The organism is Variovorax sp. V15 (assembly GCF_041154425.1).
In the GTDB taxonomy this organism is placed as follows: Bacteria; Pseudomonadota; Gammaproteobacteria; order Burkholderiales; family Burkholderiaceae_C; genus Variovorax; species Variovorax guangxiensis.
The window spans coordinates 2,749,762-2,863,771 of the sequence record NZ_AP028659.1 but is presented as its reverse complement, the minus strand read 5'-3'; the positions used below and the strand labels follow the sequence as shown (position 1 = coordinate 2,863,771).

Annotated in this window: 102 protein-coding genes, 1 tRNA gene and 1 riboswitch (2 of these 104 running past the window's edge); of the genes, 70 read left to right on the top strand and 33 right to left on the bottom strand. The window is 67.9% G+C overall.

The window, feature by feature from the left end; genetic code table 11:
- From ACAM57_RS13420 to ACAM57_RS13395, 6 genes are all read right to left on the bottom strand, one after another.
- A protein-coding gene (locus tag ACAM57_RS13420; RefSeq protein ID WP_126023898.1) for a branched-chain amino acid ABC transporter permease crosses the window boundary here: on the bottom strand, positions 1-412 show its beginning. Its footprint begins 572 nt before the window's first position; 412 of the gene's 984 nt are visible here — the first part of the coding sequence; it begins with the start codon at positions 410-412; its stop codon lies beyond the left edge, outside the window.
- 154 nt (positions 413-566) lie between these two features.
- Positions 567-1,295, bottom strand: a complete 729-nt coding sequence (locus tag ACAM57_RS13415; protein ID WP_369661984.1) for an ABC transporter ATP-binding protein — start codon at positions 1,293-1,295, stop codon at positions 567-569.
- Positions 1,292-2,056: an ABC transporter ATP-binding protein gene (locus tag ACAM57_RS13410; protein ID WP_184637390.1), complete on the bottom strand. Its 765-nt coding sequence runs from the start codon at positions 2,054-2,056 to the stop codon at positions 1,292-1,294. The genes ACAM57_RS13415 and ACAM57_RS13410 overlap by 4 nt, the downstream gene beginning before the upstream one ends.
- Before the next feature lie 49 nt (positions 2,057-2,105).
- Positions 2,106-3,557 carry a PHB depolymerase family esterase gene (locus ACAM57_RS13405; RefSeq protein WP_369661983.1) on the bottom strand — a complete coding sequence of 484 codons (1,452 nt, stop codon included), beginning with the start codon at positions 3,555-3,557 and terminating at the stop codon, positions 2,106-2,108.
- A 194-nt stretch (positions 3,558-3,751) separates the two neighbouring features.
- Positions 3,752-4,942 carry a substrate-binding domain-containing protein gene (locus ACAM57_RS13400; RefSeq protein WP_126023894.1) on the bottom strand — a complete coding sequence of 397 codons (1,191 nt, stop codon included), beginning with the start codon at positions 4,940-4,942 and terminating at the stop codon, positions 3,752-3,754.
- A 132-nt stretch (positions 4,943-5,074) separates the two neighbouring features.
- Positions 5,075-5,362, bottom strand: a complete 288-nt coding sequence (locus ACAM57_RS13395; protein WP_369661982.1) for a hypothetical protein — start codon at positions 5,360-5,362, stop codon at positions 5,075-5,077.
- A 116-nt stretch (positions 5,363-5,478) separates the two neighbouring features.
- Between ACAM57_RS13395 and ACAM57_RS13390 the strand changes: the two genes are divergently transcribed.
- Both ACAM57_RS13390 and ACAM57_RS13385 read left to right on the top strand, forming a co-directional pair.
- The gene (locus tag ACAM57_RS13390) at positions 5,479-7,179 is read left to right on the top strand and encodes an Hsp70 family protein (protein ID WP_369661981.1); all 1,701 of its coding nucleotides are present in this window, start codon (positions 5,479-5,481) and stop codon (positions 7,177-7,179) included.
- Positions 7,176-9,179, top strand: a complete 2,004-nt coding sequence (locus ACAM57_RS13385) for a J domain-containing protein (protein WP_369661980.1) — start codon at positions 7,176-7,178, stop codon at positions 9,177-9,179. Before ACAM57_RS13390 ends, ACAM57_RS13385 begins: the two co-directional genes overlap by 4 nt.
- Here ACAM57_RS13385 and ACAM57_RS13380 read toward each other — a convergent pair.
- On the bottom strand, positions 9,176-10,705 hold the full coding sequence (locus ACAM57_RS13380; protein WP_369661979.1) for a sigma-54 interaction domain-containing protein: 1,530 nt from the start codon (positions 10,703-10,705) through the stop codon (positions 9,176-9,178). The genes ACAM57_RS13385 and ACAM57_RS13380 overlap by 4 nt on opposite strands.
- Positions 10,706-10,836: 131 nt before the next feature.
- Between ACAM57_RS13380 and ACAM57_RS13375 the strand changes: the two genes are divergently transcribed.
- From ACAM57_RS13375 to ACAM57_RS13360, 4 genes are read left to right on the top strand one after another with little or no spacing between them, the layout of a single operon-like run.
- Positions 10,837-11,535, top strand: coding sequence for a TetR/AcrR family transcriptional regulator (locus ACAM57_RS13375; protein WP_240650744.1), 699 nt, complete (start codon positions 10,837-10,839; stop codon positions 11,533-11,535).
- Positions 11,532-13,052, top strand: a complete 1,521-nt coding sequence (locus ACAM57_RS13370; protein ID WP_369661978.1) for an efflux transporter outer membrane subunit — start codon at positions 11,532-11,534, stop codon at positions 13,050-13,052. Before ACAM57_RS13375 ends, ACAM57_RS13370 begins: the two co-directional genes overlap by 4 nt.
- Positions 13,049-14,257: an efflux RND transporter periplasmic adaptor subunit gene (locus tag ACAM57_RS13365; RefSeq protein ID WP_369661977.1), complete on the top strand. Its 1,209-nt coding sequence runs from the start codon at positions 13,049-13,051 to the stop codon at positions 14,255-14,257. Before ACAM57_RS13370 ends, ACAM57_RS13365 begins: the two co-directional genes overlap by 4 nt.
- Positions 14,258-14,277: 20 nt before the next feature.
- Positions 14,278-17,394 (top strand): efflux RND transporter permease subunit, encoded by a 3,117-nt coding sequence (locus tag ACAM57_RS13360; RefSeq protein WP_184637374.1) that lies wholly within the window; start codon positions 14,278-14,280, stop codon positions 17,392-17,394.
- An 85-nt stretch (positions 17,395-17,479) separates the two neighbouring features.
- Here the strand turns inward: ACAM57_RS13360 and ACAM57_RS13355 are convergent, their stop codons facing one another.
- From ACAM57_RS13355 to ACAM57_RS13345, 3 genes are all read right to left on the bottom strand, one after another.
- The gene (locus ACAM57_RS13355) at positions 17,480-19,003 is read right to left on the bottom strand and encodes a tripartite tricarboxylate transporter permease (protein WP_126023886.1); all 1,524 of its coding nucleotides are present in this window, start codon (positions 19,001-19,003) and stop codon (positions 17,480-17,482) included.
- A 1-nt stretch (position 19,004) separates the two neighbouring features.
- A complete protein-coding gene (locus ACAM57_RS13350) occupies positions 19,005-19,541 on the bottom strand; it encodes a tripartite tricarboxylate transporter TctB family protein (protein WP_369661976.1) in 537 nt (178 codons plus the stop codon).
- A gap of 106 nt (positions 19,542-19,647) precedes the next feature.
- Complete coding sequence (locus tag ACAM57_RS13345; RefSeq protein ID WP_126023884.1) at positions 19,648-20,607, bottom strand: tripartite tricarboxylate transporter substrate binding protein; 960 nt, start codon at positions 20,605-20,607, stop codon at positions 19,648-19,650.
- 136 nt (positions 20,608-20,743) lie between these two features.
- On the opposite strand from ACAM57_RS13345, the gene ACAM57_RS13340 reads away from it, so the two are divergent.
- From ACAM57_RS13340 to ACAM57_RS13325, 4 genes are read left to right on the top strand one after another with little or no spacing between them, the layout of a single operon-like run.
- Positions 20,744-21,427 (top strand): response regulator transcription factor, encoded by a 684-nt coding sequence (locus ACAM57_RS13340; RefSeq protein WP_126023883.1) that lies wholly within the window; start codon positions 20,744-20,746, stop codon positions 21,425-21,427.
- A complete protein-coding gene (locus tag ACAM57_RS13335) occupies positions 21,424-22,866 on the top strand; it encodes a sensor histidine kinase (protein WP_369661975.1) in 1,443 nt (480 codons plus the stop codon). Before ACAM57_RS13340 ends, ACAM57_RS13335 begins: the two co-directional genes overlap by 4 nt.
- Before the next feature lie 19 nt (positions 22,867-22,885).
- On the top strand, positions 22,886-23,323 hold the full coding sequence (locus ACAM57_RS13330) for an RNA-binding S4 domain-containing protein (RefSeq protein ID WP_126023881.1): 438 nt from the start codon (positions 22,886-22,888) through the stop codon (positions 23,321-23,323).
- Positions 23,324-23,375: 52 nt separating this feature from the next.
- Positions 23,376-24,182: a PPK2 family polyphosphate kinase gene (locus tag ACAM57_RS13325; RefSeq protein WP_126023880.1), complete on the top strand. Its 807-nt coding sequence runs from the start codon at positions 23,376-23,378 to the stop codon at positions 24,180-24,182.
- Between the two features lie 53 nt (positions 24,183-24,235).
- On the opposite strand, the gene ACAM57_RS13320 is transcribed toward ACAM57_RS13325, so the two are convergent.
- The gene (locus ACAM57_RS13320) at positions 24,236-24,904 is read right to left on the bottom strand and encodes a hypothetical protein (RefSeq protein ID WP_126023879.1); all 669 of its coding nucleotides are present in this window, start codon (positions 24,902-24,904) and stop codon (positions 24,236-24,238) included.
- Positions 24,905-25,099: 195 nt separating this feature from the next.
- Between ACAM57_RS13320 and ACAM57_RS13315 the strand changes: the two genes are divergently transcribed.
- Positions 25,100-25,390, top strand: a complete 291-nt coding sequence (locus ACAM57_RS13315; protein WP_240650750.1) for a c-type cytochrome — start codon at positions 25,100-25,102, stop codon at positions 25,388-25,390.
- 102 nt (positions 25,391-25,492) lie between these two features.
- Positions 25,493-27,436 (top strand): sensor histidine kinase, encoded by a 1,944-nt coding sequence (locus ACAM57_RS13310; RefSeq protein WP_126023877.1) that lies wholly within the window; start codon positions 25,493-25,495, stop codon positions 27,434-27,436.
- Here ACAM57_RS13310 and ACAM57_RS13305 read toward each other — a convergent pair.
- Positions 27,424-29,148 (bottom strand): acyl-CoA dehydrogenase family protein, encoded by a 1,725-nt coding sequence (locus ACAM57_RS13305; protein ID WP_369661974.1) that lies wholly within the window; start codon positions 29,146-29,148, stop codon positions 27,424-27,426. The two genes, ACAM57_RS13310 and ACAM57_RS13305, sit on opposite strands and share 13 nt — an antisense overlap.
- Before the next feature lie 282 nt (positions 29,149-29,430).
- On the opposite strand from ACAM57_RS13305, the gene ACAM57_RS13300 reads away from it, so the two are divergent.
- The 12 genes from ACAM57_RS13300 to ACAM57_RS13245 all read left to right on the top strand — a co-directional run bounded on the left by ACAM57_RS13300 (position 29,431) and on the right by ACAM57_RS13245 (position 39,705).
- Positions 29,431-30,270 carry a helix-turn-helix domain-containing protein gene (locus ACAM57_RS13300; RefSeq protein WP_369661973.1) on the top strand — a complete coding sequence of 280 codons (840 nt, stop codon included), beginning with the start codon at positions 29,431-29,433 and terminating at the stop codon, positions 30,268-30,270.
- Between the two features lie 271 nt (positions 30,271-30,541).
- Positions 30,542-31,534, top strand: coding sequence for a class I SAM-dependent methyltransferase (locus tag ACAM57_RS13295; RefSeq protein WP_369661972.1), 993 nt, complete (start codon positions 30,542-30,544; stop codon positions 31,532-31,534).
- Positions 31,535-31,600: 66 nt separating this feature from the next.
- The gene (locus ACAM57_RS13290; protein WP_369661971.1) at positions 31,601-32,416 is read left to right on the top strand and encodes a hypothetical protein; all 816 of its coding nucleotides are present in this window, start codon (positions 31,601-31,603) and stop codon (positions 32,414-32,416) included.
- Positions 32,417-32,451: 35 nt separating this feature from the next.
- Positions 32,452-32,757: a DUF1330 domain-containing protein gene (locus ACAM57_RS13285; protein WP_369661970.1), complete on the top strand. Its 306-nt coding sequence runs from the start codon at positions 32,452-32,454 to the stop codon at positions 32,755-32,757.
- Between the two features lie 97 nt (positions 32,758-32,854).
- A complete protein-coding gene (locus ACAM57_RS13280) occupies positions 32,855-33,775 on the top strand; it encodes a DMT family transporter (RefSeq protein WP_126023871.1) in 921 nt (306 codons plus the stop codon).
- A 51-nt stretch (positions 33,776-33,826) separates the two neighbouring features.
- Positions 33,827-34,552, top strand: coding sequence for an alanyl-tRNA editing protein (locus ACAM57_RS13275; protein ID WP_369661969.1), 726 nt, complete (start codon positions 33,827-33,829; stop codon positions 34,550-34,552).
- Between the two features lie 30 nt (positions 34,553-34,582).
- Positions 34,583-35,200, top strand: a complete 618-nt coding sequence (locus ACAM57_RS13270; RefSeq protein ID WP_369661968.1) for a Rieske 2Fe-2S domain-containing protein — start codon at positions 34,583-34,585, stop codon at positions 35,198-35,200.
- Positions 35,201-35,277: 77 nt separating this feature from the next.
- On the top strand, positions 35,278-35,412 hold the full coding sequence (locus tag ACAM57_RS13265) for a hypothetical protein (RefSeq protein WP_369661967.1): 135 nt from the start codon (positions 35,278-35,280) through the stop codon (positions 35,410-35,412).
- Between the two features lie 66 nt (positions 35,413-35,478).
- A complete protein-coding gene (locus ACAM57_RS13260) occupies positions 35,479-36,585 on the top strand; it encodes a Leu/Phe/Val dehydrogenase (protein ID WP_369661966.1) in 1,107 nt (368 codons plus the stop codon).
- Entirely contained in the window at positions 36,582-37,724 is a 1,143-nt protein-coding gene (argE, locus tag ACAM57_RS13255) for an acetylornithine deacetylase (protein ID WP_369661965.1), read from the top strand. Before ACAM57_RS13260 ends, argE begins: the two co-directional genes overlap by 4 nt.
- On the top strand, positions 37,721-39,076 hold the full coding sequence (locus ACAM57_RS13250) for an MFS transporter (protein ID WP_369661964.1): 1,356 nt from the start codon (positions 37,721-37,723) through the stop codon (positions 39,074-39,076). The genes argE and ACAM57_RS13250 overlap by 4 nt, the downstream gene beginning before the upstream one ends.
- Positions 39,077-39,123: 47 nt before the next feature.
- Positions 39,124-39,705: a class I tRNA ligase family protein gene (locus ACAM57_RS13245; RefSeq protein WP_369661963.1), complete on the top strand. Its 582-nt coding sequence runs from the start codon at positions 39,124-39,126 to the stop codon at positions 39,703-39,705.
- A 70-nt stretch (positions 39,706-39,775) separates the two neighbouring features.
- Here ACAM57_RS13245 and ACAM57_RS13240 read toward each other — a convergent pair.
- The 6 genes from ACAM57_RS13240 to cysS form a co-directional block, all read right to left on the bottom strand.
- Positions 39,776-39,868, bottom strand: a tRNA-Ser gene (locus tag ACAM57_RS13240).
- A gap of 27 nt (positions 39,869-39,895) precedes the next feature.
- Positions 39,896-41,164, bottom strand: a complete 1,269-nt coding sequence (locus tag ACAM57_RS13235) for an aspartate kinase (protein ID WP_126023864.1) — start codon at positions 41,162-41,164, stop codon at positions 39,896-39,898.
- Between the two features lie 55 nt (positions 41,165-41,219).
- Positions 41,220-42,197, bottom strand: a complete 978-nt coding sequence (gene tilS, locus ACAM57_RS13230; RefSeq protein ID WP_369661962.1) for a tRNA lysidine(34) synthetase TilS — start codon at positions 42,195-42,197, stop codon at positions 41,220-41,222.
- Between the two features lie 15 nt (positions 42,198-42,212).
- Entirely contained in the window at positions 42,213-43,196 is a 984-nt protein-coding gene (locus tag ACAM57_RS13225) for an acetyl-CoA carboxylase carboxyltransferase subunit alpha (protein WP_126023862.1), read from the bottom strand.
- Between the two features lie 151 nt (positions 43,197-43,347).
- The gene (locus tag ACAM57_RS13220; protein WP_369661961.1) at positions 43,348-43,998 is read right to left on the bottom strand and encodes a DNA-3-methyladenine glycosylase; all 651 of its coding nucleotides are present in this window, start codon (positions 43,996-43,998) and stop codon (positions 43,348-43,350) included.
- Between the two features lie 17 nt (positions 43,999-44,015).
- Positions 44,016-45,392 carry a cysteine--tRNA ligase gene (cysS, locus tag ACAM57_RS13215; protein WP_369661960.1) on the bottom strand — a complete coding sequence of 459 codons (1,377 nt, stop codon included), beginning with the start codon at positions 45,390-45,392 and terminating at the stop codon, positions 44,016-44,018.
- Between the two features lie 215 nt (positions 45,393-45,607).
- On the opposite strand from cysS, the gene ACAM57_RS13210 reads away from it, so the two are divergent.
- The 6 genes from ACAM57_RS13210 (at position 45,608) to ACAM57_RS13185 (ending at position 49,748) form a co-directional block, all read left to right on the top strand.
- Positions 45,608-46,198 (top strand): tetratricopeptide repeat protein, encoded by a 591-nt coding sequence (locus tag ACAM57_RS13210; RefSeq protein WP_126023859.1) that lies wholly within the window; start codon positions 45,608-45,610, stop codon positions 46,196-46,198.
- A 76-nt stretch (positions 46,199-46,274) separates the two neighbouring features.
- Complete coding sequence (locus tag ACAM57_RS13205; protein WP_369661959.1) at positions 46,275-46,868, top strand: peptidylprolyl isomerase; 594 nt, start codon at positions 46,275-46,277, stop codon at positions 46,866-46,868.
- Positions 46,869-46,918: 50 nt separating this feature from the next.
- Positions 46,919-47,431: a peptidylprolyl isomerase gene (locus tag ACAM57_RS13200; RefSeq protein WP_184637337.1), complete on the top strand. Its 513-nt coding sequence runs from the start codon at positions 46,919-46,921 to the stop codon at positions 47,429-47,431.
- 40 nt (positions 47,432-47,471) lie between these two features.
- Complete coding sequence (locus ACAM57_RS13195; protein ID WP_126023856.1) at positions 47,472-48,248, top strand: UDP-2,3-diacylglucosamine diphosphatase; 777 nt, start codon at positions 47,472-47,474, stop codon at positions 48,246-48,248.
- 17 nt (positions 48,249-48,265) lie between these two features.
- Positions 48,266-49,057, top strand: coding sequence for a zinc-dependent peptidase (locus ACAM57_RS13190; RefSeq protein ID WP_369661958.1), 792 nt, complete (start codon positions 48,266-48,268; stop codon positions 49,055-49,057).
- A 94-nt stretch (positions 49,058-49,151) separates the two neighbouring features.
- Entirely contained in the window at positions 49,152-49,748 is a 597-nt protein-coding gene (locus ACAM57_RS13185; protein WP_369661957.1) for a hypothetical protein, read from the top strand.
- A gap of 89 nt (positions 49,749-49,837) precedes the next feature.
- On the opposite strand, the gene ACAM57_RS13180 is transcribed toward ACAM57_RS13185, so the two are convergent.
- Positions 49,838-52,693: a DUF349 domain-containing protein gene (locus ACAM57_RS13180; protein WP_369661956.1), complete on the bottom strand. Its 2,856-nt coding sequence runs from the start codon at positions 52,691-52,693 to the stop codon at positions 49,838-49,840.
- 223 nt (positions 52,694-52,916) lie between these two features.
- On the bottom strand, positions 52,917-56,741 hold the full coding sequence (locus ACAM57_RS13175) for a DUF748 domain-containing protein (RefSeq protein ID WP_369661955.1): 3,825 nt from the start codon (positions 56,739-56,741) through the stop codon (positions 52,917-52,919).
- A 669-nt stretch (positions 56,742-57,410) separates the two neighbouring features.
- Here ACAM57_RS13175 and ACAM57_RS13170 point away from each other — a divergent pair.
- The 3 genes from ACAM57_RS13170 to nrdR all read left to right on the top strand — a co-directional run bounded on the left by ACAM57_RS13170 (position 57,411) and on the right by nrdR (position 60,184).
- Entirely contained in the window at positions 57,411-58,247 is an 837-nt protein-coding gene (locus ACAM57_RS13170) for a lytic transglycosylase domain-containing protein (RefSeq protein ID WP_126023851.1), read from the top strand.
- 41 nt (positions 58,248-58,288) lie between these two features.
- Positions 58,289-58,412, top strand: a riboswitch (ZMP/ZTP riboswitch).
- A gap of 41 nt (positions 58,413-58,453) precedes the next feature.
- Complete coding sequence (gene glyA / locus ACAM57_RS13165) at positions 58,454-59,698, top strand: serine hydroxymethyltransferase (RefSeq protein ID WP_126023850.1); 1,245 nt, start codon at positions 58,454-58,456, stop codon at positions 59,696-59,698.
- Positions 59,699-59,740: 42 nt separating this feature from the next.
- Positions 59,741-60,184 carry a transcriptional regulator NrdR gene (gene nrdR, locus ACAM57_RS13160; RefSeq protein ID WP_007836918.1) on the top strand — a complete coding sequence of 148 codons (444 nt, stop codon included), beginning with the start codon at positions 59,741-59,743 and terminating at the stop codon, positions 60,182-60,184.
- Between the two features lie 30 nt (positions 60,185-60,214).
- Here the strand turns inward: nrdR and ACAM57_RS13155 are convergent, their stop codons facing one another.
- From ACAM57_RS13155 to ACAM57_RS13130, 6 genes are read right to left on the bottom strand one after another with little or no spacing between them, the layout of a single operon-like run.
- Positions 60,215-60,676: a type IV pilin protein gene (locus ACAM57_RS13155; protein WP_184637325.1), complete on the bottom strand. Its 462-nt coding sequence runs from the start codon at positions 60,674-60,676 to the stop codon at positions 60,215-60,217.
- A 10-nt stretch (positions 60,677-60,686) separates the two neighbouring features.
- A complete protein-coding gene (locus ACAM57_RS13150) occupies positions 60,687-63,833 on the bottom strand; it encodes a pilus assembly protein (RefSeq protein WP_369661954.1) in 3,147 nt (1,048 codons plus the stop codon).
- Between the two features lie 20 nt (positions 63,834-63,853).
- Positions 63,854-64,552: a PilX N-terminal domain-containing pilus assembly protein gene (locus ACAM57_RS13145; protein WP_369661953.1), complete on the bottom strand. Its 699-nt coding sequence runs from the start codon at positions 64,550-64,552 to the stop codon at positions 63,854-63,856.
- A gap of 2 nt (positions 64,553-64,554) precedes the next feature.
- On the bottom strand, positions 64,555-65,361 hold the full coding sequence (locus tag ACAM57_RS13140) for a PilW family protein (protein ID WP_369661952.1): 807 nt from the start codon (positions 65,359-65,361) through the stop codon (positions 64,555-64,557).
- A complete protein-coding gene (gene pilV, locus ACAM57_RS13135; protein WP_369661951.1) occupies positions 65,358-65,900 on the bottom strand; it encodes a type IV pilus modification protein PilV in 543 nt (180 codons plus the stop codon). Before pilV ends, ACAM57_RS13140 begins: the two co-directional genes overlap by 4 nt.
- Positions 65,897-66,400, bottom strand: coding sequence for a GspH/FimT family pseudopilin (locus ACAM57_RS13130; RefSeq protein ID WP_369661950.1), 504 nt, complete (start codon positions 66,398-66,400; stop codon positions 65,897-65,899). Before ACAM57_RS13130 ends, pilV begins: the two co-directional genes overlap by 4 nt.
- Before the next feature lie 58 nt (positions 66,401-66,458).
- On the opposite strand from ACAM57_RS13130, the gene ACAM57_RS13125 reads away from it, so the two are divergent.
- The 14 genes from ACAM57_RS13125 to ACAM57_RS13060 all read left to right on the top strand — a co-directional run bounded on the left by ACAM57_RS13125 (position 66,459) and on the right by ACAM57_RS13060 (position 82,752).
- Positions 66,459-66,611 (top strand): hypothetical protein, encoded by a 153-nt coding sequence (locus tag ACAM57_RS13125; protein WP_369661949.1) that lies wholly within the window; start codon positions 66,459-66,461, stop codon positions 66,609-66,611.
- Between the two features lie 20 nt (positions 66,612-66,631).
- Positions 66,632-67,729: a bifunctional diaminohydroxyphosphoribosylaminopyrimidine deaminase/5-amino-6-(5-phosphoribosylamino)uracil reductase RibD gene (gene ribD, locus ACAM57_RS13120; RefSeq protein ID WP_369661948.1), complete on the top strand. Its 1,098-nt coding sequence runs from the start codon at positions 66,632-66,634 to the stop codon at positions 67,727-67,729.
- A gap of 44 nt (positions 67,730-67,773) precedes the next feature.
- Positions 67,774-68,430, top strand: a complete 657-nt coding sequence (locus ACAM57_RS13115) for a riboflavin synthase (RefSeq protein ID WP_369661947.1) — start codon at positions 67,774-67,776, stop codon at positions 68,428-68,430.
- Complete coding sequence (ribBA, locus tag ACAM57_RS13110) at positions 68,427-69,584, top strand: bifunctional 3,4-dihydroxy-2-butanone-4-phosphate synthase/GTP cyclohydrolase II (protein WP_369661946.1); 1,158 nt, start codon at positions 68,427-68,429, stop codon at positions 69,582-69,584. Before ACAM57_RS13115 ends, ribBA begins: the two co-directional genes overlap by 4 nt.
- A gap of 4 nt (positions 69,585-69,588) precedes the next feature.
- Positions 69,589-70,056, top strand: a complete 468-nt coding sequence (ribH, locus tag ACAM57_RS13105; protein WP_126023840.1) for a 6,7-dimethyl-8-ribityllumazine synthase — start codon at positions 69,589-69,591, stop codon at positions 70,054-70,056.
- Positions 70,053-70,607: a transcription antitermination factor NusB gene (gene nusB, locus ACAM57_RS13100; protein ID WP_369661945.1), complete on the top strand. Its 555-nt coding sequence runs from the start codon at positions 70,053-70,055 to the stop codon at positions 70,605-70,607. The genes ribH and nusB overlap by 4 nt, the downstream gene beginning before the upstream one ends.
- 52 nt (positions 70,608-70,659) lie before the next feature.
- Positions 70,660-71,856 carry a pyridoxal phosphate-dependent aminotransferase gene (locus tag ACAM57_RS13095; protein ID WP_369661944.1) on the top strand — a complete coding sequence of 399 codons (1,197 nt, stop codon included), beginning with the start codon at positions 70,660-70,662 and terminating at the stop codon, positions 71,854-71,856.
- Positions 71,853-72,311 (top strand): YbgC/FadM family acyl-CoA thioesterase, encoded by a 459-nt coding sequence (locus ACAM57_RS13090; RefSeq protein ID WP_126023838.1) that lies wholly within the window; start codon positions 71,853-71,855, stop codon positions 72,309-72,311. The genes ACAM57_RS13095 and ACAM57_RS13090 overlap by 4 nt, the downstream gene beginning before the upstream one ends.
- Positions 72,308-73,030, top strand: a complete 723-nt coding sequence (tolQ, locus tag ACAM57_RS13085) for a protein TolQ (protein WP_126023837.1) — start codon at positions 72,308-72,310, stop codon at positions 73,028-73,030. Before ACAM57_RS13090 ends, tolQ begins: the two co-directional genes overlap by 4 nt.
- A 15-nt stretch (positions 73,031-73,045) precedes the next feature.
- A complete protein-coding gene (locus ACAM57_RS13080; RefSeq protein WP_369661943.1) occupies positions 73,046-73,483 on the top strand; it encodes an ExbD/TolR family protein in 438 nt (145 codons plus the stop codon).
- Positions 73,484-73,486: 3 nt separating this feature from the next.
- A complete protein-coding gene (locus ACAM57_RS13075) occupies positions 73,487-74,404 on the top strand; it encodes a cell envelope integrity protein TolA (RefSeq protein ID WP_126023835.1) in 918 nt (305 codons plus the stop codon).
- An 87-nt stretch (positions 74,405-74,491) separates the two neighbouring features.
- Positions 74,492-76,222 carry a penicillin-binding protein 2 gene (locus ACAM57_RS13070; RefSeq protein ID WP_184637305.1) on the top strand — a complete coding sequence of 577 codons (1,731 nt, stop codon included), beginning with the start codon at positions 74,492-74,494 and terminating at the stop codon, positions 76,220-76,222.
- A gap of 69 nt (positions 76,223-76,291) precedes the next feature.
- Positions 76,292-77,512: a SprT-like domain-containing protein gene (locus tag ACAM57_RS13065; protein WP_369661942.1), complete on the top strand. Its 1,221-nt coding sequence runs from the start codon at positions 76,292-76,294 to the stop codon at positions 77,510-77,512.
- Positions 77,509-82,752, top strand: a complete 5,244-nt coding sequence (locus tag ACAM57_RS13060; RefSeq protein ID WP_369661941.1) for an AAA domain-containing protein — start codon at positions 77,509-77,511, stop codon at positions 82,750-82,752. Before ACAM57_RS13065 ends, ACAM57_RS13060 begins: the two co-directional genes overlap by 4 nt.
- On the opposite strand, the gene ACAM57_RS13055 is transcribed toward ACAM57_RS13060, so the two are convergent.
- Entirely contained in the window at positions 82,736-83,137 is a 402-nt protein-coding gene (locus ACAM57_RS13055; protein WP_369661940.1) for a YgiW/YdeI family stress tolerance OB fold protein, read from the bottom strand. The genes ACAM57_RS13060 and ACAM57_RS13055 overlap by 17 nt on opposite strands.
- A gap of 103 nt (positions 83,138-83,240) precedes the next feature.
- The gene (gene dnaE, locus ACAM57_RS13050; protein WP_369661939.1) at positions 83,241-86,759 is read right to left on the bottom strand and encodes a DNA polymerase III subunit alpha; all 3,519 of its coding nucleotides are present in this window, start codon (positions 86,757-86,759) and stop codon (positions 83,241-83,243) included.
- Positions 86,760-86,871: 112 nt separating this feature from the next.
- Between dnaE and ACAM57_RS13045 the strand changes: the two genes are divergently transcribed.
- The 5 genes from ACAM57_RS13045 (at position 86,872) to ACAM57_RS13025 (ending at position 92,208) form a co-directional block, all read left to right on the top strand.
- The gene (locus tag ACAM57_RS13045) at positions 86,872-87,657 is read left to right on the top strand and encodes a sulfurtransferase (RefSeq protein WP_126023831.1); all 786 of its coding nucleotides are present in this window, start codon (positions 86,872-86,874) and stop codon (positions 87,655-87,657) included.
- Between the two features lie 36 nt (positions 87,658-87,693).
- A complete protein-coding gene (locus ACAM57_RS13040) occupies positions 87,694-88,410 on the top strand; it encodes a response regulator (RefSeq protein WP_369661938.1) in 717 nt (238 codons plus the stop codon).
- The gene (locus ACAM57_RS13035) at positions 88,361-89,950 is read left to right on the top strand and encodes a sensor histidine kinase (protein ID WP_369661937.1); all 1,590 of its coding nucleotides are present in this window, start codon (positions 88,361-88,363) and stop codon (positions 89,948-89,950) included. Before ACAM57_RS13040 ends, ACAM57_RS13035 begins: the two co-directional genes overlap by 50 nt.
- A gap of 154 nt (positions 89,951-90,104) precedes the next feature.
- Positions 90,105-90,635, top strand: coding sequence for a tripartite tricarboxylate transporter TctB family protein (locus ACAM57_RS13030; protein ID WP_184637286.1), 531 nt, complete (start codon positions 90,105-90,107; stop codon positions 90,633-90,635).
- Between the two features lie 4 nt (positions 90,636-90,639).
- Entirely contained in the window at positions 90,640-92,208 is a 1,569-nt protein-coding gene (locus ACAM57_RS13025; RefSeq protein WP_184637284.1) for a tripartite tricarboxylate transporter permease, read from the top strand.
- A gap of 89 nt (positions 92,209-92,297) precedes the next feature.
- Here ACAM57_RS13025 and ACAM57_RS13020 read toward each other — a convergent pair whose 3' ends face one another.
- The 4 genes from ACAM57_RS13020 to ACAM57_RS13005 form a co-directional block, all read right to left on the bottom strand.
- Positions 92,298-93,221: a pirin family protein gene (locus tag ACAM57_RS13020; RefSeq protein ID WP_369661936.1), complete on the bottom strand. Its 924-nt coding sequence runs from the start codon at positions 93,219-93,221 to the stop codon at positions 92,298-92,300.
- A 23-nt stretch (positions 93,222-93,244) separates the two neighbouring features.
- Positions 93,245-93,796, bottom strand: coding sequence for a flavodoxin family protein (locus tag ACAM57_RS13015; RefSeq protein ID WP_184637280.1), 552 nt, complete (start codon positions 93,794-93,796; stop codon positions 93,245-93,247).
- Between the two features lie 36 nt (positions 93,797-93,832).
- Positions 93,833-94,252 carry a DoxX family protein gene (locus ACAM57_RS13010; protein WP_184637278.1) on the bottom strand — a complete coding sequence of 140 codons (420 nt, stop codon included), beginning with the start codon at positions 94,250-94,252 and terminating at the stop codon, positions 93,833-93,835.
- An 87-nt stretch (positions 94,253-94,339) separates the two neighbouring features.
- Positions 94,340-95,041, bottom strand: coding sequence for a pirin family protein (locus ACAM57_RS13005; protein WP_126023823.1), 702 nt, complete (start codon positions 95,039-95,041; stop codon positions 94,340-94,342).
- 160 nt (positions 95,042-95,201) lie between these two features.
- Here ACAM57_RS13005 and ACAM57_RS13000 point away from each other — a divergent pair, with 160 nt between their 5' ends.
- The 8 genes from ACAM57_RS13000 to ACAM57_RS12965 all read left to right on the top strand — a co-directional run bounded on the left by ACAM57_RS13000 (position 95,202) and on the right by ACAM57_RS12965 (position 103,825).
- Positions 95,202-96,155, top strand: a complete 954-nt coding sequence (locus ACAM57_RS13000; RefSeq protein WP_126023822.1) for a LysR substrate-binding domain-containing protein — start codon at positions 95,202-95,204, stop codon at positions 96,153-96,155.
- A 140-nt stretch (positions 96,156-96,295) separates the two neighbouring features.
- A complete protein-coding gene (locus tag ACAM57_RS12995; protein WP_369661935.1) occupies positions 96,296-97,414 on the top strand; it encodes an NAD(P)/FAD-dependent oxidoreductase in 1,119 nt (372 codons plus the stop codon).
- A 17-nt stretch (positions 97,415-97,431) separates the two neighbouring features.
- Positions 97,432-98,403: a tRNA glutamyl-Q(34) synthetase GluQRS gene (gene gluQRS, locus ACAM57_RS12990; protein WP_369661934.1), complete on the top strand. Its 972-nt coding sequence runs from the start codon at positions 97,432-97,434 to the stop codon at positions 98,401-98,403.
- Positions 98,403-99,167 carry a tRNA (guanosine(46)-N7)-methyltransferase TrmB gene (trmB, locus tag ACAM57_RS12985; RefSeq protein ID WP_369661933.1) on the top strand — a complete coding sequence of 255 codons (765 nt, stop codon included), beginning with the start codon at positions 98,403-98,405 and terminating at the stop codon, positions 99,165-99,167. Before gluQRS ends, trmB begins: the two co-directional genes overlap by 1 nt.
- A 45-nt stretch (positions 99,168-99,212) precedes the next feature.
- Positions 99,213-99,674, top strand: a complete 462-nt coding sequence (locus ACAM57_RS12980) for a helix-turn-helix transcriptional regulator (protein ID WP_126022129.1) — start codon at positions 99,213-99,215, stop codon at positions 99,672-99,674.
- A 34-nt stretch (positions 99,675-99,708) separates the two neighbouring features.
- Complete coding sequence (locus ACAM57_RS12975) at positions 99,709-100,119, top strand: VOC family protein (protein WP_126022128.1); 411 nt, start codon at positions 99,709-99,711, stop codon at positions 100,117-100,119.
- A 17-nt stretch (positions 100,120-100,136) separates the two neighbouring features.
- Positions 100,137-102,566, top strand: a complete 2,430-nt coding sequence (locus ACAM57_RS12970) for an ATP-binding cassette domain-containing protein (protein ID WP_369661932.1) — start codon at positions 100,137-100,139, stop codon at positions 102,564-102,566.
- Between the two features lie 86 nt (positions 102,567-102,652).
- Positions 102,653-103,825 carry an ABC transporter substrate-binding protein gene (locus ACAM57_RS12965; protein WP_369661931.1) on the top strand — a complete coding sequence of 391 codons (1,173 nt, stop codon included), beginning with the start codon at positions 102,653-102,655 and terminating at the stop codon, positions 103,823-103,825.
- Positions 103,826-103,841: 16 nt separating this feature from the next.
- Here the strand turns inward: ACAM57_RS12965 and ACAM57_RS12960 are convergent, their stop codons facing one another.
- Complete coding sequence (locus ACAM57_RS12960) at positions 103,842-104,564, bottom strand: Crp/Fnr family transcriptional regulator (RefSeq protein WP_369661930.1); 723 nt, start codon at positions 104,562-104,564, stop codon at positions 103,842-103,844.
- 128 nt (positions 104,565-104,692) lie between these two features.
- Between ACAM57_RS12960 and ACAM57_RS12955 the strand changes: the two genes are divergently transcribed.
- The 10 genes from ACAM57_RS12955 to ACAM57_RS12910 form a co-directional block, all read left to right on the top strand.
- Positions 104,693-105,286, top strand: coding sequence for an HD domain-containing protein (locus ACAM57_RS12955; protein ID WP_369661929.1), 594 nt, complete (start codon positions 104,693-104,695; stop codon positions 105,284-105,286).
- A gap of 158 nt (positions 105,287-105,444) precedes the next feature.
- The gene (locus tag ACAM57_RS12950; protein WP_126022123.1) at positions 105,445-106,212 is read left to right on the top strand and encodes a class II aldolase/adducin family protein; all 768 of its coding nucleotides are present in this window, start codon (positions 105,445-105,447) and stop codon (positions 106,210-106,212) included.
- Between the two features lie 129 nt (positions 106,213-106,341).
- Entirely contained in the window at positions 106,342-107,220 is an 879-nt protein-coding gene (locus tag ACAM57_RS12945) for a bile acid:sodium symporter family protein (RefSeq protein ID WP_369661928.1), read from the top strand.
- 7 nt (positions 107,221-107,227) lie between these two features.
- Positions 107,228-108,154, top strand: coding sequence for a LysR substrate-binding domain-containing protein (locus tag ACAM57_RS12940; RefSeq protein ID WP_369661927.1), 927 nt, complete (start codon positions 107,228-107,230; stop codon positions 108,152-108,154).
- A 77-nt stretch (positions 108,155-108,231) separates the two neighbouring features.
- Positions 108,232-109,659, top strand: coding sequence for an FAD-dependent tricarballylate dehydrogenase TcuA (gene tcuA, locus ACAM57_RS12935; protein ID WP_369661926.1), 1,428 nt, complete (start codon positions 108,232-108,234; stop codon positions 109,657-109,659).
- A complete protein-coding gene (tcuB, locus tag ACAM57_RS12930) occupies positions 109,643-110,869 on the top strand; it encodes a tricarballylate utilization 4Fe-4S protein TcuB (protein ID WP_369661925.1) in 1,227 nt (408 codons plus the stop codon). Before tcuA ends, tcuB begins: the two co-directional genes overlap by 17 nt.
- Before the next feature lie 26 nt (positions 110,870-110,895).
- On the top strand, positions 110,896-111,687 hold the full coding sequence (locus tag ACAM57_RS12925; RefSeq protein ID WP_369661924.1) for a class II aldolase/adducin family protein: 792 nt from the start codon (positions 110,896-110,898) through the stop codon (positions 111,685-111,687).
- Positions 111,688-111,808: 121 nt separating this feature from the next.
- Positions 111,809-112,720: a Bug family tripartite tricarboxylate transporter substrate binding protein gene (locus tag ACAM57_RS12920; protein WP_369662431.1), complete on the top strand. Its 912-nt coding sequence runs from the start codon at positions 111,809-111,811 to the stop codon at positions 112,718-112,720.
- Between the two features lie 7 nt (positions 112,721-112,727).
- Positions 112,728-113,711, top strand: a complete 984-nt coding sequence (locus tag ACAM57_RS12915) for a D-2-hydroxyacid dehydrogenase (protein WP_369661923.1) — start codon at positions 112,728-112,730, stop codon at positions 113,709-113,711.
- 124 nt (positions 113,712-113,835) lie between these two features.
- Positions 113,836-114,010, top strand: partial view of a glycoside hydrolase family 3 N-terminal domain-containing protein gene (locus ACAM57_RS12910; protein WP_369661922.1) — the 5' end (the start) only. Its footprint extends 2,153 nt past the window's final position; the window shows 175 of its 2,328 coding nt (coding positions 1-175); the start codon lies at positions 113,836-113,838; its stop codon lies beyond the right edge, outside the window.

The following is a 114,010-nucleotide window of genomic DNA, read 5'->3' as shown; positions in this document are numbered from 1 at the left end:
TCGTGATGAGGATCTGCTTCAGGTGCTGGCCGTACACCGGCCGCACGATGAAGCGCTCGAAGGCCAGCCCTACCGCGCCGGCCACCGCCATCGCGACCAGCATCGCCGGAAACACCGCGACGAGGTTGCGCCACAACTCGCCCGAGCCGGTCCAGTCGCCCATGAGGCCGAGCACGCTGCTGGCCACGAAGGCGCCCAGCGCGATGAACACGCCATGGCCGAAGTTCAGCACGTCCATGAGGCCGAACACCAACGTGAGGCCCGAGGCGATGATGAAGATGATCATGCCCATCGCCAGCCCCGCCACGGTGAGCGTGAGCCAGGTCGAGAAGGAGCCGGTGAGCGGCAACGCGGCGAGCGCCAGCACCGGGGCCAGGAGCAGCGGGCGCCAGTCGAAGTCGAGGGCTTTCATTGCTGCGCCTCCTCTTGCCCCCTCTCCCGCTTGCGGGAGAGGGTTGGGGTGAGGGCCGACGGCGACGAGACGAGGTCATGGCCGTTGCACAGGCCGCCTGCCCTCACCCTAGCCCTCTCCCGCAAGCGGGAGAGGGAACAAGACACGGAAATCGTCATAGCGCGAGGCCCAAGAGAGATTGCTGAAGTTGCGCGTCGGCGGAGAACTCCGCCATGGAGCCGGCGTGCACCACCCGGCCGTTGTCCATCACCGCGACGGTGTCGCCCAGCCGCTGGGCGAAGTTGATGTTCTGCTCCACCAGCAGGATCGTCACGCCGCTGCGCTTGAGCTCGGCGAAGGCGTCGATCATGTTGTTGATCATCACGGGCGCGAGGCCCTTGCTGGGCTCGTCGATGATGAGAAGCTCGCGCGGCTCCACGATGGCGCGCGAGACGGCCAGCATCTGCTTCTGCCCGCCAGAGAGCTTGCCCGCCGGGTGGTTCCAGAACTTCTCGACCGCGGGAAAGAGCTTGAAGATCCACTTCAGCCGCGTGTCGTCGATCTGCTGGGCATTCTTGGCGCCGCGCGCGGCCAGCAGCATGTTCTCCTTCACCGTGAGGTCGGAGAAGATGCCCATGTTCTCGGGCACGTAGGCGATGCCCAGGCCGGCGATCTGCGGCGTGTGCTGCGTGGTGATTTCTTTCTCGCCGAAGCGCACCCTGCCCTGCGACGCATGCCACAGGCCCATGATGGTGCGCAGCGTGGTCGTCTTGCCCGCGCCGTTGCGGCCCAGCAGCATGGTGAGCTGGCCGCGCGGCACGGCGAGGTCGACGCCGTGGAGGATGTGATAGGCCCCGATGTGCGTGTGCACGCCCTCGAGGGTCAGCAGGTTGTTGGTGCTCATGCGGCCTCCTTCGCGACGCCCAGGTAGGCCTCCTGCACCACCGGCGAGGCGATCACCTCGGCGGGTTCGCCATCGGCCACCAGCGTGCCGTTGTGCAGCACGATGATGCGGTCCGCGAGCTCGCGCACCACGTCCATCTTGTGCTCGACCAGCAGGATGGTCTTGCTCTTGTCCTTCTTGAGCTTGCGGATCAGGTCGAGGATGACGGGCGCCTCGGCCGCGTTCATGCCCGCCGTGGGCTCGTCGAACATGAAGACCTTGGGCTCCAGCGCCATCAGCAGCGCCACCTCCAGCTTTCGCTGGTCGCCGTGCGGCAGGCTCGCCACCGTGGCGTGCTCGCGCGACTTGAGCGCGACGTCGGCCAGGATCTGGTCGGCGCGCTCGGTCAGCGCCTTGTGGTCGCTCCAGATGCTCCACAGGTTGAGACCGCGCCGGTGCGCGCCCTCGCGCGTGGCCTGCACCGCGAGGCGCACGTTCTCCAGCACCGTGAGGTTGGGAAACAGGTTGGTGAGCTGAAAGGCCCGCCCCAGCCCCGCGTGCGTGCGCGCGGAGGGGGACAGGCCCGACAACGAATGCCCGTCGAGCGACACGGTGCCCGCGCTCGCCTTGAGCTGGCCCGAGATCAGGTTGAAGTAGGTGGTCTTGCCCGCGCCGTTGGGGCCGACGATGGCCGTCAGCGTGCCCGGCGCGAAGGCGCAGCTCACGCTGTTGACGGCCACGTGCCCGCCGAAGCGGATGGTCAGATCTCGGGTCTCAAGCATCGTCGTTGGTCATTGCGAATCGGAAAACAGGAAGGACGACCGGCCAGCCTCAACAGGTGCCGATCACGTAGTAGTTGGGGCCCGTCTGCTTCAGCGTGGTCGTCACGTAGATGTTCCACAGGCCCATGGACTGGTTGGAGCCATAGGCATAAGTGAAGCCGTACAGGGCATAGGCGCGCCCGGCAATGGTGTGCGTGTAGTTGCTGGCGGTATAGCAGGTGCCGCCGCTGCCGCCGCCAGTGGTGGTGCCGGTCGCGGCCGACGACATGGCGCCCTCCACATTGCTCGCGTTCAGAGCGGCCACGGTCCAGCTGTAGGTGGTCGAGGCGGCCAGGCCGGTGTCGGTGTAGCTGGTGGCGGCCACCGGCGAGGCATTGACCTTGCTGCCGCCGCGGTACACGTTGTAGCCGCTGGCGCCGCTCACGGCGTTCCAGGCGATCACCATGCTGCTGGCGGTGGCGCCCGATGTGCCCACGCCGGTGGGAGCCGGCAGGCCGCTGCCGCCCGAGGAACCGGTGACGCGGTCGATCATCGCCTTCATCGCGGCCATCTGCGGGCCCGACTTCTTCGCGTAGTTGGCGTTGTCGTAGCCCCACCAGTCCCAGCAGCTGTTGGTGGCGGCGGTGCTGGTCTGCGGATAGATCAGCACGATGTTGTTGGTGTCGGCCCAGCGGTTGTAGCCGGTCTTGCGCACGTACTGGTCGCTCACGTCGTTGTAGTTCTGCTTGCAGCCGTGCAGCACCAGGTGCACTCGGCACGAGGCGGTGGTGCAGGCCTGCGGCACGTAGATCCAGCCGGTGGCCGCCATGCCGTGGCCGCTGATGAACTCCGACTGGTTGAACTCGGTGAAGGTGCCGCCCAGCGTGCCGTTGTTGCGCGGGTTCAGCGGGCCGTACAGTTGCGTGAGGATCTCGCCCGCGAGGTCGAAGCCGCAGTTGTTGATGTAGGGGGCTGCGGTGGTGCTGCAGGCGCTGCCGTAGTCGTCGGTGACCATCGCGTGGCCCGCGCCGATGTTGTTCTTGTAGACGACGTTGGCTGCGGGCACGAAGCTCTGGTAGTAGGTCTTGAGGTCGTCCATCACCGCCTGCTTGACGGTGTTGTCCGAGGTGCCCGAGAACATGTAGACCTTGGAATTGCTCATGTTCGACACCGGGTCGATCGCACCGCTGGAAGCCCAGCTGTTGGTGGTGCTCACCAGCGACGCCACCGGGATGCTGGTGCTGTGCGTCATGCAGCGCCCCGTGGCGTTGAGCACCGAACCCTCGGCGCAGTAGTACGGACCGCCCGCCACCACGCCCGCGCCACGCTTGAAGGTGGCCGAGTACGCCACGTGCAGTTGCACCGCCATGAAGCCGCCGGCCGACAGGCCCGACACGCTCACCTCCGCCGGGTTGGCGCCGAGCGCCGGAAGCGGCACCGCCGCCTGGGCGGCATGCGCCGCCACCGTCATCGCCGCGGCCGCGGCGAGTCCCTTCCAGTTCTTCCATTTCATCGCTGGCATCGCTGTCTCCTTCTGTTGTGGGTATCGAACGTTTGCTTTGCTGACTGACGAATCGAATCGGCCGTGGGAACTTCACGCCGCCGCGAAGAAAAAGGCGCAGGCTGGCGCTTCGCCCGGCGGCCATCCGAGGCGAAAACGGGGCGGCGCTCCTCGGGCGCCGCGCGGGTCAGGGGGAACGATCTACGCCGTGGCGCTCAGCGTTTATTTTTGATGGGGATGTCCATCTCTTCGGGCTTGATCTCGTGCACCAGCTCCGGCACGCCCCAGGCGAACGCCGGGTCGACCTTGATCTTGAAGTGGTACATCGACTGCATCGCCTGGTGGTCTTCCTTGCGGAAGGTCATCTTGCCCTTGGGCGTGTCGAAGCTCATGCCTTCCATGGTGCTGATGAGCTTGTTGGTGCTGGTGTCGCCGTTGGTCTTCTTCAGCGCCGTCACCACGGCCATCGCGGCGGAGAAGCCGCCGGCGGTGAAGAAGTCCGGCGGCGTCTTGAATTCCTTGTAGTGGGCCGACACCATCGCCTCGTTCACCGGGTTCTTCGGAATGCCGAAGTAGTAATAGGCCGCGCCTTCCATGCCCGGCAGCGCCTTGTAGGCAGCCATGGCCGGCAGGATGTTGCCGCCCGTGGCGATCTCGATGCCGTAGCGCTTGAGGTCGAGGTCGACGATCTTGAACGGGTTGCCCGCGCCGGCCCAGACGATCCAGATGATCTTGCGGCCCGGCTGGTCCTTGAGCTTGTCGATCAGGCGCTGCGCGCCGGCGGTGAAGTCGGTGGTGGCGGGCGGCAGGTATTCCTCGTGGACCAGCTTGGCCTTCTTGAGCGCCGAGCCGAAGGCCTTCACGCCGTCGCGGCCGAAGGCGTTGTCCTGCGCCAGCGTGGCCACGGTCACTCCGGGCTTGTCGACGGCCACGGCGTTGGAGATCGCGTCCTGGCTCGAATTGCGGCCGGTACGGAAGATGTACTTGTTCCACTTGTCGCCGGTGATCGAGTCGGCAACGGCGGGCTCGACCAGCAGGATCTTCTTGTATTCCTCGGCCACCGGCAGCATGGCCAGCGCCACGCCCGATGCCGTCGGGCCGATGGCCAGCGCTGCCTTGTCGTCCGAGTAGGCGGCCGCCAGCAGCGACTTGCCCAGGTCCGGCTTGCCCTGGTCGTCCTTCTCGATGACCACCAGCTTCTTGCCGTTGACCATCATCGTGCCGCCGGTGGCGTAGTTCAGGCCCATCATCAGGCCGGTTTGCGTCTGCTTGCCGTAGGCTTCCAGCGCGCCGGTCTTGCTGTAGATATGGGCGATGCGGATTTCATTGGACTGCGCCCAGGCGGGAGCGGCGGCCGAGGCGCAGGCGGCGAGCGCGGCCAGGGCGACGAGGTGGCGACGGTTCATTCTTTGTCTCCTGAAAAAGGTGACTGAATATTGCACAGTTCGTGCCACCCGCTAAGCCATTGATAACAAACGTTTCTCCATTCGAGAGAAGCGCCTTCCGGCTGAAATCAGAACACTCGCGATGTCTGAATTTCAGTCGGCTGTCTGGTTTTCAGTCAGGGTTTTCGCGGAGGCCTTGCGCTGGGCGATCCATTGCTCGAACTGGCGCTCGGCCTGCTGCCGGAACTCGTTGCGCGCATGGTTGCAGGCCGCATGCGCGAGCCGCCGGTGCTTCGAGGAGCGGACGCCGCCGAAGGTCGAGTCCACCAGATGCTCGATGGTGGCGGACTCGGGCCGGCCGAAGGGCTCGTTGAAATCCATCGGGAGGCCGCACCAATGGCAGTTGGGGCCGAAGGTGGCGCGCAATGCTCGAATGCTCATGAAATCGAATCTGGTGCTGCGAAATAGGAGTTGCGGTTGCGTTGTGCGGTCCGCTCGCCGAAGTATGCTTCGCGCGAAATTCAATGCCGTCAGCAAGGCACAAAACAGGAAGCAAAATGATCGTCGGAATCGACCTGGGCACGACCAACAGCCTGGTCAGCGTGTATCGCAATGGAGGCACGGAGCTCATCCCCAACGCACTGGGGCATCTGCTGACGCCCTCGGCCGTGGGCATCGCGGACGACGGCAGCTTTCTGGTCGGGCTGCCTGCTCGCGAGCGCCTGTCCACCCACCCCAAGCTCACGGCCACGGCATTCAAGCGCTGGATGGGCACCGACCATATCGTTGCGCTGGGCACCAAACGCATGCGGCCCGAAGAGCTCAGCGCGCTGGTGCTGGGCGCGCTCAAGGCCGACGCTGAAGCCTATCTCGGCGAGCCCGTCACCGAGGCCGTCATCACCGTGCCGGCGTACTTCAACGACGTGCAGCGCAAGGCCACGCAGGCAGCCGGCCGACTGGCCGGACTCTCGGTAGAACGCTTGCTCAACGAGCCCACGGCGGCCGGCCTGGCCTACGGACTGCAGGAGCGGGCCGACCACTCCACCTTTCTGATCTTCGATTTGGGCGGCGGCACCTTCGACGTGTCGGTGCTCGAGTATTTCGAAGGCGTCGTCGAGGTGCGCGCCAGCGCCGGTGACACCCGACTGGGCGGTGAGGATTTCGTGCAGGTACTGGTCGACTGGTTTGTCGAGCAGACGCCCACGCTGGCTGGTGCCGATAAGGAGGCCATTGCTTCGGACAACGCGCTGTGGCGCGCTGCCGAGCAGGCAAAGCGCGACCTCAGCGACCAAGACACGACGCGCATCGCGCTGCAACGCAACGACGTCACCCACACGTTGGACGTGACGCGCGCCGACTACGAGAAGCGCTGCGCCGAACTGCTGCAGCGTCTGCGCCGCCCGCTGGAACGCGCACTCATGGACGCCAAGCTCGACCAGGGAAGCCTGAACGAGGTGGTGCTCGTGGGGGGCGCGAGCCGCATGCCGGTGGTGCGCCAAACGGTGACGCGGCTGTTCGGCCGGCTGCCGCTGCGCACCATCAACCCCGACGAGACCATCGCGCGCGGCGCGGCCATCCAGGCAGCGCTGAAGTCGCGAGATGCGGCGCTGAACGAAGTAGTACTGACCGACGTCATGCCCTATTCGCTGGGCATCGTGGTGTCGGAGGAAATCGACGGGCGCCAGTACCACAACCGCTTTTCGCCCATCATTGAGCGCAACACGGCCGTACCCGTGTCCCGCATGCAGACTTACTCGACGATGCAGGACGGCCAGACGCTAATCGATCTGGACATCCGCCAGGGCGAGTCGCCAATCGGCACCGACAACCTCAAGCTGGGCAGCCTGGCTATTACGCTGCCGCCCCTGCCGCGCGGGCATGCCGGCTTGAACGTGCGCTTCACCTACGACATCAACGGGCTGCTGGAAGTCGAAGCGCATGTGCCGGCTACCGGGCAGACGCACAACAGCGTGATCCAGCGCTCGGCCGACGTCATGAGCGAGAAGCAGATTGCCGCCGCGCTCGACAAGCTGCGCGCGCTCAAGATCCATCCGCGCGACAAGCAGGAGAACATCTACCTCGTGTCGCGCGCCAAGCGCCTGTATGAAGACCGGCTCGGCCATGCACGTCAGGACGTGGCGCATGCGCTCGTGCGATTCGAAGCCGCGCTCGACTCGCAGGACGAGCACTTCATCCGTCAACACCGCACCGAGTTCAAGGCCTACCTCGACAGCATCGACAAGGGCTTCGTGCTGTGAACGGCTTCTGGTCGGATCTGGGCATCGAGCCCACGGGGGATCGCATTGCCATCAAGCGGGCCTATGCGGCACGGCTCAAGGTCACGCGACCCGACGATAACGCCGATGCCTACCAGGCGCTGCGCAATGCCTACGAGCAGGCGCTGGAGCATGCGCGTCGGGCCGTGCAACAGCCGGCCAGCACCGTGTCGTGGCCAGCGCCTGAAGCATCGGCTGCGCCCGAAGTCGTTGCCGAGCCCATGCCCGAGCCTGCCATCGCGCATGTAGAGTCCGGGCTCAAGCCTGAGCCCGAGCCGGAGCACGCACCCGAACTCAAGGCGCCGTCGGAGCCCGACCCAGAGCCCCAACTGGAGGCAGAGCCCGCGCCGCCCGCCTGGATCCCCGCCCACGAACTCGCCAGCCAGACCCTGCATTTCCTGCAGCAGAGCGGCCCCGACGCATTGGCCGCTAGCTGGCCTGCGCTGAAGCGTGAACTCGACAACTTGCCGCTGTGGGAGCGCAACGTCGCCAGCAGGCATTTCGCGCAGCTCGTGATCGACGCGCCGGCACTGCCGCGCCACTTCGCCCTTTCGCTGGCAGCCTGGTTCGCCTGGGAAAGCGACTTCCGCACCGACCAGATGCTGGGCACGCCACGCGCCATCGCGCTGCGCGAGCGCCTGCACGAACTGAACTACGGCTTCCAGGCCGATGACGCATTTCGCCGCCGCTACGCCGAGGTCGGCTTCCTGACCCCGATGCTCGAACTGCTGTCAAAGTGGAAGCTCTACCTGCTGTGCGCCCTGCTGCCAAGCCGGGTGTTTCGCATGTGGGGCGAGCTGTCGCCCAAGCATCGTTACGCGCTGGGCATTCCGCCACCGCCACTGCACACGCGCGCCGAAGAGGCGATCGAAATGGGCGGCTGGGCGCGGCTCGCACTTGTCGTGCTGATGCTGGTGTCGGTGATGCAGTTCAAAGGCTATGGCGACGGTTCCTGGGTAGGCAAGCTGGGCTACGTGGTGACGCTGGGCGGCATGCTGTTCGCAGTGCAGCACTTCGGCTACCGAATTTACCTTGCGGCCAAACGCTCGCTGCACCGAACGCTGCGCCCCGACTGGCTCGCGCCTGGCCTGCCCCGGCCCTGGCTGCTGGCTGTGCTGGGCTTTGGTTCGATGGTGTGCGGCACCGTGGCCTATGGATTCACCGAGGCAAATGCATGGCCGCAGGCCTTCACCGCCGGTTACGTGCAGTCGACCGTGATCTACCTGCTGGGCTTGCCCTTTCTCATCCTCGCGCCGTTGACGCCTTCGCTGCCCCTCAAGCCGGCCAGCGCCGCGTTTCCGGCAATCCTCTTGCTGTGCGTCGTGACCGGCATTCACCTCCCTGGCTTCGAAGCGTTGCCTTGGACCGGCGCGTTCACTGGGATGTGCTGGTTCATGGCCTCCTGCATCGCCTACACACTGTATGGCGACGCCATCGAAGCGCGCTTCGGTGCGTTTCGCGCGCGCGTGCAGCTTGAGCATGATCGGCTCAACAAGACCACGCACCTCGACATGGCCGTCGGGCTGCTGCATCTGCTCCGGGTGACGTTGGGCTGGCCGTATCGTCTGATGCTCATGGCCGCAGCCAACTCGACAACCTACGTGATCGCTGTCGTGGCGGTGTCGGTGGCCGCCCTGCCCGAGTCGCTGCGCGGCTGGCAGGTACCGTTTTCCGTCGGTGTCGCGGGTCTGTTCGCCATCATCGCGGCCCTGCTGTTCAACAATGCGGCTTCGGCGCTGATGCCCGGCGCCGGCTCGCGCTGGCGTGGCTGGCTCGGTCTGGTTCTGACTGCGCTGTGGCTCGTGTGGATCGCTGTCTACTGGAGCGTTGGCCCCTGGATCGACGCGCAGGCCGGCTGGTTGCCGCCGACCACCGACGGCAATGTCATATGGCGCCGACTCGGCGTGTCGGTCTGCGTGCCACTGCTGGTTATGACTTGGGGGCTGGGCATCTTCAAGCTGAAGAAGGTGGGCTCACCTTAGCGCGGCGGGGTCATGCGCTCGTACAGCGTGGCCCGCGAAATCCCCAGCAGCCGTGCGGTCGCCAGCTTGTTGCCGCCCGTCGACGCCAGCGCCGCCGCAATCGCCTTTTGCTCCAGTTCGGCCACCTGCTGCGCCAGTGGGCGCAGCAGCGCGGCTTCTTCATCTGCGTCGTGGCCGCTCTGCAGGGTGGCCGGCAGTTCGATCTGCTCGAGCCCAGCTTCGCGCAGGATGCGTTCGAGCTGCACCGCATCGATGCGCTGCGAATCGCTTCGCATCGTCACCTGCTCCAGCACGTTGCGCAGCTCGCGGATGTTGCCGCGCCAGTGCTGGCCGGCGAGCAGCGCGAGCGCGTCGGGCGTGAGCTCGGGCGGCGCTTCGCCGCTGCGCAGCGCCATGTCTTCTCCCAGCGCTTCGACGAGCGCGGGAATGTCGGCACGCCGCTCGCGCAGCGGGGGCACGCGCAGCGGGAGCACGTTGAGGCGGTAGTACAGGTCTTCGCGGAACTGGCCGCGCCGCACGAGCTCGGGCAGGTCGCGCGAGGTGGCGGCGATCACGCGGGCGTCGAAGGGCACGAGCTTGTTGGAGCCCAGCGGCTCGATCTCGCCCTCCTGCAGCGCGCGCAGCAGCTTGGCCTGCAGGCCCAGCGGCATGTCGCCGATTTCGTCGAGGAACAGGCTGCCGCCGTCGGCCAGCTTGAACTTGCCCTCGCGGCCCTTGCGGTCGGCGCCGGTGAAGGCGCCGGGGGCGAAGCCGAAGAATTCGGCTTCGAGCAGCGTGTCGGGCACCGCCGCGATGTTCACGCTGACGAACTGGCCCTTGGCCCGCGCGGACGAGGCATGAATGGCATGCGCCAGCAGCTCCTTGCCGGTGCCGGTCTCGCCCAGCAGCAGCACCGGGCTCGTCGACTGCGCCGCGCGCCGCGCATGGCGCTTCACCTCCACCGCCGCCGGGCTGCTGCCGATGAAGCTCGCGAAGGTGTACTTGGAGCGCCGCTGTCCGTCGCCCGAGTGCTGGTAGAGCGGGTTGTTGCGCTGGCTCGCGAGCTCGCGGCGGGCATCGTCGAGGTCGCGCTGCAGCAGCGCGAACTTGCTGATGAGCGGCTGCAGCGTGGTCTCGGGCTGGTCGAACAGCACGATGCCGATCGCGCCGATGACCTTGCCCATGCCGCCCTCCTCGCCTTCGCGCTCTTCGCGAAGCGGAATGCGGCTGACGACGAAAGTACCAGCCTTGTTGGTCAGCAGGTCGACCAGGATGGGCTCGCCGGTTTCGAGCACGCGGCGCATCTGGGTGTTCGGGATCACGTCCTCCACCATGTGGCCCATGAACTCGTCGATGGACGAGAAGCCCAGCGCGGGCAGGAAGCGCCGGTAGCCCTCGTTCACCCACACGATGCGCCCGGTGCTGTCGACCAGGAACATGCCCTGGCTGATGCTCGAAAACAAATGAAACATCGAGCGCGCGGCGAGCGCGAGAATGCCCTCGGCATCGAGAGGCAGCGAGGGTGTTGCGGTGGAGGCTGCTGGCATGGCGGGATCGTAGCGCGGGATCCGCACCTTAAGTCTTAAGGATTCGCTTCGGTGAGAACGTGCCGGCAAAGACCTTCAGGAAGCCTTAAGTTAATCAATCGTTTGATTTCGTGCGTGGTGTAATGCCGGTCATGAACGCGAGAGATCCGATCACCCAGGCACCTCGCCGCGCACCGCGCGCAGACGGTGCCGAGGCACGCCACCGGCTGCTCCACACTGCCCTGCGGCTGTTCGCGCAGAAGGGCTTCGCCAAGACTTCCACGCGCGAGATCGCCCGCGAGGCCGAGGTCAACATCTCGGCCATCAGCTACTACTTCGGCGACAAGGAGGGGCTCTATGCGGCCACCTTCAGCGAGCCGATGGGCGGCGACTCCAGCGACCTCGTCGCCGCCTGCAACGTCCCCGGCCAACCGCTCGAAGCCACGCTGCGCATGTGCATGGTGTCGATGATCGATCCGCTCAAGCAGGGCGAGATCGTGCGGCAGTGCATCCAGCTGCACATGCGCGAGATGCTGGAGCCCACGAGCCGCTGGGCCGAGGAGCTGGAGCGCGACATCAAGGGCCCGCACCGTGCCATCGCCGAGCTGCTGTGCCGCCACCTGAAGGTGGATCGGCCCGACGACGACATCCACCGCCTGACATTCGCGATCACCGGGCTGTCGATGCAGCTCTACGTGAGCCAGGATTTCATCGAGGCCATCCGCCCTTCGCTGCTGCGCACGCCGCGCGCCATCGACGCCTGGGCCGACCGCCTCACGGGCTATGCGCTGGCGCTGGTCGAGGCCGAGGCGGCGCGCCGCCGTGCCGAGAGAAAGCAGAAGAAACAATGAGAAAACTCCGATTCAAACTGACGGCCGCCGTGTGCCTCGGCATCGGCCTCTCCGGTTGCTCGCTCACGCGCCCGCCCGCGCAGGTCGAGGCGCCCGTGCCCACGCAATGGCACGCCCCCCTGCCCCATGGCGGCTCGCTGGCCTCGTTGGCGAACTGGTGGAGCCAGCTCGACGATCCGTTGCTGGTCGAACTCGTCGCCGCCGCCGAGGCCGCGAGCCCGAACGTCGCGAGCGCCGCCGCGCGCGTGGCCGAGGCGCGCTTCACGCGCGTGCAGGCCGGCGCGGCGCTGCTGCCCAGCCTGGACGGCACCGCGTCGGCAAGCCGCGGGCCGGTGGGGCTTTCGAGCGGCGGCTCGGGCACGAGCAGCGGTGGCGGTAGCAGCAGCAGCAGTCTTTCGTCCAGCACGCCGATCACCACGCTGCAGGCCGGCCTGCAATCGAAATGGGAGATCGACCTGTTCGGCCGCCTGCGCGCCGACCGCGACGCCGCCGAGGCAAAGCAGAGCAGCGCCAACGCCAAGTGGCACGACGCCCGCGTGGCGGTGGCGGCAGAGACGGCCAACGCCTATTTCGCCGAGCGCGCATGCCAGCAGCAGCTGCGCGTGTCCGAATCGGATGCACGCTCGCGCGCCGAGACCTCGCGGCTCACCGACTTGTCCGCCAAGGCCGGCTTCACCGCGCCCGCCGATGCGGCGCTCGCCCGCGCCAGCGCTTCCGACGCCTCGGGCCGGCTCACGCAGCAGCGCGCCCAGTGCGCGGTGCAGCGCAAGGCGCTGGTCTCGCTCAGCGGCATCGACGAAACGACGCTCGAGCAGAAGCTCGCGGCCGCGCCGGCACAGCGCCCGCTGCCCGCCGTGGGCAGCATCGCCAGCGTGCCGGCCGAGGCGATCTCGCAGCGCCCCGACGTGTACGCGGCCGAGCTGGGCGTGGCATCGGCCAGCGCCGACGTGGGCTCGGCCGAGGCCGAGCGCTATCCCAAGCTCACGGTGTCGGGCTCCATCGGCCGCTCGCAATACCGCGTGAGCGGCGTGCACCAGTCGCTCGAAACCTGGACCGTGGGCCCCGTCGCGCTGACGGTGCCGCTGCTCGACGGCGGCTCTCGCAAGGCCAACGCCGATGCAGCCAAGGCGCGCTATGCCGAGGCCGTGTCGCTCTACCGCGCCAATGTGCGGCAGGCGGTGCGCGAGGTCGAGGAGGCGCTGGTCAACCTCGACGCCACCAACGCCCGCACCACCGACGCGGACGCCGCGGTGAAGAACTACCAGGCCTCCTTCGATGCCACGCAGGCACGCTACAGCAGCGGCCTCGCGAGCCTGTTCGAGCTGGAGGATTCGCGCCGCACGCTGTTCTCGGCGCAGACCGCGCGCGTCTCGCTGCAGCGCGAGCGCACCGAGGCATGGGTGGCGCTGTACCGCTCGATGGGCGGCGGCTGGAATCGACAGACAGCCCAGGGCCCCTCTTCCGAATCGTCCTCAATGACCGCATCCCCGGCCGCCAAGGTCGCGACGTCGCCATGAAAACAATGAAGCGTTCCACTCTCGCCATTGCGCTGATCGCGCTGGTCGTCGCCATCGCGGCGATCTTCTTCATGATGGGCGGCAAGCCCTCGGACAAGGCCGGCGATCACGCCGCGGCTGCCAAGGGCAAGGACGGCGCCGCGTCGCCCAGGCCCGCGCTGACAGTCACCGTGGCAAGGCCCGAAGCCACCGAGCTGATGCTCACGCTCGCGGCCAACGGCAACGTGGCCGCGTGGCAGGAGGCCGTGGTCGGCTCCGAGTCCAACGGCCTGAAGCTGGCCGAAGTGCGCGTGAACGTGGGCGATACGGTGAAGAAGGGCCAGGTGCTCGCGGTGTTCTCGCCCGAGACGGTGCAGGCCGACATCGCGCAGGCTCGCGCCTCTCTGGCCGAGGCCCGCGCCACCGCGGCCGATGCCGCCGGCAACGCCGCGCGCGCGCGCACGCTGCAGGCCACGGGCGCGCTGAGCCAGCAGCAGATCAACCAGTACCAGACCACCGAGCAGACCGCCAGGGCGCGCGTGGAGGCGGCCGAGGCCGTGCTGGCCGCGCAGCAGGTACGCGGGCGCAACACGCAGGTGCTGGCGCCCGACGACGGCGTGATCTCGGCGCGCACGGCCACCGTGGGCAGCGTGGTCGCGGCAGGCACCGAGCTGTTCCGGCTGATCCGCCAGGGCCGCCTCGAATGGCGCGCCGAGGTGACCTCGGCCGAGCTCAGCCGTGTCTCGGTCGGCACCACCGCCTTCGTGGTCAGCGCCAGCGGCGCGCAGGTGCGCGGCAAGGTGCGCAGCATCGCGCCCACGGTCGATCCGCAGACGCGCGCGGCGCTGGTGTATGTCGACCTGCCCAACGTGCAGCAGAACACCGGCGTCAAGGCCGGCATGTTCGCGCGCGGCGACTTCGAGCTGGGCCGCAGCACGGCGCCGACGGTGCCGCAGGCCGCCGTGGTGCCGCGCGACGGCTTCAACAACGTGTTCATCCTGAAGCCCGACAACAAGGTGTCGCAGCTGAAGGTGCAGGTCGGCCGGCGCCTGAACGACCGCATCGAGATCACGAGCGCGCTGCCCGACGGCGCCCGGATCGTGGTGCAGGGCGCAGGCTTCCTCAACGACGGCGACCTGGTGCGCGTGGTCGATGCGCCCGCACCCTCTTCGTCCGCCGCCGCCCAGCCCCCCAAGCCGGCCGCATCCGCCGCCGCGGCGAAGTAAGCAATGCAAAGGACACGCCCATGAACGTTTCCGCCTGGTCCATACGCAACCCGATTCCGGCGGTGATGCTGTTCGTGCTGCTCACCTTCGGGGGACTGCTGTCGTTCAACGCGATGAAGGTGCAGAACTTTCCGGACATCGACCTGCCGACCGTGACGGTCTCGGCCTCGCTGCCCGGCGCCGCGCCTTCGCAGCTGGAGACCGACGTCGCGCGCAAGCTCGAGAACTCCATCGCCACGGTGCAGGGCCTGAAGCACATCACCACCAAGGTGCAGGACGGCGCCGCCACGCTGATCGTCGAGTTCCGTCTCGAGAAGCCGGTGCAGGAGGCCGTGGACGACGTGCGCTCCGCGGTGCAGCGCGTGCGCGCCGACCTGCCGGCCGACGTGCGCGACCCTGTGGTCACCAAGCTCGACTTCGCGGCGCAGCCGGTGCTGGCCTTCACCATCGCCTCTTCGGCCATGGACGCCGAGGCGCTGAGCTGGTACGTCGACAACGACGTCACCAAGAAGCTGCTCGCGCTGCCCGGCGTGGGCGCGGTGAACCGCGTGGGTGGCGTCACGCGCCAGGTGCACATCGATCTCGACCCGTCCAGGCTGCAGGCGCTGGGCGCCTCGGCAGCCGACATCTCTCGCCAGCTGCGCCAGGTGCAGACCGAGAGCGCGGGCGGCCGCTTCGACCTGGGCGGCAGCGAGCAGCCGGTGCGCACCATGGCCACGGTGAAGTCGGCCGACCAGCTCGCCGACATGCAGATCGTGCTGAGCGACGGCCGCCGCATCCGCCTGGACCAGGTGGCGCGCGTGAGCGACACCATCGCCGAGCCGCGCGCGGCCGCGTTGCTCAACGGCAAGCCGGTGGTCGGCTTCGAGGTGGCACGCAGCCGCGGCGCCAGCGAAGTCGAGGTGGGCCACGCGGTGATGAAGGCGCTGGACGACATGCGCGCCGCGCGCCCCGACATCGAGCTGACCGAGGCCTTCAACTTCGTCGATCCGGTGGAAGAGGAATACAACGGCTCGCTGCACCTGCTGTACGAGGGCGCCATCCTCGCGGTGGTGGTGGTGTGGCTCTTCCTGCGCGACTGGCGCGCCACCTTCGTCTCGGCCATCGCGCTGCCGATGTCGGTGATTCCGGCCTTCATCGGCATGCACCTGCTGGGCTTCTCGGTGAACGTGATCTCGCTGCTGGCGCTGTCGCTGGTGGTCGGCATATTGGTGGACGACGCCATCGTGGAGGTCGAGAACATCGTGCGCCACCTGCGCATGGGCAAGACGCCCTACCAGGCGGCGATGGAGGCGGCCGACGAGATCGGGCTGGCGGTGATCGCCACCACCTTCACGCTGATCGCGGTGTTCCTGCCCACCGCCTTCATGAGCGGCGTGGCCGGCAAGTTCTTCAAGCAGTTCGGCTGGACGGCATCGCTGGCGGTGTTCGCCTCGCTGGTGGTTGCGCGGGTGCTCACGCCGATGATGGCGGCCTACATGCTCAAGCCGGTGGTCGGTGCCGAGAAGGAGCCGGGCTGGCTGCGCTGGTACATGCGCGCGGTGGAGTGGAGCACGCACAACCGCTTCAAGACGATGGTGCTCGCCACCCTCTTCTTCTTCGGCTCGCTGGCGATGATCCCGCTGCTCAAGACGGGCTTCATTCCGCCCGACGACAACTCGCAGACGCAGATCTACCTGTCGCTGCCGCCTGGCTCCACGCTGGCGCAGACCACGGCCGCGGCGGAAGAAACGCGCAACCGCGTGATGAAGATCCGGCACGTGAAGAGCGTCTACACCACGGTGGCCGGTGGCAGCGCGGGCGGCGACCCCTTCGCGAACTTCGGCACGCCCGAGACGCGCAAGGCCACGCTCACCATCAAGCTCGACCCGCGCGGCGACCGGCCGCGCAAGCAGGTGATCGAGAACGAGATCCGAGCGGCGCTCGAAACCTTGCCCGGCGTGCGCAGCACGGTGGGCCTGGGCGGCTCGGGCGAGAAATACATCCTGGCGCTCACGGGCGAGGACCCGGTGGCGCTGTCGAGTGCGGCGAGCGCGGTCGAGAAGGACCTGCGCACCATCCCCGGCCTGGGCAACATCACCTCCACCGCGAGCCTGATCCGCCCCGAGATCGCCGTGCGGCCCGACTTCGCGCGCGCCGCCGACCTGGGCGTGACCAGCGCCGCCATCGCCGAGACGCTGCGCGTGGCGACGCTGGGCGACTACGACCAGTCGCTGGCCAAGCTCAACCTCGCGCAGCGGCAGGTGCCCATCGTGGTGAAGCTGGAAGACTCGGCCCGCAAGGACATCGACCTGCTCGGGCGCCTGTCGGTGCCGGGCACGCGTGGGCCGGTCATGCTGAACCAGGTGGCCTCGCTGAGCATGGAAGGTGGACCGGCCGTCATCGACCGCTACGACCGCTCGCGCAACGTGAACTTCGAGATCGAGCTCTCCGGCGTCGGCCTGGGCGACGCGAAGGACGCGGTGCAGAAGCTGCCCTCGATCCAGAAACTGCCGCCGGGCGTGCGCATCGCCGAGGTGGGCGACGCCGAAGTCATGACCGAGTTGTTCGCCAGCTTCGGCCTGGCCATGCTCACCGGCGTGCTGTGCATCTACATCGTGCTGGTGCTGCTGTTCAAGGACTTCCTGCACCCGGTGACCATCCTGTGCGCGCTGCCGCTCGCGCTGGGCGGTGCCTTCGTGGGCCTGCTGATCGGGCAGAAGGCGCTGTCGATGCCCTCGCTGATCGGCCTGATCATGCTGATGGGCATCGCAACGAAGAACTCCATTCTTCTGGTGGAATACGCCATCGTGGCGCGCCGCGACCACGGCATGAACCGCTGGGACGCCCTGCGCGACGCCTGCCACAAGCGCGCTCGCCCCATCATCATGACCACGCTGGCCATGGGCGCGGGCATGCTGCCCATCGCGGTCGGCTTCGGCGCGGCCGACTCCAGCTTCCGCTCGCCGATGGCGATGGCGGTGATCGGCGGCCTCATCACCTCCACCGTGCTGAGCCTGCTGGTGGTGCCGGCAGTCTTCACTTACATCGACGACATCGAGCACTGGATCAAGCGCACCGTGCGCAAGCTGCGCGGGCAGCCGGCGGACCCGCACATCGACGACGATCTGGTCGAAACGCCTGCGCCTGGGCGGTAAGCGGAACCTTCCGGCACAAACAAAAAAAGCTGCGGCAAATGCCGCAGCTTTTTTTTGGCCTGACCCCGGACGGGCCCGGGAAGGATCAGGCGTCCATCTGCGCCAGCTTCGCCAGCTTGCGTTCGCTCATGCGCTTTGCCAGGCGCGGGAGGATGAGCACGGCCACCACGATGACGATCAGCACGATCGACATCGGGCGCTGGAAGAACACCGCCGCGCTGCCCTCGCCGATCGACATGGCGTTGCGCAGCTGCGCTTCGGCCAGTGGGCCGAGGATCATGCCGACCACCACGGGAGCGGTCGGGAAGTCGAAGCGGCGCATCACCACGCCCAGGATGCCGATGGCGTACAGCAGGAACAGGTCGAAAGCGCTCTGGCGCATGCCGTAGGCACCCACCGTCGCGAAGATCAGGATGCCGGCGTAGAGCTGGGGCTTCGGAATCTTCAGCAGCTTGACCCACAGGCCCACCATCGGCAGGTTCAGCACCAGCAGCATCACGTTGCCGATGTAGAGCGACGCGATCAGCGCCCACACCAGCGCGGCCGAGGTGGTGAAGAGCTGCGGCCCCGGCTGGATGCCGTAGTTCTGGAACGCACCCAGCAGGATGGCGGTGGTGTTCGAGGTGGGAATGCCCAGCGTGAGCAGCGGGATCAGCGCGGCCGTCACCGTGGCGTTGTTGGCGGCCTCGGGGCCGGCCACGCCTTCGATGGCGCCGGAGGTGCCGAACTCGGCCTTGGCTTCCGCGTCCTTGGCGAGCTTCTTCTCGGTGGCGTAGCTCAGGAAGGTCGGGATCTCCGTGCCGCCGGCCGGAATGCAGCCGAAGGGCGTGCCGATGGCGGTGCCGCGCAGCCAGGCAGGAATGGAGCGCTTCCAGTCGCGCTTGGTCATGTGCACGCGGCTGAGCTTGTTCTGGCCCTCGACCACGCGGCCTTCGTACAGCACGGCGTACAGCACCTCGGCCACGGCGAACAGGCCCACGGCCACCAGCACGATCTCGATGCCGTCGAGCAGCTCGGGAATGCCGCCGGTGTAGCGGCCCTGGCCCGAGATCTGGTCGAGGCCGATGCAGCCTGCCGCGAGGCCGACGAACAGCGCCGTCATGCCGCGCAGCGTGCTCTTGCCGAGCACCGCGCTCACGGTGGTGAAGGCCAGCAGCATCAGCAGGAAGTATTCCGGCGGGCCGAGCTTGACGGCGAAGTCGGCCACGAAGGGCGCGAACAGCGTGACGACGACGGTGGCAATGGTGCCGGCCACGAAGGAGCCGATGGCCGCCGTGGCGAGCGCCGCGCCTGCTCGGCCGCTCTTGGCCATCTTGTTGCCCTCCATCGCCGTCACCATGCTGGCGGTCTCGCCGGGCGTGTTCAGCAGGATGGAAGTGGTCGAGCCGCCGTACATGGCGCCGTAGTAGATGCCCGAGAAGAAGATCATCGAGGCCGTGATGTCGACCTTGCCGGTGATCGGCAGCAGCATGGCCACCGCCACGGCCGGGCCGATGCCGGGCAGCACGCCGACGGCCGTACCCAAGGCGCAGCCGACCAGGCACCACAGGAGATTGACGGGGGTGATGGCGGCGGCGAAGCCGGCCATCAAGGCGTTGAAGATTTCCATGTCAGATCCACCCGGTGTTGGTGAGGCCAGGCAGGTTGATGGCCAGGAATTGCGTGAACATCCAGAACACCGGGGCGGAGATCACCGCGCCGGTGACGAAGTCGGTCGCCCAGGTCCGCGGCGAATTGACACCGGCCTGCCCGCTCGCGCGGCGCAGCCCCTGCACGGCCAGCAGGTAGCACAGCGTGCAGCTCAGGATGAAGCCCAGCGTGGTGATGAGCGCCGCATTGAGCAGCAGCCCCGCCGACACCCAGATGAAGCCGGGCCAGTAGGCGTGCTCGGCGCCCGAGGGTGCATCGAGCTCGCGGAAGCCGCCGGTGCGCGCCTCCCAGAGGATCCAGGCGCCGCACAGCGTGAGCACCACGGACACCAGCCAGGGCAGGAAATTGGGGCCGACGCCGCCGTAGCCGGCGTCGGAAGAAATGCCGATGGCGCCGAAGGCCAGCGCCACGCCGGTCAGCAGCACGCCGGCGCCGACCAGGGTTTGCGGCCACGTGGCCGCGGGTTGCGGCGGGGCCGAGGAGTCTGGAGTTGTCATTTTTTCTCCCGGGAATGTGGAGCTGGATTTGAAAACGGCACGCTGTCGTCTCTTGCGAGGACAGCGCGCCGTGGGGCGGGCCAGTAGCAGTGCAAGCGCCGCGGGGTCAGACCATGCCGGACTTCGTCATGATGGCCCGCAGGCTCGCGAAGTCGTCGTCGACGAACTTGGCGAAGGCATCGCCCGAGAGCACGGCCGGGGTCCAGTCGTTCTTCTTGAGCGATTCGGCCCACGAGGAGCTCTTCATGGCGGCCAGCACCATGTCGGTCAGTGCCTTGCGCTGCTCGGCCGAGATGCCGGGGGCACCGTAGACGCCGCGCCAGTTGCCGATTTCCACGTCGATGCCCTGCTCCTTCAGCGTAGGCACGTTCACGCCCGGCAGGCGCTGGGCCGAGGTGACGGCGATGGGCTTCATCTTGCCGGCGGCGATGTATTCGGCGAACTCGCTGTAGCCGCTGCCGCCGACGGTGACGTTGCCGCCCAGGATGGCGGCGGTGGCCTCGCCGCCCCCGCGGAAGGCGACGTAGTTGATCTTGGACGGGTCGGCGCCGACCTTCTGCGCGATCATGGCCGCGGCGATGTGCTCGGTGGAGCCGCGCGAACCGCCGCCCCACTTGACGCTGCCCGGATCCTTCTTGAGCTGCTCGACCACGTCCTTCATGGTCTTGAACGGCGAGTTGGCCGGCAGCACGAACACGTTGTATTCGGTGGTCAGGCGCGCGATGGGCGTGGCCTGCGACAGGTTGACCGGCGGCTTGCCGGTGATGATGCCGCCCAGCATGACCGAGCCCATGACCATCAGCGCGTTGGCGTCGCCCTTGGAGCCGTTGACGAACTGGGCCAGGCCCAGCGCGCCGGCGGCGCCGCCCTTGTTGTCGTAGGTGACGGTGTCGGCCACCTTGGCGTCGGTCAGCGCCTTGCCCAGGGCACGGCCGGTGGTGTCCCAGCCGCCGCCCGGGTTGGCCGGGATCATCATCTTGACGTTGGCGGCCGCGCGAGCCGACAGTGGCAGGGCTCCGACGGCGGCCATGGCGGCCAGTGACTTCAGAAAGGTGTCGCGACGCATGCTGGGGTCTCCTGATTGGAAGGAACTTGAAAGGAAGCTGACTTGTAGCTGAGCGCTATCATGCGCCGCCCCGCTGTCAGTTGGCTGTCCGCCAGACTGGGGAAAACACCAAAGTACGCCCTCCCGACGCCAACGTATGAAGCTGCTGCTGGTCGAAGACGACCCCACGATGCAAATCACCCTGCAGCGCACCCTGGGACGCCGCCGCATCGACGTGCGCGTGTGCGGCGACGGCGCCGAGGCCGTCACGCAGTGGCGCGCCATCGAGCCCGACGTGGTCGCCCTCGACCTGAGCCTGCCCAACCTCGACGGCCTGCAGGTGCTGGCCCAGGCCCGCGCCGAGGGCCTGCGCACGCCGGTGCTGCTGCTGACGGCGCGCGGCACGGTGGGCGACCGCATCGTCGGCCTGAACGCCGGCGCCGACGACTACCTGCCCAAGCCCTTCGACCTCGACGAGCTGGAAGCCCGCATCCGCGCGCTGCGCCGGCGCAGCCACGGCGTTGCCGGACAGGACGCGGGGCTGAACCCGCAGGAGATCGGTGGGCTGCGCTTCGAGCCCGACAACGGCGCCATCTACAACCGCGCCGAGCTGCTCGAGCTCACCCCGCGCGAACTGGCCCTGCTGAAGGCGCTGATGATGAAGCCCGGCCACGCCGTGACCAAGGAGCGCCTCTTCGAGCTGGTGTTTCCGGGCGAGACCGACGTGCAGTACGAGGCCATCGAGGTGGTGGTGTACCGGCTGCGCAAGAAGCTGGTGGGCACCGGCGCCGTGCTGATGACGATGCGCGGGCTCGGCTACCTACTGCGACCCGAGGCATGACCCGCATCTCCTCGCTTCGCGCGCGGCTGCTGCTCGGCATCCTCGCGCCGGTGGCGGTGTTCATCGTGATCAACAGCGTGAGCCTGTACCGCCAGAGCCTGGCGGCCGCCACCACGGCCTACGACCGCACGCTGCTGGCGTCGGCCAAGACCATCGGCGAGCAGCTCGACGTGGAGGGCTATGACGACATGGCGCGGCTGCGCGCCATCGTGCCCTATTCCGCGCTGGAGGCCTTCGAGGCCGACAACCGCAGCCGGCTCTTCTACCGGGTCTCGGCGCTCGACGGCGAGATGATCTCGGGCTTTGCCGAGCTGCCCTTCTGGCACGGCCGCATTCCGGACCGGGGCGCGTATTCGGCGCTGGTCGACTTCTACGACGCGCAATTCCGCAACCAGCCGGTGCGCGTGGCGGTGCTGCTGCAGCCGGTGGCCAGCGCCACCGGCCGCGGCATGGCCGTGGTGCAGGTGGCCGAGACGCTGGAGCTGCGCGAAACGCTGGTGCGCAAGCTTCTCATCGACACGCTGTGGCGCCAGCTGCTGCTGATGGGTGTGATCGCGCTGGTGACCGTGTTCGTGGTGCAGCGCGCCACGCGGCCGGTTCGCGAGCTGGGCGAAGCCATCGAGCGGCGCCAGGCCGACGACCTCTCGCCCATCGACGCGCCCGACGCCCCGCGCGAATTGCGCCCGCTGATCGATGCCACCACCCAGGTCATGGGCCGGCTGCAGCGGCTGCTGGACCACCAGAAGCGCTTCGTGCGCGACAGCGCCCACCAGCTGCGAACGCCGCTGGCGGTGCTCAAGGCGCAGGTGCAGTCCGCCCAGCGCGGCGATGTGGCGCCCGGGCAGGCGCTGGACGAGATCAGCGGCACCGTCGACCGCGCGACCATGCTGGCCAACCAGATGCTGTCGCTCGCCAAGGTGGAACAACTGCGCCAGCAGCCGGAATCGGTGACGCTGGACTTCGGCGAGGTGGCGCGCAACATCGCGCTCGACCTCTCGCCGCTGGTGGCCGACAAGGCGCTCGACTTCGAGCTCGCCATCGACGAGCCCGTGCCGGTGCGCGCCCACCAGTGGATGCTGCAGGAGCTCACGCGCAACCTGCTGCACAACGCGATCAAGCAGAGCCCGCCGGGCGCCGCGCTGTCGGTGGCGGTGCGCCCCGAAGGCGCCGACGCGGTGCTGGTGGTGCGAGACGGCGGCCCCGGCATCTCGCCCGAGCTGCGCCAGCGCCTCTTCGCGCCCTTCGCGGCGGGCAGCACCTCCAGCGGATCGGGGCTGGGGCTGGCGATCTGCCGCGAGATCGTGCTGGCGCTGGGCGGGCGCATCAGCCTGGACAACCGCACCGCCCCCGACGGCAGCGGACGGGTCGTCGGGCTGGACGCCGTCGTGCACCTTCCGCTCGCGTCGCCGCAGAAGGCGCTGTCGCGGCAAAATGCCTGACCTCCACTCCTCGACTTTCATGGACCGTCTGCGCATCGACAAATGGCTCTGGGCCGCCCGCTTCTTCAAGACGCGCTCGCTGGCCGCGGAGGAAATCGGCAAGAACCGCGTGCAGGTGAACGGAGACATCGCCAAGGCCTCGCGCGAAGTGAAGGCGGGCGACACCGTCGCCATGCGAATGGGCCCGCTGACACGGACGGTGACGGTGCGCGGCCTCAGCGGCCAGCGCGGGCCGGCGCCGGTGGCGCAGCAGCTCTATGAAGAAACAGCCGAGAGCCTGGCGGCGCAGGCCGCCTTTCGCGAGATGCGCCGCGCGGGCATCGAGCCGGCCCTGGCCATCGAACAGGGCCGCCCCACCAAGCGCGACCGGCGCGAACTCGACGGCGCGGTGCGCCAGCATGCCGAATGGGACAACCGCTGGAGCGCATCGCTGCCCGCGGACGACGAGGAGTCCTGACCGATCGCTTACGCTGTGGGCTTCGTTGTTCTTCACCACGGAGTCCCGCTACATGGCCAGCTTCAAGAAATACCGCGTAGGCGGCAAGTTCAAGCTCTCCCACATCGACCCCGACGACACGCCCTTCTGCGAGGGCGACGAGAACGCGCAGCGCACCGAGCTCGATGCCCTCGCCGTGGAACTCGACGAACTGCAGGACCTGCTGAACGCCGAGGGCAAGCGCAAGCTGCTGCTGGTGCTGCAGGGCATGGACACCAGCGGCAAGGACGGCACCGTGCGCTGGGTGTTCTCGCGCACCTCGCCGCTGGGCGTGCGCGTGACGGCCTTCAAGGCCCCCACCGTGGACGAACGCGCGCGCGACTACCTCTGGCGCTGCCACGCGGTGGTGCCGCGCACCGGCGAAATCATGGTGTGGAACCGCAGCCACTACGAGGACGTGCTGGTGCCCGTGGTAGAGGGATGGATCGACAAGGCCGAGGCGAAGCGCCGCTACGCGCAGATCAACGACTTCGAACGCCTGCTCACCGAAACCGGCACGGTGGTGGTCAAGTGCATGCTGCACATCGACAAGGACGAGCAGCGCGAGCGCCTGCAGGCGCGCATCGACACGCCCGGCAAGCAATGGAAGTTCAGCATGGACGACCTGGAGGTGCGCACCAAGTGGAGCGCCTACCAGCAGGCCTACCAGAACGCGCTGGTCGCCACCTCGACCGATCACGCGCCGTGGCACGTGGTGCCCGCCAACAGCAAGCGTCACCGCAACGTGATGATCGCGCAGCTGCTGGTGAAGACGATGCGGCAGATGAAGCTCAAGCCGCCGCCGCCGGATCCTGCCCTTAAGGGAATGATCGTCAAGTAGGAAGAAAAACGGGCCCGCATCGCGGGCCCGTCTCTTCATCAAGCCGCAGGATTTCAGGACCGGCGCATTGCCGCCTGCGCCAGCACGCGACACTTGCCGAACTCGCAGCGCACCGCCCAGGTTCCGCCGTTGTCGCAAGGCACGTTGTAGGTCTCGTAGCCGGGGCCCTTGGCCGTGAGCTCGGCGCGCGGCTGCAGGTTGCAGCGGCCGGCCTTGGCCAGCGTTTCGACGTTGTAGGTGTCGACGCCGGTGCGGCGCGGCTTGACGATCACGCCCGGGTCGAAGGTGTTGCCGTAGAAGGTGTCGCGCACGTTCGGGTCAAGGTTGCGGTAACCGCGCTTGGCCATGCAATGCACGATGGCGATCTGCTGGTGCTCGGCGATCAGCTCCGAGCTGGGACGGCCGTTCCAGTCGATGATGGCTGCGGTAATGCCGGTGTACGAAGCCGCGGCGACGATGCCCTGCCCGTGCACGGTGATCAGGCCCAGGCCCAGCGCGCCCCACATGGCGTCGCCGGTTTCGCTGCGTGCGGTGATGCGGTTGGCGGCGGTGCGGCACTCGGCCACGTCGTTGTCGTAGCGCACCTTGTCCACGCCTTCCATGGCCACCATCGGCACATAGGAGGTGCCCCTGCCCGTTCCGGGTTCGGTGGGGGTGGTCGGAGCGCTGGCGCAACCGGCCAGGGCCACGGCGGCAAACGCAATGCTCAGCAACAGCTTCATGCAATCCCTCGTCTTCTTAGCGATAGTTGCGCGGATTTAACCATACATATAGTTACTCTTGAATCGTCTTGTCGTGAATGCACGACGGCCGGCCCCATGGAAACGGCATGCGACGATGCTTGGCACAGGCACCTCCCGCAAATGACGATCCAGACTCCCGGCAAGCTCCTTCTCCCTTTCCTCACCGGCTGCGTGATGGCCATTCACTCCCTTTGTGCCGCGGCGCAGACGCCCGCCGACCTGGCCCGCAGGAACGCCTGCATGGCCTGCCACGGGCTGGTGCACAAGCAGGTCGGCCCGGGTTTCGCGCAGATCGCCGAGCGCTATCGAGGCGACGCCGAGGCGGCCGCCCGGCTGGCCGGAAAGATCCGCGACGGCAGCGTGGGCACCTGGGGCCGCGTGATCATGCCCAGGCAGCCCCAGGTCTCGCAGGCCGATGCGCAGCTGCTGTCGCAGTGGATCCTGTCGCAGCCCACACCGCGCTGAGGCCCATCAGGGGGTTCGGCCTCGCCCGATCGGTAACAAAGTGAGAAAATAGGTTACATAAACCTCCACGCCGGCTTCGGCCGCGGCACTTTCCAGCATCCCTTGAACTACCGCCCCGCACCCTTCTTCGCCAATGTGGTGCTCGTTCTCTCGATCGCACTGCTGGGCATCATCGGCGCCTACCTGGTCGGGGCAACCGGCGTGCGGCAGACCGACGCGCTGCTGCACATGACGCACGCCGACTGGCAGGTCGAGGACGCGTCGGGCTACACCGCGCCGCCCCTCAGGCAGGACGGCAGCGCCCTGCCGCACGACTGGAAGAAGGTCGAGCTGCCGCTGGCCCTGCCCATCGCGCTTTTGAGCCAGGCCGAAAACACTTCCACCAGCACCACCCGCACCACCTGGATCAGGCTCGGCACCCGCGGCCTGCCGGCCAGTTCCGGCCCGCTGGCGCTGTACGGCGCGCGCATCAAGACCGACGGCACCATCGCCGTCTATGCCGACGGCCACCTGGTCCACCGCGCGCAGCAGTCGGGCCCGCTGTGGAACAGCACCCGCACGCCGCTGTGGGTGCCGCTCGACGACCACGGCGCCGCCGGCAACGCCCCGCCCGCCGAGATCCTCCTGCGCCTGGAGCACACGCGCAGCGCCCAGGTGGCGCTGTCCTCGCTGTGGATCGGCCCGGTCGACGCGCTCAGGGGCCGCCACGGCATGCGCCAGTGGCTGCAGCAGGAACTGCCCGCGATGCTGGGCGCGGCCTTCATGGCGGTGGGCGTGTTCGCCCTCTTCGTCTGGTTCAGGCGCCGCGACGAGACCGGCTACCTGCTCTTCTTCAATCTCTCGGCCACTTCCTTCATGCGGGGGCTGCACTTCTACGTGAGCCTGCCGGTGCTCAACGACTGGTTCGCGTGGCTGACCGTCAACTCGCTCTTCTGGCTGGTGATGGTCGTGCACTTCTTCCTGCGCCAGCTGCATGGGCGGCAGCTCGTGTGGCTCACCCGCGGCGTGGTCGCGACGACGGCGGCCATCGGCATCGTCACGATCCCCGGCCTCGCCATCGTGCAGAACACGCCGCAGGTCACGCCGCTGATCTACGCGGTGGCCGCGATGATGGGCACCGCCGTGTGCCTCGTGGGTGGCGTCAGCGCATGGCGCCGCTCCAACGAGGGCCGGCTGGTGGCGGTCGGCATCGGCATCTGCGTGCTGCTCGGTGTGACCGACTGGCTGCTGCAGAACAACTTCATCAGCCCCGAAGGCTGGTATCTCGGCGCGTACACCAACGCCGTCACCTTCAGCGTGTTCGGCGTGCTGATGTACCGCCGCTACGTGCACGCCATCGGCGAAGTCGAAGAGCTCAACGCGAGCCTCGCGCACCGCCTGCAGGCGCGCGAGGCCGAGCTCGAACTCAGCCACCGCCGCCTGCGCGAAGTCGAGCGCCTGCAGACCATCAGCGACGAGCGCCAGCGGCTGATGCAGGACATGCACGACGGGCTGGGCTCCTCTCTGATCAGCGCCATCCGCTCGGTCGAGGGCGGCGGCATGAGCGACGACAGGGTCTCGCAGATCCTCAAGAGCTGCCTGGACGACCTGAAGCTCACGCTCGATTCGCTGGAGCCCATCGAGGCCGACCTGCTCCTGCTGCTGGCCACCCTGCGCTACCGGCTCGAACCGCGCCTCGAAGGCACCGGGGTCTCGCTGCGCTGGGAAGTGCAGGAGTTGCCCGCGCTGGAGTGGCTGGACCCGTCGAGCGCGCTGCACATCCTGCGCATCGTGCAGGAGAGCATCTCGAACATCCTTCGCCACACGCGCGCGACCGAGATTCGCGTCGGAACCTCGCTCGACGGCGCGGGCGTGCGCGTGACCATCGAGGACAACGGACAGGGCTTCGACGTAGACAAGGCCATGGCCTCGTCATCGGGCCGGGGCCTGCAGAACCAGCGCCGGCGCGCTCGCTCGATCCACGGCACCGTGAGCTGGGAAGCGCTCTCGACGGGAACGCGCTTCGTGCTGTGGCTGCCGCTGCGGCGGCAGGCTCAGGCGGCCTGACGGACGGCAGCGACTTCCGCGCGCGAGACGATCCCGCGCAGATCCGCTCCGGCGGCCAGAGTGCCCATCACTCCAGCGTGCCGACCACCAAGGCGCGATTCGATGAAGCGCTGCGCGATCGCGCCATCGCTGTGCTTGCACATCTCGCTCGCCTGCAGCGCGAGCGCCATGCGTGTCACGAGCGCGCGGGCGTTGCCTTCGTCGATCGCGCCGGTGCCGAGGTCGTCGCGCAGGCTCGCGATGAACTTCGCATGCGCCACGTTGCCCACCGACTGCGGCACCGAGACCTCGTCGAGGAAGACTTCGAGCGAGCCCTTCTCGCGCCCGAGCGCGCGCACCACGTCCATGCACATCATGTTCGTCGTGCCTTCCCAGATCGAGTTGAGCGGCGCTTCGCGATAGAGGCGCGCGATGGGGTTCTCCATGATGAAGCCGTTGCCGCCATGGACCTGCAGCGCCTCATAGACGAAGTACGTTGCGCGCTGGCAGTTCCAGTACTTCACCACCGGCGTCGCCACGCGCGCCAGAAGCCGCTCGCGCTCATTCGTCGCCATGCCGTCGGTGGCGCGCGCCACGCGCATCGCCGAGAGCATCGCGGCTTCGCTTTCGAGTGCGAGGTCCGCCAGCACATTGGTCTGCATGGGCAGGTCGGCCATGCGGCGGCCGAAGCCGTCGCGCGTCGATGCGTGGCCGATCGCCAGCGTCAGCGCCTGCCGCATCAGGCCGGCCGAGCCGACCGCGAAGTCCAGCCGCGTCAGGTGCGCGTGCGAGAGAATCTCGCGGATGCCGCGGCCCTCTTCGCCGACCAGCATCGCCCAGGTCCTGTTGAACTCGACCTCGCTCGATGCGTTGGAGCGGTTGCCGCACTTGTCCTTCAGGCGCTGCACCGCGACGCGGTTGGCGCTGCCGTCGGGTAAGAAGCGCGGCACGAAGAGGCAGCTCACGCCCGACTTCGTCTGGGCGAGCGTGTAGAAGCCGTCGGAGGTGGGCACCGAGAAGAACCACTTGTGGCCGGTGACGCTGTAGACCTGCACGCCGTTCTTCTCGGTTCCGACGAAGGTGGCGGTGGTCTGCGTCTGGCGCAGGTCGGAGCCGCCCTGCTTCTCGGTCATGGCGTAGCCGATCACCGCGCCCGTCTTCTGTGAAAGGGGCACGCGGCGCGGGTCGTACTTGCCGGAGAGCGTCTTCTCTCTCCACTGCGCGAACTCCGGCCTGCCTTCGAAGCCGGCGCACGCGGCGTACGCCATGCCGGTGGGGCAGCCGGTGCCGTTCTCGACCTGGTTCCACAGGTAGCTGAGCACGGCCCGCGCGAAGTGGCCCGAGCCTTCGCTGGTGGTCCACGCAAGGCCGGGCACGCCATGCGCGAAGGCCAGGCTCATGAGCTGGTGCCATGCGGGATGGAACTCGACCCAGTCGAGGCGGTTGCCGAAGCGGTCGTGCGTGCGCAACTGCGGGTTGTGCTCGTTGGCCAGTCGCGCGAGGTCCTGCACCTGCTCGTCGCCTGCGAGTGCACCGAGGGCCGTCGCATGCGGAATGCTCCACGGTGCGTGACGCTCGACGAGCTCCCGTAGCGCCACGTCGCCGGTGAATGCGTTGTGGCCGATGCATGGCTCGGCCTGGTTGAATACCTTGTGCGTTTCGACGCCCGTTTCGACGCCATTGGCGAGCGAAAACTGGAACGCCAGTTCGGTGCTCTCGAGAGGCATGTTCATGAAGGTCTCCAATGAGTGGCGGCAAGGTGGCTGCGCCGCGGAGCATGGTGAATCATTCCTCGCCGTTCGTGAACCTGATCTTTCCCGGGGCCCTTTCGTGAGCCGCCGAATGGCACAGCCTTTGCTTGACCGGGACATCGAGGCCGGAGGCTTCCCGCTTCCACCAAGATCGCGCTGTAATCACCGGAACAAGGCGGCCTTGCTCACCATTCAGGTGCCATCGATCGGTCGGACGACGCTGGATGGATGCGTGGCAATCGCCGATGCAAACGGAGGTTTTCGTTGGCCAAGCTGGACCCTCTGAACACGTCGCGCTACTGGCATGCGCCCGGCCTGCCGGGCATGGACATGCTGCACGCGGACTTCACCACGCACGAGTACGCGCCTCACGTGCACCACTCCTTCGTGATCGCCGTCACCGAAGTCGGCGGCGCGGAGTTCAAGAGCCGCGGCCGCACCGGCGCGGCACACCAGCAGGCGCTGCTGGTCTTCAACCCGGCCGAGCCGCACTCGGGGCGAATGGGCGGCAGCCCGCGATGGCGCTACCGCTCCTTCTACCTGGCCGACCCGGGCATCCGGCACCTGATGACGACGCTGGGCATGGACCAGGCCCGCTACTTCGACTCGAACGTCTATTGCGACAAGGAACTGATCGGCTGCTTCCTCGAACTGCATCGCGCCTTCGATGAGGACGGCGGCCAGTGCGATCCGCTGCGGCAGCAGGAGCTCTTCGTGCACACCTTCGGCACGCTCTTCCAGCGGCATGCGCAGCAGGGGCACCGCGTGCTGCCGGTGCCCGCCGACACCAGCGTGCTCGCGCCTGTGCTGGAGTTGCTGCGCGATGCCTTCGCCGAACGGCTGACGCTGGAAGCGATGGCCGAGGCCGCGGACCTCACGCCCTTCCAGCTGATCGGTGCGTTCAACCGCGCGATCGGCCTGACGCCGCACATGTACCTCACGCAGCTGCGGCTCAGGGCGGCGATCAGCCATCTCACCGCGGGCAGGCCGCTCATCGAGGCCGCCGTGGCGAGCGGCTTCTACGACCAGAGCGCCCTCACCCGGCATTTCAAGCGCACCTTCGGGATGACGCCGCTCCAGTACGTCCGCGCACGGATCAACTGACGCGCCGGCGCTCTTTCCGGGCGCTTCTTTCCGCATCTTTTTTTCTCGCCGGCTCGCGCGGAATGCACCGCGCGGGGCCGGCTTTGCCGCGTGCGCGCCGCAATAGAAACCTTCTTCTGAATTCGGTCGAATCTCTTTTTGCCGCAATCACCCGGCGCCGCAATTTTTACCAATACGGCCTTCTGCACGCTGTCTATCGTGCAACCAAATGGCCTCGGCTATGGCGAAGTAATCAGTTGGTTTTCAATGGCGTTTAACAAACAGGTGCCCCATGCAAAACGTTGATCGCGGTATTACTGGCTCTTCCCTCGCAGGCTCCGCAATCCTGCTCGAAATCGGTGCGGAGTACGGAGTCATCGAATTTCTCCAGAATTCGGAGGTCGTGGACGCCGCGGCGGCGTCGCGATCCTGCGGAATAAAGGAGTCGGTGATCTCCGCCTATCTCGACTCCCTGAGCAAGGCGGGAATCATCGAAGTGCTGAGCCCCACGGCTCCTGCCACCTACAAGGTCGGCAGCAACTTCGAGGAGCTGATCAACGAGGTCGGCTACCTCTCGTGGGCACTGCGCGCCTGCGCGCCCCTGATCAACAACGCGAAGGAGTTCTCGGAGCACAACGCGGAGGCGCAGGCCAAGTACCCGCGCAGCGGCGGGCTGGTGGCGCGCACCTCGAAGTGGATGGGCGAGAAGTCCTTCTATCCGCAGCCCGAGAACGCCATCGTCGCGATGGCACCAAGGAAAATCGTGGATCTTGGATCGGGCTCCGGCGGCTTCCTGATCCGCATGCTGCGCAAGATCCCGGGCTCCACCGGCGTGGGCATCGACCTGAGCGCATCGGCCACCGAGCAGGCCGTGAACGCGGCCTCCGAGGCCGGCATGAGCGATCGGCTCAAGTTCGTGACGGCCCCCATCCAGGTGCTGGTGGAAGACGCGTCGCTGATCAAGGACGCCGACATCATCCACGCGGGCTTCGTGATGCACGACCTTCTTCCGGCGGAAGAGGAAACGCTCGACGCATTGCTGCGCGCCTGCTGCACCCACGCGATCAAGGGCACGCTGATCATCGTCGACGCAATTCCGGTGGCCCAGTCGAATTGGGAAAAGCCGTTCGCCGCGGCATTCAACCACCTGCACAACCATTTCATGTCCAGAAGGCTCCTGAGCGAGGAGGAATGGACCGAAAAGCTTTTCCGCGCGGGATTCTCGAACGTGCGGATCGAGGTACTCGACCACCCTGGAGGGCGCATGTTGATGGCAAGCAAGTAAGCACACCACCGTTAATCGAATTCTCCCCTTGGCATTTTTTCAACCCACTGTGATTAGGAGCAAGAAATGAGCGTAACCATTTCCGATCTGGTTGATAGAGTCAAAAGTCACCGGTGCTATTCACACCCGATTTTCAAGAATTGGGCAAGGGTGGAACCGGAACCGCCCGTCGTCGGTGCCCTGTTCCACCAGATCCAGAGCTTCTGCGCCTCGACGCGTCCGGGCTGGAGCTTTCCCGACGCGCTGAAGAAGCACGGCCTGCACAAGCAGAGCGAGCTGCTCGAGGAGATCGTCGAGAGCGAATCGGGCCACGGCCCCGAACTCGCGACGATGGCCGGCTTCATCGTCAACCAGTCGGCCGAGGCGCCGGTGTTCTCCGACCTCTACAACCAGGAGAAGGTCGAGGCGAAGCTCAAGGCCTTCTCCGACCAGTTGCTCGGCTCCCTGCCCGGCTACGACATGGAGACCGGCCTGACCACGCAGGTGCGCAAGGCCATCGGCGTTTTCGATCACCGCAAGCTGACGGACATCGAGAACACCTACCGCAACCTGGGCACCACGCTGGCGCTCGAGATGATCTCCAACCAGCAGCTGATTCCGGGCGAGAAGTACTGCCTGGTCGACAGCGGCATCTACAACGCCGACCTGGAGAAGCCCGAGATGCACTACCTGCTGGAACACTGGGGCGAAGTCGGCGCCGAACAGCATCACGAGCAGAACGCGCGCACCGCGGTCGAGCTGGCGCTGAAGACGGAATACGCCCACCTCGTCATCGAAGGCGCGGACGACTTCCTCGACTCGCTGACCGGCCTGTGGGACGTGCTGGACGCGGCGCTGCTGCAATCCGGCGTCGCGACGCAGAAGAAGGTCGCCTACGTCTGACGGCGCGAGCGGCCGAGCCTCCACGGGAACGCCAGATGGTCGCCTATCTGATCGGCCGGATGTCCATCGTGAATCCGGACCAGTACAACCAATACAAGCAACTCACGCCCGGCATCGTCGAGAAGTTCGGCGGCAGGTTCCTGACGCGGGGAGGCGAGCGCATGCACCTGGAAGGCGCTCACGACGACAGGCGAGTGGTTCTCGTGGAGTTCAAGACCGCGGACGCGGCGAGGAAGTTCTACGAGTCGCCCGAATACACCCACGCAAGAGGGTTGCGAAAGGACGCCGCGATCGACATGCAGCTCATGGTGATCGAGGGGTTCGAGGAGCCGCCGGCCTAGCCGGGCAGATCTTCTGCACCACGTCCTCTTCCTGAAGATTCATTCACAACAAATCGCCCGATACGACCGATGGAGACTCGGTCGTGTCATACCGAACATGACGACAACCATTGCCCTGCCGGCTGCTTCGAAGAGCAGCTTCTTCTCATTCGTCGCGCTACTACTGGGCGCGGCGGCGTTGGCGCTGGGCGGCGTTTTCCTGCGCCACAGCGAGCTACCGCCGACCGCGAGCGCCGTCTACCGGGTTGCGCTGGCAATCCCGATCTTCTTCCTGCTCGACATGCTCGCGGCGAGGTCCGAGCCGGTACCCGCGGGGGCACAGCAAGCCGGCCAGCAACCCACGCCGCGCATTCCCTTCAAGCTCATCCTCGTTGGCTTCATCTTCTCGGGCAACCTCGCGCTGTATCACTGGTCGATGACGCTGACCACGCTGGCCAACTCCAACCTGCTCGCGAATCTCGCTCCCATCTTCGTGGTGCTCGGCTCCAACATCTTTCTCGGAAAGAGGTTCAAGCGGGGCTTCCTGTTCGGCATGCTGTTCGCGCTGACCGGCGCGTTCATCCTCATAGGCCACCGGCTCGACTTCGGCTCGAACTACATGGCCGGCAACCTGCTCGGCCTGCTGACCGCCGTGTTCTACGGCTCCTACCTGCTGGCGGTGAGCCTCGTGCGCTCCAACTACCGCACCATGACCGTCATGGCCTGGAGCAGCGTGGGCACGTTCATCATCCTTCTGCCCATCACGCTGCTGCGCGGCGAGTCGCTGGTGCCGCACACGATGCATGGCGTGCTGATGCTGGTGGCGCTGGCGGTGGTGTCGCACGTGGGCGGCCAGGGCCTCATCGCCTATGCGCTGGCCAAGCTGCCGGCGGCCATGTCGTCGATCACCCTGCTGATACAGCCCGTCATCGCGACCGTGTTCGGCGCGTACCTGTTCCACGAGTACCTCAGCGCCACCGAATTCGTCGGGGCCGTGGTCATCCTGGCCGGCATCGTGACGGCCAGGCGCTTCTCCTGAGCAAGAAGCAACCCGCAAGAAATCAAGCATCCCGCACAACCCGAGGAATACATGTCTCCGTATCTCTGCCACATCGAACCCGAGCGCTTCGAATTCGAGGCCGACGTCATCGCGCGCCGGCCGAATGCCGTGCTTCTCGACAAGTCCTACTTCTATCCGGGCGGCGGCGGGCAGCTGGCGGATCGCGGCACGCTGCATTGGAACGGCAGCCAGCTCAGGATCGACCGCATCGAGATGGAAGGCAGGAATGCCTGGCACTACTTCGACGAGGCGGACATCGGCAAGGTGCCGGGCGACAAGGTCATCGCCAGCGTCGACCAGGATTTCCGCTCGATGATGTGCCAGCTGCACACCGGCCTGCACATCCTGAACGCCCTGGTCTACCAGCGCTTCGAAGGCTCCCTGGTCACCGGCGTGCAGATGGCGGCCGACGGCACGGCCCGCATCGACTTCGACCTGCCCACGGTCGACAACAACGAGCTGCGCAAGCTCGAGCCCGAACTCAACAGCCTGATCTCCGACGGGCTGCAGGTGAACGCGGTGTATCTCGATTCGGCCGCGCTCGCGCGCGAGCCCGGCGTGCTGCGCAGCCGCTCGGTCGCGCCGCCGGCCCAGGACGACGGCACCACCCGCATCATCGAGATCGTGGGCCTCGACCGGCAGGCCTGCGGCGGCACCCATCTCTCGAAGACTTCGCAATCGGCTCCGCTGCGCATCATGAAGATCGAGAACAAGGGGCAGCACAACCGGAGGATCCGGATCGGACTGGTCAAGTAGACCGATCCAGCACACCGAGGAAGGCAAGACATGACGGTCGAAGCGGCTCTTCCACGTCCCTTGCCCGAGGGCTTCCTGCCTTCCGGCTGCAGCTACGCGCAGCAGGACTGGCCCGTGCTCGCGCGGCAGTGGTTTCCGCTCGTGCGCGCCGACGATCCGCTTGCGACGCCGAGGCAGGTCGTGCTGCTGAACCTGCGGCTCGCCGTCTACCGCATGCCCGACGGCATGCGCATCGGCCGCGACATGTGCCCGCACCGCGGGCTGCCGCTGAGCAGCGGGCGCATCGAGGGAGAAGAGCTGGTCTGCGCCTACCACGGCCTGCGCTTCGGCTCCGATGGGCAATGCCGGCTGGTGCCGGAGAAGCTCGCGCCCAAGACGGCGGATTGCTTCAGGATCACGGCGTTTCCGGCGGTCGAGCGGCATGGGCTTATCTGGACCTGCCTGATTCCCGAGGACGAGACCTGGATGCCTTCCGTTCCCTCTTCGGAGGGGACATCACCGCTGGATGGCGCGATATCGATCTTCAAACTTTCAATCGGACCTCTGAGCGATTCACAGAAGGAGCTCGCGCTTAACGAGCTGCACAGACTTCTCAAGGAGATGGCCTTCGGCGGAATTCCGGACGCCCTTCTCTCCTCTGGCGCCTGAATTTTCTCCGCCAGAAATTTTCGCCAATATCACGGCGACTCTCCCTGTCATGCTTGACCTCAAAGCGAGGCCAACACATGACGCAATCATTCCGCCAGGCAAGCACTGAAGTCCTGCCGCTATGCGGCTCGCAGCCCGATGTCCATCCGGTGGAGCTGCTTCTATACCTGCGCCGCCTGCTGCTGTACCTAGCTTCCTCTTGCAGGCATTGACAAGGCGGCCTTCCACAGTTCGAAGCAGCTCCGCACTCGTTCACCCGAACTCGAAAAAAGAACCAGATGACAGTCTTCTCCACCGAGTCTTTCGCGGACCACGAACAGGTCGTCTTCATATCCGATGACCGGGTCGGGCTCCGGGCCATCATCGCCGTCCACAGCACCACGCTCGGGCCCGCGCTGGGCGGCTGCCGGATGTATCCGTACGCCGACGAGGCTTCCGCCCTGCGCGATGTGCTCCGGCTCTCGCGCGGCATGACCTTCAAGGCCGCCGCCGCGGGGCTGGGCCTGGGCGGCGGCAAGTCGGTGATCCTCGGCGATCCGCGCAAGAGCAAGACGCCCGACCTGCTGCGGGCGATGGGCGTGGCGGTCAACCGCCTGGGCGGGCGCTACATCACGGCCGAAGATGTCGGCACCACGGTCGACGACTTCGCCTGGGTGCGACAGAGCACTCGGCATGTGGTCGGCCTGCCGGAGGCACTGGGCGGCACGGGCGACCCGTCGCCGACCACGGCGCTGGGGGTCTACCACGGCATCGTGGCCGGCGTCGCGCACCGGCTGGGCCGCGACCTGCGCGGGCTGACGGTGGCCGTGCAGGGCCTGGGCAACGTCGGCTGGAGCCTGTGCCGGCTGCTCGCCGAGGCAGGAGCGCACCTGGTGGTGTGCGACATCGATCCGGTACTCGCGGGCAAGGCCGCAGCAGAGTTCGGCGCGAAGATCGTCGAGCCCGACGCCATCTACGCCGTGCACGCCGAGGTGTTCGCTCCCTGCGCGATGGGCGCCGTCGTCAACGACAAGACACTGCCGCAGATGCGCTTTCGCGTGATCGCGGGCGGCGCGAACAACCAGCTCGCACGCGACGAGCACGGCCGGCAGTTGCGCGAGAGGGAGATCCTCTACGCACCGGATTTCGTCATCAACGCGGGCGGCCTGATCCGCGTGGCGTCGGAGCACGAAGGCTTCAACCGCGCGAAGGTCGATTCGCAGGTGGAAGGCATCGGTGCCACGCTGCGCCGCATCTTCGAGCTGGCCGACCGCGAGGGTACGCCGACCCAGTCGGCCGCGATGCGGCTCGTGCAGGAGCGGCTGGGCGGCAGCGGCAAGCCGGGCGGCACCGCCACAGGCACCGGCAACACCAACGAGCGGCCCCTTGCCGAGCGCGTCGCATGAACACCATCGACATCCTGCGCGCCCTGGTGGCATTCGACACGACCTCGCATCGTTCCAACCTCGAGCTGATCCACTGGATCGCCGACTACCTCGCGGGATACGGCGTGAAGGTGCAGCTCGTGCACAGCGAAGACAGGCGCAAGGCCAACCTGCTGGCCAGCATCGGCCCCGACACCGCCGGCGGCATGGTGCTCTCGGGGCACAGCGACGTGGTGCCCGTGACCGGCCAGAACTGGAGCGCCAGCCCCTTCACGCTGGTCGAGCGCAACGGCCGCCTGCACGGGCGCGGCGCGGCGGACATGAAGGGCTTCATCGCCGCGTGCCTGTCGGCCGTGCCCTCGTGGCGGCGACAGCCGCTGCGCCGGCCGATCCACCTGGCCTTTTCCTATGACGAGGAGATCGGCTGCCTGGGCGTTCCGCAGTTGGTGGAGCGACTGAAGGCGCAGGTGGAAGAACCCGCGCTGGCCATCGTCGGCGAGCCGACCGAGATGCGCGTCGGCGTGCGGCATCGCGGCTTCTTCGGGCACCGTGCGCTCTTCACCGGGCTGCCCGCGCATTCGAGCGACCCGTCGCTGGGCGCCAGCGCGATCGAGCCCGCCGCCTACCTCGTCACCCGGCTCGCCGGGCTTCGGCGCAACCTTGCGGGGCGCGGCGGCGAGGCCACCATCAACATCGGCCAGATCAACGGCGGCACCGCGATCAACATCGTGCCGGGCTGCTGCGAGGTGCTGTGGGAGTTCCGGCCGCAGGACGAGGCCACGGCCCGGCTCGTGCGCGACGCGGTCCGCGATGCGCTGGCCGACCTCCCTGCCGGCGTGACGGTGGAAGCCAGCCAGGTCGCCGGCGTGCCGGCGCTCTCGGCGCGCGACAACGACACGGCCGTCTCCGTGGCACGCGAACTCGGCGCGCTCTGGCCCGAGGCGGAACTGCCCTTCGGCACCGAGGCCGGCTTCTTCCAGCAGGTCGGCATCTCGACGGTGGTCTGCGGCCCCGGCTCCATCGCGCAGGCGCACCAGCCCGACGAATGGATCGCCGCAAGCCAGCTGCAGGCGGCCGACCGCTTCATGCAATCGGCCGGCGCATGGGCCCTTTCCAGGTCCGCCACCCGTTCAACGACTCCAACTCTCAAGACAGCATGAAAAACCTTGACGCTGCCGCGCTGGCGGACGCCACGAGCAACCTCGCTCCCCTTTCCTCTTCCCACGAAGTTCCCGTGCAGGCCGTACGAACACAGGATGCGACGCGCCGCACAATCCTCGCCGCCGTCATCGGCAACACGCTGGAGTGGTTCGACTTCGCGGTCTACGGCTTCTTCGCGCTCACGATCTCGCGCCTCTTCTTTCCCACAGGCGACGAGACCTCCTCGCTGCTGCTGACAGTAGCGACCTTCGGCGTGGGTTTCGTGATGCGGCCGGTCGGCGCGGTGGTCCTGGGCGCGATCGGCGACTCGCGCGGGCGCAAGGCGGCGCTGTCCACCACGATCATGCTGATGGCGCTGGGCACGGCCATGATCGGCTTTGCGCCGACGTATGCCGACGCGGGCCTCTGGGCGCCCGCCTGGATCGTGCTGGCGCGGCTGATACAGGGCTTCTCCGCCGGCGGCGAGGTCGGCGGCGCGACGGCCTTCCTGGTCGAGCACGCGCCCAAGGGCCGACGAGGCTACTTCGCGAGCTGGCAGCAGGCGAGCCAGGCCGGCGCGCTGCTGCTGGGTTCGGTCTTCGGCGCGACGCTGACCGATGTGCTCACGCCGGAGCAGCTCCAGGCGTGGGGGTGGCGAGTACCCTTCCTGTTCGGGTTGATCATCGGGCCGGTGGGCTGGTACATCCGCACCCGCACGCAGGAGCCCGAGAGCTTCCGGCAGGCCAGGGCGGCCGGCCAGCAGGCTTCGCCCCTCAGGCAGGCGCTGGGGTCCTATCGCAGGGAAATCATCGCCGGCTTCGGCGTGACCATCGTGTGGACGGTGTGCACGTATTTCTTCCTGGTCTACATGCCGACGTATGCGGTGCGCACGCTGAAGCTGCCGCAGAGCGTGTCGCTGTGGGCCAATGGCGCGGGGCTGATGGTGCTGGTGGTGCTGGCGCCCTTCTTCGGCGCGCTGTCGGATCGCATCGGGCGCAGGCCGCTGCTGATCGGCTTCGCCACCGCGATCCTCGTGCTGGCCTATCCGGCACTTTGGCTTCTCACGGCCGTGCCCAACCCGTCGACGCTGACCATCGTGCTGCTGGTCTTCGCGGTGCTGATCGCCGGCTTCACCGGCCCCGCGCCCGCTGCCATGGCCGAGCTCTATCCGCCGCAGGTGCGGTCCACGGGTCTTTCCATTGCCTACAACTTCGCTGTCACGATCTTCGGGGGCTTCGCGCCCTTCATTGCAACGGCGCTGATCGCGCGGACGGGGAATCCGCTCGCTCCCGCCTGGTACGTGGTGTTCGCGGCGGCGGCCAGCCTCGTCGCGCTGCTGGCGGCCGGCTCGGCCTTGCGCAACAGGGACTGACCGACAACAACGCAACCGACCGCTCTCCCGAAAAAAGAAAACACCGCATGCCAAACCTGAAAGACACCCTGAACCTGCTGAAGACACCGTTCCCGATGAAGAGCGACCTGCCGAAGCGCGAGCCAGCACTGGTCGAGCGCTGGGCGCAGCAGCGCATCTATGCGCGGATGCGTGAAGCGGCCATCGGGCGCCCGCCGTTCGTGCTGCACGACGGCCCGCCGTACGCGAACGGCGACATCCATATCGGGCACGCGGTGAACAAGGTGCTCAAGGACATGGTCTTCAAGAGCCGCTTCTTCGACGGCTTCGACTCGCAATGGATTCCGGGCTGGGATTGCCACGGCATGCCCATCGAGCACCGCATCGAGCAGATGAACGGCCGGGACCTGCCGACCGAGCAGGTGCAGAAGCTGTGCCGCGACTACGCCATGCAGCAGACGCTGAGCCAGAAGAAGGTCCTGAGGGTCGGCAGCAAGGTCGACGTGAGGGTCAGGCAGTCCTCGTTCCTGCGCTGCAGGAGGTGCTGGCGGCACGACGCCACCGTGGTGGACGAAGAAGGCGAGCAAGGAATGCTCTGCGAGCGGTGCCGGACAGTGCTCGCCGGACTTCCCGAACTGCACGGCGCCTGATGGCTCCGTCGCCGGATTGAGCCGGCAAAGAAAAAACCCCTGTAGCTGGAGAGCTACAGGGGTCGCATCTTGGCGGAACCGGAGGGATTCGAACCCTCGATGAGGCTCTACACCCCATACTCCCTTAGCAGGGGAGCACCTTCGGCCACTCGGTCACAGTTCCTGAAAGAAGCTGAGATTATGCCACTACTTAGGTGCCCGGCTGATCCAGATCGAAGGCTTTGTGCAGTGCGCGCACTGCCAATTCCATATATTTTTCGTCGATCACGACCGAAGTCTTGATTTCGCTCGTCGAGATCATCTGGATGTTGATACCTTCTTCGGCCAGCACGCGGAACATCTTGCTCGCCACGCCCACGTGGCTGCGCATGCCGATGCCCACGATGCTGACCTTGCAGATCTTGGTGTCGCCAACCACTTCGGTCGCGCCCAGCGAGGGCATCACCTTCGACTGCAGCAGGTCGATCGTCTTCGCGTACTCGTTGCGGTGAACGGTGAAGCTGAAGTCGGTCTTTCCGTCCTTGCTGAGGTTCTGGATGATCACGTCGACTTCGATGTTGGCGTCGGCCACCGCACCGAGGATGTGATACGCGATGCCCGGCTTGTCGGGCACGCCGAGCACCGAGATCTTGGCTTCGTCGCGGTTGAATGCGATGCCGGATACGACGGCTTGTTCCATGTTTTCGTCTTCCTCGAAAGTGATCAGCGTGCCGGACTTGGCCTCTTCATTGATGTCGATGTCCCACGGCGTGAAGCTCGAAAGCACACGCAGCGGCACCTTGTACTTGCCGGCGAACTCCACCGAGCGGATCTGCAGCACCTTGGAGCCCAGGCTCGCCATTTCGAGCATTTCCTCGAAGCTCACGGTCGTCAGGCGGCGCGCATCGGGCTCGACGCGCGGGTCGGTCGTGTAGACGCCGTCCACGTCGGTGTAGATCAGGCACTCGTTGGCCTTCATCGCCGCTGCAATGGCCACGGCCGAGGTGTCGCTGCCGCCGCGGCCCAGCGTGGTGATGTTGCCGTCGTCGTCCACGCCCTGGAAGCCCGTGATGACCACCACCCTGCCGGCATTGAGGTCGGACATGACGCGCTCGCTGTCGATGCTCTCGATGCGGGCCTTGGTGTAGGAGTTGTCGGTGCGCACCGAAACCTGCCAGCCCGCGTAGCTCACGGACTCGACGCCCTCGGCCTGCAGCGCGATGGCCAGCAGTGCCGACGAAGCCTGCTCGCCTGTGGAGGCCAGCATGTCGAGCTCGCGGTTGTGGGCCACGCCGGGTTTGCTGGGCGCCAGTTCCTTGGCCAGGCCGAGCAGGCGGTTGGTCTCGCCGCTCATGGCACTCGGAACCACGATCATCTGGTGGCCTGCGCGCGCCCACTTGGCGACACGCTTGGCGACATTCTTGATGCGCTCGGTCGAGCCCATCGACGTACCGCCGTATTTGTGAACGATCAATGCCATGGGTGAAATCAGAGAAAAGGAAAGGGCCGCTTGATGGGCGGCGCCCTGCAAGCGGTCAGAGCGAAGTCTTCGGCGAGGGCGCAACATTGTACCAATGCAGCAAGTCGCCCCTGCGTTCGACGAAACCGGCGCCCACCTTGAGGTGGATGCGATGGCCGCGCGTGGTGCAGGCACGGACCTGATCGAGCAGCTGTTCCAACTGCGCCGCGCTGGGCCCGCAGCCGTGCGAGCGCATCAGCCAGTGGCGCAGCACGTTGGCCTGGCGCGCGCGCGACAGTGCCTGCAGCGTGGCGATGCGCGGCGGGCTGCCCACGCTTTCCAGGTCGTGCGCCGCCAGTTCGTTCAGCAGTTGCTGAGCCTGCGCGGCGTGGCCCACGCTGCGCGCGAAGGTGGAGCGGAACTGCGGAAAGGCCTGCTCCAGCGCGGGCAACAGCACGGAGCGGATCCTGTTGCGCGTGTAGCGCGCGTCCTCGTTGGTCGGGTCCTCGATCCACGGCAGCTCGCGGCCGGCCAGCCATTCGCGAACCTCGGCGCCCGCCACCGCGAGCAGCGGACGGTAGATGTCGAGCCCGTTGCGCTGCGCATGCGCCGGCATGGCCGCCAGCCCCGGCAGCCCCGCACCGCGCGACAGCGCCAGCAGCAGGGTCTCGACCTGGTCGTCGGCGTGGTGCCCCAGCACGACGGACCTGATCGCTCCCCTGGCCTCGTCCGCACGCGCCATCTCGGCGAATGCCGCGTAGCGGGCCCGGCGGGCGGCGTCTTCAGGGCTTTCGCCCGCCGCATGCCGCGCATCGACGCGATGGACGACCAGCGGCACGCGCAGGCGCTCGCACATCGAACGGCAATGCTGCTCGAATCCGTCGGCCGCAGCCTGCAGCCCGTGATGCACATGGAAGGCGACCACCTGCCCCGGCCAGCGCGCTGCGCAGGCGGCCAGCAAGGCGGTCGAATCGGCGCCGCCGCTGAACCCCACCGCCAGCGGCCAATGCGCCGGCTCGAACGCGGCAATGGCGCGTTCGAAAGCGGAGTTCATGACGGCGCCTGTGAGTTACCTGCCGCTGCTGTCGGCCTTGGTGTCGTTGAAGCGGCCGTAGCTCTGCAGGCGCTCATAGCGGCGCTCCAGCAGTTCCTTCGGCTTGAGGTCGCTGACCTGGCGGAAGGCGTCGTTGAGAGCGCGCTTGAGGAAGGCAGCCATCTGGCGATGGTCGCGGTGCGCGCCGCCCACGGGCTCGTTCACGATCTTGTCGACCAGGCCCAGCGCCTTGAGGCGGTGCGCGGTAATGCCCAGCGCATCGGCGGCTTCCTGAGCCTTCTCGCCCGTCTTCCAGAGGATGGAAGCGCAGCCCTCGGGGCTGATCACGGAATAAATGGAGTACTGCAGCATCAGCAGCTGGTCACCGACCGAGATCGCCAGCGCGCCGCCGGAGCCGCCCTCGCCGATGATGGTGACGATGATCGGCACCTCGAGCTGCGCCATCTCGAAGATGTTGCGGCCGATGGCTTCCGACTGGCCGCGCTCCTCGGCGTCGATGCCGGGGTATGCGCCGGGGGTGTCCACGAAGGTGAAGACCGGCAGCTTGAACTTCTCGGCCGTCTTCATGAGGCGCAGCGCCTTGCGGTAGCCCTCGGGCTTGCTCATGCCGAAGTTGCGCGCGGTGCGCTCCTTGGTGTCGCGGCCCTTCTGGTGGCCGATGACCATGCAAGGCACGCCGTTGAAGCGGGCCAGGCCGCCCACGATCGACAGGTCGTCCGAGAAATGGCGGTCGCCGTGCAGTTCGACGAAGTCGGTGAAGATCTCGTTGACGTAGTCCAGCGTGTACGGGCGCTCCGGATGCCGTGCGATCTTGGTGATCTGCCAGGGCGTCAGGTCGCTGTAGATGTCCTTGGTGAGCTGCTGGCTCTTCTTGCCGAGCTGATCGATCTCTTCAGAAATGTCGACCGCGGATTCGGTCTGCACATAGCGCAATTCTTCGATCTTTGTTTCGAGCTCGGCAATCGGCTGCTCGAAGTCGAGGAAGGTTCGTTTCGCCAACGTCTTCTCCTGTTTATTTCAATTTGCTGCCCGCGAGCCCGTCGCATCCCATTCCAGGAACACCGCGGAACCGGCTTTGCCGGGCCGCAGGTGTTGCCCCCTCGAGGGGGTTGGCGAAGCGACACGAAGTGCGCGCAGCCTGGGGGTGTTGCTAATACGTTACTGGAGCGGGATCCAGCGATCGCCAAATATACCAAGTCGCCACGCTGCAATAAGGCGCCCAGGCCACGGCGACATCGCGGGCATCGCTGCGGCTGACCGGGTCGCCCGAGAAGTAGTTGACGCTGATGCCGTTGAGCAGCCCCAGGTCGTCCACGGGCAGCACGTTCGGGCGCATGAGGTGGAAGATGAGGAACATCTCGGCCGTCCAGCGGCCGATGCCGCGGATGGCCACGAGTTCCTCGATGATCTGCTCGTCGGCCATGTCCTTCCATGCATCGACGTGCACCAGGCCCGAGTCGAAATGCAGCGCCAGGTCGACGAGGTACTCGATCTTGCGTGCCGAGAGCCCCGCGCCGCGCATGTCGTCGACCTTGAGCTTGAGCACGTTGGCCGGCGTCAGCTTGCGCGGCAGCGCGGCGAACTTGTCCCAGACCGACTGCGCGGCCTTGACCGAGATCTGCTGGCCGACCACGCTGCGCGCGAGCGTGGTGAACGCATCGCCGCGCGACTCCAGGCAGGCGTCGCCGAACTTCGGGATCAGCCGCTTCATCACGCGGTCCTTGCGCGAGAGGTGCTTGCACGCCTCCTCCCAATAGTCCGGCGTGTATATCTTGACGCTGGGCTTCCTTGGGGCGGGCATGGGGTTCGTGGTTCCGTTCACTGCGCAGCCGCCCAGGTCGTGCCCGTGGGCGAATCCTTGAGCACGATGCCCTGCTCGAGGAGTTCCTGGCGGATGCGGTCGGCTTCGGCAAAGTTCTTCGCGGCCTTGGCGGCGGCGCGGGCGTCGATCTTCGCCTGGATGGTGGCTTCGTCGAGCGTACTGCCCGCCTGCAGGAAGGCCCGCGGATCGCCCTGCAGGATGCCCAGCGAAGCCGCCAGCGCCTTCAGCAGCCCGGCGGTTTCGGGGGATTTGGTACGGTTCACCTCACCGGCCAGCTCGAACAGCACGGCGATGGCCTCCGGCGTGCCGAAGTCCTCGTCCATGGCGGCCTTGAAGCGCGCGGCATGGGGCTGGGCCCAGTCGATGGCCACCTCGGCCGGCACGACCAGGTCGAGCGCGGTGTACAGACGCTTCAGCGAATTGCGCGCGTCGTCCAGATGCGCGTCGCTGTAATTGAGCGCGCTGCGGTAATGCGTGCGCACCAGGAAGAAACGCAGGGTCTCGGCGTCGTACTTCTGCAGCACTTCGCGGATGGTGAAGAAGTTGCCCAGGCTCTTGGACATCTTCTCGTTGTCCACGCGCACGAAGCCGTTGTGCACCCAGAAGCGCGACAGCGGCTTGCCGTTGGCACCCTCGCTCTGCGCGATCTCGTTCTCGTGGTGCGGGAACTGCAGGTCGGCACCGCCGCCGTGGATGTCGAAGGTCTCGCCGAGGGTGGCGCAGCTCATGGCCGAGCATTCGATGTGCCAGCCCGGGCGGCCGGTGCCATAGGCGCTTTCCCATTTCGCGTCAGCGGGCTCGGTCGGCTTTGCGGCCTTCCAGAGCACGAAGTCGAGCGGGTCCTGCTTGCCATCGAGCACGGCGACGCGTTCGCCCGCATGCAGTTCGTCGAGCGACTTGCCGGAGAGCTTGCCGTAGCCCGGGAACTTGCGCACCGCGTAGTTCACGTCGCCGTTGTCGGAGCGGTAGGCCAGGCCCTTCTGCTCGAGCTTCTCGATGATGCCGAGCATCTGCGGCACGTATTCGGTGGCGCGCGGCTCGACGGTGGGCGGCTCGATGCCGAGCGCGCCGATGTCCTCGTGCATGGCCGCGATCACTTCGTCGGTCAGCTCGCGAATGGTGATGCCGCGCTGCACCGAGCGGGCGATGATCTTGTCGTCGATGTCGGTGATGTTGCGCACGTAGGTCACGGCGTAGTCGCTGGCGCGCAGCCAGCGCTGCACCACGTCGAACGCCATCATCATGCGGGCGTGACCGATATGGCAGAAGTCGTAGACCGTCATGCCGCAGACGTACATGCGCACCTGTCCCGGTTGCAATGGGGAGAATTCCTCCAATTCACGCGACAGCGTGTTGTAGATGCGCAGACTCATGAGATTCGGAAAACGTCATTTCGCGCGCGTGCGGCACGGGCGAAAGACGGTGTTTTTCAGGGGTGACTGGGACTGTGTTCGCGAGGGGGTCGACATGGCCCCTCGGTTACAATCCGGTCAAGTATAAACGGCCGCCATCGGGTAGCGTCCGGGTGTTCCCCAAGCCCGCGCCCCGAGTTCGTTCCCCGCATCTCCCCCAAATCCGTCGAGGCTTCATGAAGCACTCCGCTTTCTCCAGACTCTCCATTGCCTTCGCACTGCTGTTCAGCCTCTGGGGCTCCGCGGCGCATGCGAACGAATACGACGACGTGAACGCGCTGCTGCGCCAGGGCAAGTCGAACGAGGCGCTCGCCAAGGCCGACACCTACATCGCCGGCAAGCCACGCGACCCGCAGATGCGCTTCCTGCGCGGCGTGATCCTCACCGAGCAGAACAAGCAGGCCGAGGCCATCATCGCCTTCACCCAGCTCACGCAGGACTTTCCCGAGCTCTCCGAGCCCTACAACAACCTCGCCGCGCTCTACGCGTCGCAAAGCAAGTTCGACCAGGCGCGCGCCGCGCTCGAACAGGCCATCAAGCTCAACCCGAACTACGCCACGGCCCACGAGAACCTCGGTGACGTGTACGCCCGCCTGGCGGCGCAGGAATATGTGCGCGCCCAGCAGTTCGCCAGCACCAACCCCAGCGTCGCGCCCAAACTCGCGCTGATCCGCCAGATCTTCACCTCGAAGACCGAAGCCGAGGCGGCCGCCCTGCCCGCCGCACCTGTGGTCATCCGCAAGCCGGTCGGCCGCGCCAGCAAATAATCTGTCGCCGCTGTCGCGGCACCGCCATGGTGTCGACGGCGCGGCACCGTTCCTCCATCCGCACACGGAGCCTCATTTGACGATCAACTCCTTCTCCCGTTTCAGCCGCCGCGGCGCCCTCGTGCTGGCCGCCGCATTCGCGTTCGCCGCCAGCGCCCATGCGCAAGCGGCCACGCCGCGCGTCAAGCTCGCCACGTCGGCGGGCGACATCGTGGTCGAGCTCGACGAGGCAAAGGCGCCCAAGACGGTCGAGAACTTCCTGCAGTACGTCAAGGACAAGCACTACGACGGCACGGTGTTCCACCGCGTGATCGACGGCTTCATGATCCAGGGCGGCGGCTTCACGGCCGACCTGCAGCAAAAGCCCACGCGCGCGCCCATTCCGCTGGAAGCGAGCAACGGCCTGAAGAACGACAAGTACACGATCGCCATGGCCCGCACCGGCAACCCCAATTCGGCGACCTCGCAGTTCTTCATCAACGTGAAGAACAACGACTCGCTCAACGCGCCCAACCCCGACGGCTACGGCTACACCGTGTTCGGCAAGGTCGTCGCCGGCACCGACGTGGTCGACAAGATCCGCGCGGTGGCCACCGGCAACAAGAACGGCATGCAGAACGTGCCGCTCGAGGCCGTCACCATCAAGTCCGCCACCGTCGTGGCGAAGTAATCGGATCGGTTTTCGAATCGGTTTTTCCCTTCCCAAGCAGGAGCCCAATCATGAGCAATCCCCAAGTCGAACTGCACATCAAGAACCTCGGCGTGATCACGCTCGAACTCGACGCCGCCAAGGCGCCGAAGTCGGTCGAGAACTTCGTCGCGTACGTGAAGAAGGGCCACTACGACAACACGGTGTTCCACCGCGTCATCCCCGGCTTCATGGTGCAAGGCGGGGGCTTCGAACCCGGCATGAAGCAAAAGCCCACCGACGCCGAGATCCAGAACGAAGCCAACAACGGCCTGAAGAACGACACCTACACCGTGGCCATGGCCCGCACCAGCGCGCCCCACTCGGCCACCGCCCAGTTCTTCATCAACGTGGCCGACAACGGCTTCCTGAACCACACCGCTCCCTCGGCCCAGGGCTGGGGCTATGCAGTGTTCGGCAAGGTCATCGCCGGCACCGAAGTGGTCGACAAGATCAAGGCCGTGAAGACCGGCCGCAAGGGCTTCCATGACGACGTGCCGCTCGAGGACGTCGTGATCGAAAAGGCCGTCGTCACCGCGGAATGACCCGCAACCGGCGCAACGCACTCGCGGCAGCGACAGCAGCATGAGCACGGCGGCGAACCCAGCTTTCCCGGAGCTGGTGGCGCCGCCCGCGTGGCGCACGGTCGACCTCATCTCCGACCTGCACCTGCAGGCCGGCGAGCCCGCCACCTTCGAGGCCTGGCAGGGCTATCTGCAGACCACGCCGGCGGACGCGCTCATCATCCTGGGCGACCTGTTCGAGGTGTGGGTGGGCGACGATTCCGCCACGCAGCCAGGCTTCGAGGCCCAGTGCGCCGAACTCCTGCGCCGAACCGCGCAGCGCATGCCCGTGTTCTTCATGCACGGCAACCGCGACTTCCTCGTCGGCCCCGCGTTCGCCGCGCAATGCGGGCTCACGTTGCTCGACGACCCGACCGTGCTGGTGCTGCACGGCCAGCGCTGGCTGCTGAGCCACGGCGACATCCTTTGCCTCGAGGACACCGAATACCTGAAATTCCGCGCGCAGGTGCGCACGCCCGAATGGCAGGCCGCGTTCCTCGCCCGGCCGCTTGAAGAGCGCCGCGCGCTCGCGCGCTCCATGCGCGTGCAGAGCGAAGACCGCAAGCGCAATCCGTCGATGGTCTGGGCAGATGTCGATACGCCGGCCGCGCGCGACTGGCTGCGGCAGGCCAACGCCCACGCGCTGGTGCACGGCCACACGCACCGCCCGGCCGACCACGACCTGGGCAGCGGCCTGCGCCGCATCGTGCTGAGCGACTGGGATGCCGCCGCGCACCCGCCGCGCGCGCAGTTGCTGTGCCTCTCGGCTGCCGGCGCGCAGCGCGTCGACCTGCGCTAGCCGCGCCGCCGCCAGCAATGTTCAAGTGGCTGCGCCGCCTGCGCGCCCTGCCCCCGATCCCCGAAGCCGCGTGGCAGGCCACGCTCCGGCGCTACGCCTTCCTCGGCGCGCTGCCCGAAGCCGATCGGCAGCGGCTGCGCTCGCTCACCGCCGGGTTCCTGCGCGACAAGGAATTCCACGGCGCCAAGGGCTTCACCATCACCAACGAGGTGGCGCTGGCCATCGCGGCGCAGGCCGTGCTGCCGGTGCTGCACCTCAAGGGCGGGCTGAACTGGTACGACGATTTCGTCGGCATCGTCGTGCACCGCTCCGAGGTGGTGGCACGGCGCAAGGTGATCGACGAAGCGCAGGTGGTGCACGAGTACGGCGAAGTCGTGGCCGGCGAGGCCATGGAGCGCGGCCCCGTCATGCTGAGCTGGGACGACGTGCTGGCCAGCAGCATCACCAGCGAGCGCGGCTACAACGTGGTGATCCACGAGTTCGCCCACAAGATCGACATGCGCAGCGGCGACGCCAACGGCTGCCCGCCCCTGCCGCCGGGCTTCGCCGGCCAGCGCAGTTCGCGCGCGGCCCGTGAGGCGTGGCTGGCCGTCCTGCAGCCCGCGTACGACCACTTCCGCGAGCAGACCATCAAGGCCGAGCGCTTCGGCACTGAAGCGCCGTGGCTCGATGCCTATGGCGCCACCTCGATCAGCGAGTTCTTCGCGGTGGCCTGCGAGGCCTACTTCGTGAACCGCTCGAACTTCGCGCGCGACTTCCCCGGAGTGCTCGCGATCTTCGATGAATTCTTTCTGCCTAAAAGGCCCTGAACGTACGTCCAGCCTCAGTTGTAAGCTATCCATTTGATAGCAATTCAACCCTTAACATCGACGGATTATCAACTCGTCCAAAAAGGCACACAACATGAGGGATTGGTTCTATCAGCTCACGGGCAAGGCGTGGATCGCGCTGGTGTTCGGCATCGGCATCCTGGGCTGGGCAGCGTATGCACAGTTCAAGGCCAGCGCGGACACGCACGGCACCGCCGTCGAAGACCTGGTCGCGAAGAGCGGCACGATCGTCAGCGGCAGCGAAGTCACCGAAACGACCAAGCGCCGCCGCGGCGGCAGCAGCACGCGCCGCTACTTCGTGCTCGACGCCAGGCTGGCCGACGGCAACACCGAGAAGTGGCGCGTCGATTACGCAGTCGGCCGCAGCAAGCTGGAGCCGCTGATCGACGAAGCCGTCGAAGTGCGCGTCGATCCCTCGGACAACAACCTGGTCTACGAAGTGAAGCTCAAGGGCAAGCCCGTGGTGTCGCTGGCCGACGTTCAGAAGATCATGGAGGTCAAGGACAAGGCCGCGGCATCGAGCGCCACCGACAAGGGCACGCTGATCGTCGGCGCCCTCGCCCTGCTGCTGGGCATCGGCGGGCTGCTGATCCGCCGCAAGATCCGCGACGGCTATCTGGCCGAGCAGGCTGCGGCAGTGCAGACGCCAGCCATCGGCGAGAAGGTCTGAACCCGGGCTGCAAGGCTCTTACGCAACTGCACCAAAGAAGAAGGCGCCCCGCGGGGCGCCTTTTTCGTGGCCGGAAGGCCGCTTGCTCCCTACTTGCGCAGCAGCGCCTTCAGCGCGTTCTGCAGGCGCCGTGCGCTGGCGGCGTCGTGCGCCGCGGCGAGCACCTTGCCGGCATCCTGGCCCCAGGTCTGGGCTGGCGCCGGGTCGCCGCGCTTCGTCAGCAGCTTGAGCTGCAGGGCACGGCGCGCTTCGAGTTGCTCGGCGGGCGTCGGCACTTCGGCGGCCATTTCGAGGCGCAGCAGCGCTTCGGCGGCATCGTTCGCGGCAGCCGAGGGCGCGGAGCCGATGGCTTGCGACCAGCCGCTGCGCACTGCCGGCGTAACCGCGCGGCCCAGCTCCTGGATGCTCGGCAGACGGCTGGCGTCGCGCTGCTCCCAGGCGCCCAGCACCTGCGTCAGGGCTTCGCCGTGCGCCTGCGCGGCAAGCTTGCGCAGCGCCATGTCGGCGCGCTCGAGTGCCTCGCGTTGCGCGCGGAAGGCTGCATCGCCCAGGCGCGGTCCGCGATCTTCGCGCGGCGGGCGGTCGCCGAAACGGCCGCCGGGCGCGCCACGGTCGCCACCACGAGGGGCTCCACGGTCACCGCGATCGCCACGATCACCACCAGGACGCCCCGGCCCCCCGGCACCGGGGCGGCCGCCGTCGCGACGGTCGCCGAAGCGGCCGCCGGCACCGCCGCGCGCGGCAGGTGCCGGCTCGGCCTTCTTGCTGCTCGGGCGGTCGTCGCCGCGCATCGCCACGACGGGCTTGGGCGCGGCCTTCGGCGCTGCGGCCGGCGCTTCGACGGCTGCGGCTTCGCCGGCGTCGTGCGCCGCGCCATCGGTGCGGGCCGACGCGTCGGCGCCGTCGGCGGGTGCAACGAGGTCAGCCGAAGCCGCAGGCGCTGCGGCCTCGGCGGGCGTGCCGGGCGATGCTTCCGCGTCGCTCGGGCTCGGCGCCTGTTCGGCGCTTTCGCTGAATTCGGCGGCCGCCTGCCCCGGCGCCACGACTTCGGTCGCGCCGACCGACGGACCGTCGGCCTTCGGCGCGGGCGGCGGCGCCTCGCCACGCAGCGCGCCTTCGAGGCGAGCGATGGCGGCGCGGATCTTCTGCGCATCGCCGCCGGCATTGGCCGCGTCGAGCGCCTTGGACGCCTCCAGCACGTTGCGGTCGTGCTCGTTCATCGCAGCCGAGGCCTTTTCACGCTCGGCGGTCTTGCGGTTGAAGGCTTCGTCGATGGGAGCACGGAAGGCGTCCCACAGCTTCTGCTCCTGGCGGCGGTCGAGCGGCACGGTCTGCGCCTCGGCCTGCCAGCGCTGCTGCAGCGCCTTGACGGCGTCGATGCGCAGCACCGGCTGCGCGCCGAGTTCGGTCGCCTCGGCGATCATGGCCTGGCGGCGTTCGATGCTGGCCTTCTGCGCGGTCTCGAACGGCGCGCGGGCGGCGCCGAAGGCTTCGTTCCACAGCGGCTGGAGCTCGGCGAACACCTTCTCGCCCACGTGGCCGGCATCGCGCCAGCGGTCGGCGAACTGGTGCAGCGCGCGGTTGTGTGCCTTCAGGTCGGTAGCGCCGGCGTGCTGGGCCGCCCAGGCCTTGACCTCCTCGATCAGCGCGACGCGCAGCGCGCGGTGCTCGGCCGCGTCGGCGCGAACCTTCTCGAGCCAGGCCTCGACCACCTTGTGGGCTTCGTTGCAGGCTTCGTCGAAGCGCTTCCACAGCGCGTGGTTCGGCACCCCGCCCTGGTCGGCCTGCTTCCACTGGTCGCGCAGCGAGCGCAGCGTTTCCTGCATCTTGCGGCCGCCGAGGGCCTGGCCTTCAGGGCGCTTGAGCAGGCCCTCGGCCTTGGCGACCAGATCTTCGCGCACCTTGTCGGCGCTCCAGCGCTGCCAGCCTTCGAGTTCGCCGGCGGCGACCAGCGCGGCATGCACGCGGGCTTCGAGCGGTGCGTCGACCAGCTTGCCATGCTCCTTGAGCACGGCGCGCAGCGCGGCGGCCGCGCCGGCGCTGGCCTTGCCGTGGCCTTCGGCAGTTTCCTGCTCGAGCTTGGCGAGCGCGGCCTGCACGGCTTCCTGGGCGGCGGCGCGCACGGCCGGGTCGACCTTGGGCGCAGCCGGGCGAGCGGGAGCAGCGGGCTTGGGCGCCACGACTTCACCGCGCGCGGCGCGCAGCTCGTCGGCCCACACGGGCACAGGCGGCAGCGGCGCGGCGGCATCCGCGGCGGCGGCAACGGCCTGGGCCAGCGCGCTGTGGAAGGCGTCGGACACCACCAGCAGTTGCGACCTGGACGATTCGAGCTGCGGCGCGAACTTGGCGTCGAGGCTGTTCCAGTTGGCATCGGCCACGATCTCGGCGGCCTGCTGCTGCCAGTGCGTGACATCGGCGCGCAGCGATTCCTCGGCGACCTGGGCGTCCTGCCAGCCCTTGGTGGACAGCACCTCGAAGCGCTGCGCCAGCAGCACGGCAGCTTCGCGATGCACCTGTGCACGGTGCTGCAGGTCTTCGATGCCCTTGACGCGCTCCGACAGCTTGAGCTTCAGGCCGGCCAGCGGCTCGCGCGACAGCGGAGCCCCGGCCTTGGCGGCATCGCGCTGCCAGGCGAGCGCGTCGGCGATGTTGAGCTTGGACTGGGCGAGCAGCGCTTGCGCCTTCTGGGCCCATTCGGCGGCGATCGCCTCCTGGCCCTTGGCGCGCTTGAGCTCGTCGAGCTTTTCGCGCAGCAGGCGCGCGGCGCCCTTGTCACGCCCGCTCAGCTCCTTGAAGACTTCCTGCATCTGCTCGGGCGCGGGGTTGCCCGCGAGCCAGTCGCGGATGCGCGCGGCGCGCTCGCCGGAGGTCGGCGCGGTGAAGGCGCCGCCGGTCAGCGTGTCGAGGGCCTGAATGTCGTGTGGCTTGGAAGGAGTAGAGGTCACTGCGCGAAATCGTTGTCTTGGTAGAGAAAGCGAAGGCGCCGGCAAAGGCCGGCGCACATCGACATTTTCACCCACTTGCGGCCGGCCACTGAACTCCGTCGTGAAACGGAGGTGCTCGGCGGGGTCGTGGGCGGGGAAGCTGGCGGACTACATATATAGCAAGCCTTGGGAAAAAACCAAGTCGGCGCGACGGATCGGGCCGCCGCGCCGTGCCTGTTCAGCCCTACTTCATGGTCAGGCTGAGCTCGGCGCCCGGCTTCCAGTCGCTGCCGCTGGCGCTCGTGCGCACCGCGCCCAGGAAGAGCCGCTCGCTCGGCAGCTTCTTCGCAAGCAGGTAGTCGCGCACCGCCGCGCCGCGCTCCACGGCGAGCTGGCGCATCGACTCCTCGTCGACGGGCACGCTGGCGAACAGCAGCTTTTCCATGTCCTGCAGCGGCAGGTCCTTCGCCAGGCCGACGATGTTGCGCGGCTTCGTGATGTCGGCGCGCTTGTACACGGCGGTCAGCAGCTCGGGGTATTCGGCGTCGGTGACGGGCGGCACGTCGGTGCCGGTCTGGCCGCCGCGCACCGCGACGCGGCGCTTCTCCGCATAGGCAAGCTGGCGCACCCGCTGGCGCTGGTAGGCATCGCGCTCCTTCTCGAGGCTGGAGGTGCCCACCACCGTCATCTGCAGCGTGGGCCGGTCGGTCAGCGCCTTGGCGACCTTGTCCAGGCTTTCCCTAGCGGATGCGCTCAATTCGGAACTGCCGGGTTCGAAGGTGATGGCGCTCGATTCGCCGCTGCCGCCGCCCAGGCCGCCCGTGAGCAGGCTGAACGGCGCCGTCACGGCCTTCACGACCAGGTTGACCACGGCCTTCCAGATCAGCGGGCCGACGCTGAACTGCGGGTCATTGAGCGAGCCGCTGAGCGGCAGGTCGACGTCGATCACGCCGTTGCGGTCGGCCAGCAGCGCCACGGCGAGCTTCACCGGCAGGCTGTTGGTGGACCCCGCAACCTCGTCGCCGAACTGCAGCTGGTTGAGCACCAGCTTGTTGGTGGCGGTGAGCTGGCCATCGGGCGCGACCTTGTAGTTGACGTCCATGCTCATCTTGCCGCGCTCGATGCCGTGGCCGGCGTAGCGCACCGAGTACGGCGACAGCGGCGCCAGGTCGAGGTCGCGCATCCTGGCGGTGATGTCGAGTTCGAGCGGCTTGGCCAGCGGGTTGAGCTTGCCGGTGATTTCCAGCGCCGCGGTCTGCTGCGCCTTGCCGCGCAGCTCGAGGTCGGCGAGCGCGGGCCGGCCGCTCTCGCCCTTGGGCGGGTTCGACGAGAACGAGCTGAGCTTGCCGGTCAGCTCGCTCAGGTCGGCCGAGTAGTTGGGCTTGACGAAGAGGTCGGTGAAGTCGATCTTGCCGTTGACCAGGCTCATCGGGCCGAAGTTGATGACCGGCGCCGGCCCCGAATCGGCTGGGGCCGCCGGCGCGGCAGCGGTTGCCGCCGCCGGCTTGGCGGGTTCGGGAGCCGCGCCGACCATTTCCTCGGCCGACATCGGCCTGCCGCCGGCGGCCTTCGGCGCCGAGGCCTTGGCTGCCGTGGTGGTGGTCGTGCCGCCCGGGCCCTTGCGGGTGCTGGCCTCGCCAGCTGCCGCGGCGGCAGCGGCCGCTTCGGCCTCGCCCTTCTTGGTCAGGCTCAGCAGGTTCAGCCGGCCGGTGGGGTCGACGATCACGCGGGCAAAGAAGTCGGTCAGCGTGGTTTCGCGCACGTCCACGTTCGGCGGCGCGCTGGGCGCGAGGCTGACCTGCAGGCCGCGCAGGCTCAGCGTCTTCCAGCTCAGCAGCTGGTTGTTGTTGCGGTCGAAGCCGGGCGACTGGGTCAGCGAGACGCTGTTGGCGCGGAAGTCGTCCAGCGCGGTGTCGCCGGCCAGCTTGACGCTCATGCCCGCCGGCGACGTCGCGTAGCGCACCGTGCCGCGATAGCTCGCGAAGGCGCGGCGGATGTCGACATTGAGGGAATCGGCGTAATAGGCCTTGAAGGCGTGCGCGGGGAAGGACGCGATCTCCACCCTGCCCTCGGCCGCCAGCGGCTTGAGCACGATGTTGCCCTTGTAGTCGAAGCGGCCGGGGTCGGAACGCCCGGAGCCGATGCGGCCCGAAACCTCCAGCGGCGAAGTCGTATTGGTTTCGGGCGCGAGCTTCTGGGCGTGCAGCTTGAAGGCCGTGACCTCGACCGTCACCGGCGTTGCGCCTGCCTTGTCTGAATAAGAGAGCGCGCCGTTGTCGACCGCCAGCGTGCCGACGGTCAGCGCCCAGGGCTTGGTGTTGGCACCGGCCTGCGGCGTTTCGGCGGCCGCGGGCTTGGGTGCGGCGACCTTGGCTTCGGCCTCCTTCGTGCTGCCGCCGGCGGGCGTCTTGAGCCAGCGCTCGAACATCCAGCGCTTCTCGCTGTCGCGCTCCACGCGGATCTTGGGATTGGTCGCGGTGAACGAAGCCACGTTCAGCGTGTGCTTCGTCATGTCGGCCTCGGCGTCGACCAGCTCGAAGCGCCCGACACTGGCCAGCGCGGTCTTGCCCTGGGTCAGCGCCAGGCCGTCGGCAGCAACGCGGCGCGCCTTGAACTTCAGGTCGGGCTGGGCCCAGGCGATGTCGATCTGGCCGCTGAGCTTGCCGTCGAGCGTGGGCTCGAGGCTCTGCGCCAGATAGGGGGCGGCCAGCGACAGCGGCAGCGCGTCGACCTCGGTCTGCACGTCGGCCACCTTGTCGGTGGCGCTGCCCTTGAACTTGAGCGAGGCGCCGGCGACGGCAGTGCTGCCGCTGAATTCGGCCGGCTTCTCCATCGGCCAGGTGACGCCCGCGACGTCGATGCCGAGGTCGGTCAGGTCGACGGCTGCGGCGGGGTTGACGGTTTCGTCGCGCCAGCCGATGCGGCCGCCGTTCAGGGCCACCTTGTCCACATGCACCTTCAGCGCCGGCTTCGGCGCGGGCTTGCCTGCCGCCGGCGCGCTAGCCGCCGCGGCGGGCGGCGGGGCGACCTTCTCCGCCGCACCGGTCGCCGGGTCGGTCGCGAGCAGGTTGAGCCTGCCGGCCGCGTCGCGGGCCACGGCGAGCTGAGGGTTGGCCAGGGCCACCTCGCTCAGATGAAACACCGACTCCAGCGGACGCACGTCGGCCAGCCCCAGCTTGAGCGACTCGAAGGCCAGCAGGTCGCGCCCGCGCGCGTCGGCGACCTTGGTGGTGTGGGCCTCGACCGTGCCGGTGATCTTCAGCCCGGTAGTGGCGGCCTGCTCGAAGCCGATCTTCAGGTCGGCGTCCAGGCTGCCCGCCTGCAGCTTCACCGGCAGGCCGCCCGGGATGTAGCCGAGGTACGGCACCAGGTCGAGCCCCTTGAACTGCACGTGGGCGTCGGTCTTGCGGCTGTCGGCGAAGGGCGTGGTGAAGGCGGCCGAGTCGAACTTGCTGCCGTTGAGCGCGAAGGCGAGCTTGGGCTCGGTGTTGATGTCGCGCTTGGAGTCGAGGTTGCTCAGGAAAGGCACCTTGAGCACGAAGTCGCGCAGCTCGTGCTTGCGCTTGACGGTCTGGTCGTCGAAGTCGACCGAGCCGCCATTGATCGCGATGTTGTAAATGGCGAAGCGCGCGGGCTTGGCGTTCGGGTCGGGCGGCGGGCCGGCCGCGAGCCTGGCCAGGATGTCGTCGATGTCGTATTTGCCGTCGGCCAGGTGGGTGAGCAGGATGGCCGGGCCGTCGATGGTGACGGCGTCGATCACCGGCGCGAGGCGGAAGATCGACTGCAGCTCGGCGTCGGCATAGATGCGGTTGACCGCCACCTGCGGCTTGCTGCCATCGGCGGTGGCGATGCGCAGGTCGTCCAGCGTGAGTTCGAGGGTCCAGGGCTTGAAGTCGATCTTGCCGACGGTGACCTGGCGGCCGAGCTTCTCGCTCGCGATCTTCTGGAGCTGGCTCTTCGCGATCGGCGGCACTGCCAGCCAGGCGATGACCCAGATGGCCAGCAACGCAAGCAACGCGACGATCCCACGCCGCACCCATTTGTTCTGTTTGATCGAAGCTACGTCCATCGCTGGAGTGTGCCGCAAACATGCGCCGACGCTAGGTACGCAGAAAGGACGCAGGCCTCGTCGCGGAAGAATTACCGAAGAAAGGTCTTCATCGGGTCTCCCAGATGAAGAAAGCCCGGTGAGTCGACGGAATGTCTAGTCACCGGCTTGATGGCGGGCCCAAAACCCATGCCATCGATTCGCGCGACGGGAAGTCAATGGTTCCCGCCGTGCTGGCAGCAAGAGATTGCCACCGTGGCTCCTCGACCGCCGAACCCTCGGACTTGCACCTCGGGTTTCCCGGGCCTCGGAAGAACGCCTGAAAAGCCAGGCCCGTCCAGATTAGGCGTCGCTCCCTCCGATTGCAAACGTGTTTTACAAAGGGATTTCCCCTAAGCCGAAACGCCTCGGTGAGAGCCATTTTTTAAACAACTATTAGCATAAGAAAACAAATACTTATACTTGACCGGGTATTTAGCCACGCTAGAATCCGCGCTGCCCTGACTGCCCGACGCAGAGGGGCCACCTGAATCCGCTGCCGAATTCCCCCGGCTTGATCAGGCCGCCGCGCTCCCAACCAACCCCACACTCCTTGCGCGGAGCCTGATTCGTACCAATCCAAGCGCCGCTGCCTTCATCCCTCGCCTTCGATGGCGTTGCGAATCGGGTGCCGCACAGAAAGGAAGAGCGATGAACAAGGCGTTTGATGTCACGGCCCGCGGGCTACGGACTTTCCTGTCCGACGTGGCAGACGGCTTTTTTGAAATCACCCACAACGGGTTTGCACTGGTCGGTCTGGCCATCGTGTTCGCGGCCCTCGCCCTGGTGGCGCGGCCCGACCTGCGCAAGACCGGCGAAGAGGAGCTGATGGGCTGGCTGCAGTCGCGCAAGCCCGCGCCCGAAGCCACCGACCTCGAGCCGACCGCCATCGAGCGCACCACGGCCGCGAGCCCCGCCGACCTGCCCAAGCAGCAGGCGGCCGTGGCCTACTGGCTGAGCAAGAAGTACCGCGTGGCCGCCGAGCCGCTGAGCGTGCTGGTGGCCGAGGCCTACGGCATCGGCAAGCGCACGAAGATCGACCCGACCCTGATCCTCGCGATCATGGCCGTCGAATCCAGCTTCAATCCCTTCGCCCAGAGCCAGGTCGGCGCCCAGGGCCTGATGCAGGTCATGACCCGCGTGCACGGCGACAAGTACGAAAGCGCGGGCGGCACGCTCACCGCGTTCGACCCGGTCACCAACATGCGCGTCGGTGTGAAGGTGCTGCAGGAATGCATCGCCCGCGCCGGCTCCCTCGAAGGCGGCCTGCGCTACTACGTGGGCGCGGCCAACCTCGAGGACGACGGCGGCTACGCCGCCAAGGTGATGGCCGAGCACGAGCGCCTGCTGCAGGTCGCCAACGGCCGCGCGCCGTCGACGATCACGCCGACCGTGCGTCCGCAGCCGATCCCGGTGGCGGCGCCTCCCGCCAAGCGCGAGGAAGGCAGCGAGCCGGCGAAGGTGGCCCTGCTCTCCTCCGTTTCCTGAAGGAGTTTTCGCCGCGCGGGTACAGCCTCCTGAGCTACACTCGCCCGGTACGCGACTGGCGATAGGCGCAGCACTCTGCAAGGTGCCCCGCGCTGACGTGGAATACCACTGGGAAGCGTACCGCCTGGTCACACAGGCGTTCAGCCGTTCGCCTGGGCAGCCCTTGTTTGGTTGAAGAACAAGGACCTCGTCTTCAAAGGACTGCCATGTACCAACGCAATATCCTGGTCGAACAGACCGACCCCGAAATCTGGGCCGCGATTCAAGCCGAGAACGCACGCCAGGAACACCACATCGAGCTGATCGCCAGCGAGAACTACGCCTCCCCGGCCGTCATGGCCGCACAGGGCTCGCAGCTCACCAATAAATACGCCGAGGGTTACCCGGGCAAGCGCTACTACGGCGGCTGCGAGCACGTCGACGTGGCCGAGCAGCTGGCCATCGACCGCGTCAAGCAGATCTTCGGCGCCGACGCCGCCAACGTGCAGCCGCACTGCGGCGCCTCGGCCAACGAAGCCGTGATGCTCGCCTTCCTGAAGCCCGGCGACACCATCATGGGCATGAGCCTGGCCGAAGGCGGCCACCTGACCCACGGCATGCCGCTGAACATGAGCGGCAAGTGGTTCAACGTCGTGAGCTACGGCCTGAACGACAAGGAAGAGATCGACTACGACGCGATGGAGCGCAAGGCGCATGAGCACATGCCCAAGCTGATCATCGCGGGCGCCTCGGCCTACTCGCTGCGCATCGATTTCGAGCGCTTCGCCAAGGTGGCCAAGGACGTCGGCGCGATCTTCATGGTCGACATCGCCCACTACGCCGGCCTCGTGGCTGCGGGCGTGTACCCCAACCCGGTGCCGCACGCCGACATCGTCACCTCCACCACCCACAAGAGCCTGCGCGGCCCGCGCGGCGGCATCATCCTGATGAAGTCGCAGCACGAGAAGGCCATCAACAGCGCGATCTTCCCGGGCCTCCAAGGCGGCCCGCTGATGCACGTGATCGCCGCCAAGGCCGTCGCGTTCAAGGAAGCCATGTCGCCCGAGTTCAAGGCCTACCAGCAGCAGGTGGTCAAGAACGCCCAGATCGTGGCCGAGACCCTCACCCAGCGCGGCCTGCGCATCGTGAGCGGACGCACCGAAAGCCACGTGATGCTGGTCGACCTGCGCGCCAAGGGCATCACCGGCAAGGAAGCCGAAGCCGTGCTGGGCAGCGCCCACATGACGATCAACAAGAACGCGATCCCCAACGACCCCGAAAAGCCGATGGTCACCAGCGGTGTGCGCATCGGCACCCCCGCCATGACCACCCGCGGCTTCAAGGACGAAGAGGCCCGCATCACTGCCAACCTGGTTGCCGACGTGCTCGAGAACCCGCGCGACGCGGCGAACATCGAAGCCGTGCGCGCCAAGGTTCACGCCCTGACCAGCCGGTTCCCGGTCTACCGCTGATCTGTTGTCGGCCCGTAGAAAGAAGAAAGAAGTCCTGGCCGCATGAAATGCCCGTTTTGCGGCCATCTTGAAACGCAGGTCGTCGAGACCCGCGTTTCGGAAGACGCCGACTTCGTCCGCAGGCGCCGCCAGTGCAGCGCCTGCGACAAGCGCTTCACCACCTACGAGCGGCCCGACGTCAACTTTCCCGTGGTCGTGAAGAAGGACGGCAGCCGCGCCGACTTCGACTCGACCAAGGTGCGCGCCTCCATGATGCTGGCGCTGCGCAAGCGCCCCGTGAGCATCGAGCAGATCGACAACGCGCTGCTGCGCATCGAGCAGAAGCTGCTGGCCAGCGGCCTGCGAGAGATCGACTCGACCAAGGTCGGCGAACTCGTCATGCGCGAACTCAAGAAGCTCGACAAGGTCGCCTACGTTCGCTTCGCCTCGGTGTACCGCAGCTTCGAGGACGTGGACGAGTTCCGGCAGCTGCTGCGCGACATCTGATCGACGCTGCCGCCCTTCCCCGGCCGGCCCTCAGCGGGTCCAACATAGCTGAACCAGCGAATCCGCGACGCTCGTGCGTCCTCCGGCCAGCTTGACTCCTTGATGGTTCACCGTGAGCGTGCCGCACTCGTCTGCGGCTGAAGCGCCCTGAGGTACGGCCTTCAGGGTGTAGCTGCTCTCGCTCCTGTCGACATAGCCGATGTCGTAGCTGGCCGAGCCGGACGACGGCGACTGCTTCAGCCCGGCCGGCAACGCAACGCTGGTGGGCGGATATCTGCCGTTGGCTGTCAGGTAGCGCTCGTTCCATTGCGCCGCCTGCAGCAGTTGCTGCTTCGCATCTGCACGCTTGGCCCGCAGCACATAACGCGTATAGCTGGGATATGCGATGGCGGCGAGGATACCGATCACCGCCGTCACGATCATGAGTTCGATCAACGTGAAGCCGCGCGAACGAGTTCGCCGGCCGGCTTGTGCTCCGGGATGGTTGTCCATGGTTTCCGTTTCAGTTGCTCGAGATCAGGCTGCGCCAGCCGAAGCGGCGTACGTTGTCCGGCCGCGTGACTGACTTGCAGTCGCCCGCGGCATTGCAGATCACGTCGGCGCCCTTCTGCCGGTTCTGGGGTTGCAGGACGAGGTCGCCTCGGCCGGAGCGGTTTCGGAACCCCGCGTAGGCGCCCACCGCGCCGGCCGTGGTGTACGAAATGCCCGCCGGCGCGGAGCCGCTGAAGAAGTCGATCAGCAGCGACCACCCGTCGTCGCCCGTTCCCGCCGTGCAGTCGACAGAGTTGCTGCTCGATCCAGGAATGGTTGTCGAGAACAGGCCGATGCCGCTGCCCAAGGCTTGGCCGGGATAGACGACGCGCTCGCCCGCCGTCGGCAGCTTCAGATACCAGCCGCGCCGGGCCTGCGAACCGCCGAAGCTCACGCCGTTGCGGGAGACGGTGCGCAATTCGGTATCGCCTTCGTGGACGGGGGTATCCCCGATGGTCTGCGCCACCAGGTCGGTGGAGGCCGCGGTGCCGGAGCTCCCGTTGGCCGGGTCACGAATGCCGTAAAGGTATTGGTCCGCAGTGGAGCTCTCGTCGCCCGAGGCGAACAGCCGTCCGGTGCCGAACACCACCATGTAGCCTCCTCGGGGATGCCCGACCACGAGGGGCGCTGCCGTGATCGGCTGGCTGGCGCCTGCCGCGAACAACGGCTTGTCGTCGAGGCCGGAGGCAGACTCCGAACCGGCCGCGCGGCGCTTGTCGAAGGGCCCGATGGTGGCCGTCCACCGGCGGCTGTCGGTGCTGCTGAGGTCGAACTTCCAGAGATTGCCGAGCAGGTCGCCGGCGTAGACGAGATCGACCTTGCCGTCGCCGTCATGGTCGACCGGACGTGGCGCGGACAGCCCGTTGCCCGTGTCTTTCCCCTGCGTGGCCGGGGCGGGAATCTTGAGGATCTCCTTGTCGCCATCGAGATACTGGATCCACAGCACGGCTTTCTCGCTCTTGCTGTTGTAGCCGTTGCCCAGGATCAGGGCCTTTCGGTCGTTGCTCAACTGCGCGACCTGAAGCGCCCGCCCCGAGAAGGAATCGAGCGCGGGCTGCTGGAACTGATGGCCCAGGTCGTCATCCGCAAGCGCGGTCGTGTCGATCAGCGCGATGCTGGCGGCCTTGCGCTCGTCGACGTTCTCGGGCCTGGTGACGTCGAGCACGAAGTAGCCCTTGCCACCCGCGCCCAGCGTGCCCACCAGCAAGGACTTCCAGTTCGCCGCCTTCTGCTCGTCGGTCGTCCTGACCGGGGATTTCTGCCCCATGTAGATGTCGGCGACGAAGGGACTGCCGTCGACGTAGTACCGATGGGTGTAGCCGGCTTCGCTGAGCCGGTTGAGATTCGGCGCCGCCGCCGTGCCGTAGAGGCCTTCGGGCACGTAGGCGAACGCCTCCTTGCCGGTGCTCGCATTGAAGGCATGCAGCATGCCGTCGTTGGCGCCCACATAGACCATCGGCGCGCGGGGGATGGCCGCGAAGGCCGCATAGGCGTCGCCGGTGAAGCCGCTCTTCGGCTGTCCCGCGTACCAGACGCTGGAGCCCACGATGTCGCCAAGCACATGGCCGCGCTTGCGGAACTGGCGGCCGGTGCCCTCGTTGCTGCGATCGCCGCGCAGGAAGTCGAGCACGGCCCTGCCGAAGGCGGTGCTCTCGGCGCCGGTGTCGGTGCTGGCCTTGAGCGCGGCCTTCTGAGCGTCGCTCAAGTCGGCCCACCTGAAAGGCACGCCCGCGCCGGTGGTCGCCGCGCGGCCCGCCGACGCGGCGGTGGTGCCGGAGAAGCTGAGCACGACGCGGTCCCGGTCGTGCGCGCCGGCGCTTGCCATTTGGGTATCGAGGAGGTCGCGCGCCGACCAGTCGGATTTGGCGACCAGCTTGCCGTCGGTGCCGAACTTCTTGGCGCCGAGGTTGCCGGACCAGTCGGCCGTGTCGTAGCCGGCCTGATAGACGGCCGTGTCGGTCGACACCCTCGATGCGCTTGCAGCGATGGAGGTTAGAGGCGTGCTGGTGTCGATCAGTATCCTGCCGAGGATGGATCTGACGGCGTTGCGAAGCGCCTGGGCATTCGACGCTGGAGTGAACGTGCCGCGGCTGTTGAGCGCGGTATGCCAGAGATCCACTCGGTTGTGATAGGGCCATGAGACCGAGCCATCGACCAGCCCGGGGTAGTCCCCGCTGTAAGTGGGCTGCATCGCGGTCGCCGAAATAGACGGTCGCCCACCCCATTCCACCGTATTGAGCCCGATGGTGTAGGTCGTCAGATGCTGCCAGGTAGCCGGATTGTTCTTGGGGTTCCAGTATTCGGGCACGGTCGTCGCGCCGACTCTTACGTCGCCAGCTTCGGCAATAAGCTTCTTCAACTTATTCGGTATGCCCGGCTGCAGATCGGTGGCCCAATAGTGAAAGGCCAAGTCCGCCAGCGTCCCCTGCCAGCCCTCCCCAAAGTTATCCTTGTACGGTGCTCGCGGCTCATAGATCACGGAGTCGGGCAAGAGGCGACGCGTTCCATCTTCGTTCCCGAAGCCCTGCGTTCTGCCGATGCGTCCGAACCCGTCCGTCAAAAGGATATGGAAAGACCTGCGACAGCCAGACTGCGTAGCACCTTTCACTCCCGGGTCGTCCGAGTAAGGGCTGTACTGATCAGTGGTCTTCATGTAGTCGCCGGCACGGATCATCATCCGGTCCGCAGCCCCCGAGCCGGAAAGTTGCAGGCCACTCAGCCAGGCCATGAAGTTGTTGCGGTGCGTGCCGTCCAGCACACGCATCAGGTTCGCGTTGACGCGACCACCTATCCGGCACGGGAATTTGTCATTCAGGAATGCAGCGCAGTTTCGATCCACGTCCCCCTGTTCCAGCGCCTGCCAGGCAAGGCGAATCCGGCCGTTCGGGATGCTGGCCTCGGAAAGCCCCTCCCTGAGCGCGGCCTTCACAGCTCCGATGTCGTCTCCGACGGCCATGCGGCTCGTGTTGTCGACCGACACGATCACATTCGGGACTGGCTCCCCCACCGCCGTGCTGCGAGGCATCTGCGAAAGCGGGTACTGCGCCGCGTAGGCCGCGGTCTGCGCCAGCATCAGGCCGCACACGACGGCGCCCCTCGAAAAAGTCTTGGTCTTCATATCCCTCTTCCTCCCCACTCTCAATTCACCCCGGAGACCGGGTCCGGATCGAAGGACACCTGCAGCTCGACCTTCGTCGCGCCGTCTTTGCCGGTGCTGCGCAGTCCCGTGGCAGTCGCCGTGATGCGATACAGCGGGTATTTGCTGTTCCGTCGGTCGATCACCTCGATCCAGTACCTGGCACCGGCCAGCGCCGGCCTGCTGGCCTTGGGCGCTCCGGTGAACTCGCCGTACCTGGCGGACTTCGCCTTGTAGGCATCTGCGCGCCAGAAGCGGTAGGCCTCGCTGCCGTGGGCGGCAGCGACAGAACCCGCTTCCGAGAAGTAACAGATGCCCCGATCGCAGCTGTTGGGGCCGTCGTTCATGTAGACGGTGACCCAGCCCGTATCCCGGTCGGGAAAGACGCGACCGTCCTCCGCCTTTCGGCAAGGCGCCGTGGCGAGCGCCGAGCACGCCACGTAGGTCTTGCTCGCGGAATCGAAGGCCAGTTGCCGGATGTCGCGCTCCGCATCCAGCAGCGCCGCCTCGGCGGCTTCGAAGGCGCGCTGGTACTCGCGCTGGTTGCCTGCCATCGATTCGAGAAGCACCGCGGTACGCGCCCCGCCGATCAGCAGCAGCGCCGAGAGCAGCAGCATGATCATCACGATGAAGAGCGTGAAGCCATGCTGCGCCGGCAGTTCGCGGGCCAGCCTGCGGGTGCCGATCGTGCTTCGCGCCATGCTCACAGCGCCCCCAGGTCGTTGCGCAGCGAGAACACTGCCGTGTAGACGCGCCGCAGCCTGCCGTCGCTGCTCGTCCTGGCGACCCCGTCGCAGTCGACATGGTTGCCTGCGGGGCTGCTCCTGGAGGTGCCCACGAGCTGCAGGCAGATGCGTACCGTCCGGACGTCGCGAAAGCCCGCGCCGACGTCGTCGGCCTTCACGTAGCCCGCCACCTGCCGGTTTCCGGACGTGCCGCTGACCCCATACATGACGTCGAAGCGCTCCACGCCGTCGATGACCGGCTGCGGCGTCGCATTGCCGCTGCCCTGGCACCTGAGCGTGTAGTTCGACACGGAGAACTCGCTGGTGATGAGCCGCGCATTGCCCCACGCTTCGGGATCGGCCCGGTCGTATTCGCCGCCCGAAGCACGCCCCGGCTCCTGGCCCAGGCAGTCCTTGAAATAGTCGGGGTTCGGCGCGTAGCCCAGCTTCAGCTTGTCGTTGGAGCCGTCCGCGGACTCCACGCCCTTGATCGCGAAGAAGGCGGGCTCGGCGGTCAGGTTGGTGCCCCGGTCGGCGCTGGTGCTGAAGTAGTAGAGCGGCTCGGTGGGATCGATGGGGATATAGCCGGCCTGCCGTATCTGCTGGCCCAGCAGCCTGAAAGCCAGCGCCGAGGACTGGTTGAGCGTGTTGACGTCGTCGCCGGTCATGGCGGTACTGCGCGTGCCGAGCATGGCCGCGATGGCGGCCAGCACGATCAGCATGCCGACGACCAGCGCGACGAGGAACTCGACCAGCGTGAAGCCGGATGGCGTTCGGCGCTTCATGGCTGCGGCACCGCGACGGCGACTTCGAGGCAGGCCTTGCCCGTGGGGCACTTCCAGTCCGGGTCGGGTGCGATCGGGTCGAGCACTGCCGGCTCGTCCCAGGCGACATGCAAGAACAGCATGCCGCCCGCCGTCGCGCTGGCCTTCACGTCGGCCACCCCGCCGGGCAAGGCAGCAGCTACCGCGCGCTTCCAGCCCCAGATATCGTGCGCCGCCAGTTCGGCGGCATTGCATGCAGCCCTGGCTCCCTCGCAGGACGGCTTGGGGCCGCTGGCTGCTGCGGCCGACCAGTCTGTCACGTACTTGCTGGGCGTCGTCGCCGCTGCTGCGGGATTGGCGCGGATGCGATCGGCCATGTCGCCGGCGAGTTGCATCGCGAGGTTCTGGTTGCTCGCGCCGACGCTGTCGACCAGCACGCGAACCTGGAAGCCGGCCAGCGCCAGCAGGCCCAGCGATAGCACGAGCAGCGCGACCAGCGCTTCGATCATCGAGAAGCCCCACTGCACCTGCCCCACCCGGCGAACGCGAAGGCGCTTCATGAGCATGCGCCGTCCGCCTTCACCAGCCGCATGCGCCCTCCGAGCGAAAGGCATACCGCGACGATCTTGGATGAATCCGCGCTGTCGGCCGGACGAAGGCGAAAACGGCCCCCGCCGGTCGAGTAGCCCATGGGGTCGAACGACATAGCGCCAGCCGCGCCCTTCTCGATGGAGACACGGCCGTCGGGGTCCTGGCGCTTGAGGAATTCGGCGGCGTCGCCGCTTCCGACCAGCGTCTCCCAGCCGCAGCTCCAGTCCCGGCCCTGGCACCCCGTGCGCTGCTGCATGGTCACCTTCACCCCTCGGCGAGCCGCCTCGGCGCGGGCGTCGGCGATGCTCGCCATCAGCGCCTTGGCCATGGCTTCGACCCGATACCGTTCGACGAGGCCGTTGAAACTCGGCAGCGCCAATCCCAGCATCACGGCCATCAGTACGATCACGACCATCATCTCGATGAGCGTGAAGCCTCGTTCGGACGCGCAGAATCCGTTGTTGTCCATATCGTGCCGCCCGCCGCCTTGCACCTGCGTGCCGGACGGGCGTTCCTCCCTGATTTCGATGGGCGCGAATTCTATTTATCCGATTGACCGTCGGCCGGCCAATAACGCCAATTGCGCGACAGGCGGTCAGAACAAATGGATTGGCGGCGAATTGTTTTCGATGGATTTCGAAATTGACATTTGCAAGGCAATTGATTTAACAAAAGAATGACAAAAGAAAATCCGAATTTCATGATTCAGGCCCTGGATCTCGCGCGCCAGGCCGGCCCGGAAACCGATCCGAACCCCCGCGTCGGCTGCGTGCTGGTGGCCTCCGACGGCACGGTGATCGGGCAGGGCCATACCCAGCAGGTCGGTGGTCCGCATGCGGAGGTGATGGCGCTGCGCGATGCGGCGGCGCGGGGCAATTCGGTTGCCGGGGCGACGGCCTGGGTCACGCTGGAGCCCTGCTCCCACCACGGCCGCACCGGCCCGTGCTGCGATGCGCTGGTGGCGGCCGGCGTGGGCCGGGTGGTGGCAGCGATGGCCGACCCCAATCCGCTGGTCGCCGGCCAAGGCTTCGAGCGGCTGCGCGCCGCCGGGGTCGAAGTCGAGGTCGGACCCGGCGCCGACGACGCACGGGAGCTCAACCTCGGCTTCTTCAGCCGCATGGTCCGCAAGACGCCGTGGGTGCGGCTCAAGGTCGCGGCCTCGCTCGATGGCAAGACCGGCCTGCGCAACGGCGTGAGCCAGTGGATCACGTCCGAGCCCGCACGCGCCGACGGCCACGCCTGGCGGGCGCGCGCGAGCGCGGTGCTGACCGGCGTGGGCACCGTGATCGAGGACGACCCCAGGCTCGACGTTCGCCTCGTGCAGACTACGCGGCAGCCGCGCGTGGTGGTGGTCGACAGCCAGCTCCAGACCCCCCCGGGCGCGAAGCTCTTCATGCCCGGCCGCCCAGTCTGGATCTACGCGGCGGTGCAGGATGAACGGAAAGCCGCCGCCCTCGAGGCGCGCGGCGCCACGGTCACCTGCCTGCCCAATGCGCAGGGCAAGGTCGACCTGGTGGCGATGCTGAAGGATCTTGCCCGCCGCGAGGTCAATGAATTGCACGTCGAGTCCGGCCACAAGCTCAATGGCTCGCTGCTTCGCGAAGGCCTGGTCGACGAATTGCTGGTCTATCTGGCGCCGAAATTGATCGGCGACGGACTGGATATCGCCTCCGGCATTCACGCCGGCGGCCCGCTGACTGAATTGGCGGGCGCCCTGCCCCTCGAATTCCGAAACTTCGAGCAGATCGGCCCCGACCTGCGCATCGTCGCCAGGATCGCCGGAAGGGATGCCTTCTAGCCCGCCCGCCGCGTAGCCCCTTCGTTCTCTGCGAAAATGCCGGGATGTTCACCGGAATCATCACCGGCGTGGGGCGCATCGCCGCCATCCACGACCTCGGCACCACCTCCTCCCATGGCAAGAGACTCAGCGTCGAGGTGCCCGCGGGCTACCTCGACGACGTCGGTCTCGGCGACAGCATCGCGCTCAATGGCGCCTGCATGACGGTCACCACGCTCGCTCCCGAGCGCCAGCAGTTCACCATCGACATTTCGGCCGAATCCCTCGACAAGACCGCCGGCCTGACCGACGAAGGCAGCCGCATCAACCTCGAGAAGGCCCTGCGCGCGAGCGACCGCCTCGGCGGCCACATCGTCTCGGGCCACGTCGACGGCATCGGCAGCGTCAGCAAGTTCGAGCCGGTCGGCGAAAGCTGGGAGCTGCGCGTGGTCGCACCGCCCGCGCTGGCCCGCTTCCTCGCCTACAAGGGCTCGATCACCGTCAACGGCGTGAGCCTCACGGTCAACAGCGTCACGGACGTCGCCGACGGCGCGGAGATCAGCATCAACCTGATCCCGCACACCGTCGAGAACACCTCCCTCGGCGGCCTGAAGGCCGGCTCGAAGGTCAACCTCGAAATCGACACCGTGGCGCGCTACGTGGAGCGCATGCTCCAGGCGGGCGTGCTCGCACCGACTCCATCCAAGGACATCTCCCAATGAACGCCTCCGTCACGCCGATCGGCGCCGCTACCCGCGCCGCGCGCGCCCCAGCCCCGATCTCGTCAGTCGAGGAGATCGTGGCCGAGCTCGCCGCCGGCCGCATGGTGATCCTGGTCGACGAGGAAGACCGCGAGAACGAAGGCGACATCGTCATCGCGGCCGACCACATCACGCCCGAGGCGATCAACTTCATGGCCCGCCATGCGCGCGGCCTGATCTGCCTGACGCTCTCGCGCGAGATGTGCGAGCGGCTGCAGCTGCCGCCGATGGTCCAGCGCAACGGCGCCAAGCATTCCACCGCCTTCACCGTCTCCATCGAGGCGGCCGAGGGCGTGACCACCGGCATCTCGGCTGCCGACCGCGCGCGTACCGTGCAGGCCGCCGTGGCACCCAACGCCGTGGCCGCCGACCTGGTGCAGCCCGGCCACATCTTCCCGCTGCAGGCTGTGGACGGCGGCGTGCTGATGCGCGCCGGCCATACCGAAGCCGGCTGCGACCTCGCCGCGATGGCCGGCTGCTCGCCCGCCTCGGTGATCTGCGAGGTGATGAACGAGGACGGCACCATGGCCCGCCTGCCCGACCTGCAGGTGTTCGCGGCGGAGCACGGCCTGAAGATCGGCACCATCGCCGCGCTCATCGAGCACCGCAGCCGCGTCGAGTCGCTGGTCGAGAAAGTCGGCTGCCGCGAGATCCAGACCGCCTGGGGCAGCTTCACCGCCCACGCGTTCGTCGACAAGCCCAGCCGCGGCGTGCACCTGGCGCTGGTGCGCGGCAAGTGGGCGCCCGAAGAGACCGTGTCAGTGCGCGTGCACGAGCCGCTGTCGGTGCTCGACGCGCTCGAAATCAATCGCTCGCTGCACTCCTGGAGCCTGGACGCCAGCCTCTCGCACATCGCGAACGAGGACAAGGGCGTGGCCGTGCTGCTGAACTGCGGCGAAACCGCGAGCGAGTTGCTCGCGCAGTTCGACGGCACCGCGCGCCCCGCGCAGGCGCCCGAGCGCGGCCGCATGGACCTGCGCAGCTACGGCATCGGCGCGCAAATCCTGCGCGAATGCGGCGTGCACAAGATGAACCTGCTGGGCACGCCGCGGCGCATGCCCAGCATGGCAGCAGGCTACGGCCTCGAGATCGCCGGCTACCTCACGAAAGACTGAAACCATGCAAGGTGCAAACAAGGGAGCGGAATCGAAGCCGCTGAACGGAAAGGGCCTGCGCATCGGCATCGTGCAGGCGCGCTTCAACGCCGACATCACCGACGCGCTGGCCTCGGCCTGCCTCTCGGAGCTCGAGGCGCTGGGCGTGGCCGCCAGCGACATCCACCATGTGCAGGTGCCGGGGGCACTCGAAGTGCCCGTGGCGCTGCAGGCGCTCGCCGAGCGCGGCGGCTACCACGCGCTGGTGGCGCTGGGCTGCATCATCCGCGGCGAGACCTATCACTTCGAACTCGTGGCCAACGAATCGGGCGCCAGCGTGAGCCGCGTGGCCCTCGACTACCGCCTGCCCATCGCCAACGCGATCCTCACCACCGAAAACCTCGAGCAGGCCGTCGCCCGCCAGACCGACAAGGGCCGCGACGCTGCCCGCGTGGCTGTCGAGATGGCGCAACTGCTGGCCACCCTTTCATGACCGAAGACAGCTCCAAGTCCCTCAAGGCCCTGAAGGCCGCTGGCGAAAAGCCCAAACAGTCGCGCGTGGGCCTCACCAGCACCGGTGCGCGCAAGGCCTCGGCCAAGTCGAACCGTACCCGTGCGCGCGAGTTCGCGCTGCAGGCGCTCTACCAGCACCTGGTGGGCCGCAACGACCCGACCGACATCGACCACTTCACGCGCGACCTCGCCGGCTTCCACAAGGCCGACGCGCTGCACTACGACGCGCTGCTGCACGGTTCCATCGAAGGCGCCGAGCAGCTCGACGCGCTGATCCGCCCGCTGCTGGACCGCAAGTTCGAGGAAATCTCGCCCATCGAGCACGCCGTGATGTGGATCGGCGTCTACGAGTTCCAGAACTGCCCCGACGTGCCCTGGCGCGTGGTGCTCAACGAGTGCATCGAGCTCGCCAAGGAATTCGGCGGCACCGACGGCCACAAGTACGTGAATGCCGTGCTCAACGGCCTGGCGCCACAGCTTCGCCCGCTCGAGGTCGAAGCCGACCGGGCTTCGGGAAAAGCAAGGGCATGAGCGGCAACGCTCGGCCGACCGAGGGCGCATGGCGCCGCAGCCAGGGGGTGCGATGAGAATTTCCACGCGCGCGCAGCGCATCGAGCCCTTCTACGTGATGGAAGTGGCCAAGGCAGCGGGCGTGCTGGCCCGCGAGGTCGCCCACACCGACCGGCCGATGATCTTCCTGAACATCGGCGAGCCCGACTTCACCGCCCCGCCGCTGGTGCAGGAAGCCGCCGCCCGCGCGGTGCGTGCCGGCGCCACGCAGTACACGCAGGCCACCGGCCTCGATCACCTGCGCGAGCGCATCAGCGCCTGGTACCGCCAGCGCTTCAACGTCGACGTGCCGGCGCGCCGCATCGTCGTCACCGCCGGTGCCTCGGCCGCGCTGCAGCTGGCCTGCCTGGCGCTGATCGAGTCGGGCGACGAGATCCTGATGCCCGATCCGAGCTATCCGTGCAACCGCCACTTCGTGAGCGCTGCCGAGGGCAAGGCGGTGCTGATTCCGACCACGGCCGAGGAGCGCTTCCAGCTCACCGCCGCCAAGGTCGAGGCCGCATGGACGGACAAGACACGCGGCGTGCTGCTGGCATCGCCCTCGAACCCGACCGGTACCTCGATTGCGCCCGACGAGCTGCGCCGCATCCATGAAGCGGTGTCGAAGCGTGGCGGCATCACGCTGATCGACGAGATCTACCTGGGCCTGTCCTACGACGATGCCTTCGGGCAGACGGCGCTGGCCATCGACGAGAACGTCATCAGCATCAACAGCTTCAGCAAGTACTTCAACATGACCGGCTGGCGCCTCGGCTGGCTTGTGGTGCCCGAGGCGCTGGTGCCGGTGGTCGAACGGCTGGCGCAGAACCTCTTCATCTGCGCGAGCACGGTGTCGCAGTACGCGGCGCTCGCCTGCTTCGAGGACGAGAGCATCGCCGAGTACGAGCGCCGCCGCGCCGAATTCAAGGCGCGCCGCGACTGGTTCATTCCGCAGCTGAACGCGTTGGGCCTGAACGTGCCCGTGGTGCCCGATGGCGCCTTCTACGCCTGGGCGGACTGCACGTCCTTCGCCGAGAAGCTCGGCATCTCGGGCAGCTGGGACTTCGCCTTCGAGACCATGAAGCGCGCGCACGTGGCCGTCACGCCCGGTCGCGACTTCGGCACCGCCGAGACCGCGAAGTTCGTCCGCTTCTCCACCGCCAGCTCGATGGCGCACCTGCAGGAATCCATCGAGCGCCTGCGGGCGATGGCCGAGAACAAGGACCGATGAGCTACGCGTTCCCGATCCGCGTCTACTGGGAAGACACCGACGCCGGCGGCATCGTGTTCTACGCCAACTACCTGAAGTTCATGGAGCGCGGCCGAACCGAGTGGCTGCGTTCATTGGGCGTGGAGCAGCGCAAGCTGCGCGAGGAAACGGGCGGCCAGTTCGTGGTGAGCGAAACCCGGCTCAAATACCATCGGCCCTCGCGGCTGGACGACGAGCTGCTCGTGACTGCCGATCTCGAACAATTGGGCACGGCGTCGTTGATAATCGGACAACGCGTGCTATCGAAAACAGAGCAAGAGCGAACCGGGGCCCCGGCACCCGTCTTGCTGTGCGAGGGCACGATCCGCATCGGATGGGTGGACGCCGCCACGCTGCGGCCCGCACGCATCCCGAAACAGGTGACGGGAACCCTGGAGCGCTACAGCGGCTCCATGACTCAAACTTTCAAGCCATGAACCAAGACCTTTCCATCATCAATCTCCTGCTCCATGCGAGCTTCGTGGTGCAACTGGTGGTGGCGCTGCTCGTGATCGTCTCGATCGCCAGCTGGGCCGCGATCATCCGCAAGTACTTCGCACTGCGTCGCATGCGCGCTCTCAACGAGGACTTCGAGCGCGAGTTCTGGTCGGGCACCAGCCTCAACGAGCTGTTCGCTTCCGCCGCTCAGAACGCCAAGTTCGCCGGCCCCATGGAACGCATCTTCGCTTCCGGCATGCGCGAGTACCAGAAGCTGCGCGAGCGCCATGTCACCGATGCCGGCACCCTGCTCGACGGTGCCCGCCGCGCGATGCGCGCGAGCTTCCAGCGCGAGCTGGATGCGGCCGAGCAGAACCTCTCATTCCTGGCCACCGTCGGCTCCGTCTCTCCGTACGTCGGCCTGTTCGGTACGGTCTGGGGCATCATGCACGCCTTCACCGGCCTGGCCGCCCTGGCGCAGGTGACGCTGGCCACCGTGGCCCCCGGCATCGCCGAGGCGCTGGTTGCCACGGCCATCGGCCTGTTCGCCGCCATCCCGGCGGTCGTGGGCTACAACCGCTTCGCCCGCGAGATCGACAAGATCGCCATCGCCCTCGAGACCTACATCGAGGAGTTCTCCAACATCCTGCAGCGCAACCTGTCGGCCAACCCGGCTGCCGGCGGCGCGGGCTCCTCGGTGGCTCCGGCCAACCGCTGAACGGAGGCGCAGCGCATGCCCGCCGTTTCATCCCGGGGCCGCGGCCGCCGGACGATCAACGAGATCAACATGGTCCCGTTCATCGACGTGATGCTGGTGCTGCTGATCATCTTCATGGTCACCGCGCCGCTCATCACGCCGAGCGTGATCAACCTGCCCTCGGTCGACCGCGCCAGCAAGCAGCCCGACAAGCCCATCGAGATCGTCATCAAGAGCGAGGACGAAGTGCAGATCAAGAAGGACCCGTCCACCGGCACGGGCGGCACCTCGATTCCCATGACCCAGATCGGCTCGGCCGCGAAACAGGCGCAGAGTGGCGACGACCAGCGCCCGGTGGTCATCAGCGCCGACAAGGCCGTGAAGTACGAGACCGTCGTGAAGGCGATGAACCAGCTCAAGCGCAGCGGCATCGAGCGCGTGGGCCTGTCCGTCACGACCACGGGCGGCAAGTAAGGCATGTCGCTCGCACTGGATCGCCCCGAGTTCGCACCGCCGCCACAGCGCGGCACCGGGCGTGCACTGGTACTGGCGCTCATTGCCCACGGGCTGCTGATCGCGGCGCTGACGTGGGGCGTGCGCTGGCGCAGCGACGCCGACGAGGGCGCCGTGGACGCGGAGCTGTGGTCGTCCACGGTGCAGCAGGCGGCGCCTCGCCTGCAGGCACCGCCGGCACCCACCCCGGTTCCCGCGCCGCCGCCGCCCGCCCCTGCTCCGCCGCCGCCTCCGGCAGCGAAGGCGCCGGAGCCCGCTCCCGCGCCCAAGGCCCCCGACATCGCGCTCGAGCGCGAGAAGAAGCTCAAGGAACAGAAGGAGCAGCAGGAGCGCGAACTCGAGCGCCAGCAACAGCAGAAGAAGAAAGAGCTGGAAGCCAGGCAGCGCGCCGAGGAAGAGGCCGAGCGCAAGAAGGAACAGCAGAAGAAGCTGGCCGAGCAGAAGAAGCAGCAGGAAGCCGAAGCCAAGCAGGCGGAGCAGAAGAAGGCCGAGGCCGCCGCGAAGCAGGCAGCCGCCGACCGCGCCGCCGCGCTCAAGCGCATGCAGGGCCTTGCGAACGCCACCGGCAGCGACGATTCGCGCGGCACGGCCCAGCGCACGTCCGGTCCTTCCAGCGGCTATGCAGGCCGCATCGCAGCCGCGGTGCGCCCGAACATCACCTTCCCGGATGCCGACACCGTGAACGGCAACCCGGCGGCGGAGTTCGAGGTGAGCCTGGCGCCCGACGGCACCATCGTCGGCGTGAAGCTCAGCAAATCGAGCGGCCTGCCGGGCTGGGACGACGCCGCAGAGCGCGGCCTGCGCAAGACCGACAAGCTGCCTCGCGACACCGACGGGCGCATCTTCCCGTCACTGATCGTCACGCTGCGGCCCAAGCGCTGATTTGCAGCCTGCGCCTAACGCGCAGCTAAGAAAACGGGCCCTTTCCGGGTGACTTTCACGTCACCCGGAACTCGATAATCAGGGCTCATGACCCCCAACGGCCGCATCCGCTACGGCAGCAGTCCCCTGCTCGCCAGCCCCACTCCCGTGTGGCGCAGCAAGTTCATCGTGGCCAGCGTCGCCTTCGGCTTCCTGCTGCTGGCCGGGCGCGCAGCCTACGTCCAGATCTTCGCCAACGACTTCTTCCAGCACCAGGGCGAAGTACGCTACCAGCGCACGCTGGAGCTTCCGGCCAACCGCGGCCGCATCCTCGACCGGCACGGCCTGATCCTGGCCTCCGACATCCCCGCCCCCAGCATCTGGGCCATTCCCGAGGACATCGAGCGCGACGACCCTGCCACGCTGGAAAAGCTCAAGCAAGCAGCCAAGCTGCTCGGCATGCCGCAGAAGGACTTCGACAAGAAGCTGGAGGACGAGGACAAGAGCTTCGTCTGGATCAAGCGCCAGGTCGACGAGCCCATCGCGAAGCAGGTGGCCGCGCTCAACATCAAGGGCGTCTACCTGCGCCGCGACTACCGCCGCCAGTACCCCGAGGGCGAGGCGGCGGCGCATCTGGCGGGCTTCACCAACGTGGAAGACGTGGGCCAGGAGGGCATCGAGCTCGCCTTCGACCACGACCTGGCCGGCAAGGCCGGCTCGCGCCACGTGCTGAAGGACCGGCTGGGCCACATCATCGAGGACACGGAAGACCAGGTGCCTCCCACTCCAGGCCACGACATCCAGCTGAGCATCGACGACCAGGTGCAGTTCGTCGCCTACGAGAAGATCCGCGACGCCGTGGTCGCCAACAAGGCACGCGCCGGCAGCGTGGTGGTGGTCGACGCGCAGACCGGCGAGCTGCTGGCCATGGCCAACTACCCGAGCTACGACCCCAACGACCGCCGCAACCTCACCGGCGAGCAGTTGCGCAACCGCGCGATGACCGACGTGTTCGAGCCGGGCTCGACGATGAAGCCCATCACCATCGCCACCGCGCTGCAGCTGGGCCGCGTCACGCCCAAGACCATCATCGACACCAACCCGGGGCGCATCACCGTCTCTGGCGCGACCATCCACGACGACGAGAACTTCGGCGTGCTCACGGTCGAGGGCGTGATCCAGAAGTCGAGCAACGTCGGCGCCACCAAGATCTCGCAGCGCATGTCGGCGCAGGAGATGTGGAACTCGCTCACCGCCGTGGGCCTGGGCCAGAAGCCGCAGACGCCCTTTCCCGGCGCGGTCACGGGCAGGCTGCGGCCGTGGAAGTCGTGGCGCCCCATCGAGCAGGCCACCATGTCGTACGGCTACGGCCTGTCGGCGTCGCTCTTCCAGATCGCGCATGCCTACACGGCCTTCGCGCACGACGGCGAGGTGATCCCCATCAGCCTGCTGAAGAACCACGGCGAGGAACCGCCCGGCGTGCAGGTGTTCTCGCCGCTGGTGGCCAGCGAGGTGCGGCAGATGATGCACATGGCCGCCGCGCCCGGCGGCACCGCGCCGCTGGCCCAGACGGTGGGCTACTCGGTGGGCGGCAAGACCGGCACCGCGCACAAGCAGGTCGGCAAGGGCTACGCGAGCAACAAGTACCGCGCCTGGTACACGGGCATGTCGCCCATCGACAAGCCGCGCATCATCGTCGCGGTGATGGTCGACGAGCCCAGCGCCGGCAAGTACTTCGGCGGCCTCGTGGCCGCGCCGGTGTTCAGTCAGGTGGTGCAGCAGACGCTGCGCATCATGAACGTGGTGCCCGACCTGGCCGTGACGCCGATGGCGCACTGAGCGCGCCGGGCCGACTGCCGCGGCGCTCGTTTAGGATCGTCGGCAACACTTGTTGCCGGCGCTCCTGACATGGTCGAAACAACCCCTGCCGTAAGCCTCGAAGACCTGGCTCCGCTGCCCTACCAGCGGGCACTGGCCGCATGGCTGGAGGCAAACGAACCCGAAGTCTGGCGCTGGGCCGCCTCCGCCGAGTCGCGCGAGGAGCACGCCGCCGCCGTGCGCGCCGGACTGCTGCGCAACTCCTACCGGCTCGACGCCGCCGCGCACCCCGAACTGCACTCGCATGCGCAGGTGGCCGCGCAGCGCCTGGGCATCACAGCCTCCGTCACGCTCTACCAGGCGGGAGACGGCGCGATGAACGCCTCCATCCACTTCATGCCGGGCGAAGCGCACATCGTGCTTTCGGGCCCTCTGCTGGAACGCCTGCAGGGCGCCGAGATGCAGGCCGTGCTGGGCCACGAGCTGGCCCACTACCTGCTGTGGGCGCGCGACGGCGGCAGGTACCACGTCGTCGACCGGCTGCTCAATGCCACCGCCGCCGATCCGCGCGCCGATGCCAGCCACCTGCAGGCGGCGCGGCGCTACGCGCTCTACACCGAGGCCTTCGCCGACCGCGGAGGCTGCGTGGCCTGCGGCGCGCTGGAGCCGGCCGTGAGCGCGCTGGTGAAGGTGCAGACAGGGCTGAGCCAGGTCAACGCCGCCAGCTACCTGCAGCAGGCCGAGGAGATCTGCGCCGCGCCCGACATGCACACGCGCGGTGCCAGCCATCCCGAAGTGTTCGTGCGCGCCCGCGCGCTGCGCCTGTGGACCGGCCGCGAGCCCGAGGCCGACGAATGGCTGGCCGGCGCGCTCGAAGGCCCGCTCGACCTGGGCACGCTGGACATCCTCGGCCAGCAGCGCGTGGGCGCCATCACCCGAGCCACCATCGCTCAGCTGCTGCAGCAGCCCTTCCTGCAGTCGGAGCCGCTGCTGGCGCACGCGCGCCGCTTCTTCCCCGACTTCAAGCCGCCCGCCTCCGACATGCCGCCGCCCGAGGCGGTGCCCGCCGGGCTGCACGACTACCTGGCCAGCGTGCTGGTCGACTTCGTCGCGGCCGACCCCGAGCTCGACGACGTCACCCTCGCCGCCGCGCTCGGCATCGCCGAGGCGCTCGGCTGTGCCGGGCCCCTGGAGCAGCGCGTGGTGAAGGACATGCGCTTTCCCAAGCGCAATCTCACGCGCGTGAAGCGCGAGGCCGCCGCGCTGCTCGACAAGGCGCAGTCCCAGCATCAGCAAACCGCCACCACATGACAACCCAGGCATCCGCTCCCCTGCTGCAGCTGATCGACGCCGCCGACGCCCATGGCGGACTGCAGACCGACGACGTGCTCAAGCTCGTGCTGCCGCTGCTGCGCGAAGTCTCGGCCCTGCACGAGCAGGGCAAGGTCGCCGCGCTCGGCAACGCTTTCGCCTACCGCGTGACCGAAGCCCCGGCGCTTGCACTCGCGCAGCCCGAAGGCACCGAGCCGCGCCGCAACCCCGAAGCCATCGCGCCGCTGGAGCAGCCCGCCACCTCTGTGCTGCGCGTGGTGGGCGAGCAGCGCGTGACCATCGACGCCGATGCCGGCCTCTCGGTCGAGAACCTGATGCTCATGGCCGACGCCGCGCCCGACGCGCTGCCGGCGCGCCCCGTCTACCTGCCCGGCTATGGCGCCTGGGAACAGCGCTTCGGCCACCACGACGCCCTCGGCGACATCCTGTGCCTGGGCCAGGTGCTCGCCAGCCTCTCATGCGGGCTCGACTTCGGCGACGGCGAGGAGCTGGGCCGCTTCGTCGCGAACCGCGGCAACCTGTTCAACCTGAACCGCCGGCTGCATCCGGTGGTGGCGGCGGTGATCTTCGAGATGACGGCGCTGAACCGCCACGAGCGCGCGCGAGACCTGCCCTCGGTGATCCGCCGCCTCGAAACCTACCGCGACCAGCCGCTGGACCTGGACCTGGGCCTGGAGCGCATCGCCCCCGCGAAGGACGGCGCAGGCCAGCGCCGCGAGGCGATCCAGCTGCACCTGCGCGACCGGCTGTTCGACCTGTCGCGGCGCAACCGGCTGCTGTACTTCAAGCCCACGCAGGCGCATGTGAACCTCACCATCGCCAGCGTGCCGCTAGTGGTCGACATGCACAGCATCCGCGTCGACCAGCTCTGCCTGTGGGACGGCCGCTTCGCCTCCGACATCACCGCCTGCAGCCCCGTGCCGCTGGCGCGCTGGCTGCGCTTCGAAGACCAGCCCTACCTGCCCGGCGCGCTCGACCGCATCCTGCAGGAGGCGCGGCGCGACCGGTCGGAGTACGGCTTCTCGCAGCTGTCGCTGGTCATCGCCTTCCTGCGCTGGCACAACCTGAAGGAAGACGCGGCCGAGCGCATCGCCTCGCCGCTGCTGATGCTGCCGGTGGAGCTCACGCGCAAGAAGGGCGTGCGCGACCAGTACCTGCTGGAAGCCGCCGCCAGCGAGGCGCAGGTCAACCCCACGCTGCGGCACCACCTGCGCCAGCTCTACGGCATCGTGCTGCCAGAGACGGTGGACCTGCGCGAGACCACCATCGAGCAGTTCCACGCCCAGCTGGCCGCACAGATCGCACAGAGCGAGCCCGGCGTGCAGCTACGGCTGGTCCGCCAGCCCGAGATCGCGCTGATCCACCAGCGCGCGCGCCAGCGGCTCGAGCAGTTCAGGCGCCGCACCCGGGTGCGCGCAGCCTCGGCGCAGCCGGCCGCGGTGCACGATTTCAGCTATGCGCAGGACGACTTCCGTCCGCTCGGGCTGCAGCTCTTCCACGCACGCGTGCGCGGCGTGCCGCTGCCGGTGCGCGACGCCGTCGGCGCAAGGCCGCAGCCGCGTGCGCCGCAGATGGCGCCCGACAGCGCCACCACCACGGCGCAGACCGAGCGCAAGACCATCGAGCTGCGCGAGAGCAGCGGCAACCCGTACCAGTGGGACATCGACCTCACGGCCGTGACGCTGGGCAACTTCAACCACCGCAAGATGTCGCTGGTGCGCGACTACTCGGGGCTGGCCGAATCGGGCATCGCCAACGAGGCCTTCGACCGCGTGTTCTCGCTGCAGCCGAGGCAGGTGGACGCCGAGGCGCCGCCTTCGCTGCCGCTGGCCGAGCAGTGGCCGGTGGTGCAGGCCGACGCCACGCAGACCGCCGCCGTCGCGCTGGCGCGCACGGGCACCAGCTACATCATCCAGGGGCCTCCGGGCACCGGCAAGTCGCAGACCATCACCAACCTGATCGCCGACTACGTAGGGCGCGGCAAACGCGTGCTCTTCGTTTGCGAGAAGCGCGCCGCCATCGACGTGGTGTTCCATCGCCTGCGCCAGCAGGGGCTGGACGAGCTGTGCTGCATGATCCACGACTCGCAGGGCGACAAGAAGGCCTTCGTACAGAACCTGCGCAAGACCTACGAGCACTGGCTCGAAGCGCCGGAAGAGCTGGTGCAGGAGACGGCCGAGCGCAACCAGCTGGTCGATGCGATGGAGCTGGACCTGCGCGCCCTCGAACGCTTCGACGCCGCCATGCGCGAGGTGCCGCAGCACATCGCGGTGACGCTGCGCGAGCTGGTCTCGCGGCTGATCGCACTCAAGCCCCAGGACCCGGCGCTGACGCCGCTGCAGGCCGAGGCCCTGCCCGCCTACGCCGCATGGCGCGGCCATGCCGAGCTGATCTCGCGCCTGCATCTGGCCGTGACCGAAAGCCTGGGCTCCCAGAGCCTCGCGCAGCACGTGTTCTCGCAGCTCGCGCCCTCGCTGCTGCGGCAGGAGAAGCCGCTCGCGAAGCTGGTCGAACTCTCCGAGCGTGCCGCCGATTCGAGCGGCGCCTGCCGCGATGCGCTGGCCGATGCCTGGCCGCCGCTGGCCGAAGCCCGCGCCACATGGGCCGACGCCCTGGCCGTGGTGGCAGATGCGCGCCGCGTGGCCTCGCTGGCAACGCGCGGGCAACTCAGCCTGCTGGACGGCGCGCACGCCGACAGCCTCGCGCTCGGCAACACCATGGCCGAGCGCCGAAGCCTGACGCAGGCGCTGGACGAGGCGCTGCAGCGCACCGCCCAGTGGCGCGACAAGCTCTCGCCCGCCGACACCGAAGCCGGCCTCGCGCAGGCCCGCGAACAGCAGAGCTCCATCCTCCGCTGGCTCAAGCCCTCGTGGTGGCGCCTGCACGGCGAGCTCAAGCGCCGCTACAACTTCACCGCCCACGCGGTGCGGCCGCAGCCGAGCCAGGTCCTCGAACAGCTGCTGGCCGAGCACACGGCCCGTTCCGCGGTGCAGAAGCACCAGTCGCGGATCGAAGTCGACTACGGCTGCGCCGACCCCGAAGCCTTCGTGCAGCAGCTTCAGGCGCTGCGCAACCCCGACGGCAGCACCGGCCTGCGCTCTGAATTCCAGGCCCATCTGCGCACCGGCGCGGGCGCAGCCACCCGCAGCGTCGAGCAGCTCGCCGCTGCCGGTACGCGCACCGACACGCTCGATGCCCTGCTGCGCGAACTGATGCACGACGCCTCCAGCCAGCCGCTCGACGCGCTCGAAAGGCTGGCCCGCACCCTGCGCGAACAGGCCGACGCCCTGCCCTCCGTGCTGGTGCCGTTGCAGGAGCTGGCCGATGCCGACCCGGCCGTCGCTACGGCTCTGCGCACCCTGCCATTGCCGCCCGACGCCATCGAGTACGCGGTGGCGCGCGAAAGCCTGGAGCGCGTCTACCGCGCCGAGCGCTGGCTGCCGCGCTTCGACGGCGCCGCGCTCGCGCGCCATGCGCAGCGGCTGGCCGAAGCCGAACGCAAGCTGCTCGGGCGCAACGCCCGCACGCTGGCCGCCGCGGTGCGGCAGCGCTTCCGCGACCATGTGCAGAAGAGCGCTCTTTCAGCCAGCCAGCTCGACGCCGAGGGCAAGCTCTTCAAGAAGAGCTACAACGCCGGGCGCCGCGAGCTCGAACACGAGTTCGGCAAGACCATGCGCTACAAGGCGATCCGCGAACTCGCCAGCGGCGACACCGGCCAGGTGGTGCGCGACATGAAGCCGATCTGGCTCATGAGCCCGCTTTCCGTGTCTGACACGCTGCCGCTGGCGGCCGACCTGTTCGACGTGGTGATCTTCGACGAGGCCAGCCAGATCCCGGTGGAGGAAGCCGTGCCCGCGCTCTACCGCGCGCCGCAGATCATCGTGGTGGGCGACGAGATGCAGCTGCCGCCGACCAGCTTCTTCTCGTCCGGCCGCGACCCCGAGGACGACACCGTCTCGGTCGAGGAGGAAGGCGACCGCATCGCCGTGGTGCTGGACGCCGACAGCCTGCTGAACCAGGGCGCGCGCAACCTGCCCGCCACCCTGCTGGCCTGGCACTACCGCAGCCGCTACGAGTCGCTCATCGGCTTCTCGAACGCGGCCTTCTACGCGGGCAACCTCTACACCATCCCCGACCGCAGCCTGCCGGCGCCCGAGCGCGACGAGCTCCTGGTGCAGTCGCGCAGCCCGTCCGATGCATCGGTGGCGGCGCAGGCCGACGCCCTGCTCTCGCGCGCCATCAGCTTCCACCGAGTGACCGACGCGGTGTACGAGAACCGCGTCAACGAGGGCGAGGCGCGCCACATCGCGCAGCTGGTGCGCGAGCTTCTGCGCCGCGAAACGGGGCTCAGCCTGGGCATCGTGGCTTTCTCGGAAGCGCAGCAGGGCGAGATCGAGGAAGAGCTTGAAGCACTGGCCGCCGTCGACAGCGACTTCGCGGCCCGGCTAGAAGCCGAGTACGTGCGCGAGGAGGACGACCAGTTCTGCGGCCTCTTCATCAAGAACCTGGAGAACGTGCAGGGCGACGAGCGCGACATCATCCTGCTGAGCATCTGCTACGGCCCGAACCCCGAGGGCCGCATGCTCATGAACTTCGGGCCGATCAACCAGCGCGGCGGCGAGAAGCGGCTGAACGTGATCTTCAGCCGCGCGCGGCACCACATGGCGGTGGTCTCGACCATCCGGCACGAGGCGATCACCAACGACCACAACGAGGGCGCGGCCGCGCTGAAGAACTTCCTGCGCTACGCGGAGTGCCTCTCGCGCGGCGACGCGGGCACGGCAAGACGCGTGCTCGAAGGCATGAACCCGCTTACGCGCGGCAGCGGCGCACCGCGCCATGCGCGGGCCGACGAGGTGACGGCGCAGATCGCCGCCGCGCTGCGTGCGCGCGGCCATGCGGTGGACGAGCAGGTGGGACAGTCGCGCTTCCGCTGCGACCTCGCATTGCGTGCGCCGGGTTCATCGCCGGACTCAACGCCGAATGACGGCCACTACGCGCTGGGCATCCTGGTCGACACCGCCACGCACTACGAGAACCGCAACGTGCTGGAGCGTTACGTTTCGCGCCCGCGCATCCTCGACGCCTTCGGCTGGCGAGTGCTGCAGGTGCTGGGCAAGGACTGGCTGCACGATCCCGACGCGGTGCTCGGGCAGATCGAGCAGGCCCTGGCGAAGGCCGGGGCTGCGTCCGAGGAGGAGATCAGCGCAGCACGCTGAGGCGCTTCACGTCGAGCTCGACCTTGCTGCCGATCAGGTCCTTGTCGAACTCGCCCGTGATCTCGACGCGCACCTTGTCGTCGATCTTCACGCCCGGAGGGAAGTGCCTGGCGTCGATCTCCACCTTGATGCGGCCGGTGTCGTCGGCGAAGGTGTAGTGCTCGCCGCCATCGTGCGACACGATGAAGCCGCGCAGCGTGGCGTGCTGGTCGTCCTTGCCGGTGTCGATCAGCTGCTTGACGGTCATGGCCGGCACTGTGCTCGGGCCGGCGTAGGGCGTGCCCGCGGCCGCGTTCTGCGGGGTCGTGCTCGGGCCGGTGTATTGAGCCGAAGCAGCAAAAGGCAATGCCAGGGCAAGCGCGAGGACGAGGGACGATTTCTTCATGCGGAGTTCCTCCTGAACTTCTTGGTTGAAAGACGGGAGGAATCCTAGCCAGCAGCCCAAAGAGCCCACGCCCGCCGGGCACTTGCAGTGGCGCAGGAAGAAATCAGTCGTAGACGATCAGCGCCTTGCCCGCCTCGGCCTGCGCGGTCCAGCTGGCCAGCGCCGCGTCGGTCGGGAAGAACTTGGCGCGGTCGCCCAGCTGCAGCTCGACCTGCGCGCCCGCGCGCGCCATCGACAGCCGCACCGGCAGGCCCTGTATCAGGTCGCCCACCTCGGTCTGCTCGGTGCGCGGCGGAAAGTCTTTCAGCAGGCGCGCGATGTCGGGCGCCTTGCCGTTGACCGCCACGCGCAGGAACTTGCCGAAGCGGCAGCGCGCCGAGGCCAGGTCCCACACCTGCTGCACCTGGAAGCGGGCCTCGAAGCCGCCGCGCGCGGGCTGCAGCCGGCCGCTGACGATGACGAGCTCGTCGTCCTTCAGCGTGTTGCGGTTGGCGTTGATGAGCGCCTCGTCGGCCGTGGCCTCGATGGAATCGGACTTGTCGTCGAGCTTGAAGATCGCCAGCCGGCCGCGCTGGCCGTTGATGACGCGGAAGTCGCTCACGATGCCGGCGATGACCTGCTGGTCGCGGCTGTCGAGCAGGTCGGTGATCTCGCGCTTGCAGAAGCGCCGCACCTCGTGCGAGACCTCGTCGAACAGGTGGCCCGAGAGATAGAAGCCGATGGCGGTCTTTTCGAGCGTCAGGCGCTCCTTCACGCCCCAGGGCGTGGCGTCGACGAGGTCGGGCTCGGCGGTGGCGGAGCCGTGGTCGCAGTCGCCGAAGATGTCGGCCTGCGAGGCGTTGGCCGCCGTGGCATTGGCGAACTCGAAGGCGCGGTCGAGCGAGGCGACCAGCGCCGCGCGGTTCTGCTGGATGGCGTCGAAGGCGCCGGCCTTGATCAGCGCTTCCACCGTGCGCTTGTTGATGCGCTGGCGGTCGATGCGCACGCAGAAGTCGTACAGGCTCTTGAACGGCCCGCCCTCCTCGCGCGCGCGCACCACGGCCTCGACCGCGAGCTGGCCGGTGCCCTTGACGGCGCCCAGGCCGTAGCGGATCACCTTGTTGGTGACCGGCTCGAAGCGGTAGTTGCCGCGGTTCACGTCCGGCGGCTCGAAGGTGATGCCGAAGTTCTTCTGGGCGTCCTCGAACAGCAGCTTGAGCTTGTCCGTGTCGTCCATTTCCACGGTCATGTTGGCGCAGAAGAACTCGGCCGTGTAGTGGACCTTGAGCCAGCCCGTGTGGTACGCCAGCAGCGAGTAGGCGGCGGCGTGCGACTTGTTGAAGCCGTAGCCCGCGAACTTCTCCATCAAGTCGAAGATCTCGTCGGCCTTGTCCTGCTCGATGCCGTGTGTGGCGAGCGCGCCCGCGCGGAATTTCTCGCGGTGCTCGGCCATCTCCTCGAGCTTTTTCTTGCCCATCGCGCGGCGCAGCAGGTCGGCGCCGCCGAGCGAGTAGCCGCCCAGGATCTGCGCGGTCTGCATCACCTGCTCCTGGTAGACCATGATCCCGTAGGTCTCGGAGAGCATCTCGGCCACGGCCGGGTGCGGGTACTCCACGTCCTCGCGGCCGTGCTTTCGCGCCACGAAGCTGGGAATCAGGTCCATCGGGCCCGGGCGGTACAGCGCGTTCAGCGCGATCAGGTCTTCCAGGCGGGTCGGTCGCGCGTCCTTCAGCATGCCCTGCATGCCGCGACTTTCAAACTGGAACACGGCTTCGGTCTTGCCGTCGGAGAAAAGCCGGTAGGTCGCGCCGTCGTTCAGCGGGATGTTCTCGAACGCGAAGTTCTCCTGGCCCTTGTGGCGCTTCATGATGAACTCGCGCGCGATCTCCAGGATCGTGAGCGTGGCCAGGCCCAGGAAGTCGAACTTCACGAGGCCGATGGCCTCCACGTCGTCCTTGTCGTACTGGCTCACGGCCGATTCGCTGCCGGGCTGCTGGTAGAGCGGGCAGAAGTCGGTGAGCTTGCCCGGCGCGATGAGCACGCCGCCGGCGTGCATGCCGATGTTGCGGGTCATGCCTTCGAGCTTCTGCGCGAGCTCGACCAGCATCTTCACTTCTTCTTCCTTCTCGATGCGCTCCGCGAGCTGCGGCTCCATCTCGATGGCGTAGTTGTTCTTGTCGCCCTCGATCTTCTTCTCGGGCGGGTACTGCAGCGTGACCGACATGCCCGGCTTGTTCGGAATCAGCTTGCTGATGCCGTCGCAGAACATGTAGCTCATGTCGAGCACGCGGCCCACGTCGCGGATGGCCGCGCGCGCGGCCATGGTGCCGAAGGTGGCGATCTGGCTCACGGCGTTGCGGCCGTACTTGTCCTTCACGTAGTCGATCACGCGGTCGCGGTTGCCCTGGCAGAAGTCGATGTCGAAGTCGGGCATCGAGACGCGCTCGGGGTTCAGGAAGCGTTCGAACAGGAGCTTGTATTCGAGCGGGTCGAGGTCGGTGATCTTCAGCGCGTAGGCCACCAGCGAACCGGCACCCGAGCCCCGGCCGGGGCCCACCGGGCAGCCATTGTTCTTGGCCCACTGGATGAAGTCGCCCACGATCAGGAAGTAGCCCGGGAACCCCATCTTCAGGATGGTGTTGATCTCGAACTCCAGCCGCTCCACGTAGCGCGGGCGCTCGGCGTCACGCCTGGCCTCGTCGGGATAGAGGTGCTTCAGCCGCAGCTCCAGGCCGTAGAAGGATTCCTGGCGGAAGAAGTCGTCGATCGGCATGCGCACGCCATCGGCGATGAAGGGCGTCGGGAAGTCGGGCAGCTGCGGCTTGCCCAGCACCAGCGTGAGGTTGCAGCGCTTGGCGATCTCCACCGTGTTGGCCAGCGCGCTGGGCACGTCGGCGAACAGCGCCTTCATCTCCGCGCTCGACTTGAAGTACTGCTCCTCGGTGAAGCGGCGCACGCGGCGCGGATTGCCGAGGATCTCGCCCTCGGAGATGCAAACGCGCGCTTCGTGCGCCTCGTAGTCCTCGCGCTCGGCGAACTGCACGGGGTGCGTGGCGACCACCGGCAGATGCAGCCGGGCCGCGAGCTGCACGGCGGCGACCACGTGAGGCTCGTCCTCGGGACGGCCCGCACGCTGCAGCTCGATGTAGAAGCGGTGCGGGAAGATGCCTGCCAGCTGCAGCGCCAGTTCGGCCGCGCGCTCGCCCTGCCCCTGCAACAGCGGCTGGCCCAGCGGGCCCGCCTGCGCGCCCGACAGCGCGATCAGCCCGCCCGAAAGCTCCTGCAGCCATTCGAGCTTGCAGGCCGCCTGCGACTGGCCGCGGCCCACGTTCTGCGTCCATGCCCGCGCCAGCAGTTCGGACAGGTTGAGGTAGCCCTCCATGTTCTGCACCAGCAGCACGATGCGGGTGAGTGCGCCGGGCTCCTTGCCCAGCCCGTCGACGAAGACCTCGGCGCCGATGATCGGCTTGACGCCCTTGCTGCGCCCCTGCTTGTAGAACTTGACGGCCCCGAACAGGTTGTTCAGGTCGGTGATGGCCAGCGCGGGCTGCTTGTCGGCAGCAGCGGCCTTGACGACATCGTCGATTCGGGTGGTGCCGTCGACGACGGAGAACTCGGTGTGCAGGCGCAGGTGAACAAACATGCTTCCATTGTAGAAAGCGGGCCCTCCACGATGTGGGTTGGCAATCCCTGAATCACCCCGGCAGAGGCCCTGTACCCGGGCGATATTCCGCCGGCACCTAAAATCCCGCCCCGTGCAAGAGATTTTGAATATCGCGGCCTACAAGTTCGTGGCCATAGACGACAGCCCCGCGCTGCGCGAAGACCTGCGTGCCCGCACCCAGGCCCTGGGGCTGATGGGCACCATCCTGCTGGCACCCGAAGGTATCAACATGTTCCTGGCCGGAACGGCCGAGGGCGTGCGGGCTTTCCTGGCCCATCTGCGCGCCGACGCCCGTTTCGCCGACCTGGAGGCCAAGGAAAGCTGGTCGGCCGCGCAGCCCTTCCGGCGCATGCTGGTGAAGCTCAAGCGCGAGATCATCCGCATGGACCACCCCGCCATCCAGCCCGAGGCCGGCCGCGCGCCCGGCGTGGATGCCGCCACGCTCAAGCGCTGGCTCGACCAGGGCCATGACGACCAGGGCCGCGAGATCGCCCTGCTGGACACCCGAAACGCCTTCGAGGTCGACTACGGCAGCTTCGAAGGCGCCATCGACTGGCGCATCGGCAAGTTCACCGAATTCCCGCCCGCCCTGCGCGCGCACCGCGACGAGTTCAAGGGCAAGACGGTGGTGAGCTTCTGCACCGGCGGCATCCGCTGCGAGAAGGCGGCCATCCTGATGCACGAGGAAGGCGTGGAGAACGTGCTGCAGCTCGAAGGCGGCATCCTCAAGTACTTCGAGGAAGTCGGCGGCGCGCACTACAAGGGCGACTGCTTCGTCTTCGATGGCCGCGAGGCCCTGGCGCCCGACCTGAGCGCGCGTTCGGCACGCGCCAGCGCCCGCGCCTCGGAAGACCCCGACCTCGCCATCAAGCAGTAACGGCAACAACGACGACAACGAGACGCGGCAGGCCCCATGCGCATCCTCCTGGTGGAAGACGAACTGGACATGGCCTCCTGGCTGGTCCGCGCGCTCACCCAAAGCGGCTTCGTGCCCGACCACGCACCCGACGCCCGCACGGCCGAGGCCTTCATGGCCGGCACCGAGTACGACGCGGTGGTGCTCGACCTGCGCCTGCCCGACAAGCACGGCCTGAGCGTGCTGGCCGACATGCGTGCGGCGGACGACCGCACGCCGGTGCTGATCCTCACCGCGCAGGGTGCTCTGCAAGACCGGGTGCGCGGCCTGAACCTGGGCGCCGACGACTTCCTCACCAAGCCCTTCGAACTGGAAGAGCTGGAGGCGCGGCTCTCGGCGCTGGTGCGGCGCAGCCGCGGCAAGCAGCACCCGCGCCTGCAGTGCGCCTCGCTCTCCTACGACAGCCAGAGCCGCGCCTTCACGCTGCGCGGCACGCTGCTGTCGCTCACGCCGCGCGAGCAGGCCGCGCTCACCGCCTTGCTGCTGCGCAGCGGCTCGCCGGTGGGCAAGTCGCAGCTCTTCGCCAAGGTGTTCACCAACGACAGCACCGCCGGCCCCGATGCCATCGAGGTGGTGCTGCACCGGCTGCGGCGCAAGCTGGCCGACAGCGACGTGCGCATCGTCACCGTGCGCGGCCTGGGCTACATGCTGGAGAGCATTGCCGATGGAACCTCAGCCCCAGCCCGCAGCGAACTCCCCGGCGACGGCGGCTGAACAGCAGCCGCGGCCGCAGCGCTTCGGCATCCGCGCGCGCCTGCTCGCGCTGCTGCTGCCGGGCCTGGTGCTGCTGCTGGCGCTGGACAGCTGGAGCGACTACCGCGCGCTGACCGACTCGCTGGTCGTCGCCTACGACCAGAGCCTGCTGGAGCCCGTGCAGGCGCTGGCCAACGGCATCGTGGTGGCCAGCGACGGCAGCGTGCGCGTGCAGGAGCCCTTCTCGATCCAGGCGATGTTCGAGTCGACCCGGCTGCGCTACAAGTACCTGCACGTCGGAGTGCAGCGCATTCCCAAGAGCGGGACGCTGGATGTGAACTCGCCCGAGACCACGCTCATGGGCGTGCCCGGCCTGCCCCGCCCCGCGCACCGCCCGCCCGACGGCACGCCGGTGTTCTACGACGCGGTCTACCAGCAGCACCCGGTGCGCGTGGCCGCGCTGCGCCAGACTGTGTACGACAACGTCCATCCCGGCGAGGCCTACAGCGTGCTCATACAAGCGGCCGAGGGCACGGGCCCGCGCACCGAGGCGCAGGCCGAGACGCTGCGCCAGGAGTTCCTGCGCGACACGCGCATGGTGGTGGTGATGGCGCTGCTGGTGTGGCTGGGCGTGGCCTGGACGCTGCGCCCGCTGGAACGCCTGCGCCGCTCGCTGCGCGAGCGCCCGCGCGACGACCTCACGCCGCTGGACGCCAGCGGCGTGCCGCATGAAGTGGCGCCGCTGGTAGACGCGGTCAACCACCACATCGCGGGCCACCGGCGCATGGTGGCGGAGCAGTCGCAGTTCCTGGCCGACGCCTCGCACCAGCTGCGCACGCCGCTGAGCATCCTGTCGATCCAGGCCGGCTACGCGGTGCGCGAGACCGATCCGGCGCGCATGCGCGAATCGCTGCAGGCCATCGTCGTACAGCTCGCACGCACCCGCCGCCTGAGCGAGCAGCTGCTGGCGCTGGCCCATGCCACCGCGGGCGACGAAGCCGCGCCGGCGGGGGCTGCAGTGGCCGACCTCAACGCCATCGCGCGCGGCGTGGTGCTGCAATACCTGCCGCTGGCGCGCGAGAACGACCAGGACCTGGGCTGGGTCGACGCGCGCGGCGACATCGGCACGGACGATGCGGAAGGCAGCGATGAATCGAGCGACGACGACGAGGACGACACGCCCGTGCTCCCCGTCGCAGCCAATGCTGCGGAGTTGCACGAGGTGCTTGCCAACCTCGTGCACAACGCCATCAAGTACACGCCGCGCGGCGGCAACATCACCGTGACCGTGCGGCGCGATGCCACGCATGCGCTGGCCGAGGTGTGCGACAGCGGACCGGGCATCGCGCCCGAGCGGCGCGAGAGCGTGTTCGAGCGCTTCAACCGCGACAGCGCCACGGGCACCGCAGCGGCACAAGGCGCGGGCCTCGGCCTCACCATCGCGCGCGGCTATGCGCGGCGCAACGGCGGCGAGATCGAGCTCTCGAATGCCGACACGCCCGAGCGTCCCAACGGCGGCGGATTGCGCGCGACGCTGAGGCTGCCGCTGCACGCTTCGTGAGCCGCATCCACGCTCGTTTTTGCAAGGGTTTCACCGGATAGGCCGGTACGTGATTACACGTATTTTGCGGCCCGCAAGGCCGCGAGAGCCCCTGCCGAAAGGGGATTGAAAGTCTCGATTCCTAGACTGCGCTCCTTCCAGACGAAGGAGACTTATGCAGCACCAGCTCGGTGAAGATCCGGCCTCGCACGCGCCCCGGCCCGCTTCGAAATTCAAGAAAGACTACTACGGCGGCGCGCTGCTGATCGTCGTCGGCCTGGCCGCCGTGTATGCCGGTGTCGGCTACCGCGTCGGCGAGCTGGCGCACATGGGCCCGGGCTTCTTCCCCGTCGCGCTCGGCGCGCTGCTGGCACTCACGGGGCTGCTCATCGCGGTCTCCGCGCGCGGCGACAAATCGGCGGAAGGCGCGAGCGAGGAAGCGGCCTCGCACGGGCACCCGGGCGGCATGCCCGACCTGCGTGGCGGCATCTGCATCATCCTCGGCATCCTCGCCTTCCTGCTCTTCGGCGAGTACGGCGGCCTGCTGCCGGCGACCTTCGCGATCGTGTTCATCTCGGCGCTGGGCGACCGCGACAACACGCTGACCGAGGCGCTGCTGCTGTCGCTCGCGATGTGCTTCATCGCGGTGGTGGTGTTCTGGTGGGCTCTGAAGCTTCAGCTGCCCCTGTTCCAGTGGGGAGCCTGAAGCCATGATCGGTCAATCGCTCCACGACCTCTGGTACGGCTTCGGCGTCGCCTTCCAGGGCTCGAACCTGCTGTGGTCCTTCTTCGGCGTGCTGGTGGGCAACCTGATCGGCGTGCTGCCGGGCATGGGTGCGCTGCAGGCCATCTCGATCCTGCTGCCGCTCACCTACGTGATGCATCCGGTGCCCGCCATCCTGATGCTGGCCGGCATCTTCTACGGCTCGCAGTACGGCGGCGCCATCGGCGCCATCCTGATGAACATGCCCTCGCACCCGCCGCATGCGGTGACCTGTCTGGACGGATACCCGATGACCAAGCAGGGCAAGGGAGGCGTTGCGCTCGGGGTGACGATGATCGCCTCGTTCTTCGCGGCCTCGGTCGGCATCATCGTGATGATCTTCGCCTCGCCGCTCTTGGTGCAGATCGCGTTCAAGTTCGGCCCGACCGAGATCTTCTCGATCATGCTGCTGGGCCTGCTCGCCGGTTCCACCATGTCGCGCGGCTCGCCGCTCAAGGGCGTGGCGATGACGCTCTTCGGCCTGCTGTGCGGCGTGGTCGGCACCGACGTGAACAGCGGCAGCTTCCGCTTCGCCTTCGGCCTGCCCGAGCTGAGCGACGGCCTGGAGCTGGTGGCGATCTCGATGGGCCTGTTCGGCGTGGCCGACTTCCTGCTCAACGTGAACCGCATGAAGGCCATCGGCGACACCGGCACGCTCAAGCTCAGCGACATGCGTCCGAGCCGGGAAGAGCTCAAGCGCGCCTTCCCCGCGATGATCCGCGGCACGCTGGTGGGCACGGTGTTCGGCGCGATGCCCGGCACGGGCCCGACCATCACCACCTTCATCGCCTACGCGCTGGAGCGAAAGGTGTCGAAGACGCCGAACAGGTTCGGCACCGGCATGATCGAGGGCGTGGCCGGCCCGGAGGCCTCGGCCCACTCGAAGACGCAGGTCGACTTCATCCCCACGATGAGCCTTGGCATTCCGGGCGACGCGGTGATGGCGCTGATCCTGGGCGCGCTGCTGATCCAGGGCATCCAGCCCGGCCCGCAGCTCATCACCGAGCATCCGGACATCTTCTGGGGCCTGATCGCCTCGTTCTGGATCGGCAACGTGATCCTCGTGATCCTGAACGTGCCGATGATCGGCGTGTGGGTGAAGCTGCTGAAGGTGCCCTACAAGTACCTGTTCCCGGCCGCGATGTTCTTCATTGCCACGGGCGTGTACAGCACGCAGAACAGCCTCTTCCAGATCTGGGAAGTGCTGGTGTTCGGCATCGTCGGCGCGGTGCTGATGACGCTGGAGTTCTCGGTCGCACCGATCCTGCTGGGCTTCGTGCTCGGGCCGATGGTGGAGGAGAACTTCCGCCGCGCCCTGCTGCTCTCGCGCGGCGACATGTCGGTGTTCGTGACGCGGCCGATCAGCGCCACCTTCATCGGCCTGTGCACGCTGCTGCTGCTGGGCGTGAGCTACTCCGCATGGCGCGGCCGCGGCAGCCGCAAGGCCGTGCTCGAGCTGCCGAAGACACCCGAGGGCGCACCGCCTGCAGAGAGCCTGACGATCGGCGGCAAATAACCGGCCCCGACCGCCTCGGCAAGAAGACGAAAGGCCCGCATCGCGGGCCTTTTCTTTGTTCTTTGCCGTTACCGCCGCATGCTGGAGGCTCAGACCGGCGTGGTGCCCGTGTCGGGCTCGCGCACGCCGAAGGGCTTTCCGGGCAGCGGGATGAACTCGGTCTCGCCGGGCACGTGGCCCATGCGCTGCGCCGCCCAGTCGGCGCCGGCTTCGAGGATGCGCTCGCGGCGGCTGGAGACGAAGTTCCAGGTGATGTAGCGCGGGCCATCGAGCGGCTCGCCGCCGATCACCACGAGGCGCACGGCGGCATCGGCCGTGAGCACGCCGCCCTGCCCGTTCGGCAGCACGGCCATGGTGTGGACCGCGACCGGCTCGCCGTTCACCGCAAGGTCGGCATCGACCGCGTAGACGGCCAGCTCGGGCGCCAGCGGGGGCAGCTCGAAGCGTCCGCCCGCGGGCAGCGCGATGTCGAGGTACACGGTCTGCGAATGCGTCTTCACCGGCGAGCGCGCGCCGAAGGCCTCGCCCACCAGCACGCGCACCGCCGCGCCCTGCTCCACCAGCTCGGGAATCGCGTCGGCAGGCGTGTGCTCGAAGCTGGGCTCGATTTCCTCATGCGCCTGCGGCAGCGCGGCCCACAGCTGCAGGCCGTGGTTCACGTAGGTGTCGGCCTTCAGGCGCTCGGGCTTGCGCTCGGAGTGCACGATGCCGCGGCCGGCGGTCATCCAGTTGATGGCGCCGGGCAGGATCTCCTGCACGCTGCCCAGGCTGTCGCGATGCATCATCGCGCCCTTGAAGAGATAGGTGACCGTGGACAGCCCGATGTGCGGATGCGGCCGCACGTCGTGCTCGCTGCCCGGCTGCTCGGTGGCCGGACCGAAATGGTCGAAGAACACGAAAGGCCCGACCGAGCGCTGCTGCGCCGCGGGCAGCAGGCGCCTGACCTGGAAGCCGCCTCCGAGGTCCTTGTCGTGCGGCTTGAGCAGTCGGGTTTCGGGGGCGGTGTCGGTCATCGTGGGTTCTCCTTGGGGTCCGGTTACTTGCGGGATCTTGCCACTTCACCCACGCGCTCGCCGAATGCGCGGGCCGTGTCGAAATCGCCCTTGGACATCTCGGCGGGACTGGCATCCGACGGCGACTGCGTCAGCAGGCCGCCGTAGCCGCCCACGTAGTTCATCGCGTCGCGCGTGGCGGCCTTGCTGTTGCTCGGCAGGATGCCCATGCTGACCCAGATGCCGCTGTGCTGCATCGCGAGCGTCCACAGGTAGGTCATGGTCGTGACCTTGTCGCCGTTCATGGTGGCGCTGTTGGTGAAGCCGGCGAAGAGCTTGTCCTTCCAGCCCTGCGTGTACCAGACCTTCGAAGAGGCGTCGGCGAACTTCTTGAACTGCCAGCTCACGCCGCCCATGTAGGTCGGCGAGCCGAAGATGATCGCGTCGGCCGCGGCCAGCAGCTCCCAGCCGCCGTCGGGCAGGTTGCCGTCCGCGTCGATGGCCAGCAGCTGCGCGCCCGCGCCGTCGGCCACGGCCTGCGCCACGCGCTGTGTGTGGCCGTAGCCGGAATGGAAGACGACGACGATGTTTGCCATGTGATGGTGCTCCTGTCGGTGATGGTGATGTCGCGATCAGCGCTTGTCGATGCTGAAGCGGCCGGGGCCGAAGGCGGCCAGAGCCAACAGGCCGCCGGCGATCGCGATGTTCTTGTTGAAGTTGATCTGCTGCATCATTTTCATGGCCTCGGGCGCCGACCAGTACTTGTGGAAGAACAGCGCAGTCGCCACGGTGAAGATCGCCATCACGATCGCGGTCCAGCGGGTCTTGAAGCCCAGCAGCAGCGCGATGCCCAGGCCCAGCTCCACGATGATCGCGATCGCCGCCGCCACCTCGGGCATCGGCAGGCCTGCGGAGGTGATGTAGCCGACGGTACCGCCGAAGCCCATCAGCTTGCCGATGCCGGCGGGAATGAACAGGTAGGCGATAAGGATGCGGCCGACGAGGGCCAGAGTGTCTTGTGCGGGATTCGGTGCGGTGTTTGCGGTTGCCATGGTTGAAAGCTCCTCGGTTCGGTTGGATTGGATAGAAAGAGAAATGAAAAAAGCCGGGCGGCCAGCGCCCGGCAAGGGGGAGAAAGATCAGGCGGCCAGGTCGAACACCAGCACTTCGGCGTCCTTGCCCGCGCCCAGCGTCACCTGCGATTCGCCTTCGAGCATCGCGGCATCGCCGCCTGAGAGCTTCTGGCCGTTCACCTCGAGCTCGCCGCGCACCAGGTGCACATAGCTCTTGCGCTTCGGGTCGAGCGCGAGGCTGGCCTTTTCATCGCCGTCGAAGAGGCCGGCATACAGGCTCGCGTCGGCGTTCACCTTCACCGAGCCTTCGCTGCCCTCGGGCGAAGCCACCAGGCGCAGCTTGCCTCGCTTCTCGGCGTCGCTGAACTTCTTCTGCTCGTAGCCGGGCTCGACGCCGCGCTCCTTCGGCAGGATCCAGATCTGCAGGAAGTGCGTGGTCTGGTCGGCCTTGTGGTTGAACTCGCTGTGCATCACGCCGCGGCCCGCGCTCATGCGCTGGACGTCGCCGGGAGGAATGCTCTCCACGTTGCCCATGCTGTCCTTGTGCGCCAGCTCGCCCGAAAGCACGTAGCTGATGATCTCCATGTCCTTGTGGCCGTGGGTGCCGAAGCCGGCGCCCGCCGCCACGCGGTCTTCGTTGATCACGCGCAGGTTGCCGAAGCCCATGTGGGCCGGGTCGTAGTAGTTGGCAAAGGAAAAGCTGTGGAACGAGCGCAGCCAGCCGTGATCGGCGTAACCGCGTTCCTGGGATTTACGGACTTGCAACATCGTCGGACTCCTTCTGCCCTGCCCCGTCGGGGTGCTCGGGCTTCTTTCGTATGCCGCGCCGGATGCGCAGCGGATGTGAAGAATTTTGGGCCGCCGCCCCCTTCGGAAAGGCGCCGCGGTTTGATGGCACCATTCAAATATTTTGATCAATGGAGCCGCCATGCCCAGCCCCAGAGACGTGCTGACCCCCGACTCCCTCGCCATGCTCCAGACCGTGGCCGCCACCGGCAGCTTCGCCGCCGCCGCCCGGGCGCTGAACCTGGTGCCCAGCGCCCTGAGCTACCGGGTGCGCCAGATCGAGGACGCGCTCGACGTGCTGCTGTTCGACCGCAGCGCCCGCCAGGCCCGCCTGACCGAAGCCGGCGCCGAGCTGCTGCGCGAGGCCGAGCGGCTGCTGGGCGAGATCGACGCGGTGGCCAATCGCGTCAAGCGCGTGGCCACCGGCTGGGAGCCGATGCTGACCATCGCGGTCGACAGCGTGATCGCGCGCGACCCGCTGCTCGACCTGGCTACCGCCTTCTTCGCGCTGGAGCCGCCCACGCGGCTGAAGCTGCGCGACGAGACGCTGATGGGCACCATCGAGGCGCTGACCACCGGCGAGGCCGACCTCGCCATCGGCGCGGTGCTCGACGCCGCGAGCCTGGCCTTCACCACCACCGGCATCCGCAGCCGGCCGATCGGCGAGCTGAGCTTCGTCTACGCGGTGGCGCCGCACCATCCGCTGGCGCGCGCCACGCAGCCGCTGAGCGACGCGGTGATGCGGCAGCACCGGGCGGTGGCGGCGGCCGACTCGGCCCGCCAGGCGCCGGGCCTCACGGTGCACCTCGTGGGCGGGCAGGACGTGCTCACCGTGCCGAGCATGCAGGCCAAGATCGCGGCGCAGTTGCACGGGCTGGGCGGCGGCTTCCTGCCCGAGCCGATGGCGCGGCCGTACATCGAGGCGGGGCATCTGGTCGAGCTGAAGACGGAGCGCAAGCCGCCGCTGGGCTCGCTGCACTGTGCGTGGCGGGTGCGCAGCGCCGGCAAGCCGGGGCGCGCGCTCGAATGGTGGCTGGCACAGTTCGAGCACGAGGGCACGCGGCGCGCGCTGCTCGAACGGCACAGGGGCCGATAGAACTCGATGAAGGAGCCGATCAGTATTGCCGAGGATCGCTCGCCGCCGCTAAGGGTGTGCCCTCAGGCGGAGCGCCTGCCGGACCGATGTAGAGTGCAGACACATCCATCCGCATTCCATCCAGAAGAAGAGAGTCCGTCATGAGCACTCGCGTAACTGCAAAGAAGCCGGCCAAGGCCGCCGCCGACCGTCACCGAACCCCAGCCGGCCCGGGCCAGCCGCGCTCCCCCCGCCATTTCGCCGTTGTCGGCGCCGGCATTGCCGGGGTGGCCTGCGCGAGAACGCTGGTGCAGGCCGGCCACAAGGTCACGCTGTTCGAACGCAGCGACGCCGCCGGCGGGCGCATGGCGAGCGTGGACACCGCCTTCGGCCGCTTCGACAGCGGCGCCCAGTATTTCACCGTGCGCGACCCGCGCTTTGCCCTGGCGCTGGAGAACGCCCCCGGCGTGTGCAAGCGCTGGAGCGCCAACCTCGTGCGCGTGCTCGACGCGCACGGCCGCGTGGCCGAGGCCGCGCTGCCTTCCCTCGAGCCGCACTGGGTGGCCCAGCCCGGCATGGATTCGCTGGTGGCCCGCTGGGCCGCGCCGCTGGGCGAGAGCCTGGTCACCGGCACGCGCGTCACGCAGATCGAGCCAGATGCGCTCGATGCGAAGCGCTGGCAACTGCGCACCTCCGGCGCCGACGATTCGCAGCACGTGTATTCGGGCTTCGACGCCGTGCTGCTGGCCGTGCCGCCGGCCGGCGCCCGCGCCCTGCTGGGCGACGGCGGCAAGCTGTCGGCCACGCTGGCCCGCAGGATCGAACCCGTGACCATCGCGCCCTGCTGGACGCTGATGATCGCCTACCCCCAGGCCAACCAGCCCGACATGTCGCACCTCGGCCCGCAGTGGAACGCGGCGCGCAGCACGCACCACCGCGTGGCCTGGCTGGCGCGCGAATCGTCCAAGCCCGGACGCGAGCCCATCGAACGCTGGACGCTGCAGGCCAGCGCGGCCTGGTCGCAGGAGCACCTGCGCGACGCGCCCTCGCGCGTGGAGGCCAAGCTGCTGCGCGCCTTCGCCGAGATCACCGGCATCCATGCCACGCCCGCGCACGCCCAGGCCATCTGCTGGAATGAAGCGCAGACGCAGGTGCCCGTGGGCACCGCCCACCTGTGGGACGCCAAGGCCCGCATCGGTATCGCGGGCGACTGGTGCACCGGCCACCGCGTGGAAGACGCCTTCCTCTCGGGCCTGTCGCTCGCGCTGGACGTGCTCTGAGGCAACGCCACAGGGAGATGAGAGAGACCGGCCGCTTCGCGCCCTCGCCCACCGGCCCGCTGCACGCGGGCTCGCTGGTGGCCGCGCTCGCGAGCTGGCTCGACGTGCGCGCACGCGGCCCGCAGGCGCGCTGGCTGGTGCGCATCGAGGACGCCGACACCGAGCGCTGCCTGCCCGGCATGGGCGAGCACATCCTCCAGCAGTTGGCCGAATGCGCCCTGCTGCCCGACGAGCCCCCTGTGTGGCAGACGCGGCGCACCGACCGCTACGAGGCCGCGCTGGAGCGGCTCAAGGCGCGCGGCCTGGCCTACCCCTGCGGCTGCTCGCGCAAGGACATCAACGAGGCGCTCGCCCGGCTCGGCCAGCGGCATGAGCGCCACGGCGAGCGCGTGTACCCCGGCACCTGCCGCGACGGGCTGCACGGCAAGCCCGCGCGCGCCTGGCGCTTCGCCACCGAGAAGTTCGAGGCCGACCTTCCGCCCACGCCCGGTGTGTCCTGGGAAGAAAAGGAAGAAGACGGCCACGACGCAGGCACCTGCGGCGAACTCTGCTTCACCGACCGCCGCCTCGGCCGCCAGTGCCAGAACGTGAGCCGCGAGGTCGGCGACTTCGTGCTGCGCCGCGCCGACGGCCCCTGGGCCTACCAGCTCGCGGTGGTGGTCGACGACGCCGAACAGGGCGTGACCGACGTGGTGCGCGGCGAGGACCTCACCGACAACACCGCGCGCCAGATCCTGCTGCAGCGCGCGCTGGGCTTTCCCACGCCTACCTACCTGCACACGCCGCTGGTGCGCGGCGCCGACGGCGACAAGCTCTCCAAGCAGAACGGCGCCACCTCCATCGACACCGGCTCGCCGGCGGCCGCGCTGGCGGCGCTCGATTCGGCGGCGCGGGTGCTGGGCCTGGGCCCCGCCACGGCCTCGGATTGCCCGGCGGCGCTGGCCGGCTGGGTGCCCGAATGGCGCGCTCTCTACAATTCGCGGCCGTGATGAATCTTTCCGATACCGTGTCCAACGAACTCCCGCCCGGCAATGACGAGGGCACCGACGACGGTGCCAGCGACGGCACCGGCAAGCCCCATCCGCTGCACCGCCGCCTCAAGAGCTTCGTCAAGCGCGGCGGCCGCACCACCGAAGGCCAAGCGCGCGCCTTCTCCGAGCTGGGGCCGCTTTACCTCGTGCCCTACAAGCCCGAGCCGCTCGACCTGACCGCCGCCTTCGGCCGCGCCGGCCCGACGGTGCTGGAAATCGGCTTCGGCATGGGCGAGGCCACCGCGCACATCGCGACGGTGCTGCCCGACACCAATTTTTTCTGCTGCGAGGTGCACGAGCCCGGCGTGGGCGCGCTGCTCAAGCGCATCGGCGAGCAATCCCTGTCAAATATCCGCATCTGCGCGCACGACGCGGTCGACGTGCTCGACCACATGCTGCAGCCCGGCACGCTGGCCGGCGTGCACGTGTTCTTCCCGGACCCGTGGCACAAGAAGCGCCACAACAAGCGCCGGCTGATCCAGCCCGGGTTCGTGACCAAGCTCGCGCAGCACCTGCGCCCCGGCGGCTACATCCACTGCGCCACCGACTGGCAGCCCTACGCCGAGCAGATGCTCGAAGTGCTGTCGGGCGAGCCGCTGCTGCGCAACACCGCCGAGGGCTATGCGCCCAAGCCCGAGTACCGCCCGCTGACCAAGTTCGAGAACCGCGGCATCAAGCTGGGCCACGGGGTGTGGGACCTGGTGTTCGAGCGGACCGCCTGAGCTGCCGGGTTGAGCCTGCCGTTGCGGCATGGCACGATCCCGCGGATGACCAGCAGCAGCAACAAGACCGACGCCGAGCAACTGCACCTGCGCGACCTCGCCCGGCTGCGCCGCGTTCGTGACCGCATCGACCGCGAATACGCGCAGCCGCTGGACGTCGAGGCTCTCGCCTTCGGCGTGCACATGTCGGCGGGCCACCTGAGCCGCCAGTTCAAGCTCGCGTACGGCGAGGCTCCCTACTCCTATTTGATGACCCGGCGCATCGAGCGCGCGATGGCGCTGCTGCGCCGGGGCGACCTCAGCGTCACCGAGGTCTGCTTCGAGGTCGGCTGCTCGTCGCTGGGCACCTTCAGCACCCGCTTCACCGAGCTGGTGGGCATGTCGCCCAGCGCCTACAAGCGCGATGCCGCGCAGCAGACCGAGGGCATGCCGTCCTGCGTGGCGAAGCAGGTCACGCGACCGATCAGGAATCGAGAAGCGCCGGCCGCACAGTCGCACCTAGACTGAGCGCTCCTCAAAACAACCGACCGGAGCGATCACGATGAACATCAGCATCCACGCGAGTTTCCTGCCGCACAACGACCCCGAGGCGTCGCTCGCCTTCTACCGCGACCTGCTCGGCTTCGAGGTCCGCAACGACGTGGGATACGGCGGCATGCGCTGGATCACCGTCGGCCCCAAGGGCCAGCCCGCAGTCTCCATCGTGCTCGCGCCGCCGGCAGCCTACCCCGGCATCACCGACGAGGAGCGCCGCACCATCGCCGAGATGATGGCCAAGGGCACCTACGCCGCCATCCTGCTGGCCACGCCCGATCTCGAAGGCACCTTCGCGAAGCTGCAGGCCAGCGACACCGAGATCGTCCAGGAGCCGACCGACCAGCCCTACGGCGTGCGCGACTGCGCGGTGCGCGACCCCGCGGGCAGCCTGATCCGCATCCAGCAGCAGGGCTGAGGCGCAGAGGCGAACCGATGAGCACGAAGGCCGCGAAGAAAACGTCCCCCAAAAAGACCGCGAAAACGACCACGAAAGCGGCACCGTCCACGCAGCACGCCGCAGACAGCCACGACATGATCCGCGTGCACGGCGCGCGCGAGAACAACCTGAAGGACATCAGCATCGAGATACCGAAGCGCAGGCTGACGGTGTTCACCGGCGTCTCGGGTTCGGGCAAGAGCTCGCTGGTGTTCGGCACCATCGCGGCCGAGTCGCAGCGGCTCATCAACGAGACCTACAGCGCCTTCGTGCAGGGCTTCATGCCCACGCTGGCGCGGCCGGAGGTCGACGTGCTCGACGGGCTGACCACCGCGATCATCGTCGACCAGCAGCGCCTGGGCGCCGACCCGCGCTCCACCGTGGGCACGGTCACCGACGCCAACGCGATGCTGCGCATTCTCTTCAGCCGCCTGGGCAAGCCGCACATCGGGCCGCCGGGCGCCTTCGCCTTCAACGTGCCTTCGGTCAGCGCGGCTGGCGCCATCACCGTGGAGCGCGGCTCGAAGACGAAGACGGTGAAGGAGACCTTCAACCGCATCGGCGGCATGTGCCCGCGCTGCGAGGGGCGCGGCGCAGTCACCGACTTCGACCTTGCCGAGCTCTACGACGATGGCAAGTCGCTCAACGAAGGCGCGCTCAAGATTCCCGGCTACAGCATGGAAGGCTGGTACGGGCGCATCTTCCGGGGCTGCGGCTTCTTCGACGCCGACAAGCCGATCCGCAGGTTCACGAAGAACGAGCTGCACGACCTGCTCTACAAGGAGCCCACCAGGATCAAGGTGGACGGCGTCAACCTCACCTTCGCGGGGCTGATCCCGACGATCCAGAAGTCGTTTCTCTCGAAGGACGTGGAGGCGATGCAGCCGCACGTGCGCGCCTTCGTGGAGCGCGTGGTGACCTTTTCCACCTGCCCCGAATGCGAGGGCACGCGGCTCGCCGCGCCGGCGCGCTCCTCGAAGATCAAGGGCGTCAACATCGCCGACGCCTGCGCGATGCAGATCAGCGATCTCGCCGCGTGGGTGCGCGGCCTGAAGGAGCCCTCGGTGGCGCCGCTGCTGGAGGCGCTGTCGGCCAGCCTCGATTCCTTCGTGGAGATCGGCCTGGGCTACCTCTCGCTCGACCGCCCCTCGGGCACGCTGTCGGGCGGCGAGGCGCAGCGCACGAAGATGATCCGCCACCTCGGCTCCTCGCTCACCGACGTGACCTACGTGTTCGACGAGCCCACCACCGGCCTGCATCCGCACGACATACAGCGCATGAACGAGCTGCTGCTGCGGCTGCGCGACAAGGGCAACACGGTGCTGGTGGTCGAGCACAAGCCGGAGGTCATCGCCATCGCCGACCACGTCGTCGACCTCGGGCCGGGCGCGGGCTCGGCCGGCGGCAGCGTGTGCTTCGAGGGCAGCGTCGAGGGGCTGCGCGGCAGCGGCACGGTCACGGGCCGGCACCTGGACGACCGCGCGACGCTGAAGAAGAAGGTTCGCGAGCCGACCGGCAAGCTCGAGATACGCGGCGCGGCCACGCACAACCTGCGCAAGGTGAACGTCGACATTCCGCTCGGCGTACTCGCTGTGGTCACCGGCGTGGCAGGCTCCGGCAAGAGCTCGCTGGTGCATGGCTCGATCCCGGCCGGCGCGGGCGTGGTGAGCATCGACCAGAGTGCGATCCGCGGCTCGCGGCGCAGCAACCCGGCCACCTACACCGGGCTGCTCGACCCGATCCGCAACGCCTTCGCCAAGGCCAACGGCGTGAAGCCGGCGCTCTTCAGCGCCAATTCCGAAGGCGCCTGCCCCACCTGCAACGGCGCGGGCGTGATCTACACCGACCTCGCAATGATGGCCGGCGTGGCCACCCCCTGCGAGGAGTGCGGCGGCAAGCGATTCCAGGCCTCGGTGCTGGAGTACCGCTTCGGCGGGCGCGACATCGCCGAGGTGCTGGCGATGCCGGTGGACGAGGCCCTCGCCTTCTTCGGCGAAGGCAAGGCGCGCACGCCGGCCGCGCAGGCCATCCTGCAGCGGCTGGCCGACGTGGGGCTAGGCTACCTGCGGCTCGGGCAGCCGCTCACCACGCTCTCGGGCGGCGAGCGGCAGCGGCTGAAGCTGGCCACGCAGATGGCCGAGAAGGGCGACATCTACGTGCTCGACGAGCCCACCGCCGGCCTGCACCTGGCCGACGTGGCGCAGCTGCTGGGCCTGCTCGACAGGCTGGTGGATTCGGGCAAGTCGGTCATCGTGGTCGAGCACCACCAGGCCGTGATGGCGCATGCCGACTGGCTCATCGACCTCGGCCCCGGCGCGGGACACGAGGGCGGGCGGGTCGTGTTCGAGGGCACGCCCGCGGACCTCGTCGCCAGGCGCGCCACGCTCACCGGCAAGCACCTCGCCAGCTACGTCAAGGGAGGCTGATCCAAAACCCTCCTCCTCGTCAGCCCGCCTTCCACCCTGGCCCCGATATTGCTACACTTTTTTACTAATGTGAAAGAAGGTGTCCAATGAACACGTCACGCAGGGAATGGTTGGGCAAGGCAGGCGCGCTGATGCTGGGTAGCGGCATTGGCATGGTCCATCCCGTCATGGCGCAGACGGCGCGGACGGGGGCGGCGGCAGCCGGGGCACGCGTCGTGCTGCTGGGGCAGTCGGTGCCGCTGACGGGCAGCGCCTCCGAGATCGGCAATGCCTTCGCCGCCGGCAGCCGCCTCGCGGTGAGCGCCTTCAACGACCGCAACGCGGCCAGCGGCCTGCAGCTCAAGCTGCTGCAGCTCGACGACGGCTACGACGCGGCGCGCGCGGCAGCCAACGCGCGCACCCTTCTGACCAACGACAAGGCCGACATGCTCTTCGGCTTCGTCGGCACGGCCAGCAGCGAGGCCGGCGCCAACGTCGCCACGCAGCAGGGCAGCCTGCTGTTCGCGCCATTCGCGGCTTCCGACACGCTGCGCGGCGCGGAGCACCAGAACGTGTTCCATGTACGCCCCGGCATGATCGACGAGGCCCTGAAGATCGTGAAGCAATGCGCCACCGTCGGGCAGACGCGCGTGGCGCTGGTGGGCGACGACGACGCCATGGGCCGCGCAGGCCTGGCGGCCGTGGAGCAGGCCATCAGTGAACTCAAGCTCACGCCGCTGGTCGCGACCGCGCTGGTGCCCGCCAACGGCGACAAGCTCGACGCGGCGCTGAAGGAAGTGCAGAAGCAGTCGCCGCAGGCCATCGTGCTGGTGTCGCTCTCGGGCACCACGGCCAACGCCATCCGCAAGCTGCGCAAGAGCGGCTACGCGGGCAGCTTCATGGCCTTCTCCATCGTCGGCATCGACCCGCTCTACGCCGCGCTCGGCAAGGACATTGGCGGCATCGTGATCTCGCAGGTGGTGCCCTCGCCGCGGCCCTCGGCCATTCCGATCGTCAAGGAGTACCTCGCGGCCGTCGACAACTCCGACCAGACCGCCTCGTACGAGGGCCTGGAAGGCTTCATCGCGGCCAAGGCCGCCGGCGAGGCGGTGAAGCGAGCCGGCCGGGGCTTCAACACGGCCGCCCTCATGCGCGTGATGTCGGGCATGACCGACTACGACGTCGGTGGCTTTCGCATCAACCTGCGCCCGGGCCTGCGCGACAGCGTGCGCAACATCGACCTGATCAGCATCTCGGCCGACGGCCGGGTGCTGAGGTAGCCGGCCGCCTGCCCTCCTAGCCGGTGCTCACGAGCGCGCGCAGCGCGTCGAGCGAACGCAGTTCGATGCGCCCGTAGCCCAGCGAGAGCACACCCTCGGACGCCAGCGCGTTGAGCTCCTTCGACAGGGTCTGGCGCGTCACGCCGAGCATCATGGCCAGTGCCTCCTGCGGCAGCTGCAGCTCGTGGCGCAGCTGCACCGACTGCGTGGCATCGCCGCGCGCAAGCACCAGCAGCCGGTGCGCCACGCGGGCACGCAGGCTGCGCAGCGTGGCATCCTCCGCGAGGCCGTAGAGCATGCGCACGCGCGCCGCCAGCATCGCGGCGATGGCATTGGAGAACACCACGTCGCGCATCAGCACCGCGAAGGCCGCGGGCGGCACCACCAGCAGGTCGAGCGCCTCCAGCGCGGTGGCGTCGTGGGTGCGCGGCGAGCCGTCGATCAGCGTGATCTCGCCGAACCAGTTGCCCGGCTCCAGCACCGCGAGGATGGCCTCGCGCCCGTCCTGGCGCAGCGACGAGACCTTGATGGTGCCCGCCACCAGCCCGTAGAAGCCGCCATCCGTGGCGTGGACGGGATCGCCCTGGCGGAACACCATCGCGCCGCGCCGCACATGATGCAGTTCGGCCGCGCCCACCAGCGCCTCGCGCTGCGCGCGCGGCATGCTCAGGAACCACGGGTTGCCTTCCAGCGCGGCGCGGTGGGCGGCGGAAAGGCGCGGTTTCGCAGAAGCAGCCATGACTGGGGAATGACGGTGGAACGGGGGTTTACCAGAACCCCGCATTGTCAAATTCTTGACAGTTCATGGTCAAGCGCAGGCATACAGTGACCAGCTCCCCACAGGACACAAGAACGGAGACTCCGGCGATGAACGCACGCGCAAGTTTCAAGAGCATGCAGGAAAGCACGCGCGAAGACTGGCAGCTGATCGGTGGCGAATTCATGCAGTTCGCGGGCGGCCTGCCCGCACGCGTGATCAGGCACCTGCAGATCCTCGAAGGCGACTACGGCGGCTTCCCGGTCGACCGCTACACCCACTCGCTGCAGACCGCCACCCGCGCGCTGCGCGACGGCCGCGACGAGGAATACGTGGTGTGCGCGCTGCTGCACGACATCGGCGACACGCTCGGCAGCTTCAACCACCCCGACATCGCCGCGGCCATCCTCAAGCCCTTCGTGAGCGAGGCCAACCACTGGATGGTGCAGAACCACGGCATCTTCCAGGGCCACTATTTCTTCCACCACATCGGCCTGGACCGCGACATGCGCGACAACTTCAAGGGCCATCCGCACTACGAGCGCACGGCCGAGTTCTGCGCGCTCTACGACAACCCCGCCTTCGACCCCAGGGCCGAGACGCTGCCCATCAGCGAGTTCGAACCCATGCTGCGCCGCGTGATGGCGCAGCCGAAGCAGAGCATCTACAAATCGGCGCTGCAGCCTGCTGCAGAGGCCGCCTGAAGCCCGACAGCCGAACGCAGAAGGAAGACAAAAGCTACGCAGAAGTCGCAGAGAAAACCAGAAACCATTTCCTGTTTTCCTTCTGCGACTTCTGCGTAACCTTCGCGACCTCTGCGTTCGGCTGCCCGCTTTCTCCTCCCTCAAAAGGACACCCCAACATGAACGCCTTCGCCCAACCCGAAATCCAGAAGCTGGTCTCCGCCGAGGAGTGGCAGCTTCGCGTCGACCTTGCCGCCTGCTACCGCCTCGTGGCGCTGCACGGCTGGAGCGACCTGGTCTTCACGCACATCAGCGCGCGCATTCCCGGCCCCGAACACCACTTCCTGATCAACCCCTACGGCCTGATGTTCGACGAGATCACCGCGTCGAGCCTGGTGAAGGTCGACCAGCAGTGCAACAAGGTCATCGACTCGCCCTACCCGGTGAACCCGGCGGGCTTCGTGATCCACAGCGCGGTGCATGCGGCGCGGGAAGACATCCAGTGCGTGCTGCACACCCACACCCGCGCCGGCATCGCGGTGAGCGCGCAGAAGAACGGCGTGCTGCCCATCAGCCAGCAGTCGACCTTCGTGCTGGCCTCTCTGGCCTATCACGACTACGAGGGCGTGGCCTTCCGCGACGACGAGAAGCCGCGCCTGCAGGCCGACATGGGCAGCGCCAACTTCCTCATGCTGCGCAACCACGGCCTGCTGACCTGCGGCAAGACCATTGCCGACGCCTTTCTTTCGATGTACACCTTCGAGGCCACCTGCCAGATCCAGATCGCGGCGCAATCGGGCGGCGGTGAACTCACGCACGTGGACCCGCGCATCGTGGAAGGCGTGGGCCAGGCCATGAAGGTGCAGACCGGCGGCCTGGGCGGGCAGTTCGTCTGGCCGTCGCTGATCCGCAAGCTCGACCGCATCGACGACAGCTACAAGCAATAAGAGCTTCGTCGCTCCCGGTTTCCACGGCTGCCAGCGCCTGCGCGACAGGTGCCGGCGGCCATTTTTTTGTTCATCGCTCGCACCACGACAACTACAAGAAAAGCAAGAGCCAACGAGGAGACAAACCCCATGGACAGTACCGTCATCGTCACCCGCTTCCTGTTCGGCGCGCTCGCGCTGGTCATGTTCGGGCTCGGCCTCTCGCTTTCGCCCGCCGACTTCAAGCGGCTCTTCAAGCACCCAAAGGCCGTTGCCATAGCGCTCGCGCTGCAGGTGATCGGCCTGCCGCTGGCCTGCTACGCGATCATCGTGGGCTTCGGCCTGCCGCCGGTGTTCGCGGTCGGGCTGATGCTGCTGGCGGCCTCGCCGGGCGGCATCTCGGCCAACCTGTTCTCGCACCTGTTCGGCGGCAACGTGGCGATGAACATCTCGCTCACGGCCGTGAACACGCTGCTTTCCATCGTCACGCTGCCGCTCATCGCGAACTGGGCCATCGGCCATTTCGCGCAGGGCGGCCAGGTGGTGCCGCTGCAGACGCGCAAGCTGGTGGAAGTCATCGCCATCGTGCTGGTACCGGTGGCGCTCGGCATGTTCGTCGCCTCGCGCCGGCCCGGCTTCGCCGCGCGCATGGAAAAGCCCACCAAGATCTTCAGCGGCGTGGTGCTGGCGGTGGTGACGGTGCTGGCCATCGCCAACGAGTGGAAGACCATCACGACCACCTTCGCGCAGATCGGCGTGCCGGTGCTGCTGTTCAACCTGCTGAGCCTGCTGGCGGGCTACTACCTCAGCCGCGCCGCCGGGCTCGACAAGCCGCTGGCCACCGCCATCAGCTACGAGATCGGCATCCACAACTCCACGCTGGCGATCTTCATCGCGGTGAGCGTGCTGGGCAGCTTCCAGCTGGCGCTGCCGGCGGCCATCTACTCGGTGGTGATGTACATCACCGCCCCGCTCTTCGGATGGCTGCTGCTGCGCCGCCCGGCGCCGGCCACCGCGCCTGCGCGATGATCGGCGCATGGAACTCCGGCAACTGCGCTACTTCGTCAAGGTCTGCGAGCTTTGCAGCATGGGCCGCGCCGCGGTCGAACTGGGCGTCGTCACCTCGGCGCTGAGCCAGCAGATCAGCCGGCTCGAGGGCGAGCTGGCCACCCGGCTGCTGAGGCGCAGCTCCAGCGGCGTGGTGCCCACCGACGCGGGCGTGGCCTTCCTGCACCAGGCCCAGCTGGTGCTTCGCCATGCCGACGACGCGGTGCTCGCGGCGCAGCAGGCGCGGCTGTCGGGCCACGTGAGCGTGGGCCTCGCCCCCACCACCGCCACGGTGCTCGGCGTGCCGCTGATGCGAGCCATGCGAGAGCGCTACCCCGACGTACGCCTGCACATGGTCGAAGCGCTCTCGGGCCATCTCACCAGCATGCTGCAGGCCAGGCAGCTCGACCTTGCCGTGCTGTTCCAGACCGACACGCCACGGCGCTGGAGCGTGGCGCCGCTCCTGGCCGAGAAGCTCTTCGTCATCGCATCGCCCGCGCTGGCGCAGCGCCCGACCGGGGCCCGCGTGCGGCTCGCGCAGCTGGCCGGGCTGCCGCTGATCCTGCCCAGCGGCAGCCACGGCCTGCGCGCCACGCTGATGGCCGCCTTCGCGCGGGCACGCATTGCGCCGAACATCGTGGCCGAGGTCGACGGTCTCGCGCTGCTGATGGACGCGGTGCGCGCCGGCCACGGCGCCACCATCCAGCCCGGCGCGGCCACCGCGCGGCACGACCGTGACGACCTTCAGCTCACCCAGATCGCCGACGCCCACGTGGGCCGCCGCAACCTGCTCGTGAGCCTGTCGGACGACGAACTCTCCCCCGCCGCGCTGGCCACCCGCGTGGTAGTGGCCGACACGGCACGCGCACTGGTGCGCGAGGGCCGCTGGGCCGGCGCCAGTCTTCTCGAAACGTGAACACCCGTTGCCCGATCCGGCCTTTCGCGTGAAGGCCTGCGTGCCTAGAGTCTCCCGGTTCCCACGGAGACCCACGATTGACGGATGTTCTTGTTGTTGGCGGCGGCAACGCCGCGCTGTGCGCCGCGCTCATGGCACGCGAGGCTGGCGCATCGGTGCTGCTGCTCGAAGCCTCGCCCAAGGCCTGGCGCGGCGGCAATTCGCAGCACACGCGCAACCTGCGCTGCATGCACGATGCGCCGCAGGACGTGCTGGTCGATGCCTACCCTGAAGAGGAGTACTGGCAGGACCTGCTGAAGGTGACCGGCGGCCTCACCGACGAGCGCCTCGCGCGCCTGGTGATCCGCGCCTCGTCGAACTGCCGCGACTGGATGCGCAGCCACGGCGTGCACTTCCAGCCGCCGCTGTCGGGCGCGCTGCACGTGGCGCGCACCAACGCCTTCTTCATGGGTGGCGGCAAGGCGCTGGTGAACGCCTATTTCCGCAGCGCCGAAAGGCTCGGCGTGCGCATCCGCTACGACACGCCCGTGGCCTCGGTGGAGCTCGACGGCGACCGCTTCGTGGCCGTGCGCACCGAAGCCGGCGAACGCATCGAAGCGAAGAGCTGCGTGCTGGCAGCCGGCGGCTTCGAATCGAACCGCGAATGGCTGCGCGAAGCGTGGGGGCAGAACGAGCGCGGCGAGTGGCCGGCCGACAACTTCCTGATCCGCGGCACGCGCTTCAACCAGGGCGTGCTGCTCAGGCACATGATCGAGGCGGGCGCCGACAGCATCGGCGATCCGTCGCAAGGCCACATGGTGGCCATCGACGCGCGCGCGCCGCTGTACGACGGCGGCATCTGCACGCGCATCGACTGCGTGTCGCTGGGCGTGGTGGTCAACCGCGAAGCCAGGCGCTTCTACGACGAGGGCGAGGACTTCTGGCCCAAGCGCTACGCCATCTGGGGCCGGCTGGTGGCGCAGCAGCCTGGGCAGATCGCGTGGTCGGTCATCGACCAGAAGGCGGTCGGGCGCTTCATGCCGCCGGTGTTTCCCGGCACGCAGGCCGCCACGCTCGGCGAGCTGGCGCGCAGGATCGGCCTGGACGAAACCACCTTCGTGCGCACCGTGGAGGACTACAACGCCGCCTGCCGCGTCGGCCGCTTCGACCACACGGCACTGGACGACTGCCACACCGAAGGCCTGGCCCCAGCCAAGACGCATTGGGCGCGCCCTATCGACACGGCGCCCTTCCATGCCTATCCGCTGCGACCCGGCATCACCTTCACCTACCTGGGCCTGAAGGTGGACGAAACCGCGGCTGTCCGCTTCGGCGGCAGGCCCAGCCCCAACCTCTTCGTGGCCGGCGAGATGATGGCCGGCAACGTGCTCGGCAAAGGCTACACGGCGGGCGTCGGCATGAGCATCGGAACGGCCTTCGGCCGCATCGCGGGCACGCAGGCGGCGAAAGCCGCGCGGGCCTCCACGAAGAACGACAAGGAGGCCGCGCTTGCAGCAGCTCACTGACCTCGTCGCGCGCGCACGGGCCGATGCCGAGGGCACGCCCGCGCAGAGTGTGATTCCCATCGCGCCCGCGCTGCCGCTGACCGCCGGTGAAGGCGAAGTCGCGCGCATCCTGCAGATCTGCAACGCCTGCCGCTATTGCGAAGGCTTCTGCGCCGTGTTCCCGGCCATGACGCGCCGGCTCGACTTCGGCAACAAGGCCGACACGCACTACCTCGCCAACCTCTGCCACAACTGCGGCGCCTGCCTGCATGCCTGCCAGTACGCGCCACCGCACGAGTTCGCGGTGAACGTGCCGCGGGCCATGGCGCAGGTCCGCATGCAAACGTACAGCGACTACGCATGGCCGCGCGCCATGGGCATGCTGTACCGCAGGGCGGGCCTCACGGTAGCGCTCGCGCTGGCTGGCGGGCTGGCGCTCTTCCTGGTGCTGGCGGTGGCGCTCTCGGGCTCGCTGCTGCACGAGCCGATGGCGGGCAACTTCTACGCGATCTTTCCGCACAACCTGCTCGCGCTGGTGTTCGGCGCGGTGTTCCTCTTCGTGATGCTCGCGCTGGCCATGGGCGTGCGGCGCTTCTGGCACGAGGTGTCGCCGGCGAACGACTCGCAGAACGCGCCCGACCTGCCCGGCGTGCGCGGCCCCGCCGGCGCCGAAGCAGCGCGCGACGCGCTACGCCTGAAGTACCTCGACGGCGGCCACGGCGAAGGTTGCAACAACGAGAGCGACCGCTTCACCCTGTGGCGCAGGCGCTTCCATCACTTCACCTTCTACGGCTTCATGCTGTGCTTCGCATCGACCTGCGTGGCGACGCTCTATCACTACCTGCTCGGCCTGCATGCGCCCTATGCGCTCACCAGCCTGCCGGTGCTGCTGGGCACGGCCGGCGGCATCGGCCTGCTGATCGGGCCGGCCGGCCTGCTGTGGCTGAACCTGCGGCGCGACCCGGCGCATGGCGACACCGCGCAGCGCCCGATGGACCGGGGCTTCATCGCCCTGCTGCTGCTCACCAGCCTCACCGGCCTCGCGCTGCTGGCCTGGCGCGACACCCGCTTCATGGCGCTGCTGCTGGCGGTGCACCTGGGCGTGGTGATGGCGCTGTTCCTCACGCTGCCCTACGGCAAGTTCGCGCACGGCGTCTTCCGCTGCGCCGCCCTGCTGAAGTTCGCCATCGAGAAACGCCTGCCCGGCCGCCTGCGCCTGGGCGCCGACTGAACACCCACCCGCGAAGGAAAAGACCCATGACACAACAACCCGGCGTGCTCCGGATTCCATCGATGAAGGAGCGCTGCTCCGAAGCCGAATGGCAGGCCCGCGTCGACCTCGCCGCCTGCTACCGGCTGGTGGACCTCTACGGCATGTCCGACATGATGGCCAACCACATCTCCTCGCATGTGCCGGGCGAGAAAGGCGCCTTCCTCATCAACCCCTACGGGATGATGTACGAGGAGATCACCGCCTCCTGTCTCATCAAGGTCGACCAGGACGGCAACATCCTGTCGAAGCCCGACTTCGGCGAACTGGACTACGGCATCAACAAGGCCGGCTACGTGATCCACAGCGCGGTGCACGCCGCGCGGCCCGACGTGGCCTGCGTGATCCACACGCACAGCTGGGCGTCGATGGCGGTCTCGTCGCTCGAATGCGGCCTGCTGCCGCTCACGCAGACCGCCATGCGCTTCCTGAAGATCGGCTACCACGACTACCAGGGCGTGGTGCTGAACACCGAGGAGCAGGCCTCGCTGCTGGCCGACCTGGGCGAGAGCGAGGCCGTGATCTTCCGCAACCACGGCGCGCTGGTGGTGGGCCGCAGCGTGGGCGAGGCCTTCAACTGGATGCACCGGCTGGAGCTGGCCTGCCGCGCGCAGATCGGCGCGATGTCGTGCAACACGCCGCTGAAGGCGGTGCCGCATCACATCCTGGAAGAGACCTGGAACAACTATCAGCCCGGCACGCGCCGGCCCTACGGGCTCATGGAATGGCCTGCGCTGCTGCGCAAGCTCGACCGCATGGACCCGGGCTTCCGCGACTGAGCCGCCACCGCTTCGCCCACTCCCACGAGGACACACAAGAATGACACGAGACAAGCCCCTTTCCTTCCTTTCCCGCAGGGCCGCCTTCGGCGCCGCCGCGCTGCTGTGCGCCGGCATCGGCATGCAGGCCGCCGCGCAATCGCCCTACCCCAGCAAGCCCGTGCGCGTGGTCGTCGCCTTCACGGCCGGCGGCACCACCGACATCCTCGCGCGCGCCGTGACGCAGCAGCTCTCCGAAAAGCTCGGCCAGCCTTTCGTCATCGACAACAAGCCCGGTGGCGGCGGCAACATCGGCACCGAGTTCGTGGTGCGCGCGCCTGCCGACGGCTACACGCTGATCGTCAATTCGGTCGGCCCGATGGCCGTCAACCAGACGCTCTACAAGAACCTGCCCTACGACCCGCTCGCCGACCTCGTGCCGGTGGTGCAGATCGCCGACGTGCCCAACGTGCTGGTGGTCAACCCGGCGGTGCCCGCCAGGACGCTGGAGGAATTCATCGCCTACGCCAAGGCCAACCCGGGCAAGCTCAACTACGGCTCGACCGGCATCGGCACCTCCTCTCACCTGTCGAGCTACATGCTCGGCAAGCGCGTGGGCGCCGACATGCTGCATGTGCCCTACAAGGGCGCGAACGCGCTCAACGACCTGCTGGCGGGCCGGGTGCAGTTCATGTTCGCAACCATTCCCTCCGTCATCTCGCACATCAAGGCGGGCAAGCTGCGCGCCATCGCGGTGAGCAGCCAGAAGCGCTCGCGCTCGCTGCCCGACGTGCCGACCGTGGCTGAGAAGGGCTTCGCCGATTTCTCCGCCGGCTCGTGGTTCGGCTTCTTCGCGCCCAAGGGCACACCGGCCCAGGTGCTCGCGCTGCTCAACAAGTCGGTGAACGACGCACTGCCGCCGCTGGAGGCGCAGATGATCCGCGAAGGCGCCGACCCGGTGGGCGGCACGCCCGAGCAGTTCGGCAAGTTCACGCGGCAGGAGTACGAGAAATGGAAGGCCATCGTGCGCGAATCGGGCGCGACCGCGGAATAGGCACCGGATGACGAACACCCCGCCACTGCGGATCCTGATGAGCCCGCAAGCCGCGGCGCAGACCGCACCCGGCCTGCAGGCCGCGCTCGACGGGTGCGCGCATCTGCTGGTGAGCCCCGGAGGCGATGCCGACGTCGCCTTCGTCTCGCGCGACGTCACCGGACTTTCGACCAAGCACGAGCTGCTGCCGCACACGCAGGCCTTTCACGACGCACTGCGCAATGCGCCATCGCTGCGCTGGGTGCATGCGCATTCGGCGGGCGCGGACCGGCCTGTGTACGGCGAGTTGCGAGCGCGCGGCGTGGAAGTAACGACCTCCTCCGGCGCCAACGCGAGCGTGGTGGTGCAGACCGCGCTGGCCGGCGTGCTGATGCTGGCGCGGCAGTTTCCGCAGCTGCTGGCCGCGCAGCGCGCGCATGCGTGGTCGCCACTCCTGGGCAGCGGCCTGCCACGCGATCTTGCGGGGCAGACGGCGGTCATCGTCGGCTGGGGGCCCATCGGGCAAGGGCTGGGCGCGCTGCTTGCGGCGCTGGGCCTGCGCATCGTGTGCGTGCGCGGCAGCGAGGCGCCGGCGGCCGCTCCCGCGCACGAGAGCCTGAGCTACGAGCGGCTGCACACGGTGCTGCCGCGCGCCGACTGGCTGCTGCTCGCATGCCCGCTGAGCGAGCGCACGCGCGGCCTCGTCGGCGCGGCGGCGCTCGCACGCATGCATGCCGGCGCGCGGCTGGTGAATGTGTCGCGCGGCGAGGTGGTCGACGAGCCGGCGCTGATCGATGCCTTGCGCGGCGGCGCGCTGGCTGGCGCGTATCTCGACGTGTTCGCGCACGAGCCCCTGTCGGCCGAATCGCCCTTGTGGGATTTGCCGAACGTCATCGTCACGCCCCACACCGCCGGCCATTCGGACGGCAACGAGGCGCGCGTGGCGGGCATCTTCCTCGACAACCTGCAGCGCTGGATGCGCGGCGAGCCGCTGCTCAACCGCGTGGCCTGAAACGGCCGCGATCTACTCCTCCCGGCATTCTGCCGAAGGAGAACCGACGCTCCCGCTCCTCTAGCCGACAGTGCCAAAACCCGCCAAGGAAGGGCGGCTACTGTTATCTGCAGAATAGGAGCCCATGCACGTCCGATTCCCGCGCCATCCGGCGCGCTCTCTCGCCCCCGCCTGCGCCCTCCTCTCCCTCGCGCTCCTCCTGCCCTCGGCATCGGCCGCCCCCGATGCGTCAACGGCTGCCACGCCGCAGCCACAACAACAGGGGCAACCGCAGCAAGACGCCGAAGCCCGCATCGAAG

Coding starts and splice junctions, on each gene's coding strand:
- ACAM57_RS13415 (WP_369661984.1), bottom strand. CDS start 1,295: ATGAGCACCAACAACCTGCTGACCCTCGAGGGCGTGCACACGCACATC.
- ACAM57_RS13410 (WP_184637390.1), bottom strand. CDS start 2,056: ATGCTTGAGACCCGAGATCTGACCATCCGCTTCGGCGGGCACGTGGCC.
- ACAM57_RS13405 (WP_369661983.1), bottom strand. CDS start 3,557: ATGCCAGCGATGAAATGGAAGAACTGGAAGGGACTCGCCGCGGCCGCG.
- ACAM57_RS13400 (WP_126023894.1), bottom strand. CDS start 4,942: ATGAACCGTCGCCACCTCGTCGCCCTGGCCGCGCTCGCCGCCTGCGCC.
- ACAM57_RS13395 (WP_369661982.1), bottom strand. CDS start 5,362: ATGAGCATTCGAGCATTGCGCGCCACCTTCGGCCCCAACTGCCATTGG.
- ACAM57_RS13390 (WP_369661981.1), top strand. CDS start 5,479: ATGATCGTCGGAATCGACCTGGGCACGACCAACAGCCTGGTCAGCGTG.
- ACAM57_RS13380 (WP_369661979.1), bottom strand. CDS start 10,705: ATGCCAGCAGCCTCCACCGCAACACCCTCGCTGCCTCTCGATGCCGAG.
- ACAM57_RS13375 (WP_240650744.1), top strand. CDS start 10,837: ATGAACGCGAGAGATCCGATCACCCAGGCACCTCGCCGCGCACCGCGC.
- ACAM57_RS13370 (WP_369661978.1), top strand. CDS start 11,532: ATGAGAAAACTCCGATTCAAACTGACGGCCGCCGTGTGCCTCGGCATC.
- ACAM57_RS13365 (WP_369661977.1), top strand. CDS start 13,049: ATGAAAACAATGAAGCGTTCCACTCTCGCCATTGCGCTGATCGCGCTG.
- ACAM57_RS13360 (WP_184637374.1), top strand. CDS start 14,278: ATGAACGTTTCCGCCTGGTCCATACGCAACCCGATTCCGGCGGTGATG.
- ACAM57_RS13355 (WP_126023886.1), bottom strand. CDS start 19,003: ATGGAAATCTTCAACGCCTTGATGGCCGGCTTCGCCGCCGCCATCACC.
- ACAM57_RS13350 (WP_369661976.1), bottom strand. CDS start 19,541: ATGACAACTCCAGACTCCTCGGCCCCGCCGCAACCCGCGGCCACGTGG.
- ACAM57_RS13345 (WP_126023884.1), bottom strand. CDS start 20,607: ATGCGTCGCGACACCTTTCTGAAGTCACTGGCCGCCATGGCCGCCGTC.
- ACAM57_RS13340 (WP_126023883.1), top strand. CDS start 20,744: ATGAAGCTGCTGCTGGTCGAAGACGACCCCACGATGCAAATCACCCTG.
- ACAM57_RS13335 (WP_369661975.1), top strand. CDS start 21,424: ATGACCCGCATCTCCTCGCTTCGCGCGCGGCTGCTGCTCGGCATCCTC.
- ACAM57_RS13330 (WP_126023881.1), top strand. CDS start 22,886: ATGGACCGTCTGCGCATCGACAAATGGCTCTGGGCCGCCCGCTTCTTC.
- ACAM57_RS13325 (WP_126023880.1), top strand. CDS start 23,376: ATGGCCAGCTTCAAGAAATACCGCGTAGGCGGCAAGTTCAAGCTCTCC.
- ACAM57_RS13320 (WP_126023879.1), bottom strand. CDS start 24,904: ATGAAGCTGTTGCTGAGCATTGCGTTTGCCGCCGTGGCCCTGGCCGGT.
- ACAM57_RS13315 (WP_240650750.1), top strand. CDS start 25,100: ATGGCCATTCACTCCCTTTGTGCCGCGGCGCAGACGCCCGCCGACCTG.
- ACAM57_RS13305 (WP_369661974.1), bottom strand. CDS start 29,148: ATGAACATGCCTCTCGAGAGCACCGAACTGGCGTTCCAGTTTTCGCTC.
- ACAM57_RS13295 (WP_369661972.1), top strand. CDS start 30,542: ATGCAAAACGTTGATCGCGGTATTACTGGCTCTTCCCTCGCAGGCTCC.
- ACAM57_RS13290 (WP_369661971.1), top strand. CDS start 31,601: ATGAGCGTAACCATTTCCGATCTGGTTGATAGAGTCAAAAGTCACCGG.
- ACAM57_RS13285 (WP_369661970.1), top strand. CDS start 32,452: ATGGTCGCCTATCTGATCGGCCGGATGTCCATCGTGAATCCGGACCAG.
- ACAM57_RS13280 (WP_126023871.1), top strand. CDS start 32,855: ATGACGACAACCATTGCCCTGCCGGCTGCTTCGAAGAGCAGCTTCTTC.
- ACAM57_RS13275 (WP_369661969.1), top strand. CDS start 33,827: ATGTCTCCGTATCTCTGCCACATCGAACCCGAGCGCTTCGAATTCGAG.
- ACAM57_RS13270 (WP_369661968.1), top strand. CDS start 34,583: ATGACGGTCGAAGCGGCTCTTCCACGTCCCTTGCCCGAGGGCTTCCTG.
- ACAM57_RS13265 (WP_369661967.1), top strand. CDS start 35,278: ATGACGCAATCATTCCGCCAGGCAAGCACTGAAGTCCTGCCGCTATGC.
- ACAM57_RS13260 (WP_369661966.1), top strand. CDS start 35,479: ATGACAGTCTTCTCCACCGAGTCTTTCGCGGACCACGAACAGGTCGTC.
- argE (WP_369661965.1), top strand. CDS start 36,582: ATGAACACCATCGACATCCTGCGCGCCCTGGTGGCATTCGACACGACC.
- ACAM57_RS13250 (WP_369661964.1), top strand. CDS start 37,721: ATGAAAAACCTTGACGCTGCCGCGCTGGCGGACGCCACGAGCAACCTC.
- ACAM57_RS13245 (WP_369661963.1), top strand. CDS start 39,124: ATGCCAAACCTGAAAGACACCCTGAACCTGCTGAAGACACCGTTCCCG.
- ACAM57_RS13235 (WP_126023864.1), bottom strand. CDS start 41,164: ATGGCATTGATCGTTCACAAATACGGCGGTACGTCGATGGGCTCGACC.
- tilS (WP_369661962.1), bottom strand. CDS start 42,197: ATGAACTCCGCTTTCGAACGCGCCATTGCCGCGTTCGAGCCGGCGCAT.
- ACAM57_RS13220 (WP_369661961.1), bottom strand. CDS start 43,998: ATGCCCGCCCCAAGGAAGCCCAGCGTCAAGATATACACGCCGGACTAT.
- cysS (WP_369661960.1), bottom strand. CDS start 45,392: ATGAGTCTGCGCATCTACAACACGCTGTCGCGTGAATTGGAGGAATTC.
- ACAM57_RS13210 (WP_126023859.1), top strand. CDS start 45,608: ATGAAGCACTCCGCTTTCTCCAGACTCTCCATTGCCTTCGCACTGCTG.
- ACAM57_RS13200 (WP_184637337.1), top strand. CDS start 46,919: ATGAGCAATCCCCAAGTCGAACTGCACATCAAGAACCTCGGCGTGATC.
- ACAM57_RS13195 (WP_126023856.1), top strand. CDS start 47,472: ATGAGCACGGCGGCGAACCCAGCTTTCCCGGAGCTGGTGGCGCCGCCC.
- ACAM57_RS13190 (WP_369661958.1), top strand. CDS start 48,266: ATGTTCAAGTGGCTGCGCCGCCTGCGCGCCCTGCCCCCGATCCCCGAA.
- ACAM57_RS13185 (WP_369661957.1), top strand. CDS start 49,152: ATGAGGGATTGGTTCTATCAGCTCACGGGCAAGGCGTGGATCGCGCTG.
- ACAM57_RS13175 (WP_369661955.1), bottom strand. CDS start 56,741: ATGGACGTAGCTTCGATCAAACAGAACAAATGGGTGCGGCGTGGGATC.
- ACAM57_RS13170 (WP_126023851.1), top strand. CDS start 57,411: ATGAACAAGGCGTTTGATGTCACGGCCCGCGGGCTACGGACTTTCCTG.
- glyA (WP_126023850.1), top strand. CDS start 58,454: ATGTACCAACGCAATATCCTGGTCGAACAGACCGACCCCGAAATCTGG.
- nrdR (WP_007836918.1), top strand. CDS start 59,741: ATGAAATGCCCGTTTTGCGGCCATCTTGAAACGCAGGTCGTCGAGACC.
- ACAM57_RS13155 (WP_184637325.1), bottom strand. CDS start 60,676: ATGGACAACCATCCCGGAGCACAAGCCGGCCGGCGAACTCGTTCGCGC.
- ACAM57_RS13150 (WP_369661954.1), bottom strand. CDS start 63,833: ATGAAGACCAAGACTTTTTCGAGGGGCGCCGTCGTGTGCGGCCTGATG.
- ACAM57_RS13145 (WP_369661953.1), bottom strand. CDS start 64,552: ATGGCGCGAAGCACGATCGGCACCCGCAGGCTGGCCCGCGAACTGCCG.
- ACAM57_RS13140 (WP_369661952.1), bottom strand. CDS start 65,361: ATGAAGCGCCGAACGCCATCCGGCTTCACGCTGGTCGAGTTCCTCGTC.
- pilV (WP_369661951.1), bottom strand. CDS start 65,900: ATGAAGCGCCTTCGCGTTCGCCGGGTGGGGCAGGTGCAGTGGGGCTTC.
- ACAM57_RS13130 (WP_369661950.1), bottom strand. CDS start 66,400: ATGGACAACAACGGATTCTGCGCGTCCGAACGAGGCTTCACGCTCATC.
- ACAM57_RS13125 (WP_369661949.1), top strand. CDS start 66,459: ATGGGCGCGAATTCTATTTATCCGATTGACCGTCGGCCGGCCAATAAC.
- ribD (WP_369661948.1), top strand. CDS start 66,632: ATGATTCAGGCCCTGGATCTCGCGCGCCAGGCCGGCCCGGAAACCGAT.
- ACAM57_RS13115 (WP_369661947.1), top strand. CDS start 67,774: ATGTTCACCGGAATCATCACCGGCGTGGGGCGCATCGCCGCCATCCAC.
- ribBA (WP_369661946.1), top strand. CDS start 68,427: ATGAACGCCTCCGTCACGCCGATCGGCGCCGCTACCCGCGCCGCGCGC.
- ribH (WP_126023840.1), top strand. CDS start 69,589: ATGCAAGGTGCAAACAAGGGAGCGGAATCGAAGCCGCTGAACGGAAAG.
- nusB (WP_369661945.1), top strand. CDS start 70,053: ATGACCGAAGACAGCTCCAAGTCCCTCAAGGCCCTGAAGGCCGCTGGC.
- ACAM57_RS13095 (WP_369661944.1), top strand. CDS start 70,660: ATGAGAATTTCCACGCGCGCGCAGCGCATCGAGCCCTTCTACGTGATG.
- ACAM57_RS13090 (WP_126023838.1), top strand. CDS start 71,853: ATGAGCTACGCGTTCCCGATCCGCGTCTACTGGGAAGACACCGACGCC.
- tolQ (WP_126023837.1), top strand. CDS start 72,308: ATGAACCAAGACCTTTCCATCATCAATCTCCTGCTCCATGCGAGCTTC.
- ACAM57_RS13080 (WP_369661943.1), top strand. CDS start 73,046: ATGCCCGCCGTTTCATCCCGGGGCCGCGGCCGCCGGACGATCAACGAG.
- ACAM57_RS13075 (WP_126023835.1), top strand. CDS start 73,487: ATGTCGCTCGCACTGGATCGCCCCGAGTTCGCACCGCCGCCACAGCGC.
- ACAM57_RS13070 (WP_184637305.1), top strand. CDS start 74,492: ATGACCCCCAACGGCCGCATCCGCTACGGCAGCAGTCCCCTGCTCGCC.
- ACAM57_RS13065 (WP_369661942.1), top strand. CDS start 76,292: ATGGTCGAAACAACCCCTGCCGTAAGCCTCGAAGACCTGGCTCCGCTG.
- ACAM57_RS13060 (WP_369661941.1), top strand. CDS start 77,509: ATGACAACCCAGGCATCCGCTCCCCTGCTGCAGCTGATCGACGCCGCC.
- ACAM57_RS13055 (WP_369661940.1), bottom strand. CDS start 83,137: ATGAAGAAATCGTCCCTCGTCCTCGCGCTTGCCCTGGCATTGCCTTTT.
- dnaE (WP_369661939.1), bottom strand. CDS start 86,759: ATGTTTGTTCACCTGCGCCTGCACACCGAGTTCTCCGTCGTCGACGGC.
- ACAM57_RS13040 (WP_369661938.1), top strand. CDS start 87,694: ATGCGCATCCTCCTGGTGGAAGACGAACTGGACATGGCCTCCTGGCTG.
- ACAM57_RS13035 (WP_369661937.1), top strand. CDS start 88,361: ATGGAACCTCAGCCCCAGCCCGCAGCGAACTCCCCGGCGACGGCGGCT.
- ACAM57_RS13030 (WP_184637286.1), top strand. CDS start 90,105: ATGCAGCACCAGCTCGGTGAAGATCCGGCCTCGCACGCGCCCCGGCCC.
- ACAM57_RS13025 (WP_184637284.1), top strand. CDS start 90,640: ATGATCGGTCAATCGCTCCACGACCTCTGGTACGGCTTCGGCGTCGCC.
- ACAM57_RS13020 (WP_369661936.1), bottom strand. CDS start 93,221: ATGACCGACACCGCCCCCGAAACCCGACTGCTCAAGCCGCACGACAAG.
- ACAM57_RS13015 (WP_184637280.1), bottom strand. CDS start 93,796: ATGGCAAACATCGTCGTCGTCTTCCATTCCGGCTACGGCCACACACAG.
- ACAM57_RS13010 (WP_184637278.1), bottom strand. CDS start 94,252: ATGGCAACCGCAAACACCGCACCGAATCCCGCACAAGACACTCTGGCC.
- ACAM57_RS13005 (WP_126023823.1), bottom strand. CDS start 95,041: ATGTTGCAAGTCCGTAAATCCCAGGAACGCGGTTACGCCGATCACGGC.
- ACAM57_RS13000 (WP_126023822.1), top strand. CDS start 95,202: ATGCCCAGCCCCAGAGACGTGCTGACCCCCGACTCCCTCGCCATGCTC.
- ACAM57_RS12995 (WP_369661935.1), top strand. CDS start 96,296: ATGAGCACTCGCGTAACTGCAAAGAAGCCGGCCAAGGCCGCCGCCGAC.
- gluQRS (WP_369661934.1), top strand. CDS start 97,432: ATGAGAGAGACCGGCCGCTTCGCGCCCTCGCCCACCGGCCCGCTGCAC.
- trmB (WP_369661933.1), top strand. CDS start 98,403: ATGAATCTTTCCGATACCGTGTCCAACGAACTCCCGCCCGGCAATGAC.
- ACAM57_RS12980 (WP_126022129.1), top strand. CDS start 99,213: ATGACCAGCAGCAGCAACAAGACCGACGCCGAGCAACTGCACCTGCGC.
- ACAM57_RS12975 (WP_126022128.1), top strand. CDS start 99,709: ATGAACATCAGCATCCACGCGAGTTTCCTGCCGCACAACGACCCCGAG.
- ACAM57_RS12970 (WP_369661932.1), top strand. CDS start 100,137: ATGAGCACGAAGGCCGCGAAGAAAACGTCCCCCAAAAAGACCGCGAAA.
- ACAM57_RS12965 (WP_369661931.1), top strand. CDS start 102,653: ATGAACACGTCACGCAGGGAATGGTTGGGCAAGGCAGGCGCGCTGATG.
- ACAM57_RS12960 (WP_369661930.1), bottom strand. CDS start 104,564: ATGGCTGCTTCTGCGAAACCGCGCCTTTCCGCCGCCCACCGCGCCGCG.
- ACAM57_RS12955 (WP_369661929.1), top strand. CDS start 104,693: ATGAACGCACGCGCAAGTTTCAAGAGCATGCAGGAAAGCACGCGCGAA.
- ACAM57_RS12950 (WP_126022123.1), top strand. CDS start 105,445: ATGAACGCCTTCGCCCAACCCGAAATCCAGAAGCTGGTCTCCGCCGAG.
- ACAM57_RS12945 (WP_369661928.1), top strand. CDS start 106,342: ATGGACAGTACCGTCATCGTCACCCGCTTCCTGTTCGGCGCGCTCGCG.
- ACAM57_RS12940 (WP_369661927.1), top strand. CDS start 107,228: ATGGAACTCCGGCAACTGCGCTACTTCGTCAAGGTCTGCGAGCTTTGC.
- ACAM57_RS12925 (WP_369661924.1), top strand. CDS start 110,896: ATGACACAACAACCCGGCGTGCTCCGGATTCCATCGATGAAGGAGCGC.
- ACAM57_RS12920 (WP_369662431.1), top strand. CDS start 111,809: ATGCAGGCCGCCGCGCAATCGCCCTACCCCAGCAAGCCCGTGCGCGTG.
- ACAM57_RS12915 (WP_369661923.1), top strand. CDS start 112,728: ATGACGAACACCCCGCCACTGCGGATCCTGATGAGCCCGCAAGCCGCG.